Annotated in this window: 106 protein-coding genes, 3 tRNA genes, 1 pseudogene, 1 riboswitch and 1 other annotated feature (2 of these 112 only partly in view); of the genes and pseudogenes, 49 read left to right on the top strand and 61 right to left on the bottom strand. The window is 56.5% G+C overall.

From position 1 onward, the window contains the following. On the bottom strand, nt 1-567 hold the beginning of the coding sequence (locus HB664_RS06745) for a sugar efflux transporter (protein WP_219940524.1). The gene continues 612 nt to the left of window position 1, outside the view; only the first 567 of its 1,179 coding nucleotides appear in the window; the start codon lies at nt 565-567; its stop codon lies off the left edge, out of view. Nucleotides 568-686: 119 nt separating this feature from the next. Continuing rightward, a complete protein-coding gene (gene sgrT / locus HB664_RS06740) occupies nt 687-839 on the bottom strand; it encodes a glucose uptake inhibitor SgrT (RefSeq protein ID WP_023334488.1) in 153 nt (50 codons plus the stop codon). An 88-nt stretch (nt 840-927) separates the two neighbouring features. Here sgrT and sgrR point away from each other — a divergent pair, with 88 nt between their 5' ends. The 4 genes from sgrR to thiQ all read left to right on the top strand — a co-directional run bounded on the left by sgrR (nt 928) and on the right by thiQ (nt 6,006). Then, a complete protein-coding gene (gene sgrR, locus HB664_RS06735; RefSeq protein ID WP_033144620.1) occupies nt 928-2,583 on the top strand; it encodes an HTH-type transcriptional regulator SgrR in 1,656 nt (551 codons plus the stop codon). 36 nt (nt 2,584-2,619) lie between these two features. Further along, a riboswitch (TPP riboswitch) is annotated at nt 2,620-2,720 on the top strand. A 31-nt stretch (nt 2,721-2,751) separates the two neighbouring features. Beyond that, nucleotides 2,752-3,735 carry a thiamine ABC transporter substrate binding subunit gene (thiB, locus tag HB664_RS06730; RefSeq protein WP_033144619.1) on the top strand — a complete coding sequence of 328 codons (984 nt, stop codon included), beginning with the start codon at nt 2,752-2,754 and terminating at the stop codon, nt 3,733-3,735. Next, entirely contained in the window at nt 3,711-5,321 is a 1,611-nt protein-coding gene (thiP, locus tag HB664_RS06725; RefSeq protein WP_219940523.1) for a thiamine/thiamine pyrophosphate ABC transporter permease ThiP, read from the top strand. Before thiB ends, thiP begins: the two co-directional genes overlap by 25 nt. After that, nucleotides 5,305-6,006: a thiamine ABC transporter ATP-binding protein ThiQ gene (thiQ, locus tag HB664_RS06720; protein WP_196354874.1), complete on the top strand. Its 702-nt coding sequence runs from the start codon at nt 5,305-5,307 to the stop codon at nt 6,004-6,006. The genes thiP and thiQ overlap by 17 nt, the downstream gene beginning before the upstream one ends. A gap of 43 nt (nt 6,007-6,049) precedes the next feature. On the opposite strand, the gene HB664_RS06715 is transcribed toward thiQ, so the two are convergent. Together HB664_RS06715 and araC are read right to left on the bottom strand one after the other, a co-directional pair. Beyond that, entirely contained in the window at nt 6,050-6,817 is a 768-nt protein-coding gene (locus HB664_RS06715; protein WP_196354873.1) for a DedA family protein, read from the bottom strand. Nucleotides 6,818-6,945: 128 nt separating this feature from the next. Further along, nucleotides 6,946-7,791: an arabinose operon transcriptional regulator AraC gene (gene araC, locus HB664_RS06710; protein ID WP_023310373.1), complete on the bottom strand. Its 846-nt coding sequence runs from the start codon at nt 7,789-7,791 to the stop codon at nt 6,946-6,948. Between the two features lie 337 nt (nt 7,792-8,128). Here araC and araB point away from each other — a divergent pair, with 337 nt between their 5' ends. The 6 genes from araB (at nt 8,129) to rluA (ending at nt 18,233) form a co-directional block, all read left to right on the top strand. Next, complete coding sequence (gene araB, locus HB664_RS06705; protein WP_094934510.1) at nt 8,129-9,838, top strand: ribulokinase; 1,710 nt, start codon at nt 8,129-8,131, stop codon at nt 9,836-9,838. Nucleotides 9,839-9,848: 10 nt separating this feature from the next. Next, nucleotides 9,849-11,351, top strand: a complete 1,503-nt coding sequence (gene araA / locus HB664_RS06700; protein ID WP_033144613.1) for an L-arabinose isomerase — start codon at nt 9,849-9,851, stop codon at nt 11,349-11,351. Nucleotides 11,352-11,398: 47 nt separating this feature from the next. Then, nucleotides 11,399-12,094 carry an L-ribulose-5-phosphate 4-epimerase gene (gene araD / locus HB664_RS06695; RefSeq protein WP_033144612.1) on the top strand — a complete coding sequence of 232 codons (696 nt, stop codon included), beginning with the start codon at nt 11,399-11,401 and terminating at the stop codon, nt 12,092-12,094. Between the two features lie 74 nt (nt 12,095-12,168). After that, nucleotides 12,169-14,526 (top strand): DNA polymerase II, encoded by a 2,358-nt coding sequence (gene polB, locus HB664_RS06690; RefSeq protein ID WP_219940522.1) that lies wholly within the window; start codon nt 12,169-12,171, stop codon nt 14,524-14,526. Nucleotides 14,527-14,654: 128 nt separating this feature from the next. After that, entirely contained in the window at nt 14,655-17,561 is a 2,907-nt protein-coding gene (gene rapA, locus HB664_RS06685) for an RNA polymerase-associated protein RapA (protein WP_033144610.1), read from the top strand. A 12-nt stretch (nt 17,562-17,573) separates the two neighbouring features. After that, the gene (rluA, locus tag HB664_RS06680) at nt 17,574-18,233 is read left to right on the top strand and encodes a bifunctional tRNA pseudouridine(32) synthase/23S rRNA pseudouridine(746) synthase RluA (RefSeq protein WP_126287606.1); all 660 of its coding nucleotides are present in this window, start codon (nt 17,574-17,576) and stop codon (nt 18,231-18,233) included. A 29-nt stretch (nt 18,234-18,262) separates the two neighbouring features. Here the strand turns inward: rluA and djlA are convergent, their stop codons facing one another. Then, nucleotides 18,263-19,078 (bottom strand): co-chaperone DjlA, encoded by an 816-nt coding sequence (gene djlA / locus HB664_RS06675; protein WP_008502016.1) that lies wholly within the window; start codon nt 19,076-19,078, stop codon nt 18,263-18,265. A 239-nt stretch (nt 19,079-19,317) separates the two neighbouring features. Here djlA and lptD point away from each other — a divergent pair, with 239 nt between their 5' ends. Genes lptD through apaH form a run of 6 tightly spaced genes read left to right on the top strand, consistent with a single transcriptional unit; the run spans nt 19,318 to nt 26,047 of the window. After that, nucleotides 19,318-21,669 carry an LPS assembly protein LptD gene (gene lptD / locus HB664_RS06670; protein ID WP_048975046.1) on the top strand — a complete coding sequence of 784 codons (2,352 nt, stop codon included), beginning with the start codon at nt 19,318-19,320 and terminating at the stop codon, nt 21,667-21,669. A 53-nt stretch (nt 21,670-21,722) separates the two neighbouring features. Then, nucleotides 21,723-23,009: a peptidylprolyl isomerase SurA gene (gene surA, locus HB664_RS06665; protein ID WP_219940521.1), complete on the top strand. Its 1,287-nt coding sequence runs from the start codon at nt 21,723-21,725 to the stop codon at nt 23,007-23,009. Then, on the top strand, nt 23,009-23,995 hold the full coding sequence (pdxA, locus tag HB664_RS06660; RefSeq protein WP_029740873.1) for a 4-hydroxythreonine-4-phosphate dehydrogenase PdxA: 987 nt from the start codon (nt 23,009-23,011) through the stop codon (nt 23,993-23,995). Before surA ends, pdxA begins: the two co-directional genes overlap by 1 nt. After that, nucleotides 23,992-24,813 (top strand): 16S rRNA (adenine(1518)-N(6)/adenine(1519)-N(6))-dimethyltransferase RsmA, encoded by an 822-nt coding sequence (rsmA, locus tag HB664_RS06655; RefSeq protein ID WP_023310362.1) that lies wholly within the window; start codon nt 23,992-23,994, stop codon nt 24,811-24,813. Before pdxA ends, rsmA begins: the two co-directional genes overlap by 4 nt. 3 nt (nt 24,814-24,816) lie before the next feature. Continuing rightward, nucleotides 24,817-25,194 (top strand): Co2+/Mg2+ efflux protein ApaG, encoded by a 378-nt coding sequence (gene apaG, locus HB664_RS06650; protein WP_023310361.1) that lies wholly within the window; start codon nt 24,817-24,819, stop codon nt 25,192-25,194. A 4-nt stretch (nt 25,195-25,198) separates the two neighbouring features. Then, entirely contained in the window at nt 25,199-26,047 is an 849-nt protein-coding gene (gene apaH, locus HB664_RS06645; RefSeq protein ID WP_023310360.1) for a bis(5'-nucleosyl)-tetraphosphatase (symmetrical) ApaH, read from the top strand. Between the two features lie 38 nt (nt 26,048-26,085). On the opposite strand, the gene folA is transcribed toward apaH, so the two are convergent. The 13 genes and pseudogenes from folA to HB664_RS22795 form a co-directional block, all read right to left on the bottom strand. After that, entirely contained in the window at nt 26,086-26,565 is a 480-nt protein-coding gene (gene folA / locus HB664_RS06640) for a type 3 dihydrofolate reductase (RefSeq protein WP_008502023.1), read from the bottom strand. 114 nt (nt 26,566-26,679) lie between these two features. Continuing rightward, complete coding sequence (gene kefC / locus HB664_RS06635; protein ID WP_033144606.1) at nt 26,680-28,545, bottom strand: glutathione-regulated potassium-efflux system protein KefC; 1,866 nt, start codon at nt 28,543-28,545, stop codon at nt 26,680-26,682. Further along, complete coding sequence (gene kefF / locus HB664_RS06630; RefSeq protein ID WP_023310358.1) at nt 28,538-29,068, bottom strand: glutathione-regulated potassium-efflux system oxidoreductase KefF; 531 nt, start codon at nt 29,066-29,068, stop codon at nt 28,538-28,540. The genes kefC and kefF overlap by 8 nt, the downstream gene beginning before the upstream one ends. Nucleotides 29,069-29,171: 103 nt before the next feature. Then, on the bottom strand, nt 29,172-29,405 hold the full coding sequence (locus tag HB664_RS06625; RefSeq protein ID WP_023310357.1) for a YgdI/YgdR family lipoprotein: 234 nt from the start codon (nt 29,403-29,405) through the stop codon (nt 29,172-29,174). A gap of 138 nt (nt 29,406-29,543) precedes the next feature. After that, a complete protein-coding gene (carB, locus tag HB664_RS06620; protein WP_039260850.1) occupies nt 29,544-32,768 on the bottom strand; it encodes a carbamoyl-phosphate synthase large subunit in 3,225 nt (1,074 codons plus the stop codon). Nucleotides 32,769-32,786: 18 nt separating this feature from the next. Continuing rightward, nucleotides 32,787-33,935, bottom strand: coding sequence for a glutamine-hydrolyzing carbamoyl-phosphate synthase small subunit (carA, locus tag HB664_RS06615; protein WP_219940520.1), 1,149 nt, complete (start codon nt 33,933-33,935; stop codon nt 32,787-32,789). A gap of 453 nt (nt 33,936-34,388) precedes the next feature. Then, a complete protein-coding gene (gene dapB, locus HB664_RS06610; RefSeq protein ID WP_219940519.1) occupies nt 34,389-35,210 on the bottom strand; it encodes a 4-hydroxy-tetrahydrodipicolinate reductase in 822 nt (273 codons plus the stop codon). Nucleotides 35,211-35,415: 205 nt separating this feature from the next. Beyond that, a complete protein-coding gene (gene ispH / locus HB664_RS06605; RefSeq protein WP_033144603.1) occupies nt 35,416-36,366 on the bottom strand; it encodes a 4-hydroxy-3-methylbut-2-enyl diphosphate reductase in 951 nt (316 codons plus the stop codon). A gap of 1 nt (nt 36,367) precedes the next feature. After that, nucleotides 36,368-36,817: an FKBP-type peptidyl-prolyl cis-trans isomerase gene (gene fkpB / locus HB664_RS06600; RefSeq protein WP_003856450.1), complete on the bottom strand. Its 450-nt coding sequence runs from the start codon at nt 36,815-36,817 to the stop codon at nt 36,368-36,370. A 52-nt stretch (nt 36,818-36,869) separates the two neighbouring features. Continuing rightward, nucleotides 36,870-37,370, bottom strand: a complete 501-nt coding sequence (gene lspA / locus HB664_RS06595; RefSeq protein ID WP_008502034.1) for a signal peptidase II — start codon at nt 37,368-37,370, stop codon at nt 36,870-36,872. Then, nucleotides 37,370-40,186 carry an isoleucine--tRNA ligase gene (ileS, locus tag HB664_RS06590; RefSeq protein ID WP_063439487.1) on the bottom strand — a complete coding sequence of 939 codons (2,817 nt, stop codon included), beginning with the start codon at nt 40,184-40,186 and terminating at the stop codon, nt 37,370-37,372. The genes lspA and ileS overlap by 1 nt, the downstream gene beginning before the upstream one ends. A 45-nt stretch (nt 40,187-40,231) precedes the next feature. Then, a complete protein-coding gene (gene ribF / locus HB664_RS06585; protein ID WP_023310350.1) occupies nt 40,232-41,158 on the bottom strand; it encodes a bifunctional riboflavin kinase/FAD synthetase in 927 nt (308 codons plus the stop codon). Between the two features lie 7 nt (nt 41,159-41,165). After that, nucleotides 41,166-41,384, bottom strand: a pseudogene (locus tag HB664_RS22795) (DUF2575 domain-containing protein). A gap of 101 nt (nt 41,385-41,485) precedes the next feature. On the opposite strand from HB664_RS22795, the gene rpsT reads away from it, so the two are divergent. Then, nucleotides 41,486-41,749 carry a 30S ribosomal protein S20 gene (gene rpsT / locus HB664_RS06580; RefSeq protein WP_003856458.1) on the top strand — a complete coding sequence of 88 codons (264 nt, stop codon included), beginning with the start codon at nt 41,486-41,488 and terminating at the stop codon, nt 41,747-41,749. 57 nt (nt 41,750-41,806) lie between these two features. Here rpsT and nhaR read toward each other — a convergent pair whose 3' ends face one another. The 4 genes from nhaR to dnaK all read right to left on the bottom strand — a co-directional run bounded on the left by nhaR (nt 41,807) and on the right by dnaK (nt 47,259). Continuing rightward, nucleotides 41,807-42,706, bottom strand: coding sequence for a transcriptional activator NhaR (gene nhaR / locus HB664_RS06575; RefSeq protein WP_219940518.1), 900 nt, complete (start codon nt 42,704-42,706; stop codon nt 41,807-41,809). Nucleotides 42,707-42,764: 58 nt separating this feature from the next. Continuing rightward, the gene (gene nhaA / locus HB664_RS06570) at nt 42,765-43,940 is read right to left on the bottom strand and encodes a Na+/H+ antiporter NhaA (protein WP_039260856.1); all 1,176 of its coding nucleotides are present in this window, start codon (nt 43,938-43,940) and stop codon (nt 42,765-42,767) included. 172 nt (nt 43,941-44,112) lie between these two features. Continuing rightward, a complete protein-coding gene (gene dnaJ / locus HB664_RS06565; RefSeq protein WP_023310347.1) occupies nt 44,113-45,258 on the bottom strand; it encodes a molecular chaperone DnaJ in 1,146 nt (381 codons plus the stop codon). A gap of 87 nt (nt 45,259-45,345) precedes the next feature. Further along, nucleotides 45,346-47,259 carry a molecular chaperone DnaK gene (gene dnaK / locus HB664_RS06560; RefSeq protein ID WP_023310346.1) on the bottom strand — a complete coding sequence of 638 codons (1,914 nt, stop codon included), beginning with the start codon at nt 47,257-47,259 and terminating at the stop codon, nt 45,346-45,348. A gap of 296 nt (nt 47,260-47,555) precedes the next feature. On the opposite strand from dnaK, the gene satP reads away from it, so the two are divergent. After that, nucleotides 47,556-48,122 carry an acetate uptake transporter gene (satP, locus tag HB664_RS06555; RefSeq protein WP_143347544.1) on the top strand — a complete coding sequence of 189 codons (567 nt, stop codon included), beginning with the start codon at nt 47,556-47,558 and terminating at the stop codon, nt 48,120-48,122. Here satP and HB664_RS06550 read toward each other — a convergent pair. From HB664_RS06550 to tal, 3 genes are all read right to left on the bottom strand, one after another. Further along, a complete protein-coding gene (locus tag HB664_RS06550) occupies nt 48,099-49,421 on the bottom strand; it encodes an MFS transporter (RefSeq protein ID WP_219940517.1) in 1,323 nt (440 codons plus the stop codon). The two genes, satP and HB664_RS06550, sit on opposite strands and share 24 nt — an antisense overlap. A gap of 122 nt (nt 49,422-49,543) precedes the next feature. Next, the gene (mog, locus tag HB664_RS06545; protein WP_126327602.1) at nt 49,544-50,131 is read right to left on the bottom strand and encodes a molybdopterin adenylyltransferase; all 588 of its coding nucleotides are present in this window, start codon (nt 50,129-50,131) and stop codon (nt 49,544-49,546) included. 110 nt (nt 50,132-50,241) lie between these two features. Beyond that, entirely contained in the window at nt 50,242-51,195 is a 954-nt protein-coding gene (tal, locus tag HB664_RS06540) for a transaldolase (RefSeq protein WP_219940516.1), read from the bottom strand. Between the two features lie 262 nt (nt 51,196-51,457). Between tal and HB664_RS06535 the strand changes: the two genes are divergently transcribed. Beyond that, complete coding sequence (locus HB664_RS06535; RefSeq protein ID WP_219940515.1) at nt 51,458-52,888, top strand: sodium:alanine symporter family protein; 1,431 nt, start codon at nt 51,458-51,460, stop codon at nt 52,886-52,888. Between the two features lie 66 nt (nt 52,889-52,954). Beyond that, a complete protein-coding gene (gene yaaA / locus HB664_RS06530) occupies nt 52,955-53,728 on the top strand; it encodes a peroxide stress protein YaaA (protein WP_033144595.1) in 774 nt (257 codons plus the stop codon). A 32-nt stretch (nt 53,729-53,760) separates the two neighbouring features. Here the strand turns inward: yaaA and HB664_RS06525 are convergent, their stop codons facing one another. From HB664_RS06525 to yjjY, 7 genes are all read right to left on the bottom strand, one after another. Then, on the bottom strand, nt 53,761-54,063 hold the full coding sequence (locus HB664_RS06525) for a DUF2502 domain-containing protein (RefSeq protein ID WP_219940514.1): 303 nt from the start codon (nt 54,061-54,063) through the stop codon (nt 53,761-53,763). Between the two features lie 256 nt (nt 54,064-54,319). Continuing rightward, nucleotides 54,320-55,606: a threonine synthase gene (gene thrC, locus HB664_RS06520; protein ID WP_039260864.1), complete on the bottom strand. Its 1,287-nt coding sequence runs from the start codon at nt 55,604-55,606 to the stop codon at nt 54,320-54,322. A gap of 3 nt (nt 55,607-55,609) precedes the next feature. Further along, nucleotides 55,610-56,539, bottom strand: a complete 930-nt coding sequence (thrB, locus tag HB664_RS06515) for a homoserine kinase (protein ID WP_032660770.1) — start codon at nt 56,537-56,539, stop codon at nt 55,610-55,612. A 1-nt stretch (nt 56,540) separates the two neighbouring features. After that, nucleotides 56,541-59,003, bottom strand: coding sequence for a bifunctional aspartate kinase/homoserine dehydrogenase I (gene thrA, locus HB664_RS06510; RefSeq protein WP_219940513.1), 2,463 nt, complete (start codon nt 59,001-59,003; stop codon nt 56,541-56,543). Between the two features lie 24 nt (nt 59,004-59,027). Next, nucleotides 59,028-59,144: a sequence feature (Thr leader region), on the bottom strand. Continuing rightward, nucleotides 59,083-59,151 (bottom strand): thr operon leader peptide, encoded by a 69-nt coding sequence (thrL, locus tag HB664_RS06505; protein WP_015572623.1) that lies wholly within the window; start codon nt 59,149-59,151, stop codon nt 59,083-59,085. It overlaps the preceding feature by 62 nt. 211 nt (nt 59,152-59,362) lie before the next feature. Beyond that, nucleotides 59,363-60,049 (bottom strand): tRNA/rRNA methyltransferase, encoded by a 687-nt coding sequence (locus HB664_RS06500; protein WP_033144591.1) that lies wholly within the window; start codon nt 60,047-60,049, stop codon nt 59,363-59,365. A gap of 399 nt (nt 60,050-60,448) precedes the next feature. Next, nucleotides 60,449-60,589 (bottom strand): protein YjjY, encoded by a 141-nt coding sequence (gene yjjY, locus HB664_RS06495; RefSeq protein WP_085928893.1) that lies wholly within the window; start codon nt 60,587-60,589, stop codon nt 60,449-60,451. A 95-nt stretch (nt 60,590-60,684) separates the two neighbouring features. On the opposite strand from yjjY, the gene arcA reads away from it, so the two are divergent. Then, nucleotides 60,685-61,401 carry a two-component system response regulator ArcA gene (gene arcA / locus HB664_RS06490; protein WP_003856501.1) on the top strand — a complete coding sequence of 239 codons (717 nt, stop codon included), beginning with the start codon at nt 60,685-60,687 and terminating at the stop codon, nt 61,399-61,401. Nucleotides 61,402-61,447: 46 nt separating this feature from the next. Here arcA and creD read toward each other — a convergent pair whose 3' ends face one another. Genes creD through creA form a run of 4 tightly spaced genes read right to left on the bottom strand, consistent with a single transcriptional unit; the run spans nt 61,448 to nt 65,455 of the window. Further along, complete coding sequence (gene creD, locus HB664_RS06485; protein WP_219940512.1) at nt 61,448-62,800, bottom strand: cell envelope integrity protein CreD; 1,353 nt, start codon at nt 62,798-62,800, stop codon at nt 61,448-61,450. Between the two features lie 56 nt (nt 62,801-62,856). Continuing rightward, nucleotides 62,857-64,281 carry a two-component system sensor histidine kinase CreC gene (creC, locus tag HB664_RS06480; RefSeq protein WP_219940511.1) on the bottom strand — a complete coding sequence of 475 codons (1,425 nt, stop codon included), beginning with the start codon at nt 64,279-64,281 and terminating at the stop codon, nt 62,857-62,859. Next, a complete protein-coding gene (gene creB, locus HB664_RS06475) occupies nt 64,281-64,970 on the bottom strand; it encodes a two-component system response regulator CreB (RefSeq protein WP_112778041.1) in 690 nt (229 codons plus the stop codon). The genes creC and creB overlap by 1 nt, the downstream gene beginning before the upstream one ends. Nucleotides 64,971-64,984: 14 nt before the next feature. After that, nucleotides 64,985-65,455 carry a protein CreA gene (gene creA, locus HB664_RS06470; RefSeq protein ID WP_023334448.1) on the bottom strand — a complete coding sequence of 157 codons (471 nt, stop codon included), beginning with the start codon at nt 65,453-65,455 and terminating at the stop codon, nt 64,985-64,987. Nucleotides 65,456-65,666: 211 nt separating this feature from the next. On the opposite strand from creA, the gene robA reads away from it, so the two are divergent. Next, a complete protein-coding gene (gene robA, locus HB664_RS06465) occupies nt 65,667-66,536 on the top strand; it encodes an MDR efflux pump AcrAB transcriptional activator RobA (RefSeq protein WP_219940510.1) in 870 nt (289 codons plus the stop codon). Here the strand turns inward: robA and gpmB are convergent. Next, nucleotides 66,533-67,180 carry a 2,3-diphosphoglycerate-dependent phosphoglycerate mutase GpmB gene (gene gpmB, locus HB664_RS06460; protein WP_023310332.1) on the bottom strand — a complete coding sequence of 216 codons (648 nt, stop codon included), beginning with the start codon at nt 67,178-67,180 and terminating at the stop codon, nt 66,533-66,535. The genes robA and gpmB overlap by 4 nt on opposite strands. Nucleotides 67,181-67,230: 50 nt before the next feature. Between gpmB and yjjX the strand changes: the two genes are divergently transcribed. Further along, nucleotides 67,231-67,746, top strand: coding sequence for an inosine/xanthosine triphosphatase (gene yjjX, locus HB664_RS06455; RefSeq protein WP_023334447.1), 516 nt, complete (start codon nt 67,231-67,233; stop codon nt 67,744-67,746). Nucleotides 67,747-67,774: 28 nt separating this feature from the next. Here yjjX and trpR read toward each other — a convergent pair whose 3' ends face one another. Both trpR and sltY read right to left on the bottom strand, forming a co-directional pair. Then, nucleotides 67,775-68,104: a trp operon repressor gene (gene trpR, locus HB664_RS06450; RefSeq protein ID WP_219940509.1), complete on the bottom strand. Its 330-nt coding sequence runs from the start codon at nt 68,102-68,104 to the stop codon at nt 67,775-67,777. A 55-nt stretch (nt 68,105-68,159) separates the two neighbouring features. Next, nucleotides 68,160-70,097 carry a murein transglycosylase gene (sltY, locus tag HB664_RS06445; RefSeq protein WP_048975080.1) on the bottom strand — a complete coding sequence of 646 codons (1,938 nt, stop codon included), beginning with the start codon at nt 70,095-70,097 and terminating at the stop codon, nt 68,160-68,162. A 227-nt stretch (nt 70,098-70,324) separates the two neighbouring features. Between sltY and ettA the strand changes: the two genes are divergently transcribed. After that, complete coding sequence (ettA, locus tag HB664_RS06440; RefSeq protein ID WP_006810191.1) at nt 70,325-71,992, top strand: energy-dependent translational throttle protein EttA; 1,668 nt, start codon at nt 70,325-70,327, stop codon at nt 71,990-71,992. Nucleotides 71,993-72,083: 91 nt separating this feature from the next. On the opposite strand, the gene HB664_RS06435 is transcribed toward ettA, so the two are convergent. Then, nucleotides 72,084-72,983: a LysR family transcriptional regulator gene (locus HB664_RS06435; protein ID WP_211438465.1), complete on the bottom strand. Its 900-nt coding sequence runs from the start codon at nt 72,981-72,983 to the stop codon at nt 72,084-72,086. Between the two features lie 108 nt (nt 72,984-73,091). Here HB664_RS06435 and HB664_RS06430 point away from each other — a divergent pair, with 108 nt between their 5' ends. Next, a complete protein-coding gene (locus HB664_RS06430; protein ID WP_213787700.1) occupies nt 73,092-74,093 on the top strand; it encodes a zinc-binding alcohol dehydrogenase family protein in 1,002 nt (333 codons plus the stop codon). 96 nt (nt 74,094-74,189) lie between these two features. On the opposite strand, the gene nadR is transcribed toward HB664_RS06430, so the two are convergent. The 3 genes from nadR to serB form a co-directional block, all read right to left on the bottom strand. Beyond that, nucleotides 74,190-75,422 carry a multifunctional transcriptional regulator/nicotinamide-nucleotide adenylyltransferase/ribosylnicotinamide kinase NadR gene (nadR, locus tag HB664_RS06425; protein ID WP_015572616.1) on the bottom strand — a complete coding sequence of 411 codons (1,233 nt, stop codon included), beginning with the start codon at nt 75,420-75,422 and terminating at the stop codon, nt 74,190-74,192. 37 nt (nt 75,423-75,459) lie between these two features. After that, complete coding sequence (gene radA / locus HB664_RS06420) at nt 75,460-76,845, bottom strand: DNA repair protein RadA (RefSeq protein ID WP_014068810.1); 1,386 nt, start codon at nt 76,843-76,845, stop codon at nt 75,460-75,462. A 74-nt stretch (nt 76,846-76,919) separates the two neighbouring features. After that, on the bottom strand, nt 76,920-77,888 hold the full coding sequence (gene serB / locus HB664_RS06415; protein ID WP_023310325.1) for a phosphoserine phosphatase: 969 nt from the start codon (nt 77,886-77,888) through the stop codon (nt 76,920-76,922). A gap of 117 nt (nt 77,889-78,005) precedes the next feature. Between serB and HB664_RS06410 the strand changes: the two genes are divergently transcribed. Together HB664_RS06410 and lplA are read left to right on the top strand one after the other, a co-directional pair. After that, nucleotides 78,006-78,650, top strand: coding sequence for a YtjB family periplasmic protein (locus HB664_RS06410; RefSeq protein ID WP_219940508.1), 645 nt, complete (start codon nt 78,006-78,008; stop codon nt 78,648-78,650). A 39-nt stretch (nt 78,651-78,689) separates the two neighbouring features. Further along, nucleotides 78,690-79,706, top strand: coding sequence for a lipoate--protein ligase LplA (lplA, locus tag HB664_RS06405; protein ID WP_219940507.1), 1,017 nt, complete (start codon nt 78,690-78,692; stop codon nt 79,704-79,706). Between the two features lie 61 nt (nt 79,707-79,767). On the opposite strand, the gene deoD is transcribed toward lplA, so the two are convergent. The 4 genes from deoD to deoC form a co-directional block, all read right to left on the bottom strand. Further along, entirely contained in the window at nt 79,768-80,490 is a 723-nt protein-coding gene (deoD, locus tag HB664_RS06400) for a purine-nucleoside phosphorylase (RefSeq protein ID WP_010427122.1), read from the bottom strand. Between the two features lie 125 nt (nt 80,491-80,615). Next, the gene (deoB, locus tag HB664_RS06395; protein ID WP_033144579.1) at nt 80,616-81,839 is read right to left on the bottom strand and encodes a phosphopentomutase; all 1,224 of its coding nucleotides are present in this window, start codon (nt 81,837-81,839) and stop codon (nt 80,616-80,618) included. 56 nt (nt 81,840-81,895) lie between these two features. Next, on the bottom strand, nt 81,896-83,215 hold the full coding sequence (gene deoA, locus HB664_RS06390; RefSeq protein WP_219940506.1) for a thymidine phosphorylase: 1,320 nt from the start codon (nt 83,213-83,215) through the stop codon (nt 81,896-81,898). Between the two features lie 109 nt (nt 83,216-83,324). After that, the gene (deoC, locus tag HB664_RS06385; RefSeq protein WP_023310320.1) at nt 83,325-84,104 is read right to left on the bottom strand and encodes a deoxyribose-phosphate aldolase; all 780 of its coding nucleotides are present in this window, start codon (nt 84,102-84,104) and stop codon (nt 83,325-83,327) included. A gap of 262 nt (nt 84,105-84,366) precedes the next feature. On the opposite strand from deoC, the gene HB664_RS06380 reads away from it, so the two are divergent. Further along, a complete protein-coding gene (locus HB664_RS06380; RefSeq protein WP_219940505.1) occupies nt 84,367-85,914 on the top strand; it encodes a YjjI family glycine radical enzyme in 1,548 nt (515 codons plus the stop codon). Further along, the gene (locus HB664_RS06375) at nt 85,889-86,749 is read left to right on the top strand and encodes a YjjW family glycine radical enzyme activase (RefSeq protein WP_219940504.1); all 861 of its coding nucleotides are present in this window, start codon (nt 85,889-85,891) and stop codon (nt 86,747-86,749) included. Before HB664_RS06380 ends, HB664_RS06375 begins: the two co-directional genes overlap by 26 nt. Here the strand turns inward: HB664_RS06375 and HB664_RS06370 are convergent. The 8 genes from HB664_RS06370 to HB664_RS06335 form a co-directional block, all read right to left on the bottom strand. Then, nucleotides 86,744-87,526, bottom strand: coding sequence for a TatD family hydrolase (locus tag HB664_RS06370; protein WP_219940503.1), 783 nt, complete (start codon nt 87,524-87,526; stop codon nt 86,744-86,746). The two genes, HB664_RS06375 and HB664_RS06370, sit on opposite strands and share 6 nt — an antisense overlap. Further along, nucleotides 87,523-88,575: a patatin family protein gene (locus tag HB664_RS06365; RefSeq protein WP_048979045.1), complete on the bottom strand. Its 1,053-nt coding sequence runs from the start codon at nt 88,573-88,575 to the stop codon at nt 87,523-87,525. Before HB664_RS06365 ends, HB664_RS06370 begins: the two co-directional genes overlap by 4 nt. Before the next feature lie 120 nt (nt 88,576-88,695). Continuing rightward, nucleotides 88,696-88,857, bottom strand: coding sequence for a DUF1328 domain-containing protein (locus HB664_RS06360; RefSeq protein WP_003856556.1), 162 nt, complete (start codon nt 88,855-88,857; stop codon nt 88,696-88,698). A gap of 127 nt (nt 88,858-88,984) precedes the next feature. Further along, on the bottom strand, nt 88,985-89,602 hold the full coding sequence (gene osmY, locus HB664_RS06355) for a molecular chaperone OsmY (protein ID WP_069303640.1): 618 nt from the start codon (nt 89,600-89,602) through the stop codon (nt 88,985-88,987). Nucleotides 89,603-89,901: 299 nt separating this feature from the next. After that, nucleotides 89,902-91,491: a peptide chain release factor 3 gene (gene prfC / locus HB664_RS06350; RefSeq protein WP_087823447.1), complete on the bottom strand. Its 1,590-nt coding sequence runs from the start codon at nt 91,489-91,491 to the stop codon at nt 89,902-89,904. A gap of 91 nt (nt 91,492-91,582) precedes the next feature. Further along, nucleotides 91,583-92,260, bottom strand: a complete 678-nt coding sequence (gene yjjG / locus HB664_RS06345; RefSeq protein WP_039260913.1) for a pyrimidine 5'-nucleotidase — start codon at nt 92,258-92,260, stop codon at nt 91,583-91,585. 19 nt (nt 92,261-92,279) lie between these two features. After that, nucleotides 92,280-92,723 (bottom strand): ribosomal protein S18-alanine N-acetyltransferase, encoded by a 444-nt coding sequence (gene rimI / locus HB664_RS06340; protein ID WP_063441028.1) that lies wholly within the window; start codon nt 92,721-92,723, stop codon nt 92,280-92,282. Beyond that, nucleotides 92,692-93,105 (bottom strand): DNA polymerase III subunit psi, encoded by a 414-nt coding sequence (locus HB664_RS06335; RefSeq protein ID WP_033144572.1) that lies wholly within the window; start codon nt 93,103-93,105, stop codon nt 92,692-92,694. Before HB664_RS06335 ends, rimI begins: the two co-directional genes overlap by 32 nt. 102 nt (nt 93,106-93,207) lie before the next feature. On the opposite strand from HB664_RS06335, the gene rsmC reads away from it, so the two are divergent. From rsmC to HB664_RS06315, 4 genes are all read left to right on the top strand, one after another. Next, entirely contained in the window at nt 93,208-94,236 is a 1,029-nt protein-coding gene (gene rsmC / locus HB664_RS06330) for a 16S rRNA (guanine(1207)-N(2))-methyltransferase RsmC (RefSeq protein WP_029740018.1), read from the top strand. Between the two features lie 172 nt (nt 94,237-94,408). Next, nucleotides 94,409-94,495, top strand: a tRNA-Leu gene (locus HB664_RS06325). Between the two features lie 28 nt (nt 94,496-94,523). Continuing rightward, a tRNA-Leu gene (locus tag HB664_RS06320) sits at nt 94,524-94,610 on the top strand. A gap of 33 nt (nt 94,611-94,643) precedes the next feature. Then, a tRNA-Leu gene (locus tag HB664_RS06315) sits at nt 94,644-94,729 on the top strand. Nucleotides 94,730-94,770: 41 nt separating this feature from the next. Here the strand turns inward: HB664_RS06315 and HB664_RS06310 are convergent. Continuing rightward, the gene (locus HB664_RS06310; protein WP_032660829.1) at nt 94,771-95,040 is read right to left on the bottom strand and encodes a DUF1435 domain-containing protein; all 270 of its coding nucleotides are present in this window, start codon (nt 95,038-95,040) and stop codon (nt 94,771-94,773) included. A 215-nt stretch (nt 95,041-95,255) separates the two neighbouring features. Here HB664_RS06310 and HB664_RS06305 point away from each other — a divergent pair, with 215 nt between their 5' ends. Next, nucleotides 95,256-96,320, top strand: coding sequence for a diguanylate cyclase (locus HB664_RS06305; RefSeq protein WP_047060227.1), 1,065 nt, complete (start codon nt 95,256-95,258; stop codon nt 96,318-96,320). A gap of 95 nt (nt 96,321-96,415) precedes the next feature. Next, nucleotides 96,416-97,204, top strand: coding sequence for a siderophore-iron reductase FhuF (gene fhuF / locus HB664_RS06300; protein ID WP_219940502.1), 789 nt, complete (start codon nt 96,416-96,418; stop codon nt 97,202-97,204). 95 nt (nt 97,205-97,299) lie between these two features. Here the strand turns inward: fhuF and HB664_RS06295 are convergent, their stop codons facing one another. Beyond that, complete coding sequence (locus HB664_RS06295; RefSeq protein WP_023310306.1) at nt 97,300-98,646, bottom strand: PTS sugar transporter subunit IIC; 1,347 nt, start codon at nt 98,644-98,646, stop codon at nt 97,300-97,302. Between the two features lie 328 nt (nt 98,647-98,974). Between HB664_RS06295 and HB664_RS06290 the strand changes: the two genes are divergently transcribed. Further along, nucleotides 98,975-99,433 carry a YbaK/EbsC family protein gene (locus HB664_RS06290; protein WP_008502085.1) on the top strand — a complete coding sequence of 153 codons (459 nt, stop codon included), beginning with the start codon at nt 98,975-98,977 and terminating at the stop codon, nt 99,431-99,433. Between the two features lie 38 nt (nt 99,434-99,471). Here HB664_RS06290 and bglJ read toward each other — a convergent pair whose 3' ends face one another. Together bglJ and HB664_RS06280 are read right to left on the bottom strand one after the other, a co-directional pair. Continuing rightward, entirely contained in the window at nt 99,472-100,107 is a 636-nt protein-coding gene (gene bglJ, locus HB664_RS06285; protein ID WP_087823449.1) for a DNA-binding transcriptional activator BglJ, read from the bottom strand. After that, a complete protein-coding gene (locus tag HB664_RS06280) occupies nt 100,104-100,841 on the bottom strand; it encodes a response regulator transcription factor (RefSeq protein ID WP_167818849.1) in 738 nt (245 codons plus the stop codon). Before HB664_RS06280 ends, bglJ begins: the two co-directional genes overlap by 4 nt. Before the next feature lie 409 nt (nt 100,842-101,250). Here HB664_RS06280 and HB664_RS06275 point away from each other — a divergent pair, with 409 nt between their 5' ends. The 10 genes from HB664_RS06275 to HB664_RS06230 all read left to right on the top strand — a co-directional run bounded on the left by HB664_RS06275 (nt 101,251) and on the right by HB664_RS06230 (nt 109,277). After that, nucleotides 101,251-102,027 carry a threonine/serine exporter ThrE family protein gene (locus HB664_RS06275; protein ID WP_023310303.1) on the top strand — a complete coding sequence of 259 codons (777 nt, stop codon included), beginning with the start codon at nt 101,251-101,253 and terminating at the stop codon, nt 102,025-102,027. Next, nucleotides 102,018-102,491 carry a threonine/serine exporter gene (locus HB664_RS06270; RefSeq protein ID WP_023310302.1) on the top strand — a complete coding sequence of 158 codons (474 nt, stop codon included), beginning with the start codon at nt 102,018-102,020 and terminating at the stop codon, nt 102,489-102,491. Before HB664_RS06275 ends, HB664_RS06270 begins: the two co-directional genes overlap by 10 nt. 67 nt (nt 102,492-102,558) lie before the next feature. Next, nucleotides 102,559-103,200, top strand: a complete 642-nt coding sequence (locus HB664_RS06265; RefSeq protein ID WP_219940501.1) for a TetR family transcriptional regulator — start codon at nt 102,559-102,561, stop codon at nt 103,198-103,200. A 41-nt stretch (nt 103,201-103,241) separates the two neighbouring features. Then, nucleotides 103,242-103,694 carry a MarR family winged helix-turn-helix transcriptional regulator gene (locus HB664_RS06260; protein ID WP_219940500.1) on the top strand — a complete coding sequence of 151 codons (453 nt, stop codon included), beginning with the start codon at nt 103,242-103,244 and terminating at the stop codon, nt 103,692-103,694. An 83-nt stretch (nt 103,695-103,777) separates the two neighbouring features. Then, entirely contained in the window at nt 103,778-104,206 is a 429-nt protein-coding gene (locus tag HB664_RS06255) for an organic hydroperoxide resistance protein (protein WP_202773905.1), read from the top strand. A gap of 148 nt (nt 104,207-104,354) precedes the next feature. Then, nucleotides 104,355-104,900: a primosomal protein DnaT gene (gene dnaT, locus HB664_RS06250; RefSeq protein ID WP_029742210.1), complete on the top strand. Its 546-nt coding sequence runs from the start codon at nt 104,355-104,357 to the stop codon at nt 104,898-104,900. Beyond that, a complete protein-coding gene (dnaC, locus tag HB664_RS06245) occupies nt 104,897-105,634 on the top strand; it encodes a DNA replication protein DnaC (RefSeq protein ID WP_023334409.1) in 738 nt (245 codons plus the stop codon). Before dnaT ends, dnaC begins: the two co-directional genes overlap by 4 nt. 83 nt (nt 105,635-105,717) lie before the next feature. Next, nucleotides 105,718-106,200: a DUF2501 domain-containing protein gene (locus HB664_RS06240; protein WP_072196596.1), complete on the top strand. Its 483-nt coding sequence runs from the start codon at nt 105,718-105,720 to the stop codon at nt 106,198-106,200. Nucleotides 106,201-106,470: 270 nt separating this feature from the next. After that, nucleotides 106,471-108,762: a phosphatidylglycerol--membrane-oligosaccharide glycerophosphotransferase gene (opgB, locus tag HB664_RS06235; protein ID WP_219940499.1), complete on the top strand. Its 2,292-nt coding sequence runs from the start codon at nt 106,471-106,473 to the stop codon at nt 108,760-108,762. Continuing rightward, the gene (locus HB664_RS06230; protein ID WP_064673195.1) at nt 108,762-109,277 is read left to right on the top strand and encodes a GNAT family N-acetyltransferase; all 516 of its coding nucleotides are present in this window, start codon (nt 108,762-108,764) and stop codon (nt 109,275-109,277) included. The genes opgB and HB664_RS06230 overlap by 1 nt, the downstream gene beginning before the upstream one ends. A gap of 90 nt (nt 109,278-109,367) precedes the next feature. Here the strand turns inward: HB664_RS06230 and tsr are convergent, their stop codons facing one another. Both tsr and hpaR read right to left on the bottom strand, forming a co-directional pair. Beyond that, complete coding sequence (gene tsr / locus HB664_RS06225) at nt 109,368-111,032, bottom strand: methyl-accepting chemotaxis protein (RefSeq protein ID WP_033146482.1); 1,665 nt, start codon at nt 111,030-111,032, stop codon at nt 109,368-109,370. An 83-nt stretch (nt 111,033-111,115) separates the two neighbouring features. After that, a complete protein-coding gene (gene hpaR, locus HB664_RS06220; RefSeq protein WP_023334396.1) occupies nt 111,116-111,556 on the bottom strand; it encodes a homoprotocatechuate degradation operon regulator HpaR in 441 nt (146 codons plus the stop codon). Nucleotides 111,557-111,827: 271 nt separating this feature from the next. Between hpaR and hpaG the strand changes: the two genes are divergently transcribed. The 3 genes in view from hpaG to hpaD are tightly spaced (at most 2 nt apart) and all read left to right on the top strand, a layout consistent with a single transcriptional unit that may run on beyond the window. Beyond that, nucleotides 111,828-113,105, top strand: a complete 1,278-nt coding sequence (gene hpaG / locus HB664_RS06215) for a 4-hydroxyphenylacetate degradation bifunctional isomerase/decarboxylase (protein WP_219940498.1) — start codon at nt 111,828-111,830, stop codon at nt 113,103-113,105. After that, nucleotides 113,102-114,568, top strand: coding sequence for a 5-carboxymethyl-2-hydroxymuconate semialdehyde dehydrogenase (gene hpaE / locus HB664_RS06210; protein ID WP_047060239.1), 1,467 nt, complete (start codon nt 113,102-113,104; stop codon nt 114,566-114,568). The genes hpaG and hpaE overlap by 4 nt, the downstream gene beginning before the upstream one ends. A 2-nt stretch (nt 114,569-114,570) precedes the next feature. Then, nucleotides 114,571-114,645, top strand: partial view of a 3,4-dihydroxyphenylacetate 2,3-dioxygenase gene (gene hpaD / locus HB664_RS06205; RefSeq protein ID WP_219940497.1) — the beginning only. 777 nt of this gene lie beyond the right edge of the window; only the first 75 of its 852 coding nucleotides appear in the window; it begins with the start codon at nt 114,571-114,573; its stop codon lies beyond the right edge, outside the window.

Raw genomic sequence — 114,645 nt, 5'->3', positions numbered from 1 at the left:
GGCAATCAGCGCCAGGCTGATGACAAAAATCCCGGCGGCGATGGAAAACATGGTGGTAAAGCCGTAGTTCAACGCCAGCATAAAGGCCAGCGGCGGGCCAATGACCCACGCCAGCGAAAGCTGGGCGCGCATCACCGAGCTGAACATCACCACTTCACGCGCCGAGTTATCCGCGTATTCACGGGCCAGCGCGAACAGCTGCGGCATGGCGGTGTTCGCCAGCGACGCCAGCAGCACGCCGCAGGTAATAAGCGTCAGATAATGACGGTTGAAGGCAAAGAGCAGCGCGTTGCCCACGGCCATGGCGCAGCAAAAGAGGATCAGCCTGCGGCGATCGCCATGGCTGTCCGATCGTTTCGCCAGCGCGAGGCTGACCAGGATCCCGGCAATGGCGTTAACGGTGTAAAACAGGCCGACCCAAAACGGCTGCGCCCCCACCTCGCGGCTGAGAAACAGGCTCAGCGTCGGCGCCTGCAGCGCCCCCGCCACGCCCATCATAAAGGCCACCAGCATAAAAGCGGCATACACGCCGTTAAGGCGTCGCCCCATCGTCATCAACCAGAGCATGCGCAAGTCCTTGTGAAAGCGAATCGAAATTGGGTGAATAGTAAACGAAAAAAGCCAGCAAAAACATTTTGCTGGCGGGTGATAAGCACCAATACTCAGTCACACATGATCGAGGCGAGTTAGCGGGAAGAGGTCGGTGTTGTAACGTCCCACTGCATCAATTCTTCTAACGTTTTCAGCCGTTGCTCTGCACACCGGCGGGCCAGCCAGGACGATCCTTTTGTCGCTGAAAAGTACTGCTGATAGAACTGACGTGCGGTAGACCTCTTCATTATTTACCTCCTCGCTTCATCGGGGAGAATTATTGGCCTAATATAGGGATAAATAAATTGCTGGTTTTTTGTCAGGAGTTCCCCTTTTATGCCTTCCGGTCGTCTGCAACAACAGTTTATCCGCCTCTGGCAGTGCTGCGAGGGGCAATCGCAGGAGACTACGCTCAACGAGCTGGCTGACCTGCTTAGCTGCTCCCGCCGCCATATGCGCACGCTGCTCAACACCATGCAGCAGCAGGGCTGGTTAAGCTGGGAAGCGGAGGCGGGACGCGGCAAACGTTCGCGGCTGACCTTCCTCTATACCGGGCTGGCGCTGCAGCAGCAGCGCGCGGAAGATCTGCTCGAGCAGGACCGCATCGATCAGCTGGTCCAGCTGGTGGGCGACAAAGCCGCCGTGCGCCAGATGCTGGTTTCCCATCTCGGGCGCAGCTTTCGTCAGGGCCGCCACATTCTGCGAGTGCTCTATTACCGTCCGATGAAAAATCTGTTGCCCGGCACGGCCTTACGCCGCTCAGAAACCCACATGGCCCGGCAAATCTTCAGCGGCCTGACGCGGATAAATGAGGAAAACGGGGAACTGGAGGCGGATATCGCGCACCACTGGCAGCAGCTTTCCCCGCGCCACTGGCGCTTCTTTTTACGCCCCGGCATCCACTTTCACCACGGCCGCGAGCTGGAAATGCACGACGTCATCGCCTCCCTGGAACGTGCCCGCAGGCTACCGCTCTACTCGCATATCTCCCGCATCCACTCGCCCACGGCCTGGACGCTGGATATTGAGCTGTCGCAACAGGATAAGTGGCTTCCCTGGCTGCTGGGCTACGTGCCGTCGATGATTTTGCCCGGCGAGTGGGAATCAATGAACAATTTTGCCAGCCTGCCGATTGGCACCGGGCCCTACTCCGTGTCCCGCAATAACAGCAATCAGCTGAAAATCCGCGCGTTCGACGACTACTTTGGCTATCGGGCGCTGATCGACGAAGTGAACGTCTGGGTATTGCCGGATCTCAATGAAGACCTGAGCTGCGGGCTGACGCTGGAAGGCCCCACCACGGGAGAAAAAGCCGTGGAGAGTCGCCTTGAGGAAGGGTGTTACTATCTCCTGTTTGACCGCCGCACCCACCGTGGGGCAAACCAGGCCGTCCGCAAGTGGGTTAGCCACGTTTTGTCCCCTTCCAATCTGATTTACCATGCGGAAGAGCAGTACCAGACATACTGGTTCCCGGCGTACGGCCTGCTTCCGCGCTGGCACCACGCCCGCCCGGTTCACTGTGACAAACCCGCAGGGCTGGAGTCCATCACCCTGACCTACTACCGCGAACACGTGGAGCATCGTTTTATCGCCAGAATCATGACCCGGCTGCTGGCAGCCGAGGGGGTCACGTTAGAGGTCAGGGAAGTGGACTATGACGAATGGCATCAGGGGGAGATAGCCAGTGATATCTGGCTCAACAGCGCCAACTTTACCCTGCCGCTCGATTTTTCCCTTTTCTCGCATCTGTATGAAGTCCCGCTGATCCAGCACTGCATCGACCGTGACTGGCAGCAGGATGCCGCCCTGTGGCGCGCGGGCGAAATGAATCTTGCAGCGTGGTGCCAGCAGCTGCTGGCCGAGCAGGCGATCGTACCGTTGATTCACCACTGGCTGATGATCCAGGGCCAGCGCAGCATGCGCGGCCTGCGGATGAACACCCTGGGCTGGTTTGATTTTAAATCCGCCTGGTTTGCGCCGCCGGAGCCATAACGCTTTCGTAATATTCACCAAATCATTACAATAGCGCCGTTCTCAACGGGGTGCTGCATCACAGATGTGCGCTGAGATAATACCCGTCGAACCTGATCCGGATAACGCCGGCGAAGGGATTTGAGGCTGTCTCTCAAAATCCTTTGCCACTCAACCTTGAGGTGCAAAGTGTTAAAAAAAGTTCTCCCCCTGCTGGCGCTGTTTGCGCTGCCTGCTTTTGCGAAGCCCGTCCTGACGGTCTACACCTATGACTCCTTCTCTGCCGACTGGGGCCCTGGCCCGGTGGTTAAAAAAGCCTTCGAAGCTGACTGTAACTGCGAGCTGAAGTTCGTGGCGCTGGAAGATGGCGTATCGCTGCTCAACCGTCTGCGCATGGAAGGGAAAAACAGCAAGGCCGACGTGGTGCTCGGGCTGGATAACAACCTGCTGGAAGCCGCCTCGCAAACCAAACTGTTTGCCAAAAGCGGTGTAGCGGCAGAGGCCGTTAACGTGCCGGGCGGCTGGAAAAACGACACCTTTGTGCCGTTCGACTATGGCTACTTTGCTTTTGTTTACGACAAAAATAAGCTGAAAAACCCGCCGAAGAGCCTGAAAGAGCTGGTTGAGAGTGACCAGAAATGGCGCGTAATTTATGAAGATCCGCGCACCAGTACGCCAGGCCTGGGCCTGCTGCTGTGGATGCAAAAGGTTTACGGGGATAAAGCGCCGGAGGCGTGGCAGAAACTGGCCGCCAAAACCGTCACCGTCACCAAAGGCTGGAGCGAAGCCTATGGCCTGTTCCTGAAAGGTGAAAGCGATCTGGTGCTGAGCTACACCACCTCTCCGGCCTACCACATCATCGCCGAGAAGAAAGATAACTATGCTGCCGCTGATTTTGCTGAAGGGCACTATCTGCAGGTGGAAGTCGCCGCGCGTACCGCCGCCAGCAAACAGCCGGAGCTGGCCGAGAAGTTCCTGAAGTTTATGGTTTCACCGGCGTTCCAGAATGCGATTCCCGCAGGCAACTGGATGTATCCGGTCACGAACGTTGCGCTGCCCGCAGGTTTCGAGCAGTTGACCAAACCAAACACCTCGCTGGAGTTTACGCCGCAGCAGGTCGCCGCGCAGCGTGCAGCATGGGTAAGTGAATGGCAACGCGCCGTCAGCCGTTGATTCCCGGCTGGTTACTTCCCGGGCTGCTCGCCGCCACAGTGATGGTGGCGGTCAGCCTGGGGGCTTTTCTTGCACTGTGGTTCAACGCGCCAGAGAGCGACCTGCTCGCCCTCTGGCACGACAGCTACCTCTGGCACGTTATCCGTTTCTCCTTCTGGCAGGCGTCTCTCTCAGCCCTGCTGTCGGTGCTCCCGGCTATTTTTCTTGCGCGCGCCCTGTATCGGCGCCGTTTTCCCGGCAGGCTGGCACTGCTGCGCCTGTGCGCCATGACGCTGATCCTGCCCGTGCTGGTGGCGGTATTTGGCATCCTCAGCGTTTACGGTCGCCAGGGCTGGCTGGCTTCGCTGTTCGGCCAGCTTGGTCTGGAATGGTCATTCTCTCCTTACGGACTGCAGGGCATTCTGCTCGCGCACGTCTTTTTCAATATGCCGATGGCAACGCGCCTTTTTTTACAGGCGCTGGAGAACATTCCCGGCGAGCAGCGGCAGATTGCCGCCCAGCTCGGCATGCGCGGCGTGTCGTTCTTCCGCTTTGTCGAATGGCCGTGGCTGCGCCGCCAGATCCCGCCCGTCGCGGCGTTAATCTTTATGCTCTGCTTTGCCAGCTTTGCCACCGTGCTGTCGCTCGGCGGCGGGCCGCAGGCCACCACCATTGAGCTGGCGATTTACCAGGCGCTGAGTTACGACTACGATCCCGGTCGCGCCGCGCTGCTGGCGATGGTGCAGATGGCGTGCTGCCTTGTGCTGGTGCTGTTGAGCCAGCGGCTGAGTAAAGCCATTCCTGCTGGCAGTAATCAAATAACCGGCTGGCGCGACCCGCAGGACAGCCTGCACAGCCGCGTTACCGATTTTATCCTGATCGCGCTGGCGCTCCTGCTTCTGCTGCCGCCGCTGATGGCCGTTATCGTTGACGGACTGAACCTCAATCTCATCTCCGTCCTGCAACAGCCCGTCCTCTGGCAGGCGACCTGGACCTCGCTGCGTATCGCGCTGGCGGCAGGGTTACTGTGCGTTGTGCTGACCATGATGCTGCTGTGGAGCAGCCGTGAACTCTATGCCCGGCAGGCCCAAAAGGCCGGGCAGGCGCTGGAGCTGACAGGGATGCTGATTCTGGCGATGCCGGGCATCGTGCTGGCGACGGGCTTCTTTTTACTGTTCAACAGCACCATCGGCCTGCCGGAAAGCGCCGATGGCATTGTGATTTTTACCAACGCCCTGATGGCCATCCCTTACGCGCTCAAAGTGCTGGAAAACCCGATGCGCGACGTCAACAGCCGCTACGGTTTGCTGTGCCAGTCGCTGGGCATGCAGGGCTGGCAGCGGCTGAAGGTGGTAGAACTCCGCGCGCTGAAACGTCCGCTGGCGCAGGCGCTGGCGTTTGCCTGCGTGCTGTCGATTGGGGATTTTGGCGTGGTGGCTCTCTTTGGTAATGACGATTTCCGCACGCTGCCATACTGGCTCTATCAGCAAATCGGCTCTTATCGCAGTCAGGACGGCGCGGTCACCGCGCTGTTACTGCTGCTGCTGTGCTTTGCCTTATTTACCGTTATCGAAAAACTTCCGGGGCGTGATGTTAAAACTGACTGATGTAACCTGGCTCTACCAGCATCTGCCGATGCGCTTCACGCTCTCCGTGCGCCAGGGGGAGATGATCGCCGTACTTGGCCCAAGCGGCGCGGGAAAAAGCACGCTGCTTAATCTGATTGCGGGTTTTCTGCAGCCGGCAAGCGGCGCGATCGTCATTAACAATCAAGATCATACCCACACGCCGCCCGCAAAACGTCCGGTCTCGATGCTGTTTCAGGAAAACAACCTGTTTACCCATCTGACGGTGCGGCAAAACATCGCGCTGGGAATGCATCCGGGACTCAGGCTGAACGATGCCCAGCGCCAGAAGCTGGAGATCATTGCCGCCCAGATGGGGATCAACGAGTTCATCGACAGGCTGCCGGGTGAGCTTTCCGGCGGCCAGCGTCAGCGCGTGGCGCTGGCGCGATGCCTGGTGCGCGAGCAGCCGATCCTGCTGCTGGATGAGCCGTTCTCGGCGCTCGATCCCGCGCTGCGCCTGGAGATGCTCGCCCTGGTGCAGGACGTCTGCCAGCGCCAGCAGCTGACGATGCTGATGGTTTCACACAGTATTGAGGATGCCGCCCGCATCGCGCCGCGATCGGTGGTGATTGCCGAAGGGCGTATTTTGTGGGATGGAAAAACAGAAGAACTGCTGAGCGGTAAGACGGGGGCGTCTTCACTGTTGGGCATTCGTGCGGTCTGATGCCCTCACCCTGGCCCTCTCCCACGGGGAGAGGGAATAAACCTTAACGGCTCACCACCTTCAGCAGAATTTCGCCATATACCGGCATCAGCGGGTGACGAATCAGCGCAACCAGGGCTACCACAGCCACGCCCAGCGTCAGCGGGGCCAGCCAGAGCAGGCGAGTGCGCGGAAGATAGCGCGTCAGGCGATCGACGCTGGCTTTCCCACTGCGCCACAGTCGCCAGCAGAGCCATGCCGCCAGCCACAGCAGCACAGCCGTGCCCAGCAGCAGCCACTTAAACTCACCGCTTTGCATACCGTCAGGAATATCAATGGCAGCACCCGCGAGGATCCCCGGCAGGAAGTAGAACGGCGGCCAGAAGACGCAGCCGATAATGTTCGGCACCACGAATTTCGCGACGGGCAGATCCAGCATCCCCGCCACCATCGGCACCAGCGGACGCGTTGGCCCGACAAAGCGGCCGACGAGGATGGTAAACATGCTGTGCTGATGCAGCGCATGCTCGGTTTTATCCAGCAGGGCTTTGTTCTTTTTCATGAACGACCAGCGGTGCAGCGGCTTCTTAAAGCGCCAGCCCAGCCAGAAGGAGATCCAGTCGCCGAGCAGACAGCCGATAATCCCGGCCAGCCACGCCTGCCAGAAATTAACCTCGCCGCTGCCAATCAGCGCCCCAAGCCCGGCCATCATCACGGTGCCGGGCAGGATCAGCCCAACCAGCGCCAGCGATTCCAGAAACGCCACCAGCGCCACGGCGATGAGCGAGTACATAACGGACTGGGTAATAAAGTGTTCCAGCAATGCCTGCATAACTATTCCGGTCAGAAAACGAATCAGCGATTCTGCTTAGCGCCCCGCACCGCGTCAAGGCAACAATTGTCTGAATAGTTTACAGGTTGCTTTCTGCATTAACCTGTTTGTTTATCTTTTTTTACCGTTTATTCACATCCCGCGCGGAATTCGCTCGGGCTGGCACCGGTGCATTTTTTAAATACCCGGGAGAAATAGAGCTGATCCTCAAAGCCCACGTTACGCCCCACGGTGGCAATCGGCATCCGGGTGGTGCTGAGCAGCAGCTTTGCCTGACTGATGCGCTGATCCTCGCGCCAGCTCAATACGCTGACGCCCAGCTGCTGGCGGAACAGATGCGACAGCCGCGACGGCGACAGGCAGACGTGCTGAGCAACGCTGGCGATATCAAACTGGCTATCGGCCAGGTGGTCGCTGATGTACTGGCAGGCATCGCGCACGCGGTTGTCCAGCGGGGGATTAAGCGACTCGTTAATCGCCTCCATCCGTCGCAGCAGCAGCTGTTCAAGCAGGTTAATCGCCAGCAGTTCGGCGTAACGCCCACCGGCCTGTCCCGCCTCGATAATCTGCGCAAAAAGCTCGCGAAACTGCGCCAGATGAACCTCATCCGGGCGATAAAAACCGGTATGCGCAAAAATGGCGGGCCACGAAAGCCACTCCTGCCAGTAGGCGCGCGGACGGAAATAGACCCACTGGTGATACCACTCTTTGGCATCGGGATGACGGCCATAATGGTGGATCTCCCCCGGCGGGAACAGCAGGATATCGCCGGGGCGGCAGACAAACTGCTGGTCACCGTTCTTGATGATCCCTTCTCCTCGCACGGTCAGATTGAGGATATACCCTTTCATGCCGAGCGGTCGGTCGACGTAAAAGTCGAGGTATCCCTCAGCCTCGATAGGGGTCAGTCCCGCCACAAGGTGCGCGTTAAACGAGTATCCCGGCAGCAGGGGATCGTTTTGCGTTTCGGCCATAGATTCAGTTCTCCCAAGGGTCCTGAAGGAAACCAATTGTCCATATCACTAAAAGCAGCTTTAAAATGGCCCGCGAAAAGATCCAAAAAGCATCACGCCGCTTTTACGTCCGCCATGTTTCAGCCTTTCCCCCTGATTTCTCCGCCAGAGCAGGCAGATAACCAGTAACAAAAGTGTCTATAAGTGCGGCAGAAATGTCCACATTGAATATTTGCACGGCGTCACACTTTCCGTTGTAACAGCAATTTAGTCCATAAGATTAGCGGATCCTGCCTGACGACTTTTTTCCCCAGTCTCTAATGTTCTTCCATACCTGTTTTTTCGATGGAGCAACACCATGGCAATTGCGATTGGCCTCGATTTTGGCAGCGATTCGGTTCGCGCGCTGGCAGTGGACTGTACGTCCGGCCAGGAGATAGCAACCAGCGTTGAGTGGTACCCGCGCTGGCAAGAGGGGCGCTACTGTGATGCGCCGAACAACCAGTTCCGTCACCACCCGCGTGACTATATCGAATCGATGGAAGCGGCGATCAAAACCGTCCTTGCCGAACTGACTGACGCCCAGCGGGCTGAGATTGTCGGAATTGGCGTCGACAGCACCGGCTCCACGCCTGCTCCTGTCGATGCCGAAGGCCGCGTGCTGGCGCTGCGCCCGGAGTTTGCCGACAACCCGAACGCCATGTTCGTGCTGTGGAAAGACCACACCGCCGTAGAAGAGGCTGAAGCCATTACGCGCCTGTGCCATCAGCCGGGCAAGACAGACTACTCGCGCTACATCGGCGGGATTTATTCCAGCGAATGGTTCTGGGCCAAGATCCTCCACGTCACCCGTGCCGACGCAGCCGTCGCGCAGGCTGCGGCGTCATGGGTTGAGCTGTGCGACTGGGTGCCTGCCCTGCTCTCCGGCACCACCCGCCCGCAGGATATCCGCCGCGGCCGCTGCAGCGCCGGGCATAAATCCCTGTGGCACGAAAGCTGGGGCGGCCTGCCTCCGGCCGCGTTCTTCGATGAGCTCGACCCGATCCTCAACAAGAGCCTGACGTACCCGCTGTTTACCGACACCTTTACCGCCGATATTCCCGTCGGCACCCTCTGCGAAGAGTGGGCGACGCGCCTCGGCCTGCCGCAGAACGTGGCCATCTCCGGCGGCGCCTTTGACTGCCATATGGGCGCCGTGGGCGCGGGCGCACAGCCAAACACGCTGGTCAAAGTCATCGGGACTTCAACCTGCGACATCCTGACGGCGGATAAAGCCACCGTTGGCGACCGCGCGGTGAAAGGCATCTGCGGCCAGGTTGACGGCAGCGTGGTGCCGGACTTCATCGGTCTTGAAGCCGGTCAGTCCGCGTTTGGCGATATCTACGCCTGGTTTGGTCGCGTGCTCGGCTGGCCGCTGGACCAGCTGGCGGCGGCGCATCCTGAACTAAAAACCCAGATAGCCGACAGCAAAAAGCAGCTTCTGCCGCAGCTCACCGAAGCCTGGGCAAAAAATCCGTCTCTCGATCACCTGCCGGTGGTGCTGGACTGGTTTAACGGCCGCCGCACGCCGTTTGCCAACCAGCGTCTGAAAGGGGTGATCACCGATCTCAACCTGGCGACCGACGCCCCTGCGCTGTTCGGTGGTCTGATTGCCGCAACGGCCTTCGGTGCCCGCGCCATTATGGAGTGCTTCACCGGGCAGGGCATCGACGTGAACAACGTGATGGCGCTGGGAGGCATCGCCCGTAAAAACCCGGTGATCATGCAGGCCTGCTGCGACGTGCTGAACCGTCCGCTGCAGATTGTGGCCTCCGATCAGTGCTGCGCGCTGGGCGCGGCGATTTTCGCCGCCGTGGCTGCGGGCGTTCATGCCGACATCCCGATCGCGCAGCAGCATATGGCGAGCGCCGTCGAAAACACGCTTCAGCCGCGTGCCCAGCAGGCACAACGCTTTGAACAGCTTTATCAGCGCTACCAGCAATGGGCAAAAAGCGCCGAACTTCACTATCTCCCTGTCGCCGCCCCGGCCAAAAGCACCGCGGACACTACGGCAACCCTGACCCATTAAGGACACGATGATGACCATTTTTAATAACTATGAAGTATGGTTTGTGATTGGCAGCCAGCATCTGTACGGACCGGAAGCGCTGCAGCAGGTGACGAAACACGCGGAGCACGTCGTTAACGCGCTGAACGCGGAAGCTAAACTGCCGTGCAAACTGGTGCTGAAACCGCTGGGCACGACGCCGGATGAAATTACCCACATCTGCCGCGACGCCAACTACGACGATAAATGCGCCGGTCTGGTGGTGTGGCTGCACACCTTCTCACCCGCCAAAATGTGGATCAACGGCCTGTCTATCCTCAACAAACCGCTGCTGCAGTTCCATACCCAGTTCAACGCCTCCCTGCCGTGGGACAGCATCGACATGGACTTTATGAACCTGAACCAGACCGCGCACGGCGGCCGCGAGTTCGGCTTCATCGGCGCGCGTATGCGCCAGCAGCACGCGGTGGTCACCGGCCACTGGCAGGATGGCAAAGCGCAACAGCGTATCGGCTCCTGGATGCGTCAGGCGGTCTCTAAGCAGGACACCCGCCATCTGAAAGTGGTGCGTTTTGGCGACAACATGCGTGAAGTGGCGGTCACCGACGGCGATAAAGTGGCCGCGCAGATCAAGTTCGGCTTCTCCGTGAATACCTGGGCCGTGGGCGACCTGGTGCAGGTGGTGAATGAAGTCAGCGACGGCGACGTGAGCGCGCTGGTGGACGAGTACGAAAGCAGCTACCGCCTGACGCCTGCGGCACAAATCAACGGCGACAAGCGTCAGAACGTGCTGGACGCGGCGCGCATCGAGCTGGGCATGAAGCGCTTCCTGGAACAGGGAGGCTTCCACGCCTTTACCACTACCTTTGAAGACCTCCACGGCCTGAAACAGCTGCCGGGCCTGGCGGTACAACGTCTGATGCAGCAGGGCTACGGCTTTGCGGGCGAAGGCGACTGGAAAACTGCCGCTCTGCTTCGCATCATGAAGGTGATGTCGACCGGTCTGCAGGGCGGCACCTCCTTTATGGAGGACTACACCTATCACTTCGAAAACGGCAACGACCTGGTGCTCGGCTCGCACATGCTGGAAGTGTGCCCGACGATCGCCGTGGAAGAGAAACCGATCCTCGACGTGCAGTACCTCGGCATCGGCGGCAAAGCCGATCCGGCGCGTCTGATCTTCAACACCCGCACGGGCCCGGCCATCAACGCCAGCCTGATCGACCTGGGCGATCGCTTCCGCCTGCTGGTGAACTGCGTCGATGCGGTTGAAACGCCGCACTCTCTGCCGAAACTGCCGGTCGCCAACGCCCTGTGGAAAGCACAGCCTGACCTGCCAACCGCCTCAGAGGCCTGGATCCTGGCCGGCGGCGCGCACCATACGGTGTTCAGCCACGCCCTTGATCTGAACGACATGCGTCAGTTCGCCGAGCTGCACGACATCGAGCTGACCGTGATTGATAACGATACCCGCCTGCCCGCCTTCAAAGACGCGCTGCGCTGGAACGAAGTCTATTACGGTTCAAAACGCTAAGTACGGAATGCCCGGTGACGCTACGCACACCGGGCAGGGAGATAACGATGTTAGACGATCTCAAACGTCAGGTTCTCGAAGCCAACCTGGCGCTGCCGAAACATAATCTCGTCACCCTGACATGGGGCAACGTCAGCGCCGTTGACCGCGAAAAAGGCGTGTTCGTGATTAAGCCTTCCGGCGTGGATTACACGGTGATGACCGCAGACGATATGGTCGTTGTCAGCCTTAAGACCGGCGAAGTGGTCGAAGGTAAGAAAAAACCGTCCTCCGATACGCCGACTCACCGCCTGCTGTATCGGTCATTCCCGACCATCGGCGGCATCGTGCATACCCATTCGCGCCACGCCACCATCTGGGCGCAGGCGGGCCAGTCCATCCCGGCGACCGGCACCACGCACGCGGACTACTTTTACGGCACCATTCCCTGCACGCGTCTGATGACCGACGCCGAGATTAACGGCGAATATGAGTGGGAAACAGGCAACGTGATTGTCGAAACCTTCGAAAAACAGGGGATCGACGCCGCGCAGATGCCCGGCGTGCTGGTGCACTCCCACGGCCCGTTTGCCTGGGGTAAAAACGCGGAAGACGCGGTGCATAACGCCATCGTGCTCGAAGAGGTCGCCTATATGGGGATCTTCTGTCGCCAGCTGGCGCCGCAGCTGCCGGATATGCAGCAAACCCTGCTGGATAAGCATTACCTGCGCAAGCACGGCGCGAAGGCCTATTACGGGCAGTAAACTGTATATAAACCCAGCATTAAAATCTTAACCAGGCTATAATCAGGCCTGGTTTTGTTTTCTGGGATAACGGCGTGGCGCAGGCGCAAGAAGGCTTTTTACTGACCCGACACTGGCGGGATACCCCTCAGGGCACCGAGGTCGCGTTCTGGCTGGCAACCGACAGCGGTCCGCTGCACGTTACGCTGCCCCCGCAGGAATCCGTGGCCTTTATTCCTGAAGCCCACGTCGAAAAGGTAAAGCAGCTGCTGCGCGGCGAAAACGGCTGGCGCATCACCCCGCTTGAGCTGAAGGATTTCCACCGTCAGCCGGTTTACGGCCTCTACTGTCGCGCCCATCGCCAGCTGATGCGCTATGAAAAGCTGCTCCGCGAGGCGGGCGTGACGCTCTACGAGGCGGATATCCGCCCACCGGAACGCTTTCTGATGGAGCGGTTTATTACCGCCCCCGTCTGGGTCGACGGCACCGAGCATAGCGGCAGCCTCGTTAACGCGCGCCTGAAGCCGAACCCGCACTACCGCCCGCCGCTGAAGTGGGTCTCCCTGGATATCGAAACCACCCGTCACGGCGAACTGTACTGCATCGGTCTGGAAGGCTGCGGCGATCGGGTTGTCTATATGCTCGGGCCACCGAATGGCGATGCGTCCGCGCTGGATTTCCGGCTTGAGTACGTCAACAGCCGCCCGCAGCTGCTGGAGAAACTTAACCAGTGGTTTGCCGACAACGATCCCGATGTTCTGATCGGCTGGAACGTGGTGCAGTTCGACCTGCGCGTGCTGCAAAAGCACGCCGAGCGCTACCGCATCCCGCTGATGCTGGGGCGCGGAAACAGCGAGCTGGAATGGCGCGAACATGGTTTTAAGAACGGTGTTTTTTTCGCGCAGGCCAACGGTCGCCTGATTATCGACGGCATTGAGGCGCTTAAGTCCGCCTTCTGGAATTTCTCTTCATTCTCCCTCGAAGCGGTCGCACAGGAGCTGCTTGGCGAAGGCAAATCCATCGACAACCCCTGGGACAGAATGGACGAGATCGACCGGCGCTTTAATGAAGATAAACCGGCGCTTGCCACCTATAACCTGAAAGACTGCGAGCTGGTCACGCAGATTTTCCACAAAACCGAGATTATGCCGTTCCTGCTGGAGCGCGCGACGGTAAACGGCCTGGCGGCAGACAGGCACGGCGGCTCCGTGGCGGCCTTTAGCCACCTCTATTTTCCGCGCATGCACCGGGCGGGATACGTCGCCCCCAACCTCGGGGACGTACCGCCGCAGGCGAGCCCCGGCGGGTACGTGATGGACTCCCGGCCAGGTTTGTATGACTCGGTGCTGGTGCTGGACTATAAAAGCCTCTACCCGTCGATTATCCGCACCTTTCTGATCGATCCCGTCGGGCTGGTTGAGGGCATGGCCCAGCCGGACGATGAGCACAGCACCGAAGGTTTCCTCGGCGCACGCTTCTCGCGAGAAAAACACTGCCTGCCTGAAATCGTGGGAAACATCTGGCACGGCCGCGATGAGGCCAAGCGCCACGGCAACAAGCCGCTATCACAGGCGCTGAAAATCATTATGAATGCCTTTTACGGCGTGCTGGGCACCAGCGCCTGCCGCTTCTTTGACCCGCGTCTGGCCTCCTCGATCACCATGCGCGGGCACGAGATCATGCGCCAGACCAAAGCGCTGATTGAGTCCCGGGGCTATGACGTCATCTACGGCGACACGGACTCCACCTTTGTGTGGCTTAAGGGCGCGCATTCAGAAGACGACGCCGCGCAAATCGGCAACGCGCTGGTCGCCTTCGTGAACGACTGGTGGCAGGAACATTTGCAGAAAGAGCGGTTAACCAGCGCGCTGGAGCTGGAATTTGAAACCCATTTCGCCCGCTTTTTAATGCCCACCATTCGCGGCACCGATCAGGGCAGCAAGAAGCGCTACGCCGGGCTGATTCAGGAAGGCGACGCGCAGCGGATGGTTTTTAAAGGGCTGGAGACGGTACGTACCGACTGGACGCCGCTGGCGCAGCAGTTCCAGCAGACGCTCTATCTGCGGGTGTTTCGCAATGAGCCGTATCAGGACTACGTGCGCGAGACGATAGCCAGCCTGATGGCGGGCGAACTTGACGCGCAGCTGGTGTACCGCAAGCGCCTGCGCCGCCCGCTCGCGGAGTACCAGCGCAACGTTCCTCCGCACGTACGCGCCGCGCGCCTGGCGGATGAAGAAAACGTACGCCGTGGCCGTGCGCCGCAGTATCAAAACCGGGGAACCATCAAATACGTCTGGACCATTAGCGGCCCGGAACCCGTGGATTATCAGCACTCTCCGCTGGATTACGAACATTATCTGACGCGCCAGCTTCAGCCGGTTGCCGACGGAATTTTGCCCTTCATCGACGATGATTTTGCTACACTGGTTACAGGGCAACTTGGCCTATTTTGACGCGTGACGAAATGGCTGCCATCCAGTACCATAGCGCCCTTTCCATTCCTGGACCCATTTTTCGTTGACCGTCTTTTTTGACGGTAGCCGAACTATTGCCTGCAATTAAAGATTAGAGCCGAACAACTATGCCTTTTACACTTGGTCAACGCTGGATCAGCGATACAGAAAGCGAACTTGGACTAGGAACCGTCGTAGCAATCGATACGCGTATGGTTACCCTCCTCTTCCCTGCCACCGGTGAAAACCGTCTGTACGCTCGCAATGACTCCCCTGTTACCCGCGTGATGTTTAATCCGGGTGACACCGTGACCAGCCATGACGGCTGGCAGCTCAAGATTGAAGACGTAAAAGAAGAGAATGGACTGCTCGCCTACATTGGTACTCGTCTTGATACGGATGAAGCCAATGTCATCCTGCGTGAAGTGCTGCTCGACAGCAAACTGGTGTTCAGCAAGCCGCAGGACCGCCTGTTTGCCGGGCAAATCGACCGTATGGATCGCTTCTCCCTGCGCTATCGCGCGCGTAAGTTCCAGAGTGAACAGTACCGCATGCCGTGGAGCGGCCTGCGCGGCCAGCGCACCAGCCTGATCCCCCACCAGCTGAACATCGCCCACGACGTGGGCCGTCGCCACGCGCCGCGCGTGCTGCTGGCAGATGAAGTGGGCCTGGGTAAAACCATCGAAGCGGGCATGATCCTGCATCAACAGCTGCTTTCCGGCGCTGCCGAACGCGTGCTGATCGTGGTGCCAGAAACCCTGCAGCACCAGTGGCTGGTTGAGATGCTGCGCCGCTTTAACCTGCGTTTCTCCCTGTTCGACGATGAACGCTATGCCGAAGCGCAGCACGACGCCGACAACCCGTTTGAAACCGAACAGCTGGTGATTTGTTCCCTGGACTTCGTGCGCCGCAGCAAGCAGCGTCTTGAGCACCTGTGCGATGCCGAGTGGGACATTATGGTTGTTGACGAAGCGCACCACCTGGTCTGGAGCGAAGACGCGCCGAGCCGCGAATATATGGCTATCGAGCAGCTTGCCGAGCGCGTGCCTGGCGTCCTGCTGCTGACCGCAACGCCGGAGCAGCTGGGTCTGGAAAGCCACTTCGCCCGTCTGCGCCTGCTCGATCCAAACCGTTTCCACGACTTTGCGCAGTTCGTGGAAGAACAGAATAACTACCGTCCGGTCGCGGATGCCGTCGCCATGCTGCTGGCGGGCAAGCGTCTTTCTGATGACGAGCTCAACACCCTGAGCGATCTGATTGGCGAGCAGGATATCGAGCCGCTTTTGCAGGCTGCGAACAGCGACAGCGACAACGCGGAATCCGCGCGTAAAGAGCTGATCGACATGCTGATGGACCGCCACGGCACCAGCCGCGTGCTGTTCCGTAACACCCGTAACGGCGTCAAAGGCTTCCCGAAACGCGAGCTGCATACGATTAAGCTGCCGCTGCCGACACAGTATCAGACGGCGATTAAAGTCTCCGGCATTATGGGTGCGCGCAAAACCCAGGAAGAGCGCGCCCGCGACATGCTTTATCCGGAACAAATCTACCAGGAATTTGAAGGCGATACCGGCACCTGGTGGAACTTCGATCCGCGCGTGGAGTGGCTGATGGGCTACCTGACCGCGCACCGCTCCCAGAAAGTGCTGGTGATCTGCGCCAAAGCGGCCACCGCGCTGCAGCTGGAGCAGGTTCTGCGCGAGCGTGAAGGCATTCGCGCCGCCGTGTTCCACGAAGGCATGTCCATCGTCGAGCGCGACCGCGCCGCGGCGTGGTTCGGAGAAGAGGACAGCGGCGCACAGGTTCTGCTGTGCTCGGAAATTGGCTCTGAAGGCCGTAACTTCCAGTTCGCCAGCAACCTGGTGATGTTCGATCTGCCGTTTAACCCGGATCTGCTGGAGCAGCGTATCGGCCGTCTGGATCGTATCGGCCAGGCGCATGATATTCAGATCCACGTGCCGTATCTGGAAAAAACCGCGCAGTCCGTGCTGGTACGCTGGTTCCACGAAGGTCTGGACGCATTTGAACATACCTGCCCGACGGGCCGCACCATTTATGATCAAGTGCATGGCGATCTGATCGGCTACCTGGCCACGCCGGAAAACGCGGAAGGGTTTGATGAGCTGATCAAGTCCTGCCGTGAGAAGCACGATGCGCTGAAAGCGCAGCTGGAGCAGGGCCGCGACCGCCTGCTGGAGATCCACTCCAACGGCGGTGAAAAAGCGCAGGCGCTGGCTGAGAGTATTGAAGAACAGGATGATGACACCAGCCTCATCAGCTTCTCCATGAACCTGTTCGACATCGTCGGCATCAACCAGGACGACCGCGGCGAGAACCTGATTGTCCTGACCCCGTCCGATCACATGCTGGTTCCGGATTTCCCGGGCCTGCCGGAAGATGGCTGTACCATCACCTTTGAGCGTGATGTGGCGCTGTCCCGCGAAGATGCCCAGTTTATCACCTGGGAACACCCGCTGATCCGCAACGGGCTGGACCTGATCCTCTCCGGCGATACCGGCAGCAGCACCATCTCCCTGTTGAAAAACAAGGCGCTGCCGGTGGGCACCCTGCTGGTGGAGCTGATCTACGTTGTGGAAGCGCAGGCGCCGAAACAGCTGCAGCTCACCCGCTTCCTGCCGCCAACGCCCGTCCGCCTGCTGCTGGACAAAAACGGCACGAACCTGGCGGGACAGGTTGAATTCGAGAGTTTCAACCGACAGCTGAGCGCGGTAAACCGCCACACGGGCAGCAAGCTGGTGAACGCGGTACAGCAGGATGTGCACGCTATTCTGCAACTGGGCGAAACCCAGATTGAAAAAGCGGCCAGAGCGCTGATTGACGCCGCGCGCAGTGAAGCCGACGAGAAACTGTCTGCGGAGCTGTCCCGTCTGGAAGCGTTAAAAGCCGTCAACCCGAACATCCGCGACGACGAGCTGGCGGCGATTGAAAGCAACCGTCAGCAGGTGCTGGAAAGCCTGAATCAGGCTGGCTGGCGTCTGGATGCCCTGCGTCTTATCGTTGTGACGCATCAGTAAACGGAGCGCAAGATGGTGATGGAGCCTTACAATCCGCCGCAGGATCCCTGGCTGGTCATTCTGTATCAGGATGAACACATTATGGTGGTCAACAAGCCCAGCGGCCTGTTGTCCGTGCCGGGGCGTCTGGACGAGCACAAGGACAGCGTGATGATGCGCATTCAGCGCGATTATCCGCAGGCGGAGTCTGTCCATCGCCTGGATATGGCCACCAGCGGCGTGATTGTGGTGGCGCTGAACAAAGCGGCGGAACGCGAGTTAAAGCGCCAGTTCCGCGAGCGCGAGCCGAAAAAGCAGTATGTCGCCCGCGTCTGGGGCCACCCCGCGCAGGCGGAAGGGCTGGTAGATTTACCGCTGATCTGCGACTGGCCAAACCGGCCTAAGCAGAAGGTGTGTTACGAAACCGGCAAGGCCGCGCAGACCGAGTACGAAGTGCTGGAGTACGCGCCGGATAATACCGCGCGCGTCCTGCTTAAGCCGATTACCGGACGTTCGCACCAGCTGCGCGTGCATATGCTCGCCCTGGGTCATCCGATTCTGGGCGACCGCTTCTACGCGCCGCCTGAAGCGCTGGCCTTAGCGCCACGTCTGCAGCTGCACGCGCAGACGCTCACCATCACCCATCCGGCCTTCGGTAACGCGATGACGTTTAAAGCCCCGGTGGACTTCTAAAAAAAAAGCCCGACATCGTCGGGCTTTTTTTATTTGAAACCTTTCTTCTCTTTAATGAGCTCGTACGCCTTCTGGATTTCCTGCGCTTTTTGCTTCGCCATCTCCATCATCTCTGGCGGTAAGCCTTTCGCGACCAGTTTGTCCGGATGGTGTTCGCTCATGAGCTTACGATAGGCACGTTTAATCGTGGTCTGATCGTCAGAGGGCTTAACGCCAAGCACGTTGCAGGCGTCTTCCAGCGTCGGACCACGCTGCGCCTGCTGCCAGGCACCGCCGGACGACTGCTGGTGATAGCCGCCGCCAAACTGCGCCCCGCCCTGCATCATGCGCAGGAACTGGTCGAACTGCATGCGGGAGATGCCCAGCTCTTCCGCAATGACGTACAGCACGTCACGTTCATTAGGGTGAAGTGAACCGTCTGCGAAAGCCGCCTGGATTTGAATTTCCAGAAACATCCGAATTAAATCAAAACGTCCAAAGCAGATGCTGCGGAACTGACGCATTTTTTCGCGAAGCGGATAATTATCCGACTTACCGATGCGAAACGCATTTTGCGCTTCCAGACGGGAGTCGCCGTGCAGATTCATGCGATCCATAAAGACGCTGGCAATCTGAATATCGGCTTCTGTGACACGCCCTTTGGATTTGGTTAAGTGCCCCATGACCTCAAAGGTGGTGGAGAAAAAGAGTGACTGACGCTCGCGCTGATTGGCAAACCAGGCCATTTTGCGGCTGCGCGCCTTATCAAACATATGGCCGATAATAAGCCCAAGCACAATCCCCCAGAACCCGGCACCCATGATGATGGCGAACGCAACGCCGATTATTTTACCCCAATACTGCATATACTCCCCGGATAGTCATATTCCTTGCCGACGCAACGTCATCATCACTGTGTTCAAGTCACGGTCAATTGAAGGACATCGCCTATAATTTGCTTTATCATACTCGTCATTCGATAGCGAGCCTAACACTCTGGCACGCAAACGGGCAGGATTAACGCTGGTACTGCGCAGATGAGTAAGATAGTCTCTGAGCGTTTGTAAGCCGTAGCCACTGATGACGGAACAATAAAATACAACGTATGAAAAAACGTATCCCCACCCTCCTGGCCACAATGATTGGCTCCGCCCTGTACAGTCAACAGGGGCTGGCGGCCGATCTCGCCTCGCAGTGTATGCTTGGCGTTCCAAGTTATAATCGCCCACTGGTGAGTGGCGATACAAATAGCTTGCCGGTAACCATTACTGCCGACAGTTCGAAAGGGACTTACCCTGACAATGCCACGTTTACGGGCAATGTCGATATTAACCAGGGCAATAGCCGCCTGCAGGCAGATGAAGTGCAATTGCACCAGAAGCAGCCGGAAGGTGCGGCCGAGCCGGTACGAACGGTGGATGCGCTGGGTAATGTGCACTATGACGACAATCAGGTCATCCTGAAAGGTCCGAAAGCCTGGTCAAACCTGAATACTAAAGATACTAACGTCTGGAAAGGTGATTACCAGATGGTGGGTCGCCAGGGGCGCGGCGACGCAGACCTGATGAAACAGCGCGGCGAAAACCGCTATACGATCCTGGAAAACGGTACGTTCACGTCATGTCTGCCGGGTTCCAATACCTGGAGCGTGGTCGGTAGCGAAGTTATCCATGACCGCGAAGAACAGGTGGCAGAGATCTGGAACGCCCGCTTTAAGCTGGGTCCGGTGCCCATATTCTACAGCCCTTATCTGCAGCTTCCCGTGGGTGACAAACGTCGCTCCGGTTTCCTGATCCCGAATGCCAAATACAGCACCACGAACTACTTTGAGTTCTACCTGCCGTATTACTGGAACATCGCGCCAAACATGGATGCGACGATCACGCCGCACTATATTCACAAGCGCGGCAACATCATGTGGGAGAACGAGTTCCGCTATCTGACCCACGCCGGTGCGGGTCTGATGGAGCTGGATTATCTGCCGTCGGATAAAGTCTTCCAGGACGAGCATCCGACCGAAGGCGATAAACACCGTTGGATGTATTTCTGGCAGCATTCCGGGGTAATGGATCAGGTCTGGCGTTTTAACGTTAACTACACCAAGGTCAGTGACCCGAACTACTTCAACGATTTCTCGTCAAAATACGGTTCGAGTACCGACGGTTATGCCACGCAGATCTTCAGCGTTGGCTATGCGGTGCAGAACTTCGATGCGACGGTAACCAACAAGCAGTTCCAGGTGTTCTCCAGCCAGACCGCGAGTACCTATGGTGCCGAGCCGCAGCTGGACGTTAACTGGTACCAGAATGACGTGGGTCCGTTCGACACCCGTATTTATGGTCAGGCGGTGCATTTTGTAAACACCAATTCCAATATGCCGGAAGCCACCCGAGTTCACCTGGAGCCCGTCATCAACTTGCCATGGTCGAATGACTGGGCAAGCCTGAACACGGAAGCCAAGCTGATGGCGACACACTATCAGCAAAAAAATATTGATGATTACAACACCAGCAACAACGCTCATCTTGAGGAAAGCGTAAACCGTACGCTTCCACAGTTCAAAATGGACGGTAAGCTGATCTTCGAACGCAATATGGGACTTCTGGCGGATGGCTATACCCAGACGCTGGAGCCACGTATGCAGTACCTGTACGTGCCTTATCGCGATCAGAGCAACATCAATAACTATGACTCCTCTTTACTGCAATCTGATTACAGCGGCCTGTTCCGCGACCGTACCTACGGTGGCCTTGACCGCATCGCCTCAGCGAACCAGTTAACGACCGGGGTCACATCACGCGTTTATGATGACGCTGCCGTTGAACGTTTTAACGTTTCTGTTGGTCAAATCTACTATTTCACCGAGTCTCGCACGGGCGATGACAATATTAAGTGGGAGAAAGATAACAAGACAGGTTCGCTGATTTGGGCTGGTGATACCTACTGGCGTATGACCGATCGTTGGGGTCTTCGCGGTGGCGTGCAATATGACACCCGTCTCGACAATATCGCCAACAGTACGGCGTCGATTGAGTACCGCCGGGATGAAGATCGGATGGTGCAGTTGACCTATCGTTATGCCAGCCCGGAATATATTCAGGCGACGTTACCAAACTATGGTACTGCAGAGCAGTATAAAGACGGTATTTCGCAGGTGGGTGGCGCAGCGAGCTGGCCAATCGCCGACCGCTGGTCAATCGTAGGCGCTTACTACTTTGACACTAACGCTAATAAACCTGCTGACCAGATGGTGGGTCTGCAATATAACTCCTGCTGTTACGCGCTGCGTGTCGGCTACGAACGCAAGCTTAACGGCTGGAACAGTGAAAACAATCAGAGCAAATACGATAACGTGATTGGCTTTAACTTCGAGTTACGCGGCCTGAGTTCCAACTACGGTCTGGGTACGCAGAAAATGCTGCGCTCGAATATTCTGCCGTACAGTAGCGCCTTGTAATGTGCTTGATTTGCAACGTAATCCGCTTTGCGGTTAATTGAAATGGAAAAAGTATGAAGAACTGGAAAACGCTGCTGCTCGGTGTCGCTATGGTTGCGAATACCAGCTTCGCCGCCCCCCCGGTTGTTGATAAAGTCGCTGCTGTGGTTAACAACGGCGTCGTGCTTGAAAGTGACGTTGACGGTCTGATGAAATCGGTGAAGCTCAACTCGGGCGAAGCCGGTCAACAGCTTCCTGATGACGCCACGCTGCGCCACCAGATCCTGGAGCGTCTGATCATGGATCAGATCGTTCTGCAGATGGGGCAGAAAATGGGTGTGAAGATCACTGACGAGCAGCTCGATCAGGCGATCGCTAACATCGCGAAGCAGAACAATATGTCTTTAGACCAGATGCGCAGCCGTCTGGCCTATGACGGCATCAGCTACGCCACCTACCGTAACCAGATCCGTAAAGAGATGCTGATTTCGGAAGTGCGTAACAACGAAGTGCGTCGCCGCGTCACCATCCTGCCTCAGGAAGTGGACGCGCTGGCAAAACAGGTGGGCAACCAGAACGATGCGAGCACAGAGCTGAACCTGAGCCACATTCTGATCCCACTGCCAGAGAACCCAACGTCCGATCAGGCTGCGGAAGCAGAAAGCCAGGCGCGTTCGATTGTTGAACAGGCGCGTAACGGCGGCGACTTTGGCAAGCTGGCAATCACCTACTCCGCTGACCAACAGGCGCTGAAAGGCGGCCAGATGGGCTGGGGACGTATTCAGGAGCTGCCATCTATCTTTGCCCAGGCGCTGAGCACGGCGAAGAAAGGGGATATCGTTGGTCCTATCCGTTCAGGCGTGGGCTTCCACATTCTGAAGGTGAACGATCTGCGCGGCCAGAGCCAAAATATCTCCGTCACCGAAGTTCACGCTCGCCACATACTTCTGAAACCGTCACCGATCATGACTGACGATCAGGCGCGTGTGAAGCTGGAACAGATCGCAGCTGACATTAAGAGCGGTAAAACCTCATTTGCGAAGGCAGCAAAAGAGTTCTCTCAGGATCCAGGCTCTGCTAACCAGGGCGGCGATCTGGGCTGGGCGGCTGCGGATATTTACGATCCTGCCTTCCGCGACGCGTTGATGAAGCTGAATAAAGGCCAGATCAGCACGCCGGTCCACTCTTCATTTGGCTGGCATCTGATCGAGCTGATGGACACCCGTAACGTTGATAAAACGGATGCGGCACAGAAAGACAGAGCCTACCGTATGCTGTTTAACCGTAAGTTCTCTGAAGAAGCCGCAACCTGGATGCAAGAACAACGCGCCAGCGCTTACGTGAAAGTTCTGAGCAACTAATGAAACAGCATCGTGTTGTTATCACGCCCGGCGAACCCGCCGGGATTGGGCCTGACCTCGTTGTCCAGCTCGCCCAGCGCAGCTGGCCGGTAGAGCTGGTTGTCTGCGCCGATGCAACACTGTTACAAGACCGGGCAACGCTGCTCGGTCTGCCTTTAACGCTCATCCCTTACGTTGAAGGCCAACAGCCAGCACCGCAGCAAGCCGGTACCCTCACCCTTCTTTCAGTTCCCCTTCGTACGCCGGTCATACCGGGCCAGCTCAGCACGGAAAACGGCCACTATGTCGTTGAAACCCTGGCGCGCGCCTGCGACGGTTGCCTGAAGGGCGAATTTGCCGCCCTGATCACCGGCCCCGTCCACAAAGGCGTCATCAACGAAGCGGGTATACCCTTTACCGGGCATACGGAGTTCTTCGAAGAGCGCTCGCACAGCCCGAAAGTGGTGATGATGCTGGCGACGGAGGAGATGCGCGTTGCGCTGGTGACCACCCATCTGCCGATCAAAGCCATTCCTGATGCGATCACCCCTGAACTCCTGCGCGAGATCATCGGGATTTTGCATCACGATCTGCAGACAAAGTTTGGGATCCCGCAGCCGCACGTGCTGGTCTGCGGCCTGAATCCACATGCCGGTGAAGGCGGGCACATGGGCACCGAAGAGATCGACACCATCATTCCGGTACTCAACGAAATGCGGGCGAAGGGGATGAACCTCAGCGGGCCGCTGCCTGCAGATACCCTTTTCCAGCCGAAATACCTGGATAATGCCGACGCCGTGCTCGCGATGTACCACGATCAGGGCCTGCCCGTGCTAAAATACCAGGGCTTTGGCCGCGGGGTGAATATCACCCTCGGTTTACCCTTTATTCGAACGTCCGTTGACCACGGTACTGCGCTGGATCTGGCAGGCCAGGGGAAAGCGGATGTCGGCAGTTTTATTACGGCGCTTAATCTCGCCATCAAAATGATTGTTAATACTCAATGACTAATCGAGTCCATCAGGGCCACTTAGCCCGTAAACGTTTCGGGCAAAACTTCCTTAACGATCAGTTCGTGATCGAAAGCATTGTCTCGGCTATTAATCCGCAAAAAGGCCAGGCGATGGTCGAAATCGGCCCGGGCCTTGCCGCGCTGACCGAGCCGGTAGGCGAACGCCTCGACGAGCTGACCGTCATCGAACTGGACCGCGATCTGGCCGCACGCCTGCAAACGCACCCGTTCCTTGGGCCGAAGCTGACCATCTATCAGCAGGACGCCATGACCATGAACTTTGGCGAACTGTCCGAAAAAATGGGCCAGCCGCTGCGCGTGTTCGGCAACCTGCCGTACAACATCTCCACGCCGCTCATGTTCCACCTCTTTAGCTATACTGATGCCATTGCCGACATGCACTTCATGTTGCAAAAAGAGGTTGTTAACCGTCTGGTTGCAGGCCCGAACAGTAAAGCGTATGGTCGTTTAAGCGTGATGGCACAGTATTACTGCAACGTGATCCCGGTACTCGAAGTACCGCCGTCAGCGTTCACACCACCACCAAAAGTGGATTCAGCGGTTGTGCGCCTTGTGCCGCACAAGACGAAACCGTATCCGGTTAAAGATCTGCGCGTACTGAGCCGCATTACCACAGAAGCCTTTAACCAGCGCCGTAAAACGATCCGTAACAGCCTGAGCAATTCGTTTACCGTTGAGGTGTTAGCCGAGCTGGGGATCGACCCGGCAATGCGTGCGGAGAACATTTCCGTAGAGCAGTACTGCAAGCTGGCTAATTACATCAGCGATAATGCGCCGCCGAAGGAGAGTTAAGCCATGATTGATTCGCCCCGCGTATGTGTCCATGTACAAAGCGTCTATGTTGAATCACAGTCCTCACCGGACGAAGAACGTTTTGTTTTCGCTTACACCGTGACCATTCGCAATCTGGGGCGGATGCCCGTGCAGCTGCGCGGGCGCTACTGGCTTATCACTAACGGCAATGGCCGCGAAATCGAAGTTCAGGGCGAAGGTGTGGTCGGTGAACAGCCCCACATCGCCCCTGGCGAAGAGTACCAGTACACCAGCGGCGCGGTGATTGAAACGCCGATGGGTACCATGCAGGGCCATTATGAAATGGTCGACGTTGATGGCAATGATTTCCGCGTTGCCATTCCTGTGTTCCGTCTCGCCGTAACCACACTCATTCATTAATCTAATGTCTACATATCTGATTGGCGACGTTCACGGTTGCTACGATGAACTGATCGCATTATTAAAACAGGTCGACTTTACGCCAGGACAGGACACGCTCTGGCTGACGGGCGATTTAGTCGCGCGTGGCCCCGGCTCCCTTGAAGTATTACGTTTCGTCAAATCGCTGGGCGACAGCGTCCGCATGGTGCTGGGCAATCACGATCTGCATCTGCTGGCGGTTTTCGCCGGGATCAGCCGCAACAAACCTAAAGATCGCCTCACCCCACTGCTGGATGCGCCGGACGCGGACGATCTGATTAACTGGCTGCGCCGTCAGCCCCTGCTGCAGATCGACGAAGAGAAAAAGCTGGTCATGGCGCATGCCGGGATCACCCCGCAATGGGATCTTGAGACGGCGAAAACCTGCGCGCGTGACGTTGAGGCGGTGCTGGCAAGCGACTCGTATCCTTTCTTCCTCGATGCCATGTACGGCGATATGCCGAACCACTGGAGCGAGGATCTCAGCGGTCTGGCCCGTCTGCGCTTTATCACCAACGCGTTCACCCGCATGCGCTTCTGCTTCCCGAACGGACAGCTGGATATGTATTCCAAAGAGACGCCGGAAAGCGCGCCCGCTCCGCTGAAACCGTGGTTTGCCATTCCGGGACCGGTGACAAGCGAGTACAGCGTGGTATTTGGCCACTGGGCTGCACTGGAAGGAAAAGGAACACCGGAAGGGATTTACGGTCTGGATACCGGATGCTGCTGGGGCGGAGAGTTAACCTGCTTACGCTGGGAAGATAAAGCTTACTTTGTGCAGCCGTCCAACCGACAGCTGGACCTGGGGGAAAGCGAGGCCGTTGCCTCCTGATACGTAATTCCCTCTCCCGGCCGGGAGAGGGAAATCACTTAACGACGTTCCAGAATCTCGAAGCAGTAGCTGTGGGAGTTCTGTGCATCCGCGTCGTGGAATTCGCTGAATACCGATTCCCACTCGTCCGGATCGTAGTCCGGGAAATGAGTATCCCCTTCCACTTCTGCATCAATGTGGGTCAGATACAGCTTCTGCGCTTTTGGCAGGAACTGCTCGTACACGCGCCCACCGCCAATCACCATGATCTCTTCGGCATTGCCGCATGCAGCAATCGCCTCGTCTACTGATTTTACCCATTCGACGCGATCGTCAGTGCCCGGCTGGCTGCTGATAACGATATTCTTACGGCCCGGCAATGGACGACCAATCGACTCCCAGGTCAGGCGGCCCATCACTACCGGCTTGTTTAACGTAGTACGTTTAAACCATGCGAGATCGGCAGGCAGGTTCCACGGCATGGCATTTTCCATACCGATAACGCGGTCCACCGCCAGCGCTGCAATCAGACTGATCATTGAAAATTTCCCGGATGCAAAAAATTGCCGCCACTATACGGAAAGCTTAATCTTTCGTCGACTGGCGGCAGGGTAAAGATAAAGAAATTTTTTAATATTGCTGGCAACTCCACTTCACGCGGAAGGTTTACTCTCGGGCTCGTCAGCCGGATCGCCGGTATGCTTGCCCTCTTCCGTGCCCTGCCAGCCATGGCGCTGGATCAGCGACAGGTGGTTACGGTCCTCGTTAATGATTTCCGTCAGCATCGCGCTGGTGCGTTTGAACACCGCCGCACGCTCGGTGGCCGTACTGCCGGCCATCGCCGCCATCTCTTCGACCATCTCGGTATTAAAGCGGCGGAACAGGTCTGCCCGTTCGCGTGCTTCATACGCGCCGAGTCCCAGGTTTTCCAGCGCCATGCGGCCAGACTTCAGCGCACCTTCGAAGGTTTCACGCTCCGGCGCGTCTACGCCCGCCTGCCGCAGCCGGATGTAGTGATCCACATCGCGCGCGCGGGAGATAATAGTCAGCGCCGGGAAATGCTCTTTTACCAGCTCCACCATCTGCATGCTGGTTTCCGGATCGTCAATGGCGTTAATCAACACCTCGGCTTTTGCCGCCCCGGCGGATTCCAGCAGATCGACGCGGGTTGCATCCCCGTAAAACACCTTCATATCAAATTTACGCAGGGTATCGACATGGTCGGGGTCGTGATCGAGGATGACCATTTTCACCCCGCTCGACAGCAGTAAACGACCCACGATCTGCCCGTAGCGGCCAAATCCGGCGATGATGACGCGCGGCTGCTCCTCGTCGATCTCGTCGGCCTCGCGCTCCTGCCCGCTGTCCGATTTTTCCAGGCGCGTCAGTACCACCAGCAGCACAGGCGTCGCCGCCATCGACAGGGCGACCGCCAGCGTCAGCGCTTTCGCCCACTCGGGATCGAGCACGTTTGCCATCTGCGCGGCGCCAAAGACCACGAACGCAAATTCACTCCCCTGCCCCAGCAGCACGGCGAACCAGCGGCGCTGCCTGCCCGGCACGTTCAGTGGGCGAGCAATCAGCCACAGCATCACCATTTTAATGACCAGGAAGCCGACGAGCAGGATGACGATCCGCAGCGGATGCGTCACCAGCGTGCCGAAGTCGACGGACATCCCGACGCCGATGAAAAACAGTCCCAGCAGCAACCCTTTGAACGGCTCGATATCGCTTTCCAGCGCGTGACGGTATTCAGAGCTCGCCAGCAGAACGCCTGCGAGGAACGCCCCCATCGCCATCGACAGCCCGGCCTCCTCCAGGAGCAGACCGAAGCCAAACACCAGGAACAGCGCCACGGCGCTGAACACTTCGCGCAGGCCAGAACGGGCGACAAACCTCAGCAGCGGGCGGGTCACGTAGCGGCCAAGCAGCACCACCAGCGCCAGCGCGCCCGCCACCTTCAGCGCCGACAGCGCGAAAGCGCCCAGCGTGGTAGAGGAACCACTGGCCGCCAGCAGCGGGATCATCGCCACCAGCGGGATAGCGGCAATGTCCTGGAACAGCAGCACGGAGAACGCGCTGCGTCCCATCTGGGAGACCGTCAGATTTCGCTCGTTCATCGCCTGCATGGCAATGGCCGTTGAGGAGAGCGCCAGCGTCATGCCGATGAGCTCTGCCACTTTCCAGTCCATTCCTAACAGGATGCAGAACCCGCCCAGCAGCAGGCCGCAGGCCACCATCTGCAGCGCTCCGCCGCCAAATACCGAGGCGCGAAGCTTCCACAGCCGCTGCGGGTCGAGCTCCAGGCCAATCACAAACAGCATCAGCACCACGCCAATTTCAGCGAAATGGAGAATCGCCTCGGCATCCGTGACCAGTCTAAAGCCCCACGGCCCAATGACGCAGCCCGCAATCAGGTAGCCAAGCACCGAGCCCAGCCCCAGGCGGACCGCCACGGGCACAATCAGCGCCGCCGCGCCGAGGTAAATCAGCGCCTGTATCAGCGTATGGCTATCCATGGTGCGTCTCCTGCCACTCAAGTAAGCGTTGTTTATAATGGCGAGCCTGCGCCTGCAGCGTTTCATCGTCGCAAACAAACGTGCAGTGCATCGCAAACGGCGGGAGCCAGTTCAGACCGCAATAGAGCGCGGTCGCCTGCAGCGGCTGCGCCAGGACGTCAAAACCCGGGAAGGAACCGATATCAAAATGGCTTTCCCCACCGCCGGTGGTGACCGCCCACATCAGGCTTTTTCCTTTTAGCGCATTGCCGTTGTGGCCGTACGCCCAGCCGTGGGAGAAGACTTTATCAATCCACAGCTTCAGGAGCGGAGGCGTGCTGTACCACTGCATCGGATGCTGCCAGATAATCAGATCGGCACGGGAAAGTGCCTCCTGTTCGGCGGCGATATCGATATTAAAATCGGGATAGAGTTGATAGAGGGAACGTATCTCTACGTTATCAAGCGTCCTTACCTGCTCAAGCATCCGCTTATTCGCATGCGAGTGCTGCGGATAAGGATGGGCATAAATTATCAGAATCATTGATTAGCCTGTTGTTACTGCTTTCTTTTAACAAAAGAGTGTAGTCAGTAATTCAACAGGCTAATAGTGAATATTATTGACGGGCTTACGTCAGAATTCTGAATTAGTTATCCAGCTCGCCCATGGATTTCACCTGGTCACGGTTGATCTGCTCGGTTTGACCGGTTTCGGCGTTTTTGTACGACACCAGACCGGTATCGTCATCCACCTGAGGTTTGCCGTCGGTGACAATGGTTTTGCCATCGGTGGTTTTTACGGCCTGATTAGACGAACAGCCCGCAACGGTGAACATTGTCGTGGCAGCCAGAACGGAAGCGATCAGTAATTTATTTTGCATGGTGTTTTCCCCTGCTCTCAGTTGAATTTCGTTATCGACCTAACCATTTTAGGCTAACTGACTGAAAGAGGATGAAAAACCAGAAGGTTCTGAAGATGGGAGAATGCCCGGCAACCGAACGGCACCGGGCATTTTTACTTATTTGCTAATCTGCGCGTGCATTTCCTGCACTGAAATCACCTTCTCGGTGGCATCCGCGTTCAGCGCCATGGCCGTCGCGAAACCGCCGTTCAGGGTGGTGTCGTAGTGCACTTTGTACTGCAGCGCGCTGCGGCGAATCAGCTTGGAGTCTTCAATCGCCTGGCGGCCTGCGGTGGTGTTGATGATGTAGGTGTATTCGCCATTCTTGATACGGTCCTGAATGTGCGGACGACCTTCATGCACCTTGTTCACCAGACGCGGGTTGATGCCGGCTTCGCCCAGCACAATCGCGGTACCGTGGGTCGCGTCCAGCTCGAAGCCCTGTTTCAGCAGCTTGGCGGCCAGGTCAACCACGCGCTCTTTGTCGCCTTCGCGAACGGAGAGCAGCGCACGGCCTGATTTCCTCATGGTGGAGCTACTGCCCAGCTGCGCCTTCGCGAACGCTTCTGCGAAGGTGCGGCCCACGCCCATCACTTCCCCGGTAGAGCGCATTTCTGGCCCTAACAACGGGTCAACGCCCGGGAATTTGTTGAACGGCAGCACCACTTCTTTCACCGAGTAGTACGGTGGAATGATCTCTTTGGTCACGCCCTGCTGCGCCAGCGTCTGGCCCGCCATCACGCGCGCCGCCACTTTCGCCAGCGGTACGCCGGTGGCTTTGGAGACGAACGGTACGGTACGTGCCGCACGCGGGTTGACTTCAATCAGGTAGACTTCGTTGTCTTTCACCGCGAACTGGACGTTCATCAGACCGCGAACCTGCAGCTCAAAGGCCAGCTTCTGCACCTGCTGGCGCATCACGTCCTGAATCTCCTGGCTCAGCGTGTACGCCGGCAGAGAACAGGCGGAGTCGCCGGAGTGCACGCCCGCCTGCTCGATGTGCTCCATGATGCCGCCAATCAGTACCATTTCGCCGTCGCAGATGGCGTCAACGTCCACTTCAACCGCGTCGTCGAGGAAGCGGTCGAGCAGCACTGGCGCATCGTTGGAAACGCTCACCGCAGTCTGGAAGTAGCGACGCAGGTCGGCTTCGTCATAAACGATTTCCATCGCGCGGCCGCCCAGCACGTAGGAAGGACGCACCACCAGCGGGTAGCCAATCTCTTTCGCCTTCTCAACGGCCATTTCAATGGCGGTGACGGTGGCGTTCGCCGGCTGTTTCAGCTTCAGACGGTCAACCGCCTGCTGGAAACGCTCGCGGTCTTCCGCACGGTCAATCGCGTCCGGGCTGGTGCCGATAACCGGCACGCCTGCTGCTTCCAGCGCGCGCGCCAGCTTCAGCGGGGTCTGGCCGCCGTACTGCACGATAACGCCTTTTGGCTTCTCGATGCGCACGATTTCCAGCACGTCTTCCAGGGTAACCGGCTCGAAGTAGAGGCGGTCAGAGGTGTCGTAGTCGGTCGATACGGTTTCCGGGTTACAGTTGACCATGATGGTCTCGTAACCGTCTTCGCGCAGCGCCAGCGAGGCGTGTACGCAGCAGTAGTCGAACTCGATGCCCTGGCCGATACGGTTTGGACCGCCGCCCAGCACCATAATCTTGTCGCGGTCGACGGACGGGTTCGCTTCGCACTCGTCTTCATAGGTGGAGTACATGTAGGCGGTGTCGGTCGAGAATTCAGCCGCACAGGTGTCCACGCGCTTGTAGACCGGGTGCAGGTCGTACTGGTCGCGCAGCTTGCGGATTTCCGCTTCACGCACGCCCGCCAGCTTAGCCAGACGCGCATCGGCGAAGCCTTTACGCTTCAGCACGCGCAGGAAGTCAGCGTCCAGGCCGTTGATGCCCAGCTCCGCGACCTGCTCTTCCAGACGCACCAGCTCTTCAATCTGCACCAGGAACCAGCGGTCGATGTTGGTCAGGTTGAACACGCCGTCGACGGACAGGCCCGCACGGAAGGCATCGGCGATATACCAGATACGCTCTGCGCCCGCGTCTTTCAGCTCGCGGCGGATTTTGGTCAGCGCTTCCGGGTCGTCCAGGCTCACTTTCGGGTCAAAGCCGGTCGCGCCCACTTCGAGGCCACGCAGCGCTTTCTGCAGGGATTCCTGCTGCGTGCGGCCAATCGCCATCACTTCACCGACAGATTTCATCTGGGTGGTCAGACGGTCGTTCGCGCCCGCGAATTTCTCGAAGTTGAAGCGTGGAATTTTGGTCACAACGTAGTCGATGGACGGCTCGAAGGACGCAGGGGTGCGGCCACCGGTGATGTCGTTCATCAGCTCGTCGAGGGTATAACCCACCGCCAGCTTCGCCGCCACTTTCGCAATCGGGAAGCCGGTCGCTTTAGAGGCCAGCGCGGAGGAACGGGACACGCGCGGGTTCATTTCGATAACAATCAGACGGCCGGTTTTCGGGTTCACCGAGAACTGCACGTTAGAACCGCCGGTTTCCACGCCGATTTCACGCAGTACCGCCATCGAGGCGTTACGCATGATTTGATACTCTTTGTCGGTCAGGGTCTGGGCTGGCGCAACGGTGATGGAGTCGCCGGTGTGGATACCCATCGCATCGAAGTTCTCGATGGAGCAGACGATGATGCAGTTGTCGTTTTTATCACGCACCACTTCCATCTCGTACTCTTTCCAGCCAATCAGCGATTCATCAATCAGCAGCTCTTTAGTTGGGGAGAGATCCAGACCGCGTTCGCAAATCTCTTCGAACTCTTCGCGGTTGTAGGCGATACCGCCGCCGGTGCCGCCCATGGTGAACGATGGACGGATGATGCACGGATAGCCCACGTCAGCCGCGACGGCCAGCGCTTCTTCCATGTTGTGTGCGATACCGGAACGTGCGGTGTCGAGGCCGATTTTCTTCATCGCCACGTCGAAGCGGCGACGGTCTTCTGCTTTATCAATCGCGTCGGCGGTCGCACCAATCATGGTCACGCCGAACTCTTCCAGCACGCCCTGACGCTCCAGCTCCAGCGCACAGTTCAGTGCCGTCTGGCCGCCCATGGTTGGCAGCACCGCGTCCGGACGCTCTTTCTCGATGATTTTACGCACCACTTCCCAGTGAATCGGCTCGATGTAGGTTGCATCAGCCATTTCCGGGTCGGTCATGATGGTTGCCGGGTTAGAGTTTACCAGGATTACGCGGTAACCCTCTTCACGCAGGGCTTTACACGCCTGCGCGCCGGAGTAGTCGAATTCGCAGGCCTGGCCGATGACGATCGGGCCAGCGCCAAGGATCAGGATGCTTTTTATGTCTGTACGTTTTGGCATTGTCTTCTCGGCTCCTGATTATTTAGCGGTCTTACGGTATTGCTCGATAAGTTCGATGAAGTGATCGAACAGCGGCGCGGCGTCGTGTGGGCCCGGGCTGGCTTCCGGGTGGCCCTGGAAGCTGAATGCTGGCTTATCGGTACGGTGGATACCCTGCAGGGTGCCATCGAACAGCGACTTATGGGTCACGCGCAGGTTAGCCGGCATCGAGGCTTCATCGACGGCAAAGCCGTGGTTCTGCGCGGTGATCATCACCGTGTTGTTATCGATGTCTTTCACCGGGTGGTTACCACCGTGGTGGCCGAACTTCATCTTAACGGTGTTCGCACCGCTCGCCAGCGCCAGCAGCTGATGGCCGAGGCAGATGCCAAATACCGGGATGTCGGTTTCCAGGAAGGCCTTGATGGCGGCGATGGCGTAATCGCACGGCGCCGGGTCGCCAGGACCGTTGGACAGGAAAATACCGTCCGGATTCATCTTCAGCACGTCTTCGGCAGACGTTTGTGCCGGAACCACCGTCAGGCGGCAGCCGCGGTCAACCAGCATGCGCAGGATGTTGCGCTTGGCGCCGAAATCGTAGGCCACCACGTGGAACGGCAGCTCGCTCTCTTTTTTCGCTTCCGGCAGGTCGCCTTCCAGCGTCCAGCTACCCTGAGTCCAGCTGTAGGCTTCAGCGGTCGTCACTTCTTTCGCCAGGTCCATGCCGTTCAGGCCCGGGAAGGCTTTCGCTTTTTCCAGCGCCAGCGTCGCATCGAGGTTATCACCCGCGATGATGCAGCCGTTCTGTGCACCCTTCTCGCGCAGCAGACGCGTTAACTTACGGGTATCGATATCGGCAATCGCCACGATGTTATGGCGCTTCAGGTAAGAAGAGAGGTCTTCGGTATTGCGGAAGTTGCTGGCAATCAGCGGCAGGTCGCGGATGACCAGGCCTTGCGCATGTACCTGAGAAGATTCTTCGTCAGCCGCATTGGTGCCGACATTGCCGATATGAGGATAAGTAAGAGTAACGATTTGGCGAGAATAGGAAGGATCAGTGAGGATTTCTTGATAACCGGTCATTGAAGTATTGAAAACGACTTCCCCAACCGCCGAACCCGTTGCCCCTATGGCCCGACCGATAAACTGGGTTCCGTCTTCCAGAACCAATAGCGCTGACTTAATCAAAACACCCTCCAGAGAATATTCACTCACTTTATTTGCATATTAATTCATAGCATGTCATGGATCAATGCAAATGTGTTGCCAGCGGATTTTTGGCAAACGGCGGCATTCTGGGGATTTGGTGGGTAAAAGTCAACTTAAAACGGATATTTTGTTTACTCTTTTGCAAGTCTGGCGAGTGGAATGCGGCTTAAGCGACAAAAAGATCAGGTAAATCACTGCGGAAAACGCTTGCGCGCCTGGTTTAATGAAAAATGAGATGGTGCAGCACTATAAAGTAGACCAGATGGTCAAAATTTACATTTCAGTAACGTTAAAACGCCACAAGAGATAGATATTTAGAGATTTAAACAAAAATACGCTATAAAACAGATAAAATAAAAGGGCAATAAAATATTGCCCTATGCAATCAAACAATTACGACTGCAATAACCACATCACGATGGGTAATAATGCTTACAAATTGTTGAGATCGAGCACATCCCGCATATCAAAAAGGCCATCTTTCTTGTTTTTAAGCCACAAAGCGGAACGTACGGCGCCGTTGGCGAACGTCATTCGACTGGAGGCTTTGTGCGTAATTTCGACGCGCTCGCCAATATCGGCGAACATCGCCGTGTGTTCGCCGACGATGTCACCCGCTCGCACGGTTGCGAAGCCAATGGTGCCAGGAACGCGTTCGCCGGTGTAACCTTCACGGGTATAGACCGCGCAGTCTTTTAAATCTTTATCAAGTGCATGAGCAATCGCTTCGCCCATCGCCAGCGCCGTACCCGATGGCGCATCAACTTTGTAACGGTGGTGAGCTTCTACGATCTCGATATCGGTATAGTTGCCCATCACCTTCGCGGCCTTCTCCAGCAGCTTCAGCATGACGTTAACGCCCACGCTGAAGTTTGCCGCGAAGACAATCGCAATCTCATTTGATGCATCCTGGATAGCCTGCTTGCCCGCATCGTCAAAACCGGTGGTGCCGATCACCATCCCCTTGCCGTGCTGACGACAAAACGCCAGATGCGTGAGCGTCCCTTCCGGGCGGGTAAAATCGATGAATACATCGAAGTCCTCTTTTACCGCCTCCAGGCTGCTTTGCACGGTAACGCCCGTTTGGCCTGCGCCCGCCAGCTCACCGGCATCGGTTCCCAGAAGCGACGAACCTTCACGCTCCAGTGCCGCGCCAAGCGCGACGCCATCCATCTGAAGTGCCGCCTGAATAAGCTGACGGCCCATACGTCCACCCGCGCCCGCAATGGCGACACGGATCTGTGCATCATGCATAGTTATTCTCTTACGTTAAAATGATGTAAACCGTTTTCAGATTAACCAGCCTTGAGAAGCACTGCCAACTGAAAACACCGATAATTAGAATTTAACGTGAAACCGACTTAAATATCAGTAAAAGACATGATTTTGTCGTCACGATAAAGTAACGGGTAAAAAAAAGGCCAGCACAGGAGGTGCTGGCCTTTCATCAGAAAAAGGACTATTCGACTTCGCGGGCGTCGATGCGCAGTTCTTTCGGGACTTCAAAAACGATGTTTTCTTCACGTCCTTCCAGCGGCACCGCTTCGCCACCGCCCAGTTCCTGCAGACGAGAAATGACGTTCTGTACCAGAATATCTGGCGCAGACGCCCCGGCCGTCACGCCGACACATGCCGCGTGCTTAACCCACGCCTCCTGAATATCCGACGCGTCATCAATCAGGAAAGCCGCTTTCCCCATGCGTTGCGCCAGTTCGGCCAGACGGTTTGAGTTAGACGAGTTTTTGGAGCCGACTACCAGCACCACATCCGCCTTTTCAGCCAGTGCGCGCACCGCTTCCTGACGGTTAGTGGTCGCGTAGCAGATATCATCCTTACGCGGGCCAACGATTTTCGGGAAGCGCTGACGCAGCGCGTCAATCACGTCTGAAGTATCGTCTACGGAGAGCGTCGTCTGGGTCATAAACGACAGACGGGCTTCATTTTTCACGTTCAGCGTAAAGACATCTTCAGGCGACTCAACCAGATACATGCCCCCTTCCGGGTTACTGTACTGGCCCATGGTGCCTTCGACTTCCGGATGACCGGCATGGCCAATCAGAATCGACTCTTCACCACGACGGCTGGCGCGAGCCACTTCCATATGCACTTTTGTCACCAGCGGACAGGTGGCATCGAATACGGTCAGATCGCGGCTTTTTGCTTCGTTACGTACCGCCTGAGAGACGCCGTGCGCGGAGAAGATCAGGATCGCACCGTCCGGCACTTCGCTGATTTGTTCAATGAAGATGGCGCCGCGCTCGCGCAGGCTGTCGACCACGTAGCGGTTGTGCACCACTTCGTGACGCACATAAATCGGCGCGCCGTAAATCTCCAGCGCGTTTTCAACAATGCTGATAGCGCGGTCTACACCGGCGCAGAAGCCGCGCGGGTTAGCCAACAGGATCTGCATTTCAGGCCTCCAGTGCAGGATCGATTTCCAGCACTTCAACATCAAAATGAACGGTACGCCCGGCAAGCGGATGGTTGAAGTCAACGGTAATAGAGTCGCCGTTGATTTCGCGGATCACGCCAGGCATTTCGCTGCCGTCCATAGCGGTAAAGAGCATAATCGCTCCGATCTCCGGTTCACCCGCGTCCATAAACTCGCGGCGCGAGAAATACTGGATAAGATCGGGACTCGGCACGCCAAACGCGGCATCCGGCTCCAGCGAAAAGGCTTTTTTCTCACCCTCTTTCAGGCCCAGAAGCTGCTGCTCAAGACCTTCAGACAGGGAGGTATCACCAAGACGAAACAGGGCCGGTTTGCCGTTATTGCGGGTGGATTCGGCCGTGGAGCCGTCATCCAGCTTCAGCGTGAAGTGAACGAGAACCGCGCTGTTGCTCTGTACGGATTTAGACATGCAAATTGCTCGCTTGTTTTGCCCGGTAGCATTACACCACCGGGCGAGTGTGTTACGCCTGCTCTTTCGCAGCCGGTTTAGGCAAGAAGCCTTCCAGCACGATTAACGCCGCGCCGATGCAAATTGCGCTATCGGCGAGGTTAAAGGTCGCGAAGTGCCAGTCGCCGACGTAGAAGTCGATCATATCGACCACAAAGCCGTGCCACAGGCGGTCAAACAGGTTGCCCAGCGCGCCGCCAATGATCAGCGCGTAGGCAATGTTATTCAGCTTTTGCGTGGCCTTCGAGCGGTACATCAGCACCGCGAGGATCACGCAAATACCGAGAGCGATACCCGCAAAGAACCAGCGCTGCCAGCCACCGCTGTCGGCAAGGAAACTAAACGCTGCGCCGTAGTTACGCGCGTAGTGCAGGTTAAGCGACGGGAACAGCGGAACCGTCTCCCCCAGAGCAAAATTCTGGAGGATCAGGAACTTGCTGCCCAGATCGATAATCAGCACCACCACAACCAGCCACAGCCAGCGCAGTCCTGTTGAACAGAGAGTTTTACTCATCAGGCAAACTTACGTTTTTCGCCGTCACCGGCGACGTTGCTTACACAGCGTCCGCAGATGTCTGCGTGTTCCGCCACCTGGCCAACATCGGTGGTGTAATGCCAGCAACGCGGGCATTTCTCACCGTCGGCTTTGCTCAGCGCGACTTTCAGTCCTTTGAGCAGCTCGCTCTGCTGAGCATCAGCAGAAGCATCGGCATAATCCGCAACTTTCGCACCGGAGGTCAACAGGACAAATCGTAATTCATCGCCCAGCGCCGTCAGCTTCGCCGCCAGCTCCGGTTCGGCATACAGCGTAACTGCCGCTTCCAGAGAGCCGCCGACTTTCTTGTCCGCGCGCGCCTGCTCGATAACCTTGTTCACTTCGCCACGCACTTTGAGCAGCTCGTCCCAGAAGGCATCGTTCATCGCTTCGGTGCTGGAGAGATCGAACAGACCTTCGTACCACTCGCCCGTGAACACATACTTCTCACGGTCGCCCGGCAGGTAGCCCCAGATTTCATCCGCGGTGAAGGACATGATCGGCGCCATCCAGCGCACCAGCGCTTCTGCGATGTGGAACAGCGCGGTCTGGCAGCTACGACGCGCCACACTGTCCGCTTTCGCGGTGTACTGGCGGTCTTTGATGATGTCGAGGTAGAACGAGCCCATCTCGATGGAGCAGAAGCGCATCAGGCGCTGCACCACTTCGTGGAAGTCGTAAGACTCATAGGCTTTCAGGATATCCTCCTGCGCCGCTTTCGCGCAGCCTACCGCCCAGCGATCCAGCACCACCATCTCTTCCGGTTTCACCATGTCTTTTGCCGGATCGAACCCGTTCAGGTTCGCCAGCAGGAAGCGCGCGGTGTTACGGATACGACGATAGCTGTCGGCAGCACGCTTCAGGATCTCGTCAGACACCGCCATTTCGCCGGTGTAATCGGTAGAGGCCACCCACAGACGCAGAATGTCTGCGCCCAGCTTGTTCATCACATCCTGCGGAGAAACGGTGTTACCGATAGATTTGGACATCTTACGGCCCTGACCATCCACGGTGAAGCCGTGAGTCAGTACCTGACGGTAAGGCGCTTTACCCTTCATGGCGGTGGAGATCATCAGAGATGACATGAACCAGCCGCGGTGTTGGTCAGACCCTTCCAGATACATATCGGCAGCGTGACCGGCAAATTCCGGACGCACGTCAACCACGGAGGAGTGAGTAGACCCGGAGTCGAACCACACGTCCAGGGTATCCGGTACTTTCTCGTAGTTGTCTGCGTCAGCGCCCAGGATGTCGCGGGAGTCGAGATCCCACCACGCCTGAATACCGTCAACTTCGACGCGCTTCGCTACTTCTTCCATCAGTTCCAGGGTGTTCGGGTGCAGCTCCTGCGTCTCTTTATGTACGAACAGAGACATCGGCACGCCCCAGGTACGCTGACGGGAGATACACCAGTCAGGACGGTTAGCCACCATGGATTCGATACGCGCCTGGCCCCAGTCAGGGATCCACTGCACGCCTTTGATCTCTTTCAGAGACTGCTCGCGCAGGCCTTTCTGATCCATGCTGACGAACCACTGCGGGGTCGCACGGAAGATGATCGGGGTCTTGTGACGCCAGCAGCACGGATAGCTGTGCTGCATTTTTTCAACGTGCAGCAGCGCGCCGCTGGTGCGCAGCATGTCGACGATGATGTCGTTCGCTTTGAAGACGTTGATACCGTCCAGCGCCGGGTAGGTGCCAGGCAGGTAAGAGCCGTCCGGGCCAACCGGGTTAGCGATTTCCAGACCGTACTTCAGGCTGATGTTGTAGTCGTCAGGACCGTGACCACCGGCGGTATGTACAGCACCGGTACCCGCTTCCAGCGTCACGTGGTCGCCCAGGATCGCCGGAACGTCGAAGTCCAGGAACGGGTGTTTGAAGCGCATCAGCTCCAGCGCGTCGCCTTTCACGGTGCCCAGCACGGTGTAGTCGGTGATATGCGCGCGCTTCAGCACGCTCTCAACCAGATCTTTCGCCAGGATAACCGCCTGACCGTCAATCTGAACCAGCGCGTATTCGAACTCACCGGACAGGGAGATCGCACGGTTCGCCGGCAGGGTCCACGGGGTGGTGGTCCAGATCACCAGAGAGATCGGGCCATTTACCGAGGAGACGCCAAATTTAGCCTTCACCGCATCCTGATCGACAGCGTTGAACGCCACGTCGATAGACGGAGAGGTTTTGTCGTAATATTCAACTTCCGCTTCTGCCAGCGCAGAGCGGCAGTCCACGCACCAGTGCACCGGCTTAGCGCCTTTGTGCAGGTGGCCGTTACCGATGATTTTACCCAGCGCACGGATGATGTTGGCTTCAGTTTTGAAATCCATGGTCAGGTATGGGTGCGACCAGTCGCCCAGCACGCCCAGACGGATGAAATCAGCGCGCTGACCGTCAACCTGCGTGGCTGCGTATTCGCGGCACTTCGCACGGAACTCGGCGGCGGTGAACTTCTCACCCGGTTTGCCAAACTCTTGCTCCACTTTCAGCTCGATTGGCAGACCGTGGCAGTCCCAGCCCGGAACGTAAGGCGAGTCATATCCCGTGAGGCCTTTGGACTTCACGATAATGTCTTTCAGAATCTTGTTAACCGAGTGACCAATATGAATGCTGCCATTCGCATATGGAGGGCCATCATGCAGAATGAAGGTTTTTTTGCCTTTTTTGGCTGCACGAATGATGCCGTACAGGTCATCATCGGTCCAACGCGCCAGCATTCCCGGTTCGCGCTTGGCGAGATCGCCGCGCATCGGGAACCCTGTTTCCGGCAAATTCAGGGTTGATTTATAGTCACTCATCAGATTCTCGGTTCCGTATTTATCACGTAGGCAGTTAAGCCGGGTTCAAAGCCCAAAAAACTCGCGGGCCGTCAATTCATCTCGCGCAATTTGCGCTTTTAGTTCATCCAGCGAACCAAATCGCTGCTCGTTGCGTATTTTTTTACGCAGTATCACATCTATATGGCGACCATAGAGGTCCATTACAACGTCCAGCAGGTGCACTTCTAACTGTTGACGCACACCGGCGACGGTCGGACGCGTGCCAATGTTGGCGACGCCGTAGAACGGTTTATCGCCCAGTCCTGCCACTTCCACCGCATACACCCCTTTAACCGGGGAAACCTGACGACGCAGCGGTATATTCGCCGTCGGGAAGCCTATCGTGCGGCCCAGCGCATCGCCATGGACCACGCGGCCAGAGATGGTGAACGGATGGCCCAGCAGGGTTTCTGCCGTGTCCAGGTCATCATTAGCCAGCGCCTGACGCACCGCAGTGCTGCTGACGCGCACGCCGCCTTCGCAGAAGGTCATCGCGCTGGTGACGTCAAATCCGTACTCCAGACCAGCCTTCTGTAATAGCAAGAAATCGCCCTGACGACCAGCGCCAAAGCGGAAATCATCGCCCACGGCAAGAAACTGTACGCCAAGACGCTTAACCAGGAGGTCGCTGACGAAATTTTGTGCTGTCAGCGCGGCAAAGCGACGATCGAAACGTAAACACAATACATAGTCCACGCCGGACTCCGCCAGATAGCGCAATTTCTCGCGCAGGCGAGTGAGTCGGGCGGGAGATTTATCGCCCGCGAACAATTCCAGCGGCTGCGGCTCGAAAATCATCACTACAACGGGCAGGCCACGGGCCTCCCCTTCTTTTCGCAATCCCTGCAACAGCGCCTGATGACCACGATGCACGCCGTCGAAATTACCAATAGTCAGCACGCACCCGTGTGGCGCGCTGCTGAGATTATGTATGCCGCGTATCAGCTTCATGTCTGGCTCAAAACAGTGAAAATCGCCAAAGTATACCTTGTACAGCGGTTAAGGTTAACCGGCGATTGTTCGCGCAAAACAGAAAGCCGTAATGATTTCATCAGGCTGACCTTTCGCAGCGAAAAAATCTGCTCGTGAACTGCGATTTTTATGCCGAAAGGCTGTATTCAGGGAAGACAAGCTGGTAGAATCCTGCGCCATCACTACGTAACGTAGCGTCGCTAATTAACGGCGCTTATTTGCACAAATCCATTGACAAAAGAAGGCAAAGAGGGCATATTCCTCGGCCTTTGAATTGTCCACATAGAACATATTTGGGAGTTGGACTTGGCTAATATCAAATCAGCTAAGAAACGTGCCGTTCAGTCTGAAAAGGCTCGTAAGCACAACGCAAGCCGTCGCTCTATGATGCGTACTTTCATCAAGAAAGTATACGCAGCAATCGAAGCAGGCGACAAAGCTGCAGCGCAGAACGCATTTAACGAAATGCAACCAATCGTGGATCGTCAGGCTGCTAAAGGTCTGATCCACAAAAACAAAGCAGCGCGTCATAAAGCAAACCTGACCGCGCAGATCAACAAACTGGCTTAATCGCTACTTGTTGTTGCTTGTTTAAAGAACCCGCTTAACGCGGGTTTTTTTATGCCTTCAGTTTGCCGGTGGCGTAAACAGCGCCGCGTAGTCACGATTGCAGATTCGCTGCACCGCCGGGTGCTGAATCATTCGTTCGGCAAATATGGCGTGGTACTCCTCCATCACGTTATCCACTCTGCCTATCTCCGTAATCTTGTCGTCCGAATAGAGATCGTGCGCGTACAGCGTCGGCGCAACGAAGATCGCATTATGCGCTTCGCCAAAGGCTTTCATCAGCGCCGCATCGTCGAACTCACCGAGGATTTCTACCTTAAGCCCCTGCGAATTAAACCAGTTCAGCAGCTTGCGTCCGAGCATTGAGCGTCTTCCCGGCACCAGCAGACGACGTTCTTCAAGGCACGCGGGGAACGGTTTTTCCGGCGGCGGATTAATGCACCAGAAGCTCACGCCGCATTCGCCAATCTTCACCGAGAACAGCCCTTCCTGCTGGGTGGAGTCAATCGGGCAGTCCGAGATAATCATGTCCAGCTTGTGCTGGCTCAGCTGTTCCAGCAGCATCTCGTGGGTGGATTCAAAGCAGCGCAGGTGAATTTGCTCGTCTTCAACTACCGCCGCATCCAGCACGCCGCTCACCAGCCGCTTGGACAGCGCATCCGCCACGCCCACGTCAAAGAGCAGGTTCGACTCTTTGCGGTAGTTGACGATATCCAGCATCTCCTGGCTCAGGGTGAACATTTTGTCCGCATAGCGGAAAACCAGTTCACCCAATTCGCTGGGTTCAATCCCACGCCCTTTACGCTTGAACAGCTTGCCCTGCAGACGCTCCTCCAGGGCCTTGATTTGCCCGGTGATGGTTTGCGGCGTCAGGTAGAGCGCCTCTGATGCTCCCACCACCGAACCCTGTTTGTAGACGTGCCAGAAGTAGTACAGATGGTTGTAATTTAAATGAGACATCGCGTCTTCTCTCCCTGAGTGTGTATCGGGAGGAGGATCGCCTCCTCCCGGTGTTCCGTTATGCCTGGACGGCCTGTCCGGACAACTTCACCTTCAACAAGGTATAACCGATTACCGCGGCCAGTAATGACCCGATGAGAATGCCGAGTTTAGCCCAGACGATAAGCTCAGGCGCATGCGTACCAAACGCCAGTGTCGAAATAAAGATCGACATCGTAAACCCGATTCCACACAGCACGCCGACGGCCATAATTTGCGAAAACGTGGTGCCATGCGGCAATGACGCCAGCTTCAGCTTCGTCGCCAGCCAGCAGAAGAGGCTAATGCCCAGCGGCTTACCGATAAACAGCCCGGCAATAATGCCCAGCGGCAGCACGGACGTCAGCCCGTCCAGCGTCACGCCGCCGAGGGAAACGCCCGCGTTGGCAAACGCAAACAGCGGCAGGATCATAAAGGCAACCCACGGGTGCAGCACATGCTCCAGCTGTTTGGCAGGCGACTTGCCGTCCTGCGGTTTAAGCGGCACGAAGAAGCCCACAATCACGCCTGCCAGCGTGGCGTGCACGCCGGATTTCAGCACCGCCGTCCACAGCACCATCCCCACCAGGATATAGATACCGATGCGGCGAACATTGAAGATGTTCAGCAGCGCCAGCACCGCAATCGCCCCGGCGGCGACGCTCAGGGACAGGATCGACAGATCGCTGGTGTAGAACAGCGCGATAATCACAATGGCGCCCAGGTCATCGATGATCGCCAGCGCCATCAGGAAGATTTTCAGGGCCACCGGCACGCGGCTACCGAGCAAGGCTAAGACACCGAGCGCAAAGGCGATATCCGTCGCGGCCGGGATCGCCCAGCCGTCACGCGCAACAGGATCCTGCCAGGTGAACGCCAGGAAGAGCAACGCCGGAACGACCATTCCACCGATGGCTGCGATCACAGGAAACGCCGCGCGCTGGCGGCTGGCAAGCGAGCCCAGAACCAGCTCACGCTTAACCTCAAGACCCACCAGCAGGAAGAACACCGCCATTAGCGCATCGTTGATCCACAGCAGCATGTTCTTGTTAATTTCCAGCGCCCCGACCTTCAGCTCAACGGGCGTTTCCAGAAATGCATGGTAGAGATCCTGCGTGATGCCAAGGTTAGCCAGCACCATCGCGGCAGCTGCGGCAATAATCAGGATCACGCCACCGGATGCCTCACTGCTAAAGAAACGGTGTAGTAATTTCATTTACGTTCTCTCTTTTACAACAATACCTCGATAAAACCATAATACCAAGCCAAATAGCTCGGCAAAAACAGATTAATGTTGAGTATAGACTCAGTTTAACCGAGCTATACGCGCAAATAAAAAAGCCCGGAATCGCTTCCGGGCTTTGAGAAGATGAAAACCAGCTAACGAATTAGCGAGTCAAATCATCGAAGAATTTTTTGACGCCATCGAAGAAGCTTTTGGAACGCGGGCTGTTTTTCTCACCCGTCGGACCGCCAAAGCTCTCCTGCAGTTCTTTCAGCAGCTGTTTCTGCTTGTCGTTCAGGCCAACCGGCGTTTCCACGACGACGCGGCACAGCAGGTCGCCCTGGGCGCCACCGCGAACGGATTTAACGCCTTTCCCGCGCATGCGGAACAGCTTACCGGTCTGGGTTTCGCCAGGCACTTTCAGGTTCACGCGACCGTCCAGCGTTGGCACTTCGATTTCGCCACCGAGTGCCGCCATCGCGAAGTTGATCGGCACTTCGCAGTACAGGTTATTACCTTCACGCTCGAAGATGGCGTGCTGTTTCACCTGCACCTGAACGTACAGATCGCCTGCCGGTGCGCCGTGCTCGCCTGCTTCGCCCTCACCGGCCAGACGGATGCGGTCGCCCGTATCGACGCCAGCCGGGATTTTAACGGACAGGGTCTTGGTTTTCTCAACGCGACCGTGGCCGTGGCATTTGGTGCATGGATCTTTAATCAGCGTGCCGCGACCGTGACAGTGAGGACAGGCCTGCTGTACCGCGAAGAAGCCCTGACGCATCTGTACCTGACCAGAGCCGTGACAGGTTGGACAGGTCTGAGGCTGTGTGCCCGCTTTCGCGCCGCTGCCGTGGCAAACGTCACACTCTTCCAGCGTCGGGATACGGATCTCTTTGGTTACGCCGCGAACGGCCTCTTCCAGCGTCAGCTCCATGTTGTAGCGCAGGTCCGCGCCGCGCGCCGCGCGCTGACGACCACGGCCGCCGCCGAAGATGTCGCCAAATACATCGCCAAAGATATCGCTGAAGTCAGCGCCGCCGCCAAAGCCGCCGCCACCGAATCCACCGCCGCCCATGCCGCCCTGTTCAAAGGCTGCGTGACCGTACTGGTCATAGGCCGCACGTTTTTGTGCATCGGTCAGGACTTCGTAGGCTTCTTTGATCTCTTTAAATTTGGCTTCAGCCTCTTTGTCACCCTGGTTACGGTCCGGGTGGAATTTCATGGCCAGGCGCTTGTACGCCTTTTTGATTTCACGCTCTTCCGCAGTTTTCGGAACGCCTAAAATCTCGTAATAGTCTTGCTTTGCCATTGGTTTTTTTAAGCCCCTTAACATGCGAGCACGGGCGTGGAGAGTTCTCCTACGCCCGTGCCGATTAATTACCCTGCATCAGGGCGATTATTTTTTATCTTTAACTTCTTCGAACTCAGCGTCGACAACGTCGTCGTCTTTCGCGTTGTTCGCCGAAGCGTCAGCGCCCGCCTGCTGTTGAGCGTGCTGCTGCTGAGCGATTTCCATCAGCTTCTGAGAAGCCTGCGCCAGTTCCTGCATCTTCGCTTCGATGTCCGCTTTGTCTTCACCTTTCAGTGAGGATTCCAGCGCGCTCAGTGCAGCTTCGATAGCAGTCTTGTCTTCCGCTGGCAGTTTATCGCCTGCTTCTTCAACCTGCTTACGGGTGCTGTGCAGCAGATGGTCACCCTGGTTACGGGTCTGAACCAGCTCTTCGAACTTACGGTCGGATTCCGCGTTAGCTTCGGCATCGCGAACCATTTTTTCGATTTCCGCTTCGTTCAGGCCAGAAGATGCCTTGATGGTGATCTTCTGCTCTTTACCGCTGTTTTTGTCTTTCGCAGACACGTGCAGGATACCGTCAGCATCGATGTCGAAGGTCACTTCGATCTGCGGCATGCCGCGCGGTGCCGGGTTAATACCGTCCAGGTTGAACTGACCCAGAGATTTGTTATCCGCCGCACGCTTACGCTCACCCTGAATCACATGAATGGTTACCGCAGACTGGTTGTCTTCAGCGGTAGAGAACACCTGGCTGTGTTTCGTTGGGATGGTGGTGTTTTTGTTGATGAGCGCAGTCATCACACCGCCCATGGTTTCGATACCCAGAGACAGCGGGGTAACGTCCAGCAGCAGTACGTCTTTAACTTCACCGGTCAGTACGCCACCCTGAACCGCAGCACCGATTGCGACCGCTTCGTCCGGGTTAACGTCTTTACGTGGCTCTTTACCAAAGAACTCAGCCACTTTCTTCTGAACCATTGGCATACGGGTCTGACCACCGACCAGGATAACGTCCTGGATATCGGATACGGACAGGCCAGCGTCCTGCAGAGCAACTTTCAGCGGCTCGATTGAACGGTTCACCAGGTCTTCTACCAGGCTTTCCAGTTTCGCACGGGTCACTTTGATGTTCATGTGTTTAGGACCGGTCGCGTCTGCAGTGATGTACGGCAGGTTCACGTCGGTCTGCTGAGCGGAAGAAAGTTCGATCTTCGCTTTCTCAGCGGCTTCTTTCAGGCGCTGCATGGCCAGCGGGTCGTTACGCAGGTCAATGCCCTGATCTTTCTTGAACTCGTCAACGAGGTAGTTGATCAGACGGGTATCGAAGTCTTCACCACCCAGGTGGGTATCACCGTTGGTTGCCAGAACTTCGAAGGTTTTTTCGCCGTCAACTTCGTCGATTTCGATAATAGAGATATCGAAGGTACCACCACCCAGGTCGTAAACCGCGATAGTACGGTTGCCAACTTCTTTATCCAGACCGTAAGCCAGTGCAGCAGCGGTTGGTTCGTTGATGATACGTTTTACTTCCAGACCTGCGATACGGCCAGCATCTTTGGTTGCCTGACGCTGAGCATCGTTGAAGTACGCAGGAACGGTAATAACAGCTTCAGTTACCGGTTCACCCAGGTAATCTTCAGCGGTTTTCTTCATTTTTTTCAGCACTTCAGCAGAAATCTGCGGTGGTGCAGTTTTGGTGCCTTTCACATCAAGCCATGCATCGCCGTTATCTGCCGCGATGATTTTGTAAGGCATGATGGAAACGTCACGCTGAACTTCTTCGTCCTGGAAGCGGCGGCCGATCAGGCGTTTAATCGCAAACAGGGTGTTTTGCGGGTTTGTCACTGCCTGACGTTTAGCCGGCTGACCAACCAGAGTTTCACCATCCTGGGTATAAGCAATGATAGAAGGCGTGGTGCGATCGCCCTCGGCGTTCTCCAGCACGCGTGCAGTAGTGCCATCCATAATCGCTACACAAGAGTTGGTAGTACCCAGGTCGATACCAATAATTTTACCCATCTAAACGTCTCCACTAAAAATTCAGTCAACATGTGGTTGTGTACCTGTAATAAGGGCAGAACGTGCTTTTTCAACTGCCCAGATTTGATTTTTTTCAGGTCCACACACTGCGGTTGACTACAAGATGGGGTCGCGACGGCATCCATCAAGGGGCAAGCATAAAAAAAATTTTAATTTCACCCTGATGAGATCATAGACGCCACCGATTGCGCCCATTATGATGCCGCGCCCAGTCAGGGAGAACTGACGCGGGTTTAACCATTTCACCATATTAATGATGATTTTTTTGAGGACTTATGGGCAACACTAAGTTGGCTAATCCGGCTCCGCTGGGCCTGATGGGTTTTGGCATGACCACTATCCTGCTGAACCTGCACAATATCGGGATTTTCCCGATGGATGGCATCATCCTGGCGATGGGCATTTTTTACGGCGGTATCGCGCAAATCTTCGCGGGCCTGCTGGAATATAAGAAAGGCAATACCTTCGGCTTAACCGCCTTCACCTCTTACGGTTCTTTCTGGCTGACCCTGGTTGCCATTCTGCTGCTGCCTAAAATGGGCATGGCAGACGCGGCAAACGCCCACTTCCTGGGCGTCTACCTGGGCCTGTGGGGCGTCTTCACCCTGTTCATGTTCTTCGGTACCCTGAAAGGTAACCGCATGCTGCAGTTCGTTTTCCTGAGCCTGACCGTACTGTTCGCCCTGCTGGCGATTGGTCACCTGGTGGATAACGAAGGCATCGTTCATGTTGCAGGCTGGATTGGTCTGGTTTGCGGCGCAAGCGCTATCTACCTCGCAATGGGTGAAGTGCTGAACGAGCAGTTTGACCGCACCATTCTACCGATTGGTGAAAAACACTGATCCCTCTGTCGTGTCCGCTTCGCGGGCACGACATCCCTTCATCTGCCCCAGCCAAATCCCTAATCCCAGCCCCATCAGCGAGAGCGCGAGTACATACCAGGCTGGTGCCATCGGCGAAACGCCCATCAGCACCGTCACCGCAATCGGCGTCAGCCCGCCGAAAATGGCATACGACACGTTGTAGGAAAATGAGATCCCGGTGAAGCGTACCTCCGGCGGGAAAGCTCGCACCATGACGTAAGGCACAGCACCCACTACGCCCACGCACAGCCCCACCACGCCATACAGTAGGAACAGCTGTTCAGGATGGCTGCCTGCCAGATGGTAAAACGCCCAGCTTGATGCGGCCAGTAACAGGCTGCCGACGATAAAGGTAACGCTGGCACCGAAACGATCTGCCGCCAGCCCGGCGGCCAGACAGCCAAAGCAGAGCATAATTGTCGCGATACTGTTCGCCTGTAGCGTCACGGCAGGGGCGAAACCGTACTGCTTTTGCAGCCACACCGGGGACATCAATATCACCACCACAATGCCCGCCGAAAGCAGCCAGGTGAGCAACATCGACACCACCACCGCTTTTTTATGACGTACCACGACCGCCTTCACCGGCAGCTCCTGCGCCAGCGCTTTGCGCTGCTGCATCTCGAGGAAAATCGGCGTCTCCTGCAGCCAGCGGCGCAGGTACATCGCGACCAGACCAAACGCCCCGCCCAGCAGGAACGGAATACGCCAGCCCCAGTCGTGCACGGCCTGCTGCGTCATGCTGGTGTTTACAATTGTCGCGACGACGGAACCGAGCAAAATCCCTACCGTTAAGCCCGCGGTTAAGGTTCCGCAGGCGATTCCAATGCGGCGCGCCGGAACATGCTCCGCGACAAACACCCACGCGCCCGGCACTTCACCGCCAATCGCCGCGCCCTGAAGAACGCGCATCAGCAACAGCAGCATCGGAGCGAAAATACCCATCGAGGCATAGGTGGGCAGCAGACCAATAGCCAGCGTCGGCACGGCCATCAGCAGGATGCTAAGGGTAAACATCTTCTTACGCCCGACCAGATCGCCAAAGTGGGCCATGATAATGCCGCCCAGCGGACGCGCCAGATACCCGGCGGCAAAAATGCCGAAGGTTTGCACCTGGCGCAGCCATTCCGGGATATCCGCCGGGAAGAAGAGCTCTCCCACCACGGCGGCGAAGAAGACGAAGATGATAAAGTCGTAAAACTCCAGCGCGCCGCCTAAGGCCGCGAGCGTGAGGGTTTTGTAGTCCTGTCGATTCAGAGGTCGGGTGTTATGTGACATAGCGAACCATTATGCGTGTGTTGTGGATTTATTTTTACAGCAATCGTAAAGAAAAAATTACTATACCGTAAAAGCTTTACCACGCCATCGCCGCTTCAGCTAATGTCACATATTGGTTAATTTCAGGAGATTGTTTCGCGACGTGCGTTTTTCGGGCGAAAAGCTGCTACCACTTTCTCATCGGTTTCCACATACGGACCGTCAAGGAGCTGTATACAATACGGTACACTTGCAAAGATGCCGTGAACGAGGACGCTGCCATCTTCCGCTTTCAGCCCTTCCAGCGTCTCTTTGATCGACTTCGGCTGCCCCGGCAGGTTCAGAATCAATGCCTGTTTGCGGATTACGCCCACCTGACGGGAAAGAATGGCCGTCGGGACAAAGTGTAGACTTATCTGGCGCATCTGCTCGCCAAAGCCCGGCATTTCACGATCGGCAATCGCCAGCGTTGCGTCCGGCGTCACGTCGCGGCGCGCGGGGCCGGTTCCGCCCGTCGTCAGAACAAGGTGGCAGCTCATCTCATCCACCAGCTCGCAGAGCGTCTGCTCGATGATCGGCTGTTCGTCAGGGATCAGGCGAGTCTGGACCTCGAACGGGGTGGTCAGCGCACTGCCAAGCCACTCTTCCAGAGCGGGGATGCCTTTATCCTGGTAAACACCGCTGGAGGCACGGTCAGAAATCGACACTAAGCCGATGCGTAAGGTATTCATATCCATTCCATTCAAAAAGTACTGATTAAAGGGAATGATACACGCAGAGAGGAGATTCAGACAGGGTACGAAAGAAGTCGCGTGACCGGGAGCCCGGTCACGCAGAATGATTACAGCAGGTCGCCGATCATTTTTTCCAGTTTGCCCTGGTCAACAGCAAACTTACGGATACCGTCCGCCAGCTTGTCTACAGCCATTGGATCCTGGTTGTGCTGCCACAGGAACTCGGATTCAGTGATGCGCTCTGGGCGTGCTTTCACTTCACCGGTGTAAGACAGCTTACGCTCGATGGTACCTTCGCTTTCTGCCAGCTCTTTCAGCAGCGCAGGGGCGATGGTCAGGCGGTCACAGCCAGCCAGCTCGATGATTTCACCGACGTTACGGAAGCTTGCGCCCATAACTACAGTCTCATAGCCGTGCTGTTTGTAGTATTCGTAGATTTCGGTAACAGAAACCACGCCTGGATCTTCAGCCGGCGCGTACTCTTTCTTATCGTTGTTGGCTTTGTACCAGTCCAGAATACGGCCCACGAACGGAGAAATCAGGTATACGCCTGCTTCTGCACATGCACGCGCCTGCGCGAAGGAGAACAGCAGGGTCAGGTTACAGTTGATACCGTCTTTTTCCAGCTGCTCTGCCGCGCGGATACCCTGCCAGGTGGAAGCCAGTTTGATCAGGATACGGTCGTTGCTGATGCCAGCGTCGTTGTACATTTTGATCAGGCGTTTCGCTTTGGCGATAGACGCTTCGGTGTCGTAGGAGAGACGTGCATCCACTTCGGTAGAGATACGGCCAGGAACCAGCTTCAGGATTTCCAGACCGATGTTCACTGCCAGTTTGTCGGTGGCATCCACAACCTGCTGCGCGCGGTCGTTGCTCTGTGCTTTCGCCCAGGTCACTGCGTCGTCAATCAGTTTGCGATACTCAGGGATCTGTGCGGCGTTAAGGATCAGAGAAGGGTTAGTTGTGGCATCCTGCGGCTGGTACAGCTTCATTGCCGCGATATCTCCGGTGTCAGCTACGACAGTGGTGAACTGACGAAGGGAGGTCAATTTATCCGTCATGATAGTGTTTCTCTTTTAACGTGCCCTGGATAATTCACGCTACCGACAGCATGTCTGCAGCGGAAAAATGACAGGTTTACTTGTTAGGGGGATGTAACCGGTCTGCCCTGATGATAACACGACGGAGGGGTAGCGCAACCGCAGACAGTGCGCTTAGGTAGAGTATGGTAAACTCGGAAGATTAACAGGCTGCTAAGCAACAGCATGCCCAATCAGTGGTAGCGCTTACATATTCACTTTGGCATCAACAAGAGGGACGTTAATGCCTGATTTCTTTTTCTTTATTAACGAAGTCCTGTGGGGTTCGATAATGATTTACCTGCTTCTGGGAGCAGGTATTTGGTTTACGCTACGCAGTGGGTTTATCCAGTTTCGTTATATTCGCAAGTTTGGCAGAAGTCTGAAAAACAGCGTTACGCCCCAGCCGGGCGGATTAACGTCGTTCCAGGCACTCTGTACCAGCCTGGCGGCACGCCTCGGCAGCGGGAATCTGGCGGGCGTTGCGCTGGCCATCAGCGCCGGCGGGCCAGGCGCGGTCTTCTGGATGTGGGTGACGGCGCTACTCGGAATGGCCACCTCCTTTGCCGAAAGTTCGCTCGCCCAGCTGTATAAAGAGAAAGATAAAAACGGCCAGTTTCGCGGCGGTCCTGCCTGGTATATGGCGCGTGGCTTGGGTATGCGCTGGATGGGCGTTCTGTTCTCGCTTTTTTTACTGCTCGCATACGGCCTTATTTTTAATACCGTCCAGGCAAATTCTGTCGCCAATGCCCTGCGCTATGCCTTCTCCTGCCCGGAGTGGGTCGCCGGTATTGCTTTAGCCCTCGTCGTTCTACTCACCATTTCTGCCGGTCTCAGGGGCGTTGCCCGCCTGATGCAGTGGCTGGTTCCCGTTATGGCGCTGCTTTGGGTGGTCGCGAGCCTGTTCGTCGCCGCCCTGCATATCGACCAGGTGCCTGGCGTGATTGCGACCATCGTCAAAAGCGCTTTTGGCTGGCGCGAGGTGGCCTCCGGGGCGCTGGGCTATACCTTCAGCCAGGCGCTGATGGCGGGTTTTCAACGGGGAATGTTCTCCAATGAAGCCGGAATGGGGTCAACCCCCAACGCGGCCGCTGCCGCCTCTTCCTGGCCGCCGCACCCGGCGGCACAGGGCATTGTGCAGATGATTGGCGTCTTTACCGATACCATTATCATCTGCTCCGCCAGCGCCATGATTTTGCTGCTGGCAGGCCCCGTCCCGCACTCCTCTGGAACCGCCGGGATACAGCTTCTCCAGCAGGCGCTGGTGAACCTGACCGGCGGCTGGGGAGCAGGGTTTGTCTCGCTCGTCCTGGTGCTGTTTGCCTTCAGTTCGATTGTGGTGAATTACCTCTACGCCGAAAATAACCTTATTTTCCTGAAGCTCGACTCCCGCGCCGCAATCGGAACCCTGCGTCTCGCGGTCATTCTGATGATCATCGCTGGCTCCTTCCTCAGTATGCCGCTGGTCTGGCAGCTGGCCGATATCATTATGGCGCTAATGGCGATCACGAACCTTACGGCGATCCTGCTGCTCTCTCCCGTTGTGACCCTGATTGCCAGAGACTATCTGCGTCAGCGCAAACTCGGCGTTCCGCCGGTATTTGATCCCGCCCGCTATCCCGATATTAAGGCGCAGCTTGCCCCCGGCACGTGGAATGATTTGCCGCGGCAATAACAGCTATCGATCAATTCAGGGCGATTTTTTGCTAAAGTCGCTCTAAATTTCCTGCAAGGACTGGATATGCTGATTCTGATTTCACCTGCAAAAACGCTCGACTACCAGAGCCCGCTCGCCACCGAGCGCTATACCCAGCCTGAACTGCTGGACTACTCGCAACAGCTGATCCGCGAAGCGCGTAAGCTCTCTGCGCCGCAAATCGCCTCGCTGATGAGCATCAGCGACAAGCTGGCCGATCTTAACGCGACCCGCTTTCACGAGTGGCACCCGGATTTCACCCCGGCTAACGCTCGCCAGGCGATTCTGGCGTTTAAAGGTGATGTCTACACCGGCCTGCAGGCGGAAGATTTTAGCGAAGCCGATTTCGATTTTGCCCAGCAGCATCTGCGCATGCTGTCGGGTCTGTACGGCGTACTGCGCCCGCTGGATCTGATGCAGCCGTATCGTCTGGAGATGGGGATTCGCCTGGAAAATGCCAAAGGCAAAGACCTGTATCATTTCTGGGGCGATATCATTACCGACAAGCTGAACGCGGCGCTGCACGCTCAGGGCGATAACGTGGTGATTAACCTGGCATCCGACGAATACTACAAGTCGGTGAAGCCGAAAAAGCTGGATGCGGAGATTATCAAACCGGTGTTCCTCGACGAGAAGAACGGTAAGTTCAAAGTGATCAGCTTCTACGCCAAGAAAGCGCGAGGCCTGATGAGCCGCTACATCATCCAGAACCGCCTGACGAAGCCGGAGCAGTTAACCCAATTTAACAGCGAAGGCTATTTCTTTGACGAAGCATCGTCAGGGAAAGGCGAGCTGGTGTTTAAGCGCCACGAGCAATAAAAACAAACCCCGCCAGCTGGCGGGGTTTTGCATTAATGGCGTTTCCAGTCCGGGCCGCGATCGTCGCGGCGGTCATCGTGGTGATGGTCATCGTGACGATCGTCGTGTTTACGATGCTCATCATGTGGACGCCAGTGGTTATCACGCCAGTCATAATGCGCCTTCCACCATTCGTGGTCGCGCCAGCGGCCGCCGTCCCAGTAATGACCGTTGTTATCCTGGTCGCCAATCTGCAGTTTGACCGCCGGTACGAGGGTAATTTCAGATGCCTGAACCGCCATGGGGGCGGCCAGCACCAGTGAAAGCGCGATGAGTGCAGGTTTCAGTGTAGACACAGGTGACTCCTTATTCTTCTTGCCCAACGTGGGCCGATGTAAGGAGAGTACGCGAGGGGAACGGGGGATGTTATTCTCTGCAATCCTAAACGCTAAGTGACCGCATTTATTGGGAATTTCTGCTTTTTTCCTGCTTTTTCTCTCCTTAATTCCTCCATAAAAAAGCCGGGTGGTGGCTTCACCTTACCCGGCCTACGATTAGGTCGTCGTGGTCGTTGTAGGCCCGGTAAGGCGTAGCCGCCACCGGGCAACACAATCACGCGCGCGTCATCATCAGCTTACGCAGCGCGGCAAAATCCGCGGGCAGCTCATGTGACAGCAGCGGCAGGTCGGCGCGCTCGGCCAGCTCTTTCGGCAGCGGCAGCGTTTCGCCCAGGATCGCTTCCACGCTCTCTTTGAACTTCGCCGGATGCGCGGTGCCCAGGAACAGGCCATATTCACCCGGGTTAAGCTGATCGCGCAGCGCGCGGTAGGCAATCGCCGCGTGCGGTTCAGAGGTATACCCCACCGCCTTCAGCTCGCGCATGGTCTCTTTGGTGGTTTCATCCGTCACCGCGGCGTAACCCAGGTCACCCAGACGCCAGATCTTACGGCGGAACAGCTCTTCCACGCGCGGCCAGTTGTTCGGCTGTGACACATCCATCGCGTTGGAGAGCGTCGCCTGCGTGGCGTTCGGCGCCCACTTCCCGTCTTTCAGGAAGCGCGGCACGGTGTCGTTGGCGTTGGTCGCCGCGATAAAGCGTTTCACCGGCAGACCCAGGGATTTCGCCAGCAGACCTGCCGTCAGGTCACCGAAGTTACCGCTCGGCACGGAGATCACCAGCTGGTTGCGCGCTTCCTGCGGCAGCTGCGCCACCGCTTCGAAGTAGTAGCAGATCTGCGCCAGCAGACGGCTGATGTTGATGGAGTTGGCAGAGTTCAGACCCAGGGCCACCTTCAGCTCTTCGTCGTCGAAAGCCTGCTTGACCAGCGCCTGGCAGGCATCGAAATCACCGTCGATCGCCACGGTTTCAATGTTGCCGCCGAGCGTACAGAACAGTTTTTCCTGCAGCGGGCTGATTTTGCCTTTCGGATAGAGGATCACTACGCGGACATTTTTCAGGCCGTAGAAGGCATGCGCCACCGCCGCACCGGTATCGCCGGAGGTCGCGGTCAGGATGGTCACCGGTTTGTCGCCGCTGATGTGGGTCAGCATCTGCGCCATAAAGCGGCCGCCGAAGTCTTTAAACGCCAGGGTCGGACCGTGGAACAGCTCCAGGCAGCCAACGTCAGGCTCAACCTGCTTAACCGGCGCCGGGAAAGCGAACGCCGCACGCACGCGCTCTTCCAGAAGCTCCTGCGGAATTTCGTCGCCGATAAACGCAGACAGAATTTTGGTGCTGCGGGTGACGAAGTCCTGCTTCAGCAGCTCATCAATCTCGGTCAGCTGGAATTCCGGCAGGTCATGCGGGAAGAACAGCCCCTGATTTTTGCCCAGCCCCTGAGTTACCGCCTGCGCGAAGCTGACCTGCTCGTTATGATCTTTAAGGTTATAGAGTTTCATTAATTATCCCAGTACTCGTGCGCCAGCCGTGTCCAGACGGCAAATATGAACAAAGCCTTCCTGATTTTGCAGGTAGTGTTTAGAGAGCCAGTCCGCCACGCGCTGCGCGGTGTCAGGCTTGTCGCACAGGGCGAACAGCGTCGGGCCGGAGCCGGAGATGCCGCACGCCTGCGCGCCGATATCCATCGATGCCTGTCGCGCCTCGTTAAAGCCGGGCAGCAGCTTCGTGCGGTACGGCTCGGCAATGACGTCCTTCATCAGCTTCGCCGCCAGCTGCGGCTGACGGGTGTAGCAGGCGTGAATAAAGCCCGCCAGATGACGCCCGTGGGCGATACAGTCCTGGCGACGATACTGCGCGGGCAGGATCGCACGCGCTTCTGCGGTAGAGACCTTAATGCCCGGATAGGCCAGCACCCACAGCCACTCATCAAACCCTGGCACCTGCTGGCTGATGATGCCATTTTCTTCGATCATCAGCTGCATGCCGCCGAGGAAGCACGGCGCCACGTTGTCATAGTGAATGCTGCCGGAGATGCGCCCTTCCAGCTCGCCCATCAACCCCAGCAGGCGGTTGTTGTTCAGCGGCTTGCCGCAGTGCTCGTTCATCGCCACCAGCGCGGCGACCACCGAACAAGCGCTGGAACCCAGCCCCGAGCCAATCGGCATACTTTTTTCCAGCGTCATGGCAACCGGCACGTTTTTGCCGATCTCCTGACAGAAGCGTTCCCAGCACTGATAGACGATATTTTCGCGCGGCTCAGACGGCAGTTTGCTGGCGAAGCGGCCGACATTGTTCAGGCTGAAGCTGTCTGCCGCTTCCACCGTGACCGTATCGCCCAGCAGTGAACCATCCACCGGCGTCACCGCCGCGCCCAGCACGTCAAATCCGACGCTCATATTCGCGCTGGAAGCCGGGGCATAAACTTTGACCATGTTAAACTCCTAACTTCCATGACAGGGTACGCAGCAGATCGGCAAACACACCCGCCGCCGTAACATCGTTCCCTGCGCCATAGCCGCGAAGCACCAGCGGCAGTGGCTGATAATAGTGGCTGTAAAACGCGAGGGCGTTTTCGCCGTTTTTAACTTTGTACAGCGGATCGTTGCCATCCACTTCGGCAATCTTCACCCGGCACACGCCATCTTCTTCAATGTTGCCAACATAGCGCAATACCTTACCTTCATCACGGGCTTTCGCAACGCGCGCGGCAAAAGCATCGTCAAGCTGCGGCAAATTTGCCATGAATGCAGCGACATCACCGCTGCTGTCAAATTCTACTGGCAGCACCGGTTCAATCACGATATCAGAAAGCTCAAGCTCACGGCCCGTTTCACGTGCCAGAATCAGCAGCTTGCGCGCCACGTCCATACCGGAGAGATCGTCACGCGGATCCGGCTCGGTATAGCCCAGCTCGCGCGCGGCGCGGGTCGCTTCCGAGAGGCTCATCCCCTCATCCAGCTTGCCGAAGATAAACGACAGCGAGCCGGAGAGAATGCCGGAGAAACGCTGCAGCTCGTCGCCCGCGTTCAGCAGGTTTTGCAGGTTCTCGATAACCGGCAGCCCCGCGCCCACGTTGGTGTCGTACAGGAACTTGCGGCGCGACTTGCTCGCCGCCAGACGCAGCTGGTGATAGTAATCCATCGACGAGGTGTTGGCCTTTTTGTTCGGCGTCACCACGTGGAACCCTTCGCGCAGGAAGTCGGCGTACTGGTCGGCCACCGCCTGGTTCGAGGTACAGTCGACAATCACCGGGTTAAGCAGATGATACTCTTTCACCAGACGGATCAGGCGGCCCAGGTTGAACGGCTCTTTCGCCTCGTTCATCTCGGCCTGCCAGTTCTCCAGGTTCAGACCGTGAACGTTGGTGAGTAGCGCTCTGGAGTTGGCAATCCCGCAGACGCGCAGATCGATATGTTTCTTCTGCAGCCACTCCTGCTGACGCTTCACCTGCTCCAGCAGCGCGCCGCCCACGCCGCCGACGCCAATCAGGAACAGCTCGATAACCTGATCGGTGTTGAACAGCATCTGGTGAACCACGCGTACGCCGGTGGTGGCGTCATCGTTGTCCACAACAACAGAAATTGAACGCTCTGACGAGCCCTGGGCAATCGCCACGATATTGATATTGGCGCGCGCCAGCGCGGCAAAGAACTTCGCGGAGATACCGCGCAACGTACGCATGCCGTCGCCGACCACGGAGATAATCGCCAGGCGTTCCTGAATGGCGAGCGGTTCCAGCAGCTCTTCTTTGAGTTCCAGATAGAACTCCTCCTCCAGCGCGCGACGGGCGCGCAGGCAGTCAGCCTGCGGCACGCAGAAGCTGATGCTGTATTCGGAAGAAGACTGGGTAATCAGCACCACCGAGATACCGTTGCGGGACATAGCCGCAAAGACGCGCGCCGCCATGCCGACCATCCCCTTCATCCCCGGGCCGGAGACGCTGAACATCGCCATGTTGTTGAGGTTGGAGATGCCTTTGACCGGCAGACCGTCTTCATCGGTACTCGCGCCAATCAGCGTACCCGGCGCCTGCGGGTTACCGGTGTTTTTAATCAGGCAAGGGATCTGGAACTGGGCAATCGGGGAGATGGTACGAGGGTGAAGCACTTTGGCGCCGAAGTAGGAAAGCTCCATCGCTTCCTGGTACGACATTGACTTCAGCAGTCTGGCGTCCGGAACCTGGCGCGGGTCACAGGTATAAACGCCGTCGACGTCAGTCCAGATTTCACAACAGTCCGCGCGTAAACAGGCGGCCAGTACGGCGGCGGAGTAGTCGGAGCCGTTACGGCCCAGCACCACCAGCTCGCCCTTCTCGTTACCGGCGGTGAAGCCTGCCATCAGGATCATATGGTCAGAAGGAATTTTGCTTGCGGCGATACGGCGGGTTGATTCGGCAATATCAACGGTGGATTCGAGGTAGTGGCCCACCGCCAGCAGTTTTTCAACCGGGTCGATCACGGTCACGCTATGTCCGCGCGCTTCCAGCACGCCGGCCATGATGGCGATAGAGAGTTTTTCGCCCCGGCAGATCAGCGCCGCGTTGACGCTGTCCGGGCACTGGCCGAGAAGGCTGATGCCGTGCAGGACGTGTTTGATTTGTGCGAATTCCTGCTCAACGAAGGACTTCAGCTGAGCGTGCGGGAAGCCAGGCAGCGCCTCTGCCAGCCCTTGCAGCAAGTCAGCGAAGATACGCTCTGCGTCGCTGATGTTCGGGAGTGCATCCTGGCCACCGATGGTTTTTTCAATCATCGCCACCAGATGGTTCGTGATTTTTGCCGGGGCAGAGAGCACGGTAGCAACCTGCCCCTGCCTGGCATTGCTTTCCAGGATATCGGCAACACGCAGAAAACGTTCTGCATTTGCCACTGATGTACCGCCGAACTTCAACACTCGCATGGTTCTACCTCGTTTCCTTTAGCCGAAAAAAAAGCCCGCACTGTTCAGGTGCGGGCTTTTTTTGTTTTTCCTGTACGCGTCAGCCCGCATCGTTACCTGTGGTAATGATGATGGTTGTAGTAATGGTGGTGATGCTGATGCGTTTCATGGATGTTGTGTACTCTGTCATTATTATCTGTCTGTCCTGTATTCTTTTAGGGTTAAAGGATCGGGCACCTTAAGTCAACGAATTTTTAATTTGATCACAATTCGGGAGACTCTCACGTCCCGCTGTTTGCAGATTTATTTTCATCCGATTCGCCCAAGTGCAACCCATCAGTACAGACTTATTCACCATAGTAAAAACTTATGACAGGATTTTACTCCGCCAATTTTTTTTCAATATCGTGCAGCAAACGGTGCAGCATTGCGGTGTCCCGCTGCTCAAGACGCCCCAAACGCTGCTGCAGCCAGTCAGCCATTTTTTGATCGTCCGCCACACCCAGCTGAGACAACAGTTGCTCAACGCGAGCGCGCAGCGCAGCCAGCTGATTTTCATTTGCCCCTTCTGCCGGAGGCTGGGGGATTTGTATTAGGGAGGCTAATTGATAGCAATAAACCATGACCGCCTGGCCTAAATTCAGGGAGGGATAATCGGCGACCATCGGCGCACCGGTAAGAACGTCCGCCAGCTCCAGCTCTTCGTTGGTTAATCCGGAATCTTCACGACCAAACACCAGCGCGGCTTTATCCAGCCACTGGCTTTTCTCGCTCAACATCGGCACCAGCTCCGCTGGCGTGGCATAGTAATGGAACTTCGCACGGCTGCGCGCGGTGGTCGCAACGGTAAACGAAATGTCGTGCAGCGCATCAGCAAGCGTCGCGTAAGTGGTTATATTATCGAGGATATCGCCCGATCCGTGCGCGACCCAACGAGCCGCAGGCTCCAGGTGGGCAGCGCTGTCCACGATACGTAAATCGGTGAATCCCATGGTCTTCATGGCGCGCGCGGCAGCGCCTATATTTTCGGCTCTGGCTGGGGCAACCAGTACAATCGACAGATGCATTTATGCTCTCTTTTTAATCAGTTAGCGGGCAAAAATGTGATGCACTTCAACATATTACGCGGCGCGAATTTACAAAAATGCAACACAAATCACCGAAATAGCGTTTCATAACAAATTAAAAACGCTAAACTATTCCTTGTCTGAACAATCAGTTAGAATGTTAACAGAACACTATTATCCCCATGTTTTATAATGATAATAGCGACATGAATACCCTATTCTGATTGGATTCGCTTCGTTTATAAATCAATGTCCGCAACTAGTTGGTTTATTGAAAAATTGTGACAAAGGCTAGCATTCGGCTACGATGATTTCATCAAACTGTTAACGTGCTACAATTGAACTTGATATATGTCAACGAAGCGTAGTTTTATTGGGTGTCTGGTGTCACTTAGCCTGTTATGTTGCTGTTAAAATGGTTAGGATGACAGCCGTTTTTGACACTGTCGGGTCCAAAGGGAAAGTACCCAAGACCAAGCTAATGATGTTGTTGACGTTGATGGAAAGTGCATCAAGAACGCAATTACGTACTTTAGTCACGTTAAGCCGATCATGTTAATTTGCGACATGCATCAGGCAGGTCAGGGACTTTTGTACTTCCTGTTTCGATTTAGTTGGCAATTTAGGTAGCAAACATGCAGACCCCGCACATTCTTATCGTTGAAGACGAGTTGGTAACACGCAACACGTTAAAGAGCATTTTCGAAGCAGAAGGCTACGATGTCTTTGAAGCGACCGATGGCGCAGAGATGCATCAGATCCTTTCTGAAAATGATATCAACCTGGTGATCATGGATATTAACCTGCCGGGCAAAAACGGTCTTCTTCTGGCGCGCGAACTGCGCGAGCAGGCGAACGTCGCGTTAATGTTCCTGACGGGCCGTGATAACGAAGTTGATAAAATTCTTGGCCTGGAAATCGGTGCGGATGACTACATCACCAAGCCGTTCAATCCTCGCGAGTTAACCATTCGTGCACGCAACCTGCTGTCCCGCACCATGAACCTGGGTACGGTCAGCGAAGAGCGTCGTAGCGTAGACAGCTACAAATTCAACGGCTGGGAACTTGATATCAATAGCCGTTCGCTGATTAGCCCGAACGGTGAGCAGTATAAACTGCCGCGCAGTGAATTCCGCGCGATGCTGCACTTCTGCGAAAACCCGGGCAAAATTCAGTCCCGTGCAGAGCTGCTGAAGAAAATGACCGGCCGTGAGCTGAAACCGCACGACCGTACCGTAGACGTGACCATTCGTCGTATTCGTAAGCATTTCGAATCTACGCCAGATACGCCGGAAATCATCGCCACGATCCACGGCGAAGGGTATCGTTTCTGCGGCGATCTGCAGGAGTAATCCCGCAGTTAACGCATTAAAAAACGGCGCATTTGCGCCGTTTTTTTTATTTCCAAATCCGCATAGTATCGTTATCAGGTGCTGCGGGTGGCTCTGGTCGCTTCGGCTGAGAGAGCGAGTACCAGTCGAAATGCCGGGTCAGGTACATCACCGCGAACAGCGCCAGGGCAAGAACAGCAGAGCCCAGTAGCAATGCGCTGTCCTCCGAGCGCAGCAGGAACCACATCACGACATCCAGTCCGAGTAGTGCCAGCACAAACAGCCCGCTGCGTTTCCAGCTTTTCAGCACGGCCTGCAGGTACATTCCGTTCATCGCTGCGCCAACCAGGCTTGCAACAATCCAGGCTGGCGTAAACCCGACGTGTTCAGACAGCGCCAGCAGCACCAGATAGAACAGGACCAGCGACAGCCCCACCAGCAGATACTGCATCGGATGAAGGCGTAATCCGGTTAAGGTTTCGAAGACAAAGAAAGCCATAAACGTCAGCGCAATAAGCAAAATAGCGTATTTAATTGCCCGGTCGGTCAATTGATATTGGTCAGCCGGCGTCGCTACCGTGACGCTAAAGGCCGGGAGCGCCTCCCACTCCGGCGACTCCTTGCCGTAGAACCAGCTCTCAAGGTTATTTGCAAACCAGCTGCTCTGCCAGTTCGCCTGGAAACCAGACTCGCCTATCTGATGCTTAACAGGGAGATAATCGCCCATAAAACCCGGATGCGGCCAGTTGCTGTTGAGCGTCATTTCGCTATTACGCCCTACCGGCACCACCGCAAAACTGCCGGTTCCCGCCAGGCTGAGGGACATATCAAGCGCAAACGTTTTGGCTTCCAGCGCTTTGTCGGTCAGCGGGATGTGGATCCCAGCAAGCGCACCGTAGACGCCTGAACCGGGTTCCACGCTTAGGGTCTCACCATTGATTTTAGAGATACTGACCGTGCCAATACCCCGCGCGTCGCCAACGCCCGTCACGATAAACGGCTGCCCTGTCGCGATCGTTTCCCCTTTCAACTGCTTCAGCTCTTCGGTATTAAACTGCGCTTTTATCTTCAGGTCCGTGTTCCAGATCTGCCCGTCATAGATACCAATATTTCTCGACTCAACGCGCTGGTTACCTTCAACAACCAGAGATTCCGGCAGAATGAAATGCATGTAGCTTTTCTTGTATTCGACCTTCTTCTCATCCTCTATCTTGTAAAAGATCTCCGTCATCGGAATCGCAATCATCGGGCCGACCAGTTTTTGCGGTCCGCTGGTACTCTGGCGCAGCGTATTTTCGACATCGTTGCGGTAGCTCTCGCGCTCTGAAATCAGGTTACTGACCATAAACAGCGGAACTAACAGCAGCAGGATGCACCCCAGCAGGGTGCTAATTTTCCAGAACAGTGGGGATTTCATCATTACGTCTCCTTTGTGATGAGGAGAGCGTAACCAGGCCGTGTGGGGTTAGTTTGAAGTTATGTGAAGGGACGGTGAAGTATCAGCGTGGCCATCACGCCACCTTCATCACGATTACGCAATATAATCTCTCCCTGATGCAGACGCGCCACCTCCTGAACAAACGCCAGCCCGAGCCCGCTGCTCTTCAATCCGTTCTCCCGCGGCAGAGAATAAAAGCGCTCAAAAATACGATCCAGCGCGTAATCCGGGATCCCGCTTCCGCTGTCGGTGACGATCAGCTGTATCTGCCCCTGCACTTCCCGGGCCGCCAGTTCAATGGCGCCGCCCTGCGGCGTAAAATCGATAGCGTTATCCAGTAAATTACCGAGTGCCTGTTCGAGAAGGTCGGGATCGCCTTCAACATGAATCGAAGCGGGCTGAAGGGTCAGTACAATCTCTTTTGCTGCCAACAGCGCCGAGCGCGCGTCGGCAAGACGCGTAAACAGCAGGTCGACACGGACGATCTGAGGCGTAATTTCGACCCGATTTTCAAGACGCGACTGAGTGAGCAGTTTTTCAACCAGCGACTGCATACGCGCGTTTTGCACCAGAATATTATCGATAAACCGCGCGGCCACCTGCGGCGGCGGCTGCTCGGAGAGAATTTCCGCCGCGCCGCGTATGGCGGCGATGGGGCTTTTCAGCTCGTGGGTCAGCGCATGGACATAGTGTTCAATGTAGTTTTTCCCTTCCAGGCGAATGCGCATACTCTCCAGCGCCAATGCCAGCTTGTGCAGTTCGCTACTGCCAGGATTAGGCAGCGGGAGAGGCGTATCCGTGGTCACCGAGTCGGCATAGCGCGATAACGTCGCGATAGATCGATTGATCCACCACGCCACAACGAGGCCAATCAGCAGGGCAATGCCGAGCAGCGCCCCGCCTGCCCACAGGATCCGCCGCTCGCTGCGATGGATAACCGGTGCCATCGCGCTGTTAGGTTTCCCGACCGACACCACGCCGATAATCTTGTCCTGCTCCACAACTGGCGCGGCAACATACATCACCGTGCTTTCCGGATCGTCGGGATGGCTTTGCGTACTGCGCGCGCCGTATTCGCCCCGAAGCGTCAGCCAGACGTCGTTCCAGCGCGAGTAATCTTGCCCCACGGCCAGACCGGCGGAATCAAACACGACGCGACCCTGCGCATCGGTCATGTAGACGTGGTACTCGTTACGCACTTTATGAATCCCGCCGATATTGGCGCGGAAGGGGCGCTGATGAAGCTGAGAAAAGGCCTGCGCCAGTTTACCCTGCTGCGCATGGCCCGAAAGCAAATCATCACGCCCAATTTCAGCCAGCAGGGTCGCGGTATCGATTAACGTGCCCTCGGTTGCCCTGCGCACGCCGGGTTTTACTTCCTGAACAAAGATCGACAGCACGAACCACGCGGCGATGGCCACGATCAGGAAATACCCCAGCAGCAGACGCATCCCAATGCGCATTAATACAGCCCCAGGCTATAGCCCATACCGCGATGGGTGCTGATGGGTGACAGTTCCTCGTTCACCGCCCGCAGCTTGGCGCGCAGGGTTTTGATGTGGGTGTCCACGGTACGGTCGAAACTGTCGCCGTCTTCACCCCACACCTTGTCCATGAGCTGCTGACGAGAAAAGACCCGCCCGGGGGCCTGCAACAAGGTTTTGAGCAGCAAGAATTCATAGCGGGTCAGGGGCAGTGCTTCACCGCACCAGCTAATTCGCGCGGCAGGCTCGTTCAGTTCAAACTGCCCGATACGCAACGTTTCTGATGGTGCGACGGATTTCTGCATGCGCCGTAAAATCGTCCGCACCCGGGCGCAGACTTCACGAGGGGAGAAAGGTTTCGCAACGTAGTCATCAGCCCCCATTTCCAGGCCAAGCAGCTTGTCTACCTCATCACTGCGCGCCGTCAGAAACAGCACGGGCAGTGAGGGATGCTGCGCCAGCAGCTGGCGGCAAAGCTCAAATCCACTGATGTCCGGCAGCCCGACGTCCAGAATGGCGAGCGCCGGAGCCTGCCGCCGCGCCTCCTCCAGCACGGGTAAACCGCGTTCAAACGCCTTTACCGCGAATCCTTCCTGCTGAAGCATGTAGATCAGCGTATCGGCGATACTGGTTTCGTCTTCAACCAGCCAGACCACAGGTTGTTGCATAGTTCATCCCTGAATTAATGCCACGGCATAATCGGCACCGCGCTGATCGCGTTTTTCGGCGAGCCTTCCACCACTTTGTCAGAGTAGGCAAGGTAAGCCAGGGTGTTGCGTTTGGCATCATAGAAACGCACCACCTGCAGCTTTTTGAACACCAGTGAGGTCCGTTTCTGGAACACCACGTCGCCCTGCGCTTTGCCGTTTTTAATTTTATCGCTCAACTCAACCGGCCCCACCTGCTGACAGGAAATCGCCGCATCGGAGGTATCTTCCGCCAGTCCCAGCCCGCCTTTGATACCGCCGGTTTTCGCGCGGCTGACGTAGCAGGTGACGTTTTTCACGTCCGGATCGTCAAACGCCTCCACCACGATTTTGTGGTCCGGGCCGAACATTTTGAACACGGTATCGACGGAGCCAATCTGTTCTGCCTGCGCCACGCGCCCAACCATCAGCATCAACGCGGTGAAGATCAAAGTCTTGTATTTCATATTGTTACCATTCTTTAAAATTACACTGAGCGATTATTCAACGCTTTAGACAAAAATGTAGCAAGATCACGGGATTAGAATATATCTGCCTGTAATGTGCTCTAAAAAGCATGAATGCGCAAAAAAAACACTGAATGCTAAAACATCAAAAAATGCTATTATCCGCTAACCTGTTATCAGGCACCTGCTGTTTTAAGGATGAGGATAGTATATGGATCAGGCTGGAATTATTCGCGACCTGCTCACCTGGCTGGAAGGTCATCTCGACCAGCCTTTGTCACTGGATAATGTGGCGGCTAAAGCAGGCTATTCCAAGTGGCATCTGCAAAGGATGTTCAAGGATGTCACCGGTCATGCTATCGGGGCCTATATTCGCGCACGTCGTTTATCAAAATCTGCTGTGGCATTGCGCCTGACCGCACGGCCTATTCTGGATATTGCCCTGCAATATCGTTTCGATTCACAGCAGACCTTCACCCGCGCCTTCAAAAAACAGTTCTCGTTGACGCCAGCGCTTTATCGTCGCTCGCCTGACTGGAGCTCGTTTGGCATGCGTCCGCCGCTGCGTCTGGGCGAGTTCGCGATGCCAAAATACGAAATTGTCACGTTGCCTGAAACCCATCTGATCGGCACGACACAGAGTTACTCGTGCTCCCTGGAGCAGATTTCAGAGTTCCGTCATCAGATGCGCGTCCAGTTCTGGCGCGACTTCCTGAGCCACGCACCGACGATCCCGCCAATCCTGTATGGCCTCAACGAAACGCACCCAAGCCAGGAAAAAGACGACGAGCAGGAGGTGTTCTACACCACCGCGCTGACGCCAGAGATGGCCAATGGGTATATTCAGGGTTCGAAGCCAGTCGTGCTGGAAGGCGGCGAATACGTGATATTCGCCTATGAAGGGCTGGGAACGGGGGTTCAGGAGTTTATCCTGACCGTTTACGGAACCTGCATGCCGATGCTGAATCTGAATCGCCGTAAAGGTCAGGACATTGAGCGCTACTACCCGGCGCAGGATGCCAAACCGGAAGAAGGCCCAATCAATCTGCGTATGGAATTCTTGATTCCGATACGTCGTTAACGCTGCAGTTCGTCAAGCGCAGGGGCATCAAGATGCGAAATGTCCCCTGCCATCTCTACTACCCAGCCCGACGCCAGCCACGCGCTTTCCTGATAATCAATCCGGGAAATGGAGCAGTTGCGCAGGCGCAAACGGCGCTCAGCGTAAGCCGGTAACCCCAGAATGGTGCTCACCAGGCAACCCAACGCAATCCCGTGACTCACCAGCAGCGGACGGCTTCCCGCCGGCAGCTTCAGGCACTCCGCCAGGGCGGCATGCATGCGTACGCTAAGCTCCTGCATGGATTCGCCTTCAGGAATGCGGCCATCTTCGGTACCGTTCACCAGCGTGCGGCGCCAGCCCTCCTCCGCTTCCGTCAGCGTATCGATATGGCGTTTCTCCAGCACGCCCATATCCAGCTCGCGCAGGCGCGGCTCCAGCATGACGTCACAGCCGCAGGCATCTGCGATGATGCGCGCCGTCTGCTGTGTGCGACCTAAATCGCTGGTGATCACGTGGGTAATGCCCAGCGTTCTGGCGCGTTCCGCCACCTGCCACGCTTGCTGCACACCCTTCTCAGTGAGAGGACTGTCTGACTGGCCTTGAATACGTCGCTCGGCGTTCCACTGCGTTTCACCGTGGCGAACAAGGTATACCTGTAACATGCTTTTTTTCCGTTATACTGCGATGAGTTTTTTTTGAATCGAGCTTAATTATGCACCATGTTGTCTCTGCTACCACTAATCCTGCCAAAATTCAGGCAATTCTAAGGGCATTTGACGAGATCTTCGGCGCAGGATCCTGCCATATTGAGGCCATCGGCGTCGAGAGTGGCGTACCTGAACAGCCGTTTGGCAGCGAGGAAACGCGCGCTGGCGCACGAAATCGCGTGGCAAACGCTAAGGCCGCGGCACCGAATGCTGACTTTTGGGTAGCGATTGAAGCAGGTATCGACGAAGGCGCAACCTTTAGCTGGGTGGTCATCGAAAGCCGCGAGCAGCGCGGTGAAGCACGTTCGGCCACCCTGCCGCTGCCGGAGATCATTCTGGAAAAAGTCCGTGCGGGTGAAGCGCTCGGGCCGGTGATGTCGCAGTACACCGGCATCGATGAGATTGGCCGTAAAGAAGGGGCGATTGGCGTCTTTACCGCAGGCGCGCTGACGCGTTCAGGCGTTTATCATCAGGCCGTGATTCTGGCCTTAAGCCCGTTCCATAATGCGATTTATCGGTAAGTTTTTTTGGCCGGATAAGGCAAAGCCGTCATCCGGCGTCTTTCAGCAATACCGCTTCCAGCCACTGGCGCAGCTCAACCGGGGCCGACTTCAGGCTGTTCGAGCCTCGGGTGATCGTTGCAATACCCGCGCCGAGCTCATTTTTCAACTCGCGCTGGCTCATCTCTCCGCGCAGCAACTCTTCAATGATCCGCACGCGGGTGCCCAGCGCCTCACGCTCGTCCGGCGTGAGCATCAGCTGCATAAGGGGTAAATGCAGATCCTGTTCGTAAGAGTGACGCAGCAGCTCCACAAAACGAAGCCACTCCAGATGACGTTGTTCGGCCATTGCCGAGGAATACGGGGAATGCTGGGTCATGTTATGCTGCCTCTTGTACTCTTTAGCGAGTACAGCATAACACAACCCACGCCGATCAGTAACGTCTCTGCCACTCGGCATCGCTCATCAGGGTATCTTTCTGCCCCATGAAGTAGCGATAGTAAGCGTCATAGGCCAGCACGTTCTTCACGTAGCCGCGCGTTTCCGAGAACGGAATGCTCTCCACAAACGCTACGGCGTCGATGCGTCCGGCGCTGTTGCCGAGCCAGGTGCGCACGCGCCCAGGACCTGCGTTATACGCCGCCGAAGAGAAGATGCGGTTATTGCCGAACTGCTGATACACGTACTGGAGATAGCTGGTACCGATGTTGATGTTGGTATCCGGATCCAGAAGCTGCGACGGACTGCTGTAGCCAGGAATATTAAACATCTTCACCGTGTGCGTCGCCGTGCCCGGCATAATCTGCATCAGGCCGCTGGCGCCCACCGGGGAACGGACTTTCGGGTTCCACGCGCTCTCCTGACGGGCAATCGCCATCGCGTAGCTTTGCGGGATATCTTTGCCGCTGGTGTAGCGATCGAACAGATCTTTGTACGCCAGCGGGAAACGCTCTTCCAGATGATCCCAAAGCTTGCCGGCGATCGTCGCCTGCACGCTGAGATCCCACCAGTGATTATCAAACGCATAGCGGGCAAGCTGGGCTTTCTCATCGGTGGTGCGGCTGGTCACCAAATTCGCCCACTCGCTGCGCGCGGTGTTATCCATATTCCAGTACATCAGCTCGCGAACGCGCGCCATTTCTGGCCCCTGCGTCAGCGCCGGGTTCGCGTTGGCAGGTGCTTTATCTATACGGAAGGTGTATTCCTCACCCAGACGCTGCGCGGCAGCCATTGGGTAAAATCCGCGCTGCTGCATCAGCGAATGGAGGATCTCTTTGGCCTCATCATCACGACCGCGCTCCATCAGCAGATCGGCCTGCCAGTAGCGCCATTCGTCTTTCTCTTTGGCCTCCATGGGCAACCGCGCGAGCCAGGTATTGAGCCCACGACGATCGCCCGTGCCCAGCGCCATGCGCACACGGCGTTCCACCAGCGACGTGGAGTTCGAACGCATAATGGCATCGTCACGCCAGCGCGCCTGTTCATCGGTCACATCGGTGCCCATCAGTCGCCACGCCACGATGTCGCGCAGCTCCTGGGTTTGCTCCTCATTAAGCTGCTGCGCCTGCACCAGCTGCGGGATCATCAGCCGCGCGTTTTCGACATCGTCACGCGCCACGCTGGCAAAGGCCACCGCCGCCATCTGGCGGGTAAAATCGGTCGCGCCCGTACTGCGGGCAAAGGTCAGGACGCTGTTTGGATCGTTAGCCAGCGAGATAACCGCCGTGGAGATCGTCTGGTAATCGGACGGCATCTGCCCCGCCAGCGTGGTCACCAGACGCGTGTTACCGGCTTTCATCGCCAGACGGATGCGTTCAAGGTAGGAGAGCGGATCCTGCTTGCCGGAAGCACGCCACGCGCTAAACAGGGAATCACAGGCGTTCGGCTGGTTTTTTCCGGTCAGCCAGAGCTCTTTCGCTCCGGCCCAGGCCTCTTCCTGCTGGCCGGTCGCCCATTTTGCGTAGTAATAGTTACACTGCGCTTCGGTGGCGTTCGGCTTTTCAGGGCTAAACGCCAGCAGTCCGCGCCAGTCTTCGCGACGCGCCAGCTCATTCACAAAGCGAGACTGCAGATTTCGGGCTGGCGGCAGGGTTGGGTTCGCCTGAATGAAGTTATTCACGGTGACGGTAGGCTGGTTCATCAGATCGTCGGTTATCTGGCGATACTCCAGATACGGATACAGCGGATAATCCTTTAGCGTCGGCATCAGCGCCTGCACGGTATCCATCTGCTTGTTGTCCCACGCCTGTTTAATCTGGGCGTAGCGGTTACGTTGTTCATCCAGTGAATCGGCATGCACCGCCTGGCTTACCGCCATTACGCATACGCTGGCAGCCAGCAGACGCCAGACCACCCGTTTGGCTTTTTCCACAAGCTCTTCCTCATTGTTTTTTCGTCAATTGCAGCGTCTTGCCACGTCAAAGTCTAATTAACTTATGCTAACCAGGCATCCTTCAACGCGCCACGTCATGGACACTTTTTTACCTTTCTTGCGCGTTTTAACACTCCCGACGTTCCTGGCTGGGATTAGGACGTGAAAAAGGCTACACTTCGAGGCTGAAATTCCTTCTCATTACGATAAAAGAGGCGAAGTCCAACGTGGCTCAATTCGTTTATACCATGCATCGTGTCGGCAAAGTTGTCCCGCCGAAACGTCATATTCTTAAAAATATCTCGCTGAGCTTCTTCCCGGGCGCAAAAATCGGTGTTCTGGGTCTCAACGGTGCCGGTAAGTCCACCCTGCTGCGCATCATGGCCGGCATTGATACAGACATCGAAGGTGAAGCCCGTCCGCAGCCTGGCATCAAGATTGGTTACCTGCCGCAGGAACCTCAGCTGAACCCGGAACACACCGTTCGCGAATCCGTTGAAGAAGCGGTATCCGAAGTGGTTAACGCGCTGAAAGGTCTGGATGAAGTGTATGCCAAATACGCTGAGCCGGATGCGGACTTCGACAAGCTGGCCGCGCAGCAGGGCAAGTATGAAGAGATCATCCAGGCGCACGACGGTCACAACCTGAACGTGCAGCTGGAGCGCGCGGCTGATGCCCTGCGTCTGCCGGACTGGGATGCGAAAATCGCGAACCTCTCCGGGGGTGAACGCCGCCGCGTGGCGCTGTGCCGCCTGCTGCTGGAAAAACCAGACATGCTGCTGCTCGACGAACCGACTAACCACCTGGACGCAGAATCCGTGGCGTGGCTGGAACGCTTCCTGCACGACTTCGAAGGCACCGTTGTGGCGATTACCCACGACCGTTACTTCCTCGACAACGTCGCTGGCTGGATCCTGGAGCTGGACCGCGGCGAAGGTATTCCGTGGGAAGGCAACTACTCCTCCTGGCTGGAGCAGAAAGATCAGCGTCTGGCGCAGGAAGCTTCTCAGGAAGCGGCGCGTCGTAAGTCTATCGAGAAAGAGCTGGAGTGGGTTCGTCAGGGCGCGAAAGGCCGTCAGTCTAAGGGCAAAGCCCGTCTGGCACGCTTCGAAGAGCTGAACAACACCGAATACCAGAAACGTAACGAAACCAACGAACTGTTTATTCCACCTGGAGCACGTCTGGGGGATAAAGTGGTTGAAGTGACCAACCTGCGTAAGTCCTACGGCGACCGTCTGCTGATCGACGACCTGACCTTCTCCGTACCGAAAGGCGCTATCGTTGGTATCATCGGTCCGAACGGCGCGGGTAAATCGACCCTGTTCCGCATGATGTCCGGTCAGGAACAGCCTGACAGCGGCTCTATCACCCTGGGTGAAACCGTGAAGCTGGCCTCCGTTGACCAGTTCCGTGACGCGATGGACAACAGCAAAACCGTGTGGGAAGAAGTCTCCGGCGGTCTGGATATCATGCGTATCGGCAACACCGAGATGCCAAGCCGCGCCTATGTTGGCCGCTTTAACTTCAAAGGCACCGACCAGGGCAAACGCGTGGGCGAACTGTCCGGCGGCGAGCGCGGTCGTCTGCACCTGGCGAAGCTGCTGCAGGTGGGCGGTAACGTTCTGCTGCTCGATGAACCAACAAACGACCTGGATATCGAAACCCTGCGCGCGCTGGAAAACGCCCTGCTGGAGTTCCCGGGCTGTGCGATGGTTATCTCGCACGACCGCTGGTTCCTGGACCGTATCGCGACCCACATCCTGGACTATCAGGACGAAGGTAAAGTGGAGTTCTTCGAAGGTAACTTCACCGAATACGAAGAGTACAAGAAACGCACGCTGGGCGCCGACGCGCTGGAGCCGAAGCGTATTAAGTACAAGCGTATTGCGAAATAAAAGCAAAACGGCAACCTCGGTTGCCGTTTTTTATGTTTGTACCCTCTCCCCGTGGGAGAGGGCCAGGGTGAGGGCATCAGGCCGCACAAAATCACCCACCCACGTAATACCGCTTCACCTCGTCAAACTGCATCGCAAACTCGATATAGCTCATCAGCGCAGGCGAATTCAGCTTGCGGCTTGGGTAGGCCAGCCACAGATCGTTACCTTCAACATTCCACTCCGGCAGCACCTGAACCAGCGCACCTTTTTCAATTTTATCTTCCAGCAGAAACGCGGGTAAGAGCGTGATCCCCGCACCGGCAATCGCACACTCGCGGGCGTAGACCAGATTATCGGTCATGTGCGCGTTATCCGGCAGATAGCGGTAATCCTCGCTCTCGCTTCGCAGAAGCCACTCCGACCACGCCCGGTGCGTGATACAGCGGTGCTCCACCAGCTGACGGGGATGCGTCAGCGGATCCCGACGCGCCAGATAGTCCGGTGAGGCCAGCATGTAGCGCGGGCAGTGCCCGATCATCCGGCCAATCAGGGAGGAGTCCTGCGGCTTACCGGTACGCAGCGCTACGTCAAAACCGGCCTCGACCAGATCCACCACGTCATCAGAGATCGACACATCCAGCGAAACGTCAGGATAGCGAAGCTGAAACTCGGCATTCATGTGCGCCAGCAGCGTCGCCCCAATTCCCGCCGGACAGGTGATCCGCAGCCGCCCGCTGGGATTTTCGCGCAGCCGCTGAATGGCGTACTCGGCCCGCTCGCTGGCCGCCAGCATCTCGCGACAGTGCACCAGATAGTGCTCGCCCGCAAACGTGAGGCTAATCCTGCGCGTGGTGCGGTTCAGAAGGCGGATACCCACCTGCTGCTCCAGCTGGCTAATTCGCTGGCTAACGCTTGATTTTGGCAATTCCGCCTTCTGCGCCGCCGCGGTAAAGCTGCCCATCTCCGCTACCAGCGCGAACAGCGCCATATCCTGCAGCTGTTTAAACATGATTGTTCATCCTGTACGAACGCTGAGTTCTTGATTGTCCATCTTATCACGCAGCTGGCCACTTTATAGACTAGCCTCAACAAAACGCATGCCATTGAGGAGCACACCATGTCTGTTAAAGCTATTGCCGTTAACCCAGAAAATCCGTCCACCTTCATTGAAATCACCCCGCCAATGCCGCAGCCCGGCGAGCACGATCTGCTGGTAGAGGTGAAGGCCGTCTCCGTTAACCCGGTCGATACCAAAGTCCACGCAGGAATCGCTAAAAACGGGCTGAACGAGCCGCGCATTCTCGGCTGGGATGCCAGCGGGATCGTCAAAGCGGTGGGGGCTGGCGTAACTGGATTTAAACCAGGTGACGAGGTGTGGTACGCGGGCGACATCACCCGCCCGGGCAGCAACGCCACGCACCAGCTGATTGATGCACGCATAGTCGGCCACAAGCCTGCCAGCCTCGGCTGGGCGGCTGCCGCTGCACTGCCGTTGACCGCGCTCACCGCGTGGGAAGGTCTGTTTGAACGCCTGAACATTCAGGATGCCGGGGCAGACAAAACGCTGCTGATCATCGGCGGCGCTGGCGGCGTGGGATCGCTGGCGATCCCCTTTGCGAAGCACAACAGCAAGGTGAAGATCGTCGCAACGGCTTCACGAGAAGATTCCGCCCGGTGGTGCCGCGATCGCGGGGCTGATATTGTCGTCAACTACCGCGATCTGAAAGGCGAGCTGGCGAAACAGGGGCTCACCTTTGTGGATTACATTTTCATCCTCAACGACACCGACGGGCACTGGGATGCGGTCAGCGAACTGATTGCGCCGCAGGGGCATATCTGTTCCATCGTTGAAAATGAACATCCGCTGAACCAGGACAAGCTGAAGTCCAAATCCGCCGCCCTGCACTGGGAGTTTATGTACACCCGCAGCATGTACCAGACCGCTGATATGGCGCGTCAGGGGGAGATCCTCAATGAGGTGGCAAAACTGGTGGATAACGGCGTGGTGGAAAGTTCGCTCAGCGAAACGCTGCACGGGCTGAGCGTGGAAAGCATTACCGAGGCGCACCGTAAAGTGCTGGAGGGACATATGCGTGGGAAAGTGGTGATTGAGTTCTGAGTGGCTTGATGCCCTCACCCCGGCCCTCTCCCACAGGGAGAGGGAGGTTAAAGTCCCCTCTCCCTGTGGGAGAGGGTTAGGGTGAGGGGTAAGTTTTTACCCCTGCTCCCCCATCATCTCCTTCACCAGCTCGACGCAGCGCAGGAAACGGGAGTCGTAGTCAGACTCTTCCACATGGACAAACTCAACGTTGTTTTCGTTGAGCATCTCCACCAGCATGGTCTGAAACTCTCGCCTGTCCACGGAGCTGCCGAGGCTGCGCATGCCGTCGGCCACCCACGGGGTGTTGTTTTCCAGCAGGATCACCAGGTCAAAGCGGTATTCGTCAATCAGCGCCTGCACGAACGGGTGCTCGCGCCCTTCATATTTTTTACAGAACGCCTGTGTGGTCACGAAATCGGTATCGATAAACGCCACTTTGTTGGCGTATTTGACCGCAAAATCAATGTACTGGGCATGACCGAGCGCGATTTTGTCGTAATCGGAATATTGCAGCGCCATCTCGTCGCCGCCAAGGTGCGAGAAGACATAATCGCGGCCGTACTCCCACGCGCTGGTGGTATTGAAGATGTTCGCCAGCTTGTTGACCAGCGTCGATTTCCCGCTCGACTCGCCGCCCAGGATCGCGACGGTACGCACAAAGAACGGCTTCACTTCGGTCGGAATGTAATCCCAGTAGCGGAACGGGTTTTCGCGGATCTGCGCCCCGCTGATGTTCATAAAGGTGCGTTTCGGGTCGATCAGCACCGTCTCGATGCCCAGATGCTCGCGGAACTGCGGCGCGTCGGACTCTTCAGAGGTGTAGATCCAGTTAGGCGCAATGCCCTTCTCTTCCATAAACGCTTTGATGCCGTTGCTCCACACGTCCCAGCCGTGCGGATACGGCTCCATGCCCTCTTCGTTAAAGGCATGAATACGAATATTTTTCTGGTACTTAAAGGTCTGGAGCAGCCAGCGCAGGCGGTCCGGCACGGTCGGCTGCTGCGACATGGCGCTGTCTTCAAACAGCTGACGGTCACGGGTTTCGTCGTAGCCCATGATGATATGCAGCTCGTCAACCTGGCTACAGGCGCGCTGGATCAGATAGATATGTCCGGTATGCAGGGGGTAAAACTTGCCGAACACCACGCCGATGTTCTTTTGCATACGCGGGAACTCCAGCCCCAGAAAGCGGTGCAGCGCTTCCAGCTTCTGCGCGCTGGGGCTTTTGATTTTGGCGTTCAGCAGCTGGCTCAGGTAGCCTTTGGTCATGCCGCTGGCGTCCGCCACCTGCTGCAGCGTGCAGCCCTTCTGGCGGATTGCGGTCTTGATGTAGTCAAATGATGACATAAATTACGGTGCCTCCTGCAAAATCAAATTTACGTAATTATAAGTCGTCAAAGACATTTAACGCATCAGCGAGTTTTTTCACGCCAAATACCTGCATCCCTTCCGGGATCTTTTTCGGCACGTTGGCGGCTGGAACGATCGCCCGGCGGAAACCGTGTTTTGCCGCCTCGGAGATACGCTCCTGGCCGCTGGGTACCGGACGGATTTCCCCGGCGAGGCCCACTTCGCCGAAGACCACCAGGTCCTGCGGCAGCGGCCTGTCGCGCAGGCTGGAGACCATCGCCAGCAGCAGCGCCAGGTCTGCGCTGGTCTCCGTGACTTTGACGCCGCCGACCACGTTAACGAAGACGTCCTGATCCGCCATCTGCAGCCCGCCGTGACGGTGCAGCACCGCCAGCAGGATCGCCAGACGGTTCTGTTCCAGACCGACCGCCACGCGCCGCGGGTTGCCCATCATCGACACGTCCACCAGCGCCTGAATTTCAACAAGCAGCGGGCGCGTCCCTTCCCACAGCACCATCACCGAGCTGCCGGAGGTGATCTCATCGCCGCGGCTCAGGAAGATGGCCGACGGGTTGCTGACTTCGCGCAGCCCCTGTTCGGTCATGGCAAACACGCCCAGTTCATTCACCGCCCCAAAGCGGTTCTTGTGGCTGCGCAGGGTACGGAAACGGGAATCCGCATCGCCGTCGAGCATCACGGAGCAGTCGATACAGTGTTCAAGCACCTTCGGCCCGGCCAGCGAGCCGTCTTTGGTCACGTGGCCGACCATCACAATCGCCACGCCTCGCGTTTTGGCAAAGCGCGTCAGGTAAGCCGCGGTTTCACGCACCTGCGCGACGCTGCCCGGCGAGGACTGAATGTCCGCCATGTGCATCACCTGGATGGAGTCGATCACCATCAGCTTCGGCTGCTCTTCTTCGGCAATCATACAGATCTGCTCGATGCTGGTTTCGGAGAGCATGTTCAGGTTGCCGGTCGGCAGGCCCAGACGGTGCGCGCGCATCGCCACCTGCTGCAGAGACTCTTCGCCCGTGACGTACAGGGTTTTCATCTGTTCGGCAAGCTTGCAGAGCGTTTGCAGCAGCAGGGTCGATTTACCCGCGCCCGGGTTACCGCCGATCAGGATCGCGCTACCCGGCACCACGCCGCCGCCGAGCACGCGGTCAAACTCTTTGAACCCGGTGGAGAAGCGCGGCAGCTCTTCGAGGCTGATGTCCGAAAGTTTTTGCACCTTCGCCACGCCCGCGTTACCGGCATAGCCGCTCAGGCGCTCATTGCGCGCCACGCTCGGCGAAGCCGCCACACCACGCACTTCGGTGATGGTGTTCCAGGCATGACAGGCGCTGCATTGCCCCTGCCAGCGCGGATAATCCGCACCACATTCATTACAGACAAATGCGCGTTTTGGAGCTTTCGCCACGGTTTACCTCGTTATTTCTGTGCGGCCTGCGTGCCGGGTGGCGCTTACGCTTACCCGGCCTACAAAGCAGGCCGTTATTTCTGATTAATGCTGCCGGAGAGAATGCAGAACACCCCCATCAGGTCAGCGTGACGGATAGTGACTTCCGTCTTTTCATTCACTTTTGGCTTGGCATGGTAGGCAATGCCCAGCCCGGCGGCTTTGATCATCGGCAGGTCGTTCGCGCCATCGCCAATGGCGACGGTCTGGACGACCGGAATTTCATATTTTTCCGCCAGACGCGTCAGCGTATTGGCTTTGTACTGGGCATCAACGATATCGCCGATCACCTGGCCGGTCAGCTTGCCGTCCATGATCTCCAGCTCATTGGCCACCACGGTGGTCAGATGGAGTTTTTCCCGCAGGTAATCCGCGAAGAAGGTGAAGCCACCGGAAGCAATCGCCACCTTCCAGCCGAGGGACTGCAGCTTCAGCACCAGCTGCGTCAGCCCTGGCATCAGCGGCAGCACGTCGCGCACCTGACGCAGAATGTTGGCATCGGCCCCTTTCAGGGTCGCCACGCGCTGGCGCAGGCTGGCGGTGAAGTCCAGCTCGCCGCGCATCGCACGTTCGGTGACTTCCGCCACCAGCTCGCCGCTGCCCGCCAGCTTCGCAATCTCGTCAATACACTCGATCTGAATGGCGGTTGAGTCCATGTCCATGACCAGCAGGCCCGGGGTTTTCAGGTGTGGAATTTTGCCCAGCGGCGCGACGTCCAGTCCGGCGTCATGCGCCAGACGCGTTGCGCGCTGCGTCAGGGAACCCGCCAGGCGAATAACCTGGTAGTCTTCCACGCACCAGGCGGCGACGATGACCATTGCCGCACCCAGCTTGCTTTGATACTGGGTCAGGCGTTGCTTATCCAGACCGCGTCCGTAGAGGAGCCAGCCGCTACGACCGGCGTGGTAATCCAGAGGCATCACCTCATCGCCACTTAAAGAGAGCGGCAATCCTGGCCATAAAGAGACATCCGTTGGCAGGTCACACCAGGTAATGTTCGGCATTAAAGCTCCTGTAATTTCGTTCGCGCCGGAAGGTTGCAGAGGGAAAATAACGCATGAGGCTACCCTGTAACCATCACTTCTGGCAACATTAAGCCGTAAATTTTCAGCAGGTGGAATATGGCTCGCGCAAAACTGAAATTCCGGCTCCATCGCGCCGTGATTGTCCTTTCCTGTCTCGCACTATTAGTGGTGCTGATGCAAGGGGCATCGTGGTTTAGCCAGAACCATCAACGGCAACACAACCCGCAGTTTGAAGAGCTGGCCCGCACGCTGGCGCGCCAGGTGACGCTCAACGTCGCGCCGTCCATGCGTACCGAAACGCCGGACGAGAAGCGGATAGGCCAGGTTTTACGCCTGCTCACGGAGAATAGCCGCATTCTTGATGCCGGCGTCTATGATGAGCAAGGCAACCTGATTGCCCGCGCGGGCGAGCACGTCGACGTGCGCGACAGGCTGGCGCTGGACGGGAAAAAAGCCGGGGGCTACTTTAACCAGCAGATTGTCGAACCTATTCAGGGGAAGAATGGCCCACTGGGCTATCTGCGCCTGACCCTCGATACCCACACCCTGCCTACTGAAGCCAAACAGGTCGATAATACCACCAATATTCTGCGCCTGATGCTGCTGCTTTCACTCGCCATCGGCGTTGTGCTGGCGCGCACCCTGCTTCGCGGCAAGCGCTCGCGCTGGCAGCAATCCCCGTTCCTGCTGACCGCCAGCAACTCCGTCCCCGAAGACGAAGAGAGCGAGAAGAAAGATTAGTGATAAAGTAGGCGAACGATTCGGAAAAGGAACTTTGCCATGACGACGTTACGCCTGCTTATCTCTGACTCTTACGATCCCTGGTTTAATCTCGCGGTAGAAGAGTGCATCTTCCGCCAGATGCCCGCCACCCAGCGCGTACTGTTTCTCTGGCGGAACGCCGATACGGTGGTCATCGGCCGCGCGCAAAACCCGTGGAAAGAGTGCAATACGCGGCGTATGGAAGAGGACAACGTCCGTCTCGCGCGCCGCAGCAGCGGCGGCGGCGCGGTGTTTCACGATCTGGGCAATACCTGCTTTACCTTTATGGCGGGCAAACCGGAATACGACAAAACCATCTCAACGTCCATCGTCCTCAACGCGCTCAATTCACTCGGCGTGACGGCGGAAGCGTCCGGGCGTAACGATCTGGTGGTGAAACCCCCCGAGGGCGACCGGAAGGTCTCCGGCTCCGCCTATCGCGAAACGATGGATCGCGGGTTCCACCACGGCACCCTGTTGCTGAACGCCGATCTGAGCCGTCTGGCGAACTACCTGAATCCGGATAAGAAAAAGCTCCAGGCCAAAGGAATTACCTCCGTGCGCGGCCGCGTGGCAAATCTGGTAGAACTGCTGCCGGGAATTACGCACGAGCAGATTTGCGATGCGATCCGTGACGCGTTCTTTGAACATTACGGCGAGCGCGTGGAAGCAGAAGTCATCTCCCCTGACAAAACCCCGGACCTGCCCAACTTCGCCGAAACCTTCGCCCGCCAGAGCAGCTGGGAATGGAACTTCGGTCAGGCTCCTGCGTTTTCCCATCTGCTTGATGAGCGTTTTACCTGGGGCGGCGTGGAGCTGCATTTTGACGTGGAGAAAGGCCATATCACCCGCACGCAGGTGTTTACCGATAGCCTGAACCCGGCACCATTAGAGGCACTGGCGGCACGTTTGCAGGGCTGTTTGTACAGGGCGGATATGCTGCAGCAGGAATGCGACGCGTTGATCGGAGATTTCCCGGAGCAGGAAAAAGAGCTGCGGGAGCTGTCGGCGTGGATTGCACAGGCCGTGCGCTAGGTGCGGTCTGGTGCCCTCACCCCGGCCCTCTCCCTGTGGGAGAGGGAGGGAAGAGACAGAATTACTCTTTATCGCCCAGCAGAACGGATTCCAGCGCGATTTTGATCATGTCGTTAAAGGTAGTCTGGCGCTCGGCAGCAGTGGTCTGCTCGTGGGTACGGATGTGGTCAGACACGGTGCAGATGGTCAGCGCTTTCGCACCAAACTCAGCCGCGACGCCGTAGATACCTGCCGCTTCCATTTCCACGCCCAGGATGCCGTATTTCTCCATCACGTCGAACATCTCGCCGCCGTCCGGGGCATAGAACAGGTCAGCAGAGAAGATGTTACCCACGCGCGCTTCAACGCCCAGCGCTTTTGCCGCGTCAACCGCGTCACGCACCATGCCGAAGTCAGCAATCGCCGCGAAGTCATGGTCTTTGAAACGCATGCGGTTAACTTTGGAATCGGTGCAGGCGCCCATACCGATAACGATGTCGCGCAGCTTAACGTCCATGCGCACCGCGCCGCAGGAGCCTACGCGGATGATTTTCTTCACGCCGAAGTCGGTAATCAGCTCTTTGGTGTAGATAGAGCAGGATGGGATACCCATACCGTGGCCCATAACGGAGATTTTGCGGCCTTTATAGGTACCGGTGAAGCCCAGCATGCCGCGAACGTTGTTCACTTCACGCACGTCTTCCAGGAAAGTTTCTGCAATGTGCTTCGCGCGCAGCGGGTCGCCCGGCATCAATACGACGTCAGCGAAATCACCCATTTCTGCGTTAATGTGAGGAGTTGCCATCTTCAGTTCCTTTTACATTGTTGTTTTTGCCGGGTGGCGGCTACGCCTGACCCGGCCTATATTCTGTTCTCTCTCTCCCTGTGGGAGAGGGTCGGGGTGAGGGCATCAGGCCGCACCCAATCCGTTTAGAACATGGCCTTGCCATATTCCATGTCAGACGTACCAAAATATTTCGCCAGGGTCTGGCCGATGTCCGCGAAGGTTTCACGGTGACCGAGCGAGCCCGGCTTCACTTTCGGGCCATACACCAGCACCGGAATGTGCTCACGGGTGTGGTCGGTACCGGTCCAGGTTGGGTCACAGCCGTGATCCGCGGTCAGGATCAGAATGTCATCTTCACCTACCAGCTCCATCAGCTCCGGCAGACGGCGGTCGAACAGCTCAAGACCCGCTGCATAGCCCGCAACGTCGCGACGGTGGCCCCAGGAGGAGTCGAAGTCCACGAAGTTGGTGAAGACGATAGTCTTGTCGCCCGCTTCTTTCATCTCTTTGATGGTGGCATCAAACAGCGCGTCCAGACCGGTGGCTTTCACTTTTTTGGTGATGCCGCAGTTGGCGTAGATATCCGCGATTTTACCCACGGAAACCACGTGGCCGTCTTTCTCTTCAACCAGCTTCTGCAGTACGGTCGGTGCCGGTGGCTCAACGGCCAGGTCGTGACGGTTACCGGTACGCTGGAAGTTACCCGCTTTGTCGCCGATAAACGGACGCGCGATCACGCGGCCGATGTTGTAGCCGCCTTCGGTCAGCTCTTCACGGGCGATTTCGCACAGCTCGTAGAGTTTATCCAGGCCAAACGTCTCTTCATGGCACGCAATCTGGAACACGGAGTCAGCAGAGGTGTAGAAAATCGGCTTGCCGGTTTTCATGTGCTCTTCGCCGAGCTGATCCAGAATCACGGTACCGGAAGAGTGGCAGTTACCGAGGTAGCCCGGCAGGTTGGCACGCTTCACCAGCTTATCGAGCAGCTCCTGCGGGAAGCTGTTCTCGTGATCGGAGAAGTAACCCCAGTCGAACAGCACCGGCACACCGGCGATTTCCCAGTGGCCAGATGGGGTGTCTTTACCGGAGGAGAGCTCGTGAGCCCAGGCGTAGGCGCCCACGACTTCCGCGTTGCCGTCCATACCGGCTGCGATTTTACCGGTAGAACCTTCATGCGCTTTCACCAGACCGAGGCGGGTCAGGTTAGGTAGAGTCAGAGGGCCTTTACGACCGTTGTCCGCTTCGCCTTTTGCACAGGCTTCCGCGATATGGCCCATGGTATCGGAACCCACGTCACCAAAACGTTCTGCATCTTCGGTTGCGCCGATGCCGAATGAGTCCAGCACCATAATAAATGCACGTTTCATAATTGTTCTCCGTACGTAGTGCTTCAAAAATTATCGATCAGATCAGTATACCGCTATTAGGTGATACGGCGATAGACAGTCGGTGTGGTTTCCGGCGCTTTATCGTCAAGCGTAATTGCCGCTTTCACCGCTTTAGCCGCTTCCTGCCAGCTGGCTTCGTCTTTCGCGTGGATCACCGCCAGCGGACGTTGACCGTCAACGCTGTCGCCCAGACGGGCCATATCGGTAAAGCCGACGCTGTAATCAATGGTGTCTGACGCCTGACGACGGCCGCCGCCCATCGAGACCACCGCCATACCCAGCGCACGGGTGTCCATTGCAGAGACATACCCTTCGCTATCGGCATACACCGCTTTGCTAAGCGTCGCGGTTGGCAGGTATTTCGCGTAGTTTTCGACGAAATCGGTCGGGCCTTTCTGGGCTGCAACCATGCGGCCGAAAATATCCGCCGCTTTGCCGTTATCCAGCACCGCCTGCAGTTTCGCGCGGGCTTCTGCGTCGTCTTTGGCCAGCTTGCCGGAGATTAACATCTCAACGCACAGCGCCATGGTGACGTCGAACAGACGCGGGTTGCGGTATTCACCAGTCAGGAACTGCACCGCTTCACGCACTTCGACGGCGTTACCGGCGCTGGACGCCAGCACCTGGTTCATGTCGGTGAGCAGCGCGGTGGTGCGCACGCCCGCGCCGTTGGATACGCCAACGATCGCTTCCGCGAGCGCAGCAGAAAGTTCATAGGTCGGCATAAAGGCGCCGCTGCCCACCTTCACGTCCATCACCAGCGCGTCCAGCCCTTCTGCCAGTTTTTTCGCCAGGATAGAGGCGGTGATCAGCGGGATGGAGTCAACGGTCGCGGTGATGTCGCGGGTGGCGTAGAAACGCTTGTCTGCAGGAGCAAGAGAGCTGGTCTGGCCGATAATCGCCACACCAACGTCTTTAATAATGTCGCGGAAGCGATTGTCATCCGGGAAGATATCGAAGCCCGGAATGGCTTCCAGTTTGTCGAGCGTACCGCCGGTGTGGCCCAGGCCGCGCCCGGAGATCATCGGGATGTAACCGCCGCAGGCTGCCACCATTGGGCCGAGCATCAGAGACGTCACGTCACCCACGCCGCCGGTGGAGTGTTTATCCACGATCGGGCCGTTAAGGTTGAGGCTTTTCCAGTCCAGAACGGTTCCTGAATCTCGCATCGCCATGGTCAGCGACACGCGCTCAGGCATCGACATATCGTGGAAGAAAATGGTCATCGCCAGAGCCGCAATCTGCCCTTCTGAGACGGTGTTATCACGAATGCCGTTGATGAAGAAGCGGATCTCTTCATCGCTTAATGCATGACCATCACGTTTTTTACGAATAATTTCTTGTGCGAGAAACACGGTAACCTCCATGCGGAATCGGGGGAGTTGTGGCGGGTGGCGCTACGCTTACCCGCCCTACGATCCTGTCGACCGGATGAGCAAAGCGTCATCCGGCATTGTCTGGCAATCAGTAGCTGCTTGCGCTCTTACCGTCGCCGTGACCCAGCGCTTTCAGCAGGCTGGCCAGCAGGCTGGACGCACCGAAGCGGTAGTGGCGGGAATCGGCCCAGTCGGCGCCAAACAGTTCGTCGGCAATCGCCAGGAACTGCTGCGCGTCTTCAGCGGTACGCACGCCGCCCGCAGGTTTGAAACCAACGGTTTTGGATACGCCCATGTCGCGGATCACTTCCATCATGATGCGCGCGCTTTCCGGGGTCGCATTCACCGGCACTTTACCGGTAGAGGTTTTAATGAAATCCGCACCGGCTTTGATGGAGATTTCAGATGCCTTACGAATCAGCGCCTCTTCTTTCAGCTCGCCGGTTTCGATGATCACTTTCAGCAGCACGTTTGCCGCCGCGCACGCGTCTTTACAGGCTTTCACCAGGTCAAAACCGACCTGCTCGTTGCCGGCGATCAGCGCGCGGTACGGGAACACCACGTCAACTTCGTCTGCGCCGTAAGCAATCGCCGCGCGGGTTTCTGCCAGCGCGATCTCGATATCGTCGTTGCCATGCGGGAAGTTAGTTACGGTTGCAATGCGCACGTCCGGCGTACCCTGCTCTTTCAGCGTCTTACGGGCAATCGGGATAAAGCGCGGGTAGATACAGATGGCTGCGGTGTTACCCACCGGCGTTTTCGCCTGATGGCACAGGGCGATGACTTTTTCATTGGTGTCGTCATCGTTCAGGGTGGTCAGGTCCATCAGTTTCAACGCGCGCAGGCTGCTTGCAGTTAAATCGGTCATAACATTCTCCAACGGCAGTGCCGTATAAATTTTACCTTGCGGGTCTGTGAGTATTCTAACATTCACCCGCATCCACACTTCGACATTCATCACAGTTAATGAAAACTGCATACAAATTTGCATTACTGTAATGAGATCTTCTTCAAACTTTAGCGCGTAAATTGCCGACTAAAGCAGCGATACCCCCTGTCGGATCAAAAGCCCCGACAGGCTGGCTTCCTACAATCCGTTCATCATCCGCAGAACACTCAAGGAAGCGACTATGCCCCACTCCAGCCCCGACGCCCTGCAACAACGTTGCCAGCACATTGTCACAAGCCCGGTGTTAACCCCGGAACAAAAACGTCATTTTCTGGCGCTGGAAGCGGAAAACAACCTGCCTTACCTGGCACTTCCTGAGGCCGCACGAGCCGCACTGGACGAAGGGTTTATCTGCGACATGTTCGAAGGCCATTCGCCTTACAAACCCCGTTACGTTCTGCCGGATTACGCAAAATTTCTGGCTAACGGTTCAGCGTGGCTGGAGCTGGAAGGCGCGAAAGATCTCGACGACGCCCTCTCGCTGTTAACCATCCTCTACCATCATGTTCCGTCCGTCACATCGATGCCGGTCTATCTCGGTCAGCTTGATGCGATATTGACCCCATATGTTAGAATTCTAACACAAGAAGAGATCGATAGCCGAATAAAACGTTTCTGGCGCTATCTCGACCGTACGCTGCCGGATGCGTTTATGCACGCAAACATCGGGCCTGAAGATACGCCAGTCACGCGCGCCATTCTGCGTGCCGATGCAGAGCTGAAGCAGGTCGCGCCGAACCTGACCTTTATCTACGATCCCGATATCACCCCAGATGATTTGCTGCTTGAGGTGGCGAAAAACATTTGTGAATGCAGCAAACCGCATATTTCTAATGGCCCGATGAATGATAAAATTTTCACAAAAGGCCGTTATGGTGTGGTGAGCTGTTACAACTCCCTGCCGCTTGCAGGCGGTGGCAGCACCCTGGTGCGCCTTAACCTCAAAGCCATTGCTGAACGCAGCGCATCCATTGACGACTTCTTCACCCGCACGCTCCCGCACTACTGCCAGCAGCAAATTGCCATCATCGATGCACGCTGCGGTTTCCTTTACGAGCAATCTGGCTTCTTTGAGAATAGCTTCCTGGTAAAAGAGGGGCTGATTGATGCGGAACGGTTTGTACCCATGTTTGGCATGTACGGCCTGGCGGAAGCGGTAAACGCGCTCTGTGAGAAAGCAGGAATAGCGGGACGCTACGGAAAGGATGAACAGGCCAACGCGCTGGGCTATCGCATCAGCGAACAGCTTGCAGCGTTCGTTGAAAGCACGCCGGTGAAGCACGGCTGGAAGCTTCGCGCGATGCTTCACGCGCAGTCGGGGGTCAGTTCCGATTCGGGCACCACGCCGGGCGCGCGCCTGCCTTACGGCGACGAGCCGGATCCCATCAGCCATCTGCTGGCCGTTGCGCCGCATCACAAACACTATCACTCCGGAATCAGCGATATTCTCACCCTGGAGGAGACGGTCAAACGCAACCCGCAGGCGGTGGTTCAGCTTTGCCTGGGCGCGTTCAGGGCCGGTATGCGTGAATTTACCGCCAACGTAGCGGGTAACGATCTGGTCCGCGTGACCGGCTACATGGTTCGCTTGTCGGATCTGGAGAAATACCGGGAAGCCGGATCGCGCACCAATACCACGTGGCTGGGGGAAGAGGCCGCACGCAATACCCGTATTCTGGAACGTCAGCCGCGCGTGGTTAGCCATGAACAGCAGATGCGCTTTAGTTAGTCAGGTCATTCCTTTTTCCTGCGTGGACGGGCCGGGCAGCCGCCTGGCGCTGTTCCTGCAGGGCTGCAACCTGCGCTGTAAAACCTGCCACAACCCGTGGACGATCGGCCGCTGCAACGACTGCGGGGACTGCGTGCCCCACTGCCCGCACGACGCGCTGACGATTCAGGCCGGACGCGTCTGGTGGCAGGAGAGTGACTGCCAGCAGTGCGACACCTGCCTGCACCTGTGCCAGCTGCAGGCAACGCCTATGGCGCACCGCTTCAGCGTGGAAGAGATCCTCACTCAGGTCCGCAAATCCGCACCGTTTATCGAAGGGATCACCGTCAGCGGCGGCGAAGCCACAACGCAATTGCCGTTTTTGATTGCTCTGTTCACCACGATCAAAGCCGATCCCGCCCTGCGTCACCTCACCTGCCTGGTAGACAGCAACGGTCTGTTAAGCGAAACCGGCTGGCAAAAGCTGCTGCCGGTACTGGATGGCGCAATGCTGGATCTGAAGGCGTGGGGGAACGAGCATCACCGTTTCCTGACCGGACGCGAAAACCCACAGATTAAGCAGAGCATCCGCTGGCTGGCAGATCGTCACCGTTTGACGGAACTCCGCCTGCTGGTGATTCCGGAGCAGTGTGATTATCTGGAACATCTCAAACCGCTAACGACCTTTATCCACGGGCTTGGAAATGTTCCGGTACGCATCAACGCGTTTCATGCGCAGGGCGTTTACGGTGAGGCGGCCTCATGGCGCAGCGCCACGCCCGAGGACGTTGAACCGCTGGCGCGGGCGCTGGAAAAACAGAAGATAACGGTGATTCGTCCGGCACTTTACCTATAGCGTGATGCCAAATACCGAACGGGTATTTTCCAGCAGCGCATCGGCAATCACCTCTTCAGGCTCTTTTCGCAGTTCACACAGGGTGGTGAACACGCGCGCCGCCTGTTCCGGGCGATTCGGCTGGCCCTGAAAACCATTCAGCGGCATATCCGGCGCGTCGGTTTCCAGCAGAAGCGCCGACAGCGGCAGCTGTGCCATCACGTCCCGGGTTTTACTGGCGCGCGGATAGGTGATGGTGCCACCGACGCCGATTTTATAGCCCAGTTCAATAAAACGCTGCGCCTGCTGCAGGCTGCCGGAGAAACCGTGCACGACCCCCTTTCGCGGCAGATCGATGCGTTTCAGGTGCATCGCCAGCTTATCGTGCGTGCGTCTTGAGTGGAGGATCACCGGCAGATCGTGGCGCTTCGCCAGCCTGAGCTGCGCGTCGAGGATCGTCTGCTGGCGCTCAAACTGCGGATCCTCACGATAAAGATCGAGGCCGATCTCACCGATGGCGACAAGTTTGTTTCCTGCGGTCTGCACGACCTCATCAAGCCTCTCAATGTGCTCATCAAGATGCCGCTCAATCACAATCGGATGCAGGCCGAGCGCGGCATAGAGCGCTGGGTGCCGCATGGAAAGATCCAACACCCGGGAAAAATAGGCCGCTTCCACTGCCGGCACAATGATGGCCTGAACCCCTGCCTCAGCTGCTTTCGCTATGCTTTGCGCTTCATCCCCCGTAAATGGCGGAAAATCAAAGTGGCAGTGGGTATCGACAAAGCGGAGCGTCACGCCAGATCCTCGTTATCCAGTAAAGCGTCATTCGCCTGCGGAATATCCACCAGCGGCATCGTCAGGGCGTCGTTGGCGACAATCGCAGGCGGCAAAATAATGCGTTTATGGCGATGAAGCGGCGGTTGCTCCGCCAGCATTTTCCCCACCGTCGCCAGGAAATAGCGCCCGCACAGCCGCCCCGTTTTGTAATCCATGCGCAGCGCAGGGACGCGGCTGCCCAGGGCCATGCTCAGCAGCGGCTTAGGCGGATAGATTTCAAAAATACGCAGCTTGCCCGGCGGTTTTTCAATGAAGCGCTGCATCGCGCCGTAGGTGGTTTCATGCTGCTTCGCGATGTTCACCAGCGGCTGCAGGCTGCTGTCGCCCAACCAGCGCTCCATCCGTTTGAACCACTGGGGCGTGTAATACATTTGCGACGGTACGGTACGGATCACCACAATGGTTTTCGCCCCGCGCCGGGCGGCTTCCTGCACCGGCACCGCGTCACTGATCCCCCCGTCCAGATAGCTAATGCCGTCCAGCAGGGCACCGGTACGATAAAAGCCGGGGATCGCGCTGGAGGCGCGGATGATGTCCAGCCAGTTCTCCTTCTGAGGAGAAAAATAGCCCGGCGAATAGTCATCGCCCCGGCTGGCGCACATCCAGAACTCTTTGCCGCTATCAAACAGACGGGCAGCGGTATCCATGGCCAGCGGCATCTGGCTGGAGGTCGATTCCAGCAGCCAGTCAAGATCGATCAGGTTGCCGCCGCGCACAAAGCGCACCGGATTAAAAAATTCTTTCGCCGTGGTGTAGCGCATGATGACCTTTCGCGCGTAGCCGGGCTGGTTACACACATAGGCAGAGAGGTTCTGCGCCCCGGCAGAGGTGCCGAAGTAAAGGTCAAACGGGTTGAACTGCGCGCGCATAAATTCATCCAGCACGCCGGCGGTGAAAATGCCGCGCTGCCCTCCCCCCTCGCAAACCAGTGCGAGTTGTCCTGCGCGAAACGGCTTTAACGTCAGCGGCGCAATATTGCCGAGCGTAACGGGAATTCGTTGCCCCACCTCTGCTTTCCTGTTTTGATTATTTTATAACACCACAGTAACGCACCCGACCTGTTACGCAAATAAGAAAAAGCCAGTCACAGTGACTGGCTTTTTTTTGTTGAAGGAATATTGCGTTTGCTACGGACGTCTACGACCCGTAAACAGGCTGACCAGGAACAGAATAATACCCACAACGAAGACAATTTTAGCTGCCCATGCCGCTGTACCTGCCAGTCCACCAAAGCCCAATGCGGCGGCAATTAACGCGATAACCAGAAATATAATGCCCCAACGAAACATAAGCTTCTCCTTTACCATAGTTAATGTCGGCCGCTAAACGTGAGCGCTCAGGTCACTCACCGGCGTTTTTCCAGAGTCGTTCTTATTTCGCCCGCAGGTTTTAACCAGACGGGCGAATGGTCCAGATTTACTTCGTTTTCAGATCGTTTTTAACGCTTTTCACACCGTCAATCGCTTTCGCGATGGACTCGGCGCGTTCACTTTGCGCCTGCGAATCTACCGTACCGGAGAGCTGAACCACACCATCGGTGGTTTCCACTTTCACCTTGCGGGACGGCACGATGTCATCTGCTAAAAGTTTAGCTTTGATTTCGCTGGTGGTGGCTGCATCACCGGCATAACCTTTCACCGACGCGTTTTTACCGTCACGTACGTGCAGCTTATCGCTGACGGACGCAACGCCTTCAACGCCTTTCGCGACTTTCACCGCCTGTTCGGCCTGAGCCTGGCTTTCCACGAAGCCGCTCAGCGTGACCACTTTCTTGTCGGTCTTAACGGAAATATCGGTACTTTTGATGGCTTCATCATCCACCAGTGCGGCTTTCACTTTTGCTGTGATTGAGCTGTCGTCCATGAAGTTGCCGACTTTATTCATAGAGCTATCGATTTTTTGCCCTGCGGTATCGGCCGTGGACTGGGCTTTATCCATTGTGCTGCTTTCCGCCAGAGCGGAACCGCTCATCAGAACGCTACCCAGGGTTACAGCCAGCAGAGTTTTCGAAATCTTCAGTCTTGTCATATTCATCGATCTATTCCTGTGTTTACCCGTTATTCGGGCTACATACTTCCTTAGTAGTTTTATATATTGCGAATAAACACACGGGCAAAATGGATAACCTAAAGTCATGCATTGAACAGTTAATTTATCCACGCCCGGTGTTAAACACTGAGTTAAATATAGATCACTCTCACAGAGCCGCTTTCAGAATTGGGTAAAAAACGCGCGAATAGCGTGAAATTGCGTTGAATTAAGAACATTCCGCAAGGGATTAATAAGACAGGAATTAAAGAAGAGCACGGCGGCAGCCGTGCTCTGAGAGGGGATTAGTGCTCGCGGGTTTTACGGAACTGAACGTCAGGGTAACGTTCCTGCGTCAGGTTCAGGTTCACCATGGTTGGCGCGATATAGGTCAGGTTATCGCCGCCATCCAGCGCCAGCTGAATTTCGTTCTTACGCTTAAATTCTTCGAATTTCTTCACGTCAGAACACTCAACCCAGCGCGCGGTCGCGACGTTCACAGACTCGTAAATCGCTTCCACGTTGTACTCGCTCTTCAGACGCGCAACAACCACGTCGAACTGCAGCACGCCGACCGCACCCACGATCAGGTCGTTGTTCGCGATTGGGCGGAACACCTGCACGGCGCCCTCTTCGGAGAGCTGAACCAGGCCTTTCAGCAGCTGTTTCTGCTTCAGCGGATCGCGCAGACGAATACGACGGAACAGCTCCGGTGCGAAGTTCGGAATACCGGTGAACTTCATCATTTCACCCTGGGTGAAGGTATCGCCGATCTGAATCGTGCCGTGGTTGTGCAGACCGATGATGTCGCCCGGATACGCCTCTTCAACGTGCGAACGGTCGCCCGCCATAAAGGTCAGCGCATCGGAGATCACCACGTCTTTACCGGTACGCACCTGGCGCAGCTTCATGCCCTTTTCATACTTACCGGACACCACGCGCATAAAGGCCACGCGGTCGCGGTGTTTCGGGTCCATGTTGGCCTGAATTTTGAACACGAAGCCGGTGAATTTCTCTTCCTTCGCTTCCACTTCACGGGTGTCGGTTTTACGCGGCATCGGACGCGGCGCCCACTCCACCAGACCGTCCAGCATGTGGTCAACGCCGAAGTTACCCAGCGCGGTACCGAAGAAGACCGGGGTGATTTCACCGCTCAGGAACAGCTCTTTATCGAACTCGTGAGACGCCCCCTTCACCAGCTCCAGCTCGTCGCGCAGCTGCGCGGCCAGCTCTTCGCCGACTGCCGCGTCCAGCTCAGGGTTATCCAGACCTTTCACCACGCGAACTTCCTGAATGGTGTGGCCTTTACCGGTCTGATACAGGTAGGTTTCGTCTTTATAGAGGTGATACACCCCTTTGAACAGCTTACCGCAGCCAATTGGCCAGGTGATTGGCGCACAGGCGATTTTCAGCTCGCTTTCCACTTCGTCCATCACCTCCATCGGGTCACGGATGTCACGGTCGAGTTTGTTCATAAAGGTGAGGATCGGCGTATCGCGCAGACGGGTGACTTCCATCAGCTTACGGGTCCGGTCTTCTACACCTTTCGCGGCGTCGATCACCATCAGACAGCAGTCCACCGCCGTCAGGGTACGGTAGGTATCTTCGGAGAAGTCTTCGTGGCCCGGGGTGTCCAGCAGGTTCACGAGGCAGTCGTGATACGGGAACTGCATCACGGAGGTGGTAATCGAAATACCACGCTGCTTTTCCATCTCCATCCAGTCAGATTTTGCATGCTGGCTGGAGCCACGGCCTTTAACGGTACCGGCAGTCTGGATCGCCTGTCCGAACAGCAACACCTTCTCAGTGATGGTCGTTTTACCGGCATCCGGGTGCGAGATAATGGCAAAAGTGCGGCGCTTGGCCACCTCTTGCAGATAAGGAGACAACGTCATAATTAAATCTTCTTTTATAAGCGCGGCAGCACGCCACGCATCATGGAATACAAAATTGCGGCTATTTTACCCATCAATGGGGGGCAGGCAATCATTGTTTACACAGGAGTTGCTCCAGTTCGTTCAACGACGTCACGGTCCAGGTCGGCTCGATGCCTTCAGGCTTCACGCGGCCATGCGCGTTGAGCCAGACGGTCGACAAACCTGACTTCATGCCGCCCAGGATATCTGACTCTGCCGTATCACCCACCATCAGGACGCGATCGCGGTCAGGATGACCGGCCTGGGCCAGCGCGTAGTCGAAAATACGCGGATCCGGTTTAGGTACGCCCACCTCTTCGGAGATCACCAGCGCGTCGAAATGATCGCGCAGGCCGGTACGCTCGAGGCGGATCTGCTGCAGGGCAGTAAAACCGTTGGTGATGATCCCCAGTTTGACCTTGCCTTTCAACGCATTCAGCAGGGAAACCGCACCCGGCAGTGGCGCACAGATATCGGCCATCGCGTTCAGGAAGGCATCGTTCAGCGTTCCCGGACTGACCTTTAAGCGTTCCGCCCAGACGTCAAAACGCTGGTGCTGAAGCTGTAACGCGGTGATGGCACCGTTCTGGTAATCCACCCACAGCGGCTTGTTTACCGCCTGATAGTCCTGAAAATCTTCAGCGGTGAAGGTCACGCTATAGTCGAGAAACATCCGCTGCAGGCCGCCGAACGAGTCAAACGTAAACAGCGTTTCGTCGGCATCAAAGAAAATCCAGTCCCATTTCATCGTTACAACCTTATATTCGTTATCCAATCGGCAGAGCCATTATGATGGCGTCTTCACGTCCCTCTGCGGTGGGGTAGTAGTTACGGCGGACTGTCGCCTCGTTAAAGCCTAAGCTTTCATAGAGTGCGATGGCGGCGACATTCGACGCGCGCACCTCCAGCCACAGGGTGAAAACGTCACGGGTTTCGAGCTCACGGATGAGGTGCTCGAGCAGTTCTCTTCCCAGCCCACGGCGCTGGAACGCGGGATCAACCGCAATATTAAACAGCGTCGCTTCATCAAGAACAACCTGCGTGATCGCGAAGGCGGCCATGGTGCCGTCAACATCCAGACGGTAGTTCAGATACCGTTCGCCCTGATTGCTGGCGAAGGTTTTTTCGCTCCACGGAAAGGCGTGGGCGCGTGTTTCAATCGCAAACGCTGTGGTCAGGTCAGGCGTCGTGAGGGAAGAAATCGTGTTCATATTCGCAGATTTGTTGCCATAGCGCGCTGCGCGCTTTTGGGTTGGCTTTCAGTTCGTCCAGCGCTGGCGAGCAGATCTGGCTCCCCTGGAGGGGGATCTCGTTTGTCTCTCCGATACGCCAGCTGTTACAGCGGCTATCAGGAGGAAGCATCGCGACACGCTCTGGCGTCAGCTGTAAAACCTGGTCGGCCGTCATCTTCAGGCTGCGAAGGACATCATCGATCAGGGGTTCATTCAGGGCAGGCAGTTCTTCCGCCACCATCACCAGGCGTACGTGCGCAGGGATGGAAATGGCGATTTCGCCCTGCAACGCCGTCGGGCGACGCAAAGCCCACTGGGTAATGCCCAGCTGCTGCAACTGCCAGTCTCGTCGGGATGTCATAGGGAAAACTCCTGTCTCTCAGGCGCGCAAATATAGCAAATGTGTCGAAAGTGCGCCATCTACCTACTATAATCCCCGCCTGAGTTTATTGAGGAACAATTCATGTCTGCATTTACCCCGGCAAGTGAAGTCTTGCTGCGTCACAGTGATGATTTCGAAGAAAGCCGTATTCTGTTTGCCGGAGATATGCAGGATGACCTGCCTGCGCGTTTCGACTGTGCTGAAAGCCGTGCCCACACCCAATACTACCACCACTGGCAGGTGCTGAGCCGCCAGATGGGCGAGCGCGCGCGCTTTAGCCTGGTGGCGGAGCAGAGCGATATCGCCGACTGCGATACGCTGATCTACTACTGGCCGAAGAACAAGCCTGAAGCCCAGTTCCAGCTGATGAACCTGCTCTCCCTGCTGCCGGTCGGCTGCGATATTTTCGTGGTGGGTGAGAACCGCAGCGGCGTGCGTAGCGCTGAACAGATGCTGGAAGGCTACGCGCCGCTGAATAAAGTCGACAGCGCACGCCGCTGTGGTCTGTATCATGGCCGTCTGGAAAAACAGACAACGTTCGATCCACAGGCATACTGGGACGAGTACCAGCTTGACGGCCTGACCATCAAAACCCTGCCGGGCGTATTCAGCCGCGACGCGCTGGATACGGGCAGCAAGCTGCTGCTCTCCACCCTGACGCCGCACACCAAAGGCAAAGTGCTGGACGTGGGCTGCGGCGCGGGCGTGCTCTCTACCGTGCTCGCCAGCCATTCACCCAAAGTGCGCTTAACCCTCTGTGACGTGAGCGCCCCGGCTGTTGAAGCCAGCCGCGCAACGCTTGCCGCAAACGGCATTGAAGGCGAGGTGATTGCCAGCAACGTCTTCTCCGACGTCACCGGTCGCTTCGACATGATTATCTCCAACCCGCCGTTCCACGACGGCATGGAGACCAGCCTGGAAGCGGCGCAAACGCTGATCCGCGGCGCAACCCGTCATCTGAACAGCGGCGGCGAGCTGCGTATTGTCGCGAACGCCTTCCTGGCGTACCCGAAAGTGCTGGACGAAACCTTCGGCTTCCACGAAGTGATCGCCCAGACCGGCCGCTTTAAGGTCTACCGTACCGTCATGACGCGCCAGGCCAAAAAGTAATCTCCGCTCCAGCAGGCCGGATAAGCACAAGCGCCATCCGGCTCCGCATAGCGCCTGCATCGGCCATTTTTGCAGCAATCAAGGCGTCGCGCGCACTTTTCTGTTGACGTAAAGCTGAAAACATCTAGAATGCGCCTCCGTGGTTACGATACTTTTACAGTATCGATGGTATGCGAAGGTGGCGGAATTGGTAGACGCGCTAGCTTCAGGTGTTAGTGTCCTTACGGATGTGGGGGTTCGAGTCCCCCCCCTCGCACCATAAATCACAATGATATTGCTCGCACTGGGCGAAGGTGGCGGAATTGGTAGACGCGCTAGCTTCAGGTGTTAGTGTCCTTACGGATGTGGGGGTTCGAGTCCCCCCCCTCGCACCAACGAGGCGATATCAAAAATAGTAAGATGACTGTGCGAAGGTGGCGGAATTGGTAGACGCGCTAGCTTCAGGTGTTAGTGTCCTTAGGATGTGGGGGTTCGAGTCCCCCCCCTCGCACCAATTATCTTACATCCCTTCTGAAGTTCCTCTTGTTTTCTCTGTTATTTCAAACTCATCAGTATCACCAGAATTCCACTGACCAGTGCTACGCATGATGGCAGTAAAACAAAGTGGCGCAGCTGCTTATGCCAGATCATGCCTGACGTGACTAACAGTCCTGACACAATGATCGCTTTCCAGGTATCAAGGGAGAGATCGGCAAACATCAACCCGCCGAGAATGGCTCCCGGTAGCAATACCCCCCAACCACTGCCAAGCGCCCTGTTCAACATGATCTGCCCTCTCACAACGATAATGATAACCAATATCATATGACATACATTATCATTTGTCAGCTGAATGAATCAAAATCCATCGACCTTTACCTTTCCCGTAATGACAGGAATTGCCTAAGGTGATAAATTGCACACCTGTTAACAACATCTAAAGATTTTCTGATAATTACTCTTTGAGTTTTTTGCATGTTTTATTGCGAAACGGCACCTACTTATTTGTTTTAATTAAATTTTAATAAAAACGCACGACTATGACATCACAATCCTGGCGGTCTTTGGTTCACAGAAAATATCAATTGTCGTTACGTTTATTTTTATTTCTGAACGCAACCTCGGCAGTGTTCTCGGTAACAAATCCGCTCAATTCTGTACGCCTGTTATCTGCCCCACTTATTGCTATTTTCTCCATCAGCACCGGCCTGTTCGTCTGGCACTGGAGAAAGCGCGCGCGGAAGATAAATATTCCCGTTGTTTCAGGGATCTTCGGTATTTTGTGGGCCTGGCAAATTGAGTCTAAATTCGCCTTAATTACCCACGACCACGCGACGTATTTGTTAATCGCTCTATTAACAGTACTTTTTATCGGAACGCTGGCATTCGCGAGTAATATCAAAGCATTTACGCTGCACTCATTGCCCACCTTTATTGTCTGCCTGTGGCTAAGCGATCACGATATATGGCTGAGAATGACCTATTCTTTCGCACTTCCTGTGGTGGCAATTGCTATTCATAACATTTTGCAAACGCGTAACGACCGTTTCGCTCAGGAATTGCTCTCGCGCCTGTTGGAAGAGCGAGAAACCCTTACCGATCTCAGCATGATGGACCCGCTTACCGGGCTCTATAATCGTCGCGGTCTGCAAAGCCGTCTGGAGAACCTGCCGACGGTAGAAAATGGCGAGCACTTTGTCCTGCTGATGGATATCGATCACTTCAAAGCCTATAACGACCACTATGGCCATATGATGGGCGACCAGGCGCTGAAGCGCGTCTCTGCGGCAATCCGCGACGCCGTGCGTTCTCGCGATATTGTGGCGCGTTTTGGCGGAGAAGAGTTCATGGTGCTGCTGACCAATATTTCACTCGAACATGCTCGCCAGACGGCCGAGCGGATCCGTCAGAAAGTCTACGATTTGAAAATCCCGCATCTGTTTAACGAGAGTGTCGCGACAAACGTCACCATCAGCATTGGTATTGCCATTTTCGAGGATGAAGACGTGGAAGGCGCGCTGGAAAAAGCGGACAAAGCCCTCTACGAAGCAAAGCATATGGGGCGCAATAACATTCTGTTAAGTGAAGAGCTGCAGACGGCATAAACATCACGGCGGTGTCTTAAAGACAAAAGTCTTGCCATTGATATGAGCAATAGTTAGGATTGGCAATCATTATCATTTAGATTTCTATCTATACTATGGCTACGCATACCGCACACATCGTCGAACCCCTCCTCTGGCGAGCGCCCCTCACCAGCGGGAATGCTTCGCTTGCGGATGCCATACGGGATAAGATTGCGGAGACGCGCGCCCACCTGCTGAACTTTATCCGCCTTGATGAAGCGCACCCGAACCACGCCATGACGCTCTCAGAGTGGCGTCAACCGACAAAACTGCAGTCGCTGCTGGCCACCTATTCCGACCATATCTATCGCAATCAGCCCACTCTTACGCGGGAAAATAAACCACTGCTCTCTCTTTGGGCGCAGTGGTATATCGGGCTGATGGTGCCTCCCCTCATGCTGGCGCTGTTAACCCAGAAGAGCATGCTGGAACTCTCGCCGGATAATTTCCACGTCGAGTTTCACGAAACCGGGCGCGCAGCCTGTTTCTGGATTGATCTGCACGAAGATCAGAACGCGGAACGCCTGACGGCTCAGGAACGCATGGAGCAGCTTATCACCCAGGCCCTGATCCCGGTCGTGGACGCGCTTGAAGCGACGGGAGAAATTAACGCGAAGCTTATCTGGAGCAATACGGGCTATTTAATCCACTGGTATTTAACGGAAATGAAGCCTCTGCTTGGTGATGAGAACGTTGATGCCCTGCGTCAGTCCTGTTTCTTTGCAAAACAGCTTTCCGATGGCCGTGACAACCCGTTATTCCGTACCGTCGTGCTCCGTGATGGGCTTCTGGTTCGCCGCACATGCTGCCAGCGCTATCGCCTGCCAGACGTTAAGCAGTGCGGGGATTGCACGCTGAAATAATCGGCCACGGCCTGATGCCCTCACCCTGCCCCTCTCCCACAGGGAGAGGGAACAAACACTAAAAACGGCAACCTGAGTTGCCGTTTTGCTTTAACCTAAGCCACCTGCTGATTGTCCTCTTCCGCGTTACGCTGTGCTTCTTCCGCTTCCTGCTCCAGCAGCTGTTTCTCGTACACTTTGAAGAACGGGAAGTAGATGATTGCCGATACGCAGGCCAGGACCACAACCAGAATAGCCGCGCGGAAATCCCAGCCCAGAGCCCACGCTGCGCCTATTGGCGCCGGTGCCGTCCAGGGAACCACTGAGATGACGCGGCCAATCAGGTCAAACGTCATCGCCGCCCAGGCCAGCACGGCATTTACCATCGGTGCCAGCAGGAACGGAATAAAGAACACCGGGTTCATCACGATTGGCGTACCGAAGATAACGGGTTCATTGATGTTGAAGAAGCTGGGTACCACGCTCAAACGCCCGATAGAGCGTAAATGCGCTGAACGGCTACGCAGATAGCAAATCACCAGCCCCATCGTGGCGCCCGACCCGCCAATTACGATAAAGAACGTCCAGAACGCCTCCATAAAAATATGCGGCAGAGGCTGGCTGGCGGCCAGCGCGGTCTGGTTCGCACCCAGGTTAGTCAGCCAGAACATCTGCAGCATCCCGGAGACGATGGCGGCTCCGTGGATCCCGGCGAACCACAGCAGATGACCAATCAACACGGCCAGCAGGATCGCAGGCAGGGAATCCGCTGCGGAAACCAGAGGTTTAAAGACCGACATAATGGCCTGCGGGATCAGCATGCCGAACTGAGACTGAATGAGCAGGCTCAGAGGATAAAGCGTCAACACCACTACCAGCACCGGGATGAGCAGATCAAAAGAGTTTTTGATCATCGGAGGAACCTGATCTGGCAGGCGAATACCGATGTTATGCGCCTTGAGAAAACGCATCATCTCAACGCAGTAGATCGCCACCAGAATCGCGGTAAAAATGCCCGTCCCACCCAGGCTATCGACAGGCAGCGTGCCTTTGGTTTTCGGTGCCGCGACCAGCAGAAACGCCATCAGCGACAGCATGGCGCACATAAACGGGTCTAACTGGTGTGATTTGACATAGTGTTTGCCAAGGTTATAGGCGATGGCCGCACAGATATAAATAGACATAATGCCCATCGTCATATCAAACGGCGTCAGGATCTGGCCTTCAAACTGCTTCGCCATATCCAGCCAGGCTCGGGCGAAACCCCAGGTGGTATCCGGCGAAAACGGCGGGTATGCGAACACTAACAGAAACGAGCCCACAATCATAAATGGCATCGCAGAGATAAACCCATCACGGATAGCCATGACATGACGCTGGGAAGAGATCCGCCCGGCAATCGGGCTCACGTAATTTTCAACAAAACGGAATATCAGGTTAAACGCAGCATGGTTGGCAGACATGGCAGATCTCCTGTCAGACGTTTGTTACGGGCGCATTTGCGCCGCACGTTGTTCCATAAATCACCTTCACAACCTTGCTGGCTTGTGTACCAGTGGTACTGCTCAGACGGAATGGTTTCATAATTTGCTCTTATTATTGGATACAGGGGACGTTACGTACTCAGTATTAATCGACGCATCACGCTCTGCAACCGGTTACTGTAACCGGTTTCCGTGATTGTGAAGAGGATCCAGAAATCAGCCGTTCGGGATATTTGTTACTGAAGAGATATTTACAGAGCATAAATTCTTATGACAGATTACGCAGGATATTTGTCAGGAGGAAACAATGAGTTTGCAGTCTGTACAGCAGTTTTTTGCCGACAACGCGCCGGATATAGACGTCATTGAACTTAGTCAGAGTACCGCTACCGTTGCGTTGGCTGCTGCCGCCCATCGTGTTGAACCGGGGCAAATCGCCAAGACCTTGTCATTAAAGGTGAAAAATGAGGTGATACTGGTGGTGGCGAAAGGCGATGCGCGCCTGGATAACAAAAAGCTGAAAGATACGTTTGGTGCAAAAGCGCGCATGCTCAGCAGTGATGAAGTGGTGACCATCACAGGTCACCCCGTTGGCGGCGTGTGCCCGTTCGGCCTTGAAAACCCGCTCGCGGTTTACTGCGATATCTCATTAAAGCAGTACGCCGAAGTTCTGCCCGCAGCAGGCGCAATTCATAGTGCCGTGCGTATTTCACCTGACAGAATGGCAGAGTTAACTTCCGCAAAATGGGTTGATGTTTGCATCTGATTGATGCGCCAGAACCTGTCTGGCGCGCAACAGACAGGTTATAAAAAAGTCGGCTTGCTGAGTATCGAACTTCGCGGTTCTCTTGCTGAAAGATGGGTAATAATATCCGCCGCATCGAGCAGCCCTACGTCAGAGTTCACCCCCAGCTTGACCATCGCATTAAACTTATGCGCCCGGATGGTCTTAATATTGCGTTCAAGCTGTGCCGCGATTTGAGGAATGGAATAGCCACAAGACATATAACGCAATATTGCCCGTTCCGTTGGGCTTAACATTCTGCTTTGACTCTGGTACCAGTGATTCATCATATTGTCATTGATGCGCAGGGTTTCGCTCAGCAACACCATGAGTTCCTTCTGCAGGAGCTCAAGCTTCAGCGATTTACTGACCACACCGTGAAGGCGTGACGGGGAAAGATGGCTAATCAATCTTGCTTCCATCTCATCAGCGACCAGGATAATGCGCTGGATATGGCCATGCGTAAACGCAAAATCCCGCAGGTGCGCCAGGCAGCTACGACGCTCTTCTCGCGCATCGGAATATGAATAGATCAGCGAGAAAAAATTGATGTGCTGAAGTGCTTTCTGAAAGCTGTCAAATTCACTAAACAGATGCAGCTGATAATGATTCAGTCCGGGCATCGCAAAAAGATGCTGTAGCCCAACAGCACTCATCGTGCAATTTTCGACGATGGCGATATGTCTTGTTGAATCGGTTTTTTCCATTCCTCGAACTCTCCATAGGCTGACATCAAACTCAGCTCTCGCATTCCCTGTGTACTGTTTATCCAGGCGTACATATCGGCATTACTGCGTAATGACAGCCGTCGCATCGCACTGTTTTTCTGCGCACTGACGGTTTTATTGCTCTTCTTAAGCAATGTGGCGATTTGGTTAATCCCCCATCCTTTACCTAACAGCCGCAATACTTTGCGTTCGGAGTGCGTAAGGGCAATAACGTTTTCGTCTTCATCCCCCGTACTTTGAGGTTCAGGGGCTAACAACGTCTGGCTTACCCGCTCTGCGCGTTCGCTACCTGCCCGAATAGCGTTCACCAGGCCTTCAATGGGTTCCATATCAGAAAGCAACGTACTTTCCGGGCGCACAAGTAGCTCAACGGCAATAGGGTTAAGCGGCCGCGAAACTAAAAAGATCCAGTGAATGTTCCGGTATTGATTCAATAAATTGAAATACTCTTCGAGCGCGCCCCGAGGATTCCAGTATTCGCCTGTAATATCGGCAATGATGACGTCAGCGCGGCGTAGCTGGAGCAGTGTTAACTCCTGCAATGAGCTGCAATAGGTCAATTCAAAATCGGGGAAATGGCGAGTCATTACGCCCCCCAACCCGTTTTGCATGACCGGTATCCGGCTAATGATAACGCTATGCTTACCGTGCAAAGACAACATAGACCCTCCATGTCCATTCTTCATGTGATGAGTAACGTTAAAATGCATCAACGTATGAGTATTTTCGTCCCTGAGTGTAAAGCAGGTTAATACAAGCAGAAGATGAGATGTTTTCTTAGTTTAAGAAATACCTAAACAGCAGTAATATCTCACAAAGCGAAATTAAATTTAATTGCAGTGTCATTAAAATAACTACAATATAAAATTAGAATAACTAAATATATATAACTTATCTTTCAATAATTATAATTCACCAGAATGATGAATTAATCCCAACCCCTCCCGCACTTAGGCGCTGCAACTGTTTGCATAAACCTTGATCTGGCCCACAGCAAGAGGCACTGCACTTTGTGCTAAAAGTAATCGCTATGGGCCAACCGGCAACTTTCCACCTTCTTCAGGACAATACATGCAGGCAGATCGTTCAACGCAGCGTGCTATCACGCGGCTATGTATTCAGTGCGGTCTTTTTCTGCTCCAGCACGGCGCGGAAAGCGCGCTGGTTGAGGAGCTTTCCACCCGGCTGGGACTGGCGCTGGGTATGGATAGCGTTGAAAGCGCTATTTCATCTAATGCCATCGTGCTGACCACGATCAAAGACGGCCAGTGCCTGACCTCCACCCGCAAAAACCATGATCGCGGCATTAACATGCATGTCGTGACCGAAGTGCAGCACATCGTCATCCTTGCTGAACATAAGCTTCTCGATCTTCGGGAGATTGAAAAACGGTTCAGCCAAATTAAGCCATTGCGTTATCCGCGCTGGCTTGTCGTGGTGATGGTAGGGCTGTCTTGCGCCTGCTTTTGTAAGCTCAACAAAGGCGGCTGGGACGGCGCGATCGTCACCTTTTTCGCCAGCAGTATCGCCATGTATGTTCGCCAGCTGCTGACGCACCGGCAGCTGCATCCGCAAATTAACTTCTGCATTACCGCGTTTGTCGCCACCACGGTTTCCGGCCTGCTGCTGCGCCTGCCGCAGTTTGCCACTACCCCGACGATTGCCATGGCCGCCAGCGTGCTTCTGCTGGTTCCGGGCTTTCCGTTGATTAACGCCGTCGCCGACATGTTTAAAGGACACATCAATACCGGTCTGGCACGCTGGGCTATTGCCAGCCTGCTGACGCTGGCGACCTGCATCGGCGTTGTGATGGCCATGACACTCTGGGGGTTACGCGGATGGGCGTGATAGATTTTCTGCTGGCGCTGGCACAGGACATGCTTCTGGCCGCCATTCCTGCCGTCGGCTTTGCGATGGTGTTTAACGTTCCGCAACGCGCTCTGCGATGGTGTGCGCTGCTGGGCGCGATTGGCCATGGCTCGCGAATGGTGATGATGACCGCAGGATTTAACATCGAATGGTCGACATTTATGGCCTCCATGCTGGTTGGCAGTATCGGCATTCAGTGGTCGCGCTGGTATCTGGCGCATCCCAAGGTGTTCACCGTCGCCGCCGTGATCCCAATGTTCCCCGGCATATCTGCCTATACGGCGATGATTTCCGCGGTGAAAATCAGCCATTTTGGCTACACCGAGCCTCAGATGATCCTCCTCCTGAGCAACTTTCTTAAGGCCTCGTCCATCGTCGGCGCGCTTTCCATCGGGCTGTCGATCCCCGGGCTGTGGCTGTACCGCAAACGCCCACGCGTTTGATATTTGTGTTATTTCGCTGCCATGGAGATAATCTTTCTCGTCCGTTTGGTGAAAATAAGGAAAGGAAGTGGCTAACCCTGGCAGCGAACACCCCGAGCACGGCGAAGAATCCAGCCTGAAAGAGAAAATTTTTCAGAGCGCCATCGCGCTTTTTGCCGAGTATGGATTGAACGGTGCCCGCATGGAGCAGATCGCGGAGAAAGCGGGTACCACCAAACGCATGGTGGTTTATCATTTTAAGAATAAAGAGAATCTCTATCTGCTGGTTCTGGAACATGTTTACACCCAGATTCGCGCCAGTGAAAAAGCGCTAAGCCTGGCGGGAATGCCCCCCGTCGAAGCGCTGGTCAACCTGGTTGAAGCCACCTTTGACTATCATGCCGACCACCCGGACTACATCCGGATTATCTGCATGGAAAACATGCAGCGCGGCCGCTTTATGCAGCAGTCGAGCTATCTTCGCCAGGTTAACCGTAGCGCGCTCGACCTGCTGGAGGGCATCCTGCTCCGGGGCAAAGAAAAGCAGCTCTTCAGCCAGACGGTTGACGCCCGCGATCTTCACCGCCTGATAAGCAGCTTCAGCTTTCATTACGTTGCCAACAGCTACACCTTCACGCTCCTGTTTGAAGATGGGGCGGACGAACAGGCTCAGCGCCAGCACTACCGCAAAATGGCCGTTCAGGTGGCGCTCCGCTACACCTGCCCATAAAATTGCTTGCAATTAAATCGCACACTACCTATATTAATCTCATGAACGCGAAAACGAACGACGCAACCGCTGCGCTCAAGCTGGATAACCAGCTCTGCTTTGCTCTCTATTCGGCAAATCTGGCGCTTAATAAGCTGTACCGGCAACTGCTGGCACCGCTGAACCTGACTTACCCGCAATATCTGGTGATGCTGGTACTGTGGGAGCAGGATGACGTCACGGTGTCGGACATCGGCGAACGCCTGTTTCTGGACTCTGCAACCCTGACGCCGCTGTTAAAACGGCTGGAAAGCGGTGGGTTAATCAACCGTCACCGTTCGCGCAAAGACGAACGTCAGGTCGCCGTCACCCTGAGTGAAGCGGGACGTGAACTTCAGCAGCAGGCATTGGGTATTCCCCATGCGGTGGGTTGCGCAGCGCAGTGTGATACCGACACTTTGCTGGCGCTTAAACAGCAGCTCGAATTTTTGCGACAACAGCTACACCGCGCGTAAAGCTATACTTTACGCGTGATTATCACCCATATATATCGCACGCTATTTAATAGCACACATCAAAGCAAGATGAGGAACCTGCCATGTCTTTAGAAAAAGTTGTTTATACCGCCAAAGCAAAAGCAACCGGTGGCCGTGACGGCCGCGCGACCTCTTCCGATGGCGTACTGGACGTAAAACTGGGCGTGCCAAAAGAGATGGGCGGCATGGGCGGAGAAGTGACGAACCCTGAGCAGCTGTTTGCTGCGGGCTACTCTGCCTGCTTCCTGGGCGCGATGAAGTTCGTGGCCGCACGCGACAAATTCACCCTGCCAAAAGATGCCTTTATTGAAGGCGAAGTGGGTATTGGCCCGCTGCCAACCGGTTTTGGTATCGAAGCAAAACTGAACATCCACGTTGAGGGTATGGATCCTACGGAAGCCAAAAAGCTGGTCGATGCGGCGCACATTGTTTGCCCGTACTCTAACGCGACCCGCGGCAACATCGACGTGACCCTGAATATTATCGCGTGATAAATGCCTGATGGCGCTGCGCTTTTCAGGCCTACGACCGTAGCCCCGGTAAGCGCAGCGCCACCGGGGAAATCCCCTCCTTCCCTTTCCTCTCTCTGTGCTACCATAAGCCCATATCACGCCCGTAGTAATCAGTAGAGTAAGCGTTATGTCCTCCAGAATTCTGACCACCAGCATTGCTGGCATTGATGCCTTTATGCGCGACCCACGCGGTGTGTTGACCCATGCCGAAGGCGGCACGGTTGCGGTTTTTGCCGACAACGCGCCGGCGTTCTACGCAATCACGCCGGAACGCCTGGCACAGCTTCTGGAGATTGAAGCGCAACTGTCACGCCCGGCGAGCGATATCACGCTGGACAACCAGTTCTTTGATGAACCGGTTAACGTCCCCGTGACCGTTCCGATGGGAAAATTTGCCCTGTACGCGGGCTGGCAGCCGGATGCGGATTTTCAGCGGCAGGCCGCGCTGTGGGGCATTGCGCTAACCCAGCCGGCCACCGCGGAAGAGCTCGCCGCGTTTACCGCCTGGTGGCAGGCGGAAGGTAAAGTCTTCACCCATATTCAATGGCAGCAAAAGCTCGCGCGTCATCTTCAAATTACCCGCGCCGGCAACAACGGCCAGCCCAAACGCGATATCAACGCGTTTTCAGAACCGGATAAACAGATCCCCAGCGGATTCCGAGGTGCGAAATGAAGAACGTCGGCGACCTGATGAAACGTCTGCAAAAAATGATGCCTGCCAACGTGAAGCCCGCTTTCACCACGGGTGAAGAGCTGCTGGCGTGGCAAAAAGAGCAAGGTGAGATCCGCGCCGCCGCGCTCGCCAGGGAAAACCGGGCGATGAAAATGCAGCGCACCTTTAACCGCTCCGGTATCCGTCCCCTGCACCAGAACTGCTCGTTCGATAACTATAAAGTCGAAACCAACGGACAAATGAACGCCCTTGCCGCCGCCCGTCAGTACGTGGATGAATTCGACGGCAATATCGCCAGCTTCATCTTTAGCGGCAAGCCGGGCACCGGAAAAAACCACCTTGCAGCCGCTATCTGCAACGAGCTGCTTCTGCGGGGTAAATCGGTCCTCATCATCACCGTGGCCGATATCATGTCTGCGATGAAAGACACCTTCAGCAACCGCGAAACCAGCGAAGAGCAATTGCTCAACGATCTGAGCAATGTCGATTTACTGGTCATCGACGAGATTGGCGTTCAGACAGAATCCCGCTATGAAAAAGTGATCATCAACCAGATTGTCGACCGCCGCTCCTCGTCCAAACGCCCCACCGGCATGCTGACGAACCACAATATCGACGAGATGACCCGCTTACTGGGTGAACGCGTCATGGACCGCATGAAGCTGGGTAATAGTCTTTATGTCATCTTCGACTGGGAAAGTTACCGCAGCCGCGTTACCGGCAAAGAGTATTAAGACAGTTCCAGGAATCGCCGCCTGGGCACAGGTATATACTGGAACCCCTTCGGCCCAAAACGGACCTTTTTGAGAGAGCCATGATGAAAAAACAGATTCTAATCAGCACCTTTTTAGGCGCGCTGCTGGTGACCGGCGCAGCGCAAGCGGCGTCCTGGCAGGAGTCCCTGTCAAGCGCGGCAAATGAGCTGACCAAAGAGAGCAGCAGCTCTCAGGGTGGACTCTCCGCCTCTTCCCTCACCAGCCTGCTGGGCAACAGCTCTCAGAGCCTTAGCGCGGGCACGATGAACAACGCGGCGGGGATTCTGGAATATTGCGCGAAGCAAAAGCTGGCCTCAGTGACCGACGCGAAAAACGTGAAAAACCAGGTGCTGGGTAAACTGGGTCTGGATACCCAGGAGCAAAAAGCGGACACCAACTATATGGACGGCATTCAGGGCCTGCTTAACGCGCAAAACGGGCAGCAGCTTAACCTGAGCACCCTCGGCAACTCTTCTCTGGCAAAACAGGTGAAAACCAAAGCCTGCGATCTGGTGCTGAAACAAGGCGTTAATTTCATCTCCTGATCTACCCCATTTTCTGCCACAACACGCCGCGTTTAATGCGATAGTCTTGCAACGCGGCGCTAAACGAACGTTTTTCCCACCTGCCACCGTCTCAGCGTCCGTTTGTCAGGATGCGACCTTCTTCATAAAAACGATTTTCTAAACCAAATCCTAACAACAGCACACTTTCGTGACACTAAAATTGCAGCTTAACGACATCGCAATTACATTGTATGACCCAAAAAATAAACAGTTAGCCAGCGAAGCACCTGGCGTCATGAGGATATGCTGTTGTCAGAATTCATGTCTCTTATCCTTTTTCTGGCTTCTGTCGGCGTTTACGCCTGGAAAGCCGGCCGTCACACCTGGTGGTTTATCGCCACGCTGGTGGTACTCGGCATTTTTATTATTTTAAACATTACCTTATACGCCAGCGACTACTTTACCGGTGACGGTATTAACGATGCGGTGCTCTACACGCTAACGAACAGCCTGACGGGCGCGGGTGTGGGCAAGTACATTCTTCCGGGGCTCGGCCTTATCGTCGCGCTGGTGACGATTTTTGGCGCGCTGGCCTGGGTGCTGCGTCGACGTCGCCATCTTCCGCACCATCATGGCTACAGCCTGCTGGCGTTATTCCTGGCGCTGGCCTCCGTCGACGCCAGCCCGGCGTTCCATCAGATCACCGAGCTGGTGAAATCCCAGTCGCGCGACGGCGATCCGGATTTCGCGGCTTACTACAAAGAACCGTCCAAAACGATCGCCAACCCGAAGCTCAACCTGGTCTACATCTACGGCGAAAGCCTGGAGCGCACGTACTTTGATAACGATGCCTTCCCGAACCTGACGCCGGACCTGGGCGCGCTGAAAAATGAAGGGCTCGATTTCAGCCACACCATGCAGCTTCCCGGCACGGATTATACGATTGCCGGTATGGTTGCCTCCCAGTGCGGTATCCCGCTGTTCGCGCCTTTTGAAGGTAACGCCTCAGCCTCGATGTCGACGTTCTTCCCCCAGAATATTTGCCTCGGCGATATCCTGAAAAACTCCGGCTACGAAAACTATTTCGTGCAGGGGGCAAACCTGCGCTTTGCCGGAAAAGACGTGTTCCTGAAATCCCACGGTTTTGACCACCTGTATGGCTCAGAGGAGTTAAAAACGACGGTTGCCGATCCGAGCTACCGTAACGACTGGGGCTTCTATGACGATACGGTACTCGACGAAACCTGGAAGAAATTCGAGGAGCTTTCCCGCGCGGGCAAGCGTTTCTCCCTCTTTGCGCTGACGGTGGACACCCACCATCCGGACGGGTTCGTCTCGCGCAGCTGCAAACTCAAAAGCTATGACGTGGATGGCAAAAACAACACGTCTTTCAGCGCCGTGACCTGCAGCCAGGAGCACATTGCCGCGCTGGTCGAGAAAATCAAAGCCTCGCCCTGGTTTAAAAACACCGTCATCGTCGTTTCGTCTGACCATCTGGCGATGAAAAACAGCGCATGGGATCGGCTCAACAAGCAGGATCGCAGCAACCTGTTCTTCGTCCTGCGCGGCGACCAGCCGCAGCAGGAGGTCATCGCCACCAAACGCAACTCCATGGATAACGGCGCAACCGTGCTGGACATTCTGGGCGGCGACAACTTTATTGGCCTGGGCCGCAGCACACTGTCGGGGCAATCCCTGTCGGAAGTGTTCCTCAACATGAAGGATAAAATCCTCGCCTGGAAGCCAGACATTATCCGCCTGTGGAACTTCCCGAAAGAGATGAAGGACTTCACCGTCGATCGGGATAAAAACACGATTGCCTTCTCGGGCAGCAGCTTCCGTCTACCGCTGCTGGTGCGCGTGTCGGCGGGGCGCGTCGAGCCGCTGCCGGAAAGCGAATATTCCGCGCCGCTGCGCTATCAGCTGGCAGATTTTGCCCCACGCGATAATTTCGTCTGGGTCGACAGATGTTACAAGATGGGCCAGCTCTGGTCGCAGCCGCTGGCGCTTTCTACCGACTGGTGCGTCTCTCAGGGTCAGCTCGGCGGGGAGCAAACCGTGCAGCACGTGGATAAAGCCCAGTGGAAAGGCAAAACCGCGTTTAACGATACGGTGATTGATACCGCGCGCTATCAGCGTAACGTCGACATGCTGAAAATCAGCGATAACGACATTCGCTACAAAGCGGACAGCTTTATCTTTAACGTGGCCGGCGCGCCCGAGGAAGTGAAGCAGTTTAGCGGCATCTCGCGTCCGGAGTCCTGGGGGCGCTGGTCCAACGCGCAGCTGGGCAACGAGGTGAAAATTGAATACGCCCATCCCCTGCCGGAACAATTCGACCTGGTGATCACCGCCAGAGCGTATGGCCCCAACGCTAACAAGCCCGTACCGGTTCGCGTGGGCAGCCAGGAGCAGATGCTGACGCTCGGGAACGACGTGAGCACGCACACGCTGCATTTTGAGAACCCATCGCGCAGCAATACCCTGGTGATCGTGCCGCCGGATCCGCAGTCCACCAATGAAGGGAATATTCTCGGCCATTCACCGCGCGAGCTCGGCATTGGCATGGTCGAAATTAAAATTGTGAGTCGCGCAGGCTAATGGTCGACCTTAACCTCACCGTCCGCCCCACGCGTCCCGGCGACGTTGCCTCCCTGCCCGCCATTGAACGCGCGGCGGGCGAGCGCTTTCGTGAAAGCCCGGATCTCGCCTGGCTTGCCGACGGTGAGGTCATTTCCGCTGAGCAGCACCTGGAATATGCCGAACGTGGGCTAAGCTGGCTGGCGCTGGCGAACGGCCAGCCCGTCGGGTTTATCCTCGCCGAGGCACACCCTTCATCACTGTTTATTGTCGAACTCTCGGTTGATCTGGACTGGCAGGGAAAAGGGATCGGCAGGCAACTCATCGCCTGCGTGGCAGACCATGCCCGCACGCTGGGGCTGGCGTCGCTGACGTTGACGACGTTCAGGGACGTACCGTGGAACGCGCCGTTCTATGCAAAGCTGGGGTTTGAATACATAGCTGAACTCACGCCTGAACTGCGTGAAAAACGTGAAGAAGAAGCAGCGCACGGCTTAGCGTATAACTCCCGCTGTGCCATGCGTCTGCCGCTTTGATATCGCCCGGTGGCGCTTCGCTTACCGGGCCTGCAACAACCTTCCGTAGGCCGGGTAAGGCGTAGCCGCCACCCGGCACAACGCACCGGGTTAGAACGTTTCCCAGTTATCGCCTGAATCGGCCGTCGCGGTTTTACGCGCCATCACCGGCGTGGAAACCGCTTTAGCCGCAGCGAATTCGCGCGCTTTCATCTGCTCCTGCTGAATGCGGAACACCGCCACGGCCTGAGTCAGACGGCTCGCCTGCTCTTCCAGGGCGGCCGCCGCTGCGGCAGATTCTTCAACCAGCGAGGCGTTCTGCTGGGTCACGCGATCCATCTCAGCGACCGCCAGACCCACCTGGTCGATACCGCGGCTCTGCTCGTCAGACGCAGAGGCGATTTCACCCATGATGTCCGTTACGCGGGTCACCGCGTTCACGATCTCACCCATGGTTTCACCGGCGCTTTCTACCAGCGTTGAGCCCACTTCCACGCGGCCCACGGAGTCTTCAATCAGGCTCTTGATTTCGCGAGCCGCCTGGGCGCTGCGCTGGGCCAGGTTACGCACTTCACCTGCCACCACCGCAAAACCACGGCCCTGCTCGCCCGCACGCGCCGCTTCTACCGCCGCGTTCAGTGCCAGAATGTTGGTCTGGAAGGCAATGCCGTCGATCACGCTGATAATGTCGGCAATTTTCTGCGAACTGCCCGCGATATCGCGCATAGTCTGGACCACGTTATCCACCACTTTGCCGCCTTTCTGCGCGGTTTCAGAGGCGCTCAGCGCAAGGTGGCTCGCCTGACGGGCGTTTTCGGCGTTCTGCTTAACGGTTGCCGTCAGCTGCTCCATGCTGGCAGCGGTCTCTTCCAGGGAAGCGGCCTGCTGTTCAGTACGGGAAGAGAGGTCGTTATTGCCCATCGCAATTTCGCTCGCGCCGCTGTAGATCGCGTTCGCGCCGTTACGCACGTCGCCAACGGTACGCACCAGCTCACTCTGCATATGGCGCAGCGAGTCGGCCAGTTCACCCATCTCGTTGGTGCCCTGAACCTCAATGCGCTTCACCAGGTCGCCGCTGGCGATATGGCGAATGTTGTCGATAAGACGATTCAGCGGAGAGATCAGCGTCTGCTTGATGTTGAGCCAGACGGCCACGATCACCACCAGCACGGCAATCAGGACGCTGATCAGCACCCAGATAGCCTGGCTGTAGGAGCTGTTGCTGTCTTCGACCGCCGTCTGATACAGCTTGTCGTTCTGCTGCAGGTAGCTCACATACTGCTTCTCAAAACCGTCCTGATAGCTCTGGGTCGGCTGGTCGAAGAAGGCGTTGATTTTGCCGGCACCCAGCAGCTGAATCAGCTCCGCCAGCGCACCGTGGTAAATATCATAGTTACGCTTGATCTCCATGGCATCCGCATCGCTTTGACGCGGATCGCGCGGCAGGGCTTCGTAGGCAGCCCAGTTTTTTTCCGCCTGTTTCAGAGACGTAGACGCGATTTGCATCAAATCGTTAACGGTCGCGCCGCTGCCGATATTGCTCTGATCCATCATGTAGCGGATACCCGCACGGTTCAGGGTATTACGGGTTTGCAGCAACGCTACCCAGCTGGCGTTCAGCGTGGATTGTTGCTGGCGAATGGTTTGCAGGACGGTGAAATTCTCTTTGTCATTCTTAAGGGCATTAAAGAAAAGACCACCGGACGTGAGTTGTAAAAGGCCAAATATCGCTAAAACCAGCATTAAGCTGGTGACAATCTTGATACGGTTTAACATGTTTTCTCTTTCCTCAGACAGATACAGAATTTTCGGCCTGGAAAGGGAAAACTTTACGAAAATCATCCTGGAATTTGTGGTTTTTACTCTTCTTCCCGCGCTGCGTTATGCCGGTTTCCGAGTTCAATAAACTCTTCCAGCAGCGCCGTCAGCTGTTTCATCTTCTCCGGCGTGTATTCCGCCTCGATCTGCTGATACGCCTCTTCGACCTGCGCCTGGGCGTGTTCATATAGCGCATTCCCCTCTTTGGTCAGCGACACGTACAGCTTGCGCTGGTCGTTCACCGGCTTTAGGCGCAGCACCAGGCCGTCGCGCTCCATGCGCGTCAGGATGCCGGTCAGGCTCGGGCGCAGGATGCAGGTGCGAAACGCCAGATCGTGAAAATCCATCGACGGATGTTCAGCCAGCACGCGCACGATGCGCCACTGCTGCTCGGTCAGGTTATGGCGCTTCACGATCGGGCGGAAGTACGACATCGCCGCTTCCCGCGCCTGCAGCAGCGCGATGGTTAATGAATCATGCATAGCCTTTCCCCTTCCCATCATTAACAAGTAAACAATCCCTAAAAGATGTTTTTATAAACAACACGTTTTCCGTCAAAAAGTCTAACAGAAACCCATCAATTTTATTAAATATATGATTTCATTATCAATAAAACCCAATATGTAAATTTATTGTTATTCCCATCACAAATCTTTCACTTCTGATTGCGAAATAAACAGCAAAAGCATAAAACCAGATCATTAACATATTAATGAAATCACAACCCGGACCACCGGGGTGAGGAGTATATGAATGAAAGGTACCGTTTTTGCCGTCGCCCTCAACCATCAAAGCCAGCTTGAAGCCTGGCGTGAGGCCTTTGAAAAAGCGCCCTACAACACGCCGCCGAAAACGGCGGTGTGGTTTATCAAGCCGCATAACACGGTGATTCGCGCGGGCGAGCCGATCCCCTTCCCGCACGGGGAAACGGTATTAAGCGGCGCGACGGTGGCGCTGGTCGTGGGCAAAACCGCCAGCAAGGTGCGCGTGGAGGACGCCGCGGCGTACATCGCGGGATATGCGCTCGCCAACGAGGTGAGCCTGCCGGAAGAGAGCTTCTACCGCCCGGCCATCAAGGCCAAATGCCGGGACGGATTTTGCCCGCTCGGCGAACTTGTCGCCGTGGATAACGTGGATAACCTGACCATCATCACCGAGATCAACGGCCGCGAAGCGGACCACTGGAGCACGGCCGATCTTCAGCGCAGCGCCGCCGAACTGCTGAGCGCCCTGAGCGAGTTCGCCACCCTCAATCCCGGCGATGCGATCCTGCTCGGCACCCCGCAAAGCCGCGTGGAGATCCGCCCGGGCGATCGCGTGCGCGTTCTGGCGGAAGGTTTTCCGCCGCTGGAAAACCCGGTGGTGGATGAACGCGACGTCGCTTTCACGCACAGCACGCCGCCGCACGCCACGCTGTTTGCCCTCGGTCTGAACTATGCCGACCACGCCAGCGAGCTGGACTTTAAGCCGCCAACCGAGCCGCTGGTATTTATCAAAGCGCCAAACACCTTCAACGGCGACGGCCAGACGTCGGTGCGCCCGAACAATATCGAATACATGCATTACGAAGCGGAGCTGGTGGTGGTCATCGGTAAAACCGCGCGTAAGGTCAGCGAAGCCGAGGCGATGGACTTTGTTGCGGGCTATACGGTCTGCAACGACTACGCCATCCGCGACTACCTGGAAAACTACTACCGACCGAACCTGAGGGTAAAAAGCCGGGACGGGCTGACCCCCATTTCCCCAAACATCGTGCCAAAAGAAGCCATCCCCGATCCGCACAACCTCGCCCTGCGCACCTTCGTCAACGGCGAGCTGCGGCAGGAAGGCACCACCGCCGATCTCATTTTCAGCATCCCGTACCTGATTGCGTACCTGAGCGATTTTATGACCCTGCAGCCGGGCGACATGATTGCCACCGGCACGCCGAAAGGGCTGTCCGACGTGGTGCCGGGCGATGAGGTAGTGGTGGAAGTGGAAGGCGTGGGACGCCTGGTGAACCGGATTGTCAGCGAGGAGACTGCAAAATGAAAAAGATTAACCACTGGATCAACGGTAAAAACGTCGCCGGAAGCGAGTACTTCCACACTACCAACCCGGCCTCCGGCGAGGTATTAGCGGAAGTCGCCGCCGGCGGTGAAGCTGAAGTTCACCAGGCCGTCGCTGCCGCCAAAGAGGCGTTCCCGAAATGGGCCAACCTGCCGATGAAGGAGCGCGCACGCCTGATGCGTCGTCTGGGTGACCTGATCGACCAGAACGTGCCCGAGATCGCCGCCATGGAAACCGCCGACACCGGCCTGCCGATCCACCAGACCAAAAACGTGCTGATCCCGCGCGCCTCACACAACTTCGAGTTCTTCGCCGAGGTGTGCCAGCAGATGAACGGCAAAACCTACCCGGTCGACGACAAGATGCTCAACTACACCCTGGTGCAGCCGGTGGGCGTCTGCGCGCTGGTGTCGCCGTGGAACGTGCCGTTTATGACCGCCACCTGGAAGGTCGCGCCGTGCCTGGCACTCGGAAACACCGCGGTGCTGAAGATGTCTGAACTCTCCCCGCTGACCGCCGACCGTCTGGGCGAGCTGGCGCTGGAGGCGGGCATTCCGGCGGGCGTGCTCAACGTGGTGCAGGGCTACGGCGCGACGGCAGGCGACGCGCTGGTGCGCCATCACGACGTGCGCGCCGTCTCCTTCACCGGCGGCACCGCCACCGGACGCAACATCATGAAAAACGCCGGGCTGAAGAAATACTCCATGGAGCTGGGCGGCAAATCTCCGGTGCTGATTTTTGAAGATGCCGACATCGAGCGCGCGCTGGACGCCGCCCTGTTCACCATCTTCTCCATCAACGGCGAGCGCTGCACCGCGGGCTCGCGCATCTTTATCCAGCAGAGCATCTACCCGGAATTCGTGAAGCGCTTTGCCGAACGCGCCAACCGCCTGCGCGTGGGCGACCCGACCGATCCGAACACCCAGATTGGCGCACTCATCAGCAAGCAGCACTGGGAGAAAGTCTCCGGCTACATCCGCCTCGGCATTGAAGAGGGTGCAACCCTGCTGGCGGGCGGCCCGGACAAACCGACCGACCTGCCTGCACACCTGAAGGGCGGCAATTTCCTGCGCCCGACCGTGCTGGCGGACGTCGACAACCGCATGCGCGTGGCGCAGGAGGAGATCTTCGGGCCGGTGGCCTGCCTGCTGCCGTTTAAGGACGAAGCGGAAGGCCTGCGGCTGGCCAACGACGTGGAGTACGGCCTGGCGTCATACATCTGGACCCAGGACGTCAGCAAGGTACTGCGCCTGGCGCGGAATATCGAAGCGGGCATGGTGTTCGTGAACACCCAGAACGTGCGCGACCTTCGCCAGCCGTTTGGCGGCGTGAAGGCCTCCGGCACCGGCCGCGAGGGCGGCGAGTACAGCTTCGAGGTGTTCGCGGAGATGAAGAACGTCTGCATCTCCATGGGCGACCATCCGATTCCAAAGTGGGGGATCTGACCATGGGTAAATTAGCGTTAGCGGCAAAAATCACTCACGTTCCGTCGATGTACCTCTCCGAGCTGCCGGGGAAAAAC

Origin of the sequence: Enterobacter sp. DNB-S2 (assembly GCF_019443845.1) — a bacterium.
GTDB classification, from domain to species: Bacteria; Pseudomonadota; Gammaproteobacteria; order Enterobacterales; family Enterobacteriaceae; genus Enterobacter; species Enterobacter asburiae_B.
The sequence above is the reverse complement of the archived record's forward strand: the minus strand, read 5'-3'. Positions and strand labels throughout refer to the sequence as shown.

What these genes read in the sequence shown, in the direction of transcription:
- yaaA (WP_033144595.1), top strand. Translation starts at nt 52,955, where the DNA reads ATGCTGATTCTGATTTCACCTGCAAAAACGCTCGACTACCAGAGCCCG.
- kefF (WP_023310358.1), bottom strand. Translation starts at nt 29,068, where the DNA reads ATGATTCTGATAATTTATGCCCATCCTTATCCGCAGCACTCGCATGCG.
- dnaT (WP_029742210.1), top strand. Translation starts at nt 104,355, where the DNA reads ATGTCCTCCAGAATTCTGACCACCAGCATTGCTGGCATTGATGCCTTT.
- HB664_RS06275 (WP_023310303.1), top strand. Translation starts at nt 101,251, where the DNA reads ATGCAGGCAGATCGTTCAACGCAGCGTGCTATCACGCGGCTATGTATT.
- kefC (WP_033144606.1), bottom strand. Translation starts at nt 28,545, where the DNA reads ATGGATAGCCATACGCTGATACAGGCGCTGATTTACCTCGGCGCGGCG.
- yjjX (WP_023334447.1), top strand. Translation starts at nt 67,231, where the DNA reads ATGCACCATGTTGTCTCTGCTACCACTAATCCTGCCAAAATTCAGGCA.
- creC (WP_219940511.1), bottom strand. Translation starts at nt 64,281, where the DNA reads ATGCGCATTGGGATGCGTCTGCTGCTGGGGTATTTCCTGATCGTGGCC.
- rsmC (WP_029740018.1), top strand. Translation starts at nt 93,208, where the DNA reads ATGTCTGCATTTACCCCGGCAAGTGAAGTCTTGCTGCGTCACAGTGAT.
- dnaK (WP_023310346.1), bottom strand. Translation starts at nt 47,259, where the DNA reads ATGGGTAAAATTATTGGTATCGACCTGGGTACTACCAACTCTTGTGTA.
- creA (WP_023334448.1), bottom strand. Translation starts at nt 65,455, where the DNA reads ATGAAATACAAGACTTTGATCTTCACCGCGTTGATGCTGATGGTTGGG.
- osmY (WP_069303640.1), bottom strand. Translation starts at nt 89,602, where the DNA reads ATGAATATGACAAGACTGAAGATTTCGAAAACTCTGCTGGCTGTAACC.
- HB664_RS06435 (WP_211438465.1), bottom strand. Translation starts at nt 72,983, where the DNA reads ATGTTTAAACAGCTGCAGGATATGGCGCTGTTCGCGCTGGTAGCGGAG.
- apaH (WP_023310360.1), top strand. Translation starts at nt 25,199, where the DNA reads ATGTCTACATATCTGATTGGCGACGTTCACGGTTGCTACGATGAACTG.
- araA (WP_033144613.1), top strand. Translation starts at nt 9,849, where the DNA reads ATGACCATTTTTAATAACTATGAAGTATGGTTTGTGATTGGCAGCCAG.
- deoB (WP_033144579.1), bottom strand. Translation starts at nt 81,839, where the DNA reads ATGAAACGTGCATTTATTATGGTGCTGGACTCATTCGGCATCGGCGCA.
- yjjG (WP_039260913.1), bottom strand. Translation starts at nt 92,260, where the DNA reads ATGAAATGGGACTGGATTTTCTTTGATGCCGACGAAACGCTGTTTACG.
- HB664_RS06295 (WP_023310306.1), bottom strand. Translation starts at nt 98,646, where the DNA reads ATGTCTGCCAACCATGCTGCGTTTAACCTGATATTCCGTTTTGTTGAA.
- thrB (WP_032660770.1), bottom strand. Translation starts at nt 56,539, where the DNA reads ATGGTCAAAGTTTATGCCCCGGCTTCCAGCGCGAATATGAGCGTCGGA.
- mog (WP_126327602.1), bottom strand. Translation starts at nt 50,131, where the DNA reads ATGAATACCTTACGCATCGGCTTAGTGTCGATTTCTGACCGTGCCTCC.
- creD (WP_219940512.1), bottom strand. Translation starts at nt 62,800, where the DNA reads ATGATGAAATCCCCACTGTTCTGGAAAATTAGCACCCTGCTGGGGTGC.
- HB664_RS06310 (WP_032660829.1), bottom strand. Translation starts at nt 95,040, where the DNA reads ATGATATTGGTTATCATTATCGTTGTGAGAGGGCAGATCATGTTGAAC.
- tal (WP_219940516.1), bottom strand. Translation starts at nt 51,195, where the DNA reads ATGACGGATAAATTGACCTCCCTTCGTCAGTTCACCACTGTCGTAGCT.
- hpaG (WP_219940498.1), top strand. Translation starts at nt 111,828, where the DNA reads ATGAAAGGTACCGTTTTTGCCGTCGCCCTCAACCATCAAAGCCAGCTT.
- fkpB (WP_003856450.1), bottom strand. Translation starts at nt 36,817, where the DNA reads ATGTCTAAATCCGTACAGAGCAACAGCGCGGTTCTCGTTCACTTCACG.
- nhaR (WP_219940518.1), bottom strand. Translation starts at nt 42,706, where the DNA reads ATGTCTCATTTAAATTACAACCATCTGTACTACTTCTGGCACGTCTAC.
- HB664_RS06535 (WP_219940515.1), top strand. Translation starts at nt 51,458, where the DNA reads ATGCCTGATTTCTTTTTCTTTATTAACGAAGTCCTGTGGGGTTCGATA.
- sgrT (WP_023334488.1), bottom strand. Translation starts at nt 839, where the DNA reads ATGAAGAGGTCTACCGCACGTCAGTTCTATCAGCAGTACTTTTCAGCG.
- prfC (WP_087823447.1), bottom strand. Translation starts at nt 91,491, where the DNA reads ATGACGTTGTCTCCTTATCTGCAAGAGGTGGCCAAGCGCCGCACTTTT.
- lspA (WP_008502034.1), bottom strand. Translation starts at nt 37,370, where the DNA reads ATGAGTAAAACTCTCTGTTCAACAGGACTGCGCTGGCTGTGGCTGGTT.
- hpaE (WP_047060239.1), top strand. Translation starts at nt 113,102, where the DNA reads ATGAAAAAGATTAACCACTGGATCAACGGTAAAAACGTCGCCGGAAGC.
- tsr (WP_033146482.1), bottom strand. Translation starts at nt 111,032, where the DNA reads ATGTTAAACCGTATCAAGATTGTCACCAGCTTAATGCTGGTTTTAGCG.
- dapB (WP_219940519.1), bottom strand. Translation starts at nt 35,210, where the DNA reads ATGCATGATGCACAGATCCGTGTCGCCATTGCGGGCGCGGGTGGACGT.
- araC (WP_023310373.1), bottom strand. Translation starts at nt 7,791, where the DNA reads ATGGCCGAAACGCAAAACGATCCCCTGCTGCCGGGATACTCGTTTAAC.
- rapA (WP_033144610.1), top strand. Translation starts at nt 14,655, where the DNA reads ATGCCTTTTACACTTGGTCAACGCTGGATCAGCGATACAGAAAGCGAA.
- bglJ (WP_087823449.1), bottom strand. Translation starts at nt 100,107, where the DNA reads ATGAGTGCTGTTGGGCTACAGCATCTTTTTGCGATGCCCGGACTGAAT.
- HB664_RS06230 (WP_064673195.1), top strand. Translation starts at nt 108,762, where the DNA reads ATGGTCGACCTTAACCTCACCGTCCGCCCCACGCGTCCCGGCGACGTT.
- arcA (WP_003856501.1), top strand. Translation starts at nt 60,685, where the DNA reads ATGCAGACCCCGCACATTCTTATCGTTGAAGACGAGTTGGTAACACGC.
- HB664_RS06380 (WP_219940505.1), top strand. Translation starts at nt 84,367, where the DNA reads ATGCCCCACTCCAGCCCCGACGCCCTGCAACAACGTTGCCAGCACATT.
- HB664_RS06290 (WP_008502085.1), top strand. Translation starts at nt 98,975, where the DNA reads ATGAGTTTGCAGTCTGTACAGCAGTTTTTTGCCGACAACGCGCCGGAT.
- djlA (WP_008502016.1), bottom strand. Translation starts at nt 19,078, where the DNA reads ATGCAGTATTGGGGTAAAATAATCGGCGTTGCGTTCGCCATCATCATG.
- araB (WP_094934510.1), top strand. Translation starts at nt 8,129, where the DNA reads ATGGCAATTGCGATTGGCCTCGATTTTGGCAGCGATTCGGTTCGCGCG.
- trpR (WP_219940509.1), bottom strand. Translation starts at nt 68,104, where the DNA reads ATGACCCAGCATTCCCCGTATTCCTCGGCAATGGCCGAACAACGTCAT.
- HB664_RS06375 (WP_219940504.1), top strand. Translation starts at nt 85,889, where the DNA reads ATGAACAGCAGATGCGCTTTAGTTAGTCAGGTCATTCCTTTTTCCTGC.
- rimI (WP_063441028.1), bottom strand. Translation starts at nt 92,723, where the DNA reads ATGAACACGATTTCTTCCCTCACGACGCCTGACCTGACCACAGCGTTT.
- thiP (WP_219940523.1), top strand. Translation starts at nt 3,711, where the DNA reads ATGGCAACGCGCCGTCAGCCGTTGATTCCCGGCTGGTTACTTCCCGGG.
- HB664_RS06360 (WP_003856556.1), bottom strand. Translation starts at nt 88,857, where the DNA reads ATGTTTCGTTGGGGCATTATATTTCTGGTTATCGCGTTAATTGCCGCC.
- robA (WP_219940510.1), top strand. Translation starts at nt 65,667, where the DNA reads ATGGATCAGGCTGGAATTATTCGCGACCTGCTCACCTGGCTGGAAGGT.
- gpmB (WP_023310332.1), bottom strand. Translation starts at nt 67,180, where the DNA reads ATGTTACAGGTATACCTTGTTCGCCACGGTGAAACGCAGTGGAACGCC.
- sgrR (WP_033144620.1), top strand. Translation starts at nt 928, where the DNA reads ATGCCTTCCGGTCGTCTGCAACAACAGTTTATCCGCCTCTGGCAGTGC.
- HB664_RS06715 (WP_196354873.1), bottom strand. Translation starts at nt 6,817, where the DNA reads ATGCAGGCATTGCTGGAACACTTTATTACCCAGTCCGTTATGTACTCG.
- surA (WP_219940521.1), top strand. Translation starts at nt 21,723, where the DNA reads ATGAAGAACTGGAAAACGCTGCTGCTCGGTGTCGCTATGGTTGCGAAT.
- hpaR (WP_023334396.1), bottom strand. Translation starts at nt 111,556, where the DNA reads ATGCATGATTCATTAACCATCGCGCTGCTGCAGGCGCGGGAAGCGGCG.
- lplA (WP_219940507.1), top strand. Translation starts at nt 78,690, where the DNA reads ATGACGACGTTACGCCTGCTTATCTCTGACTCTTACGATCCCTGGTTT.
- HB664_RS06260 (WP_219940500.1), top strand. Translation starts at nt 103,242, where the DNA reads ATGAACGCGAAAACGAACGACGCAACCGCTGCGCTCAAGCTGGATAAC.
- araD (WP_033144612.1), top strand. Translation starts at nt 11,399, where the DNA reads ATGTTAGACGATCTCAAACGTCAGGTTCTCGAAGCCAACCTGGCGCTG.
- deoD (WP_010427122.1), bottom strand. Translation starts at nt 80,490, where the DNA reads ATGGCAACTCCTCACATTAACGCAGAAATGGGTGATTTCGCTGACGTC.
- folA (WP_008502023.1), bottom strand. Translation starts at nt 26,565, where the DNA reads ATGATCAGTCTGATTGCAGCGCTGGCGGTGGACCGCGTTATCGGTATG.
- thiQ (WP_196354874.1), top strand. Translation starts at nt 5,305, where the DNA reads ATGTTAAAACTGACTGATGTAACCTGGCTCTACCAGCATCTGCCGATG.
- dnaJ (WP_023310347.1), bottom strand. Translation starts at nt 45,258, where the DNA reads ATGGCAAAGCAAGACTATTACGAGATTTTAGGCGTTCCGAAAACTGCG.
- apaG (WP_023310361.1), top strand. Translation starts at nt 24,817, where the DNA reads ATGATTGATTCGCCCCGCGTATGTGTCCATGTACAAAGCGTCTATGTT.
- HB664_RS06410 (WP_219940508.1), top strand. Translation starts at nt 78,006, where the DNA reads ATGGCTCGCGCAAAACTGAAATTCCGGCTCCATCGCGCCGTGATTGTC.
- pdxA (WP_029740873.1), top strand. Translation starts at nt 23,009, where the DNA reads ATGAAACAGCATCGTGTTGTTATCACGCCCGGCGAACCCGCCGGGATT.
- deoC (WP_023310320.1), bottom strand. Translation starts at nt 84,104, where the DNA reads ATGACCGATTTAACTGCAAGCAGCCTGCGCGCGTTGAAACTGATGGAC.
- thrA (WP_219940513.1), bottom strand. Translation starts at nt 59,003, where the DNA reads ATGCGAGTGTTGAAGTTCGGCGGTACATCAGTGGCAAATGCAGAACGT.
- HB664_RS06270 (WP_023310302.1), top strand. Translation starts at nt 102,018, where the DNA reads ATGGGCGTGATAGATTTTCTGCTGGCGCTGGCACAGGACATGCTTCTG.
- ileS (WP_063439487.1), bottom strand. Translation starts at nt 40,186, where the DNA reads ATGAGTGACTATAAATCAACCCTGAATTTGCCGGAAACAGGGTTCCCG.
- HB664_RS06550 (WP_219940517.1), bottom strand. Translation starts at nt 49,421, where the DNA reads ATGTCACATAACACCCGACCTCTGAATCGACAGGACTACAAAACCCTC.
- fhuF (WP_219940502.1), top strand. Translation starts at nt 96,416, where the DNA reads ATGGCTACGCATACCGCACACATCGTCGAACCCCTCCTCTGGCGAGCG.
- HB664_RS06625 (WP_023310357.1), bottom strand. Translation starts at nt 29,405, where the DNA reads ATGCAAAATAAATTACTGATCGCTTCCGTTCTGGCTGCCACGACAATG.
- HB664_RS06305 (WP_047060227.1), top strand. Translation starts at nt 95,256, where the DNA reads ATGACATCACAATCCTGGCGGTCTTTGGTTCACAGAAAATATCAATTG.
- nhaA (WP_039260856.1), bottom strand. Translation starts at nt 43,940, where the DNA reads ATGAAATTACTACACCGTTTCTTTAGCAGTGAGGCATCCGGTGGCGTG.
- lptD (WP_048975046.1), top strand. Translation starts at nt 19,318, where the DNA reads ATGAAAAAACGTATCCCCACCCTCCTGGCCACAATGATTGGCTCCGCC.
- HB664_RS06335 (WP_033144572.1), bottom strand. Translation starts at nt 93,105, where the DNA reads ATGACATCCCGACGAGACTGGCAGTTGCAGCAGCTGGGCATTACCCAG.
- HB664_RS06280 (WP_167818849.1), bottom strand. Translation starts at nt 100,841, where the DNA reads ATGTTGTCTTTGCACGGTAAGCATAGCGTTATCATTAGCCGGATACCG.
- rsmA (WP_023310362.1), top strand. Translation starts at nt 23,992, where the DNA reads ATGACTAATCGAGTCCATCAGGGCCACTTAGCCCGTAAACGTTTCGGG.
- serB (WP_023310325.1), bottom strand. Translation starts at nt 77,888, where the DNA reads ATGCCGAACATTACCTGGTGTGACCTGCCAACGGATGTCTCTTTATGG.
- dnaC (WP_023334409.1), top strand. Translation starts at nt 104,897, where the DNA reads ATGAAGAACGTCGGCGACCTGATGAAACGTCTGCAAAAAATGATGCCT.
- ispH (WP_033144603.1), bottom strand. Translation starts at nt 36,366, where the DNA reads ATGCAGATCCTGTTGGCTAACCCGCGCGGCTTCTGCGCCGGTGTAGAC.
- thrC (WP_039260864.1), bottom strand. Translation starts at nt 55,606, where the DNA reads ATGAAACTCTATAACCTTAAAGATCATAACGAGCAGGTCAGCTTCGCG.
- rluA (WP_126287606.1), top strand. Translation starts at nt 17,574, where the DNA reads ATGGTGATGGAGCCTTACAATCCGCCGCAGGATCCCTGGCTGGTCATT.
- nadR (WP_015572616.1), bottom strand. Translation starts at nt 75,422, where the DNA reads ATGTCATCATTTGACTACATCAAGACCGCAATCCGCCAGAAGGGCTGC.
- satP (WP_143347544.1), top strand. Translation starts at nt 47,556, where the DNA reads ATGGGCAACACTAAGTTGGCTAATCCGGCTCCGCTGGGCCTGATGGGT.
- HB664_RS06240 (WP_072196596.1), top strand. Translation starts at nt 105,718, where the DNA reads ATGAAAAAACAGATTCTAATCAGCACCTTTTTAGGCGCGCTGCTGGTG.
- creB (WP_112778041.1), bottom strand. Translation starts at nt 64,970, where the DNA reads ATGCAACAACCTGTGGTCTGGCTGGTTGAAGACGAAACCAGTATCGCC.
- HB664_RS06500 (WP_033144591.1), bottom strand. Translation starts at nt 60,049, where the DNA reads ATGCATCTGTCGATTGTACTGGTTGCCCCAGCCAGAGCCGAAAATATA.
- ribF (WP_023310350.1), bottom strand. Translation starts at nt 41,158, where the DNA reads ATGAAGCTGATACGCGGCATACATAATCTCAGCAGCGCGCCACACGGG.
- HB664_RS06255 (WP_202773905.1), top strand. Translation starts at nt 103,778, where the DNA reads ATGTCTTTAGAAAAAGTTGTTTATACCGCCAAAGCAAAAGCAACCGGT.
- carB (WP_039260850.1), bottom strand. Translation starts at nt 32,768, where the DNA reads ATGCCAAAACGTACAGACATAAAAAGCATCCTGATCCTTGGCGCTGGC.
- HB664_RS06430 (WP_213787700.1), top strand. Translation starts at nt 73,092, where the DNA reads ATGTCTGTTAAAGCTATTGCCGTTAACCCAGAAAATCCGTCCACCTTC.